This is a genomic window from Lysinibacillus capsici, assembly GCF_003367505.1.
Lineage (GTDB): Bacteria > Bacillota > Bacilli > Bacillales_A > Planococcaceae > Lysinibacillus > Lysinibacillus capsici.
Genome location: NZ_PXXX01000010.1, coordinates 288358 through 398158 on the forward strand (window position 1 = coordinate 288358; position 109801 = coordinate 398158).

At 37.9% G+C, this 109801-nt stretch carries 119 protein-coding genes and 3 riboswitches (1 of these 122 cut by a window edge); of the genes, 41 read left to right on the forward strand and 78 right to left on the reverse strand.

The window, feature by feature from the left end; genetic code table 11:
- Nucleotides 1-926: the 3' portion of a uracil-xanthine permease family protein gene (locus tag C7B89_RS08540; RefSeq protein WP_115673502.1), read on the forward strand. Its footprint begins 424 nt before the window's first position; the window shows 926 of its 1350 coding nt (coding positions 425-1350); its start codon lies beyond the left edge, outside the window; its stop codon occupies nt 924-926.
- 127 nt (nt 927-1053) lie between these two features.
- Nucleotides 1054-2169: an N-methyl-L-tryptophan oxidase gene (gene solA / locus C7B89_RS08545; RefSeq protein ID WP_115673503.1), complete on the forward strand. Its 1116-nt coding sequence runs from the start codon at nt 1054-1056 to the stop codon at nt 2167-2169.
- 42 nt (nt 2170-2211) lie between these two features.
- Here solA and C7B89_RS08550 read toward each other — a convergent pair whose 3' ends face one another.
- From C7B89_RS08550 to C7B89_RS08565, 4 genes are read right to left on the reverse strand one after another with little or no spacing between them, the layout of a single operon-like run.
- On the reverse strand, nt 2212-2775 hold the full coding sequence (locus C7B89_RS08550; RefSeq protein WP_115673504.1) for a 5' nucleotidase, NT5C type: 564 nt from the start codon (nt 2773-2775) through the stop codon (nt 2212-2214).
- Between the two features lie 16 nt (nt 2776-2791).
- Nucleotides 2792-3877, reverse strand: coding sequence for an FAD-dependent monooxygenase (locus C7B89_RS08555; protein WP_112117585.1), 1086 nt, complete (start codon nt 3875-3877; stop codon nt 2792-2794).
- Nucleotides 3874-4986, reverse strand: a complete 1113-nt coding sequence (gene ribD, locus C7B89_RS08560) for a bifunctional diaminohydroxyphosphoribosylaminopyrimidine deaminase/5-amino-6-(5-phosphoribosylamino)uracil reductase RibD (protein WP_081011052.1) — start codon at nt 4984-4986, stop codon at nt 3874-3876. Before ribD ends, C7B89_RS08555 begins: the two co-directional genes overlap by 4 nt.
- Before the next feature lie 15 nt (nt 4987-5001).
- Nucleotides 5002-5733 carry a GTP cyclohydrolase II gene (locus tag C7B89_RS08565; protein WP_048391249.1) on the reverse strand — a complete coding sequence of 244 codons (732 nt, stop codon included), beginning with the start codon at nt 5731-5733 and terminating at the stop codon, nt 5002-5004.
- Nucleotides 5734-6002: 269 nt separating this feature from the next.
- Here C7B89_RS08565 and C7B89_RS08570 point away from each other — a divergent pair, with 269 nt between their 5' ends.
- The 4 genes from C7B89_RS08570 (at nt 6003) to C7B89_RS08585 (ending at nt 9812) form a co-directional block, all read left to right on the forward strand.
- Nucleotides 6003-6638, forward strand: a complete 636-nt coding sequence (locus C7B89_RS08570; protein WP_048391250.1) for a GntR family transcriptional regulator — start codon at nt 6003-6005, stop codon at nt 6636-6638.
- Between the two features lie 158 nt (nt 6639-6796).
- Nucleotides 6797-7996, forward strand: a complete 1200-nt coding sequence (locus tag C7B89_RS08575) for a quaternary amine ABC transporter ATP-binding protein (protein WP_048391251.1) — start codon at nt 6797-6799, stop codon at nt 7994-7996.
- Nucleotides 7989-8843 (forward strand): ABC transporter permease, encoded by an 855-nt coding sequence (locus C7B89_RS08580; RefSeq protein WP_048391252.1) that lies wholly within the window; start codon nt 7989-7991, stop codon nt 8841-8843. Before C7B89_RS08575 ends, C7B89_RS08580 begins: the two co-directional genes overlap by 8 nt.
- Nucleotides 8844-8927: 84 nt before the next feature.
- The gene (locus C7B89_RS08585; protein WP_048391254.1) at nt 8928-9812 is read left to right on the forward strand and encodes a glycine betaine ABC transporter substrate-binding protein; all 885 of its coding nucleotides are present in this window, start codon (nt 8928-8930) and stop codon (nt 9810-9812) included.
- Nucleotides 9813-9854: 42 nt separating this feature from the next.
- Here C7B89_RS08585 and C7B89_RS08590 read toward each other — a convergent pair whose 3' ends face one another.
- The 3 genes from C7B89_RS08590 to C7B89_RS08600 all read right to left on the reverse strand — a co-directional run bounded on the left by C7B89_RS08590 (nt 9855) and on the right by C7B89_RS08600 (nt 11906).
- A complete protein-coding gene (locus tag C7B89_RS08590; protein ID WP_016991838.1) occupies nt 9855-10169 on the reverse strand; it encodes a DMT family transporter in 315 nt (104 codons plus the stop codon).
- A complete protein-coding gene (locus tag C7B89_RS08595) occupies nt 10169-10510 on the reverse strand; it encodes a DMT family transporter (RefSeq protein WP_004232293.1) in 342 nt (113 codons plus the stop codon). Before C7B89_RS08595 ends, C7B89_RS08590 begins: the two co-directional genes overlap by 1 nt.
- Nucleotides 10511-10636: 126 nt before the next feature.
- Nucleotides 10637-10733: riboswitch (guanidine-I (ykkC/yxkD leader) on the reverse strand.
- Nucleotides 10734-10763: 30 nt separating this feature from the next.
- Nucleotides 10764-11906 carry a PstS family phosphate ABC transporter substrate-binding protein gene (locus C7B89_RS08600; RefSeq protein ID WP_115673505.1) on the reverse strand — a complete coding sequence of 381 codons (1143 nt, stop codon included), beginning with the start codon at nt 11904-11906 and terminating at the stop codon, nt 10764-10766.
- Nucleotides 11907-12141: 235 nt separating this feature from the next.
- Here C7B89_RS08600 and C7B89_RS08605 point away from each other — a divergent pair, with 235 nt between their 5' ends.
- Nucleotides 12142-12615 (forward strand): YbaK/EbsC family protein, encoded by a 474-nt coding sequence (locus C7B89_RS08605; RefSeq protein ID WP_054550618.1) that lies wholly within the window; start codon nt 12142-12144, stop codon nt 12613-12615.
- A gap of 590 nt (nt 12616-13205) precedes the next feature.
- On the opposite strand, the gene C7B89_RS08615 is transcribed toward C7B89_RS08605, so the two are convergent.
- From C7B89_RS08615 to C7B89_RS08625, 3 genes are all read right to left on the reverse strand, one after another.
- On the reverse strand, nt 13206-14459 hold the full coding sequence (locus tag C7B89_RS08615; protein ID WP_115673507.1) for a glutathionylspermidine synthase family protein: 1254 nt from the start codon (nt 14457-14459) through the stop codon (nt 13206-13208).
- A gap of 23 nt (nt 14460-14482) precedes the next feature.
- Nucleotides 14483-15139, reverse strand: a complete 657-nt coding sequence (locus tag C7B89_RS08620) for a hypothetical protein (RefSeq protein WP_112117579.1) — start codon at nt 15137-15139, stop codon at nt 14483-14485.
- A 136-nt stretch (nt 15140-15275) separates the two neighbouring features.
- On the reverse strand, nt 15276-16325 hold the full coding sequence (locus C7B89_RS08625) for a DUF418 domain-containing protein (RefSeq protein WP_115673508.1): 1050 nt from the start codon (nt 16323-16325) through the stop codon (nt 15276-15278).
- Nucleotides 16326-16507: 182 nt separating this feature from the next.
- On the opposite strand from C7B89_RS08625, the gene C7B89_RS08630 reads away from it, so the two are divergent.
- Nucleotides 16508-16771 (forward strand): Parvovirus coat protein VP1-like protein, encoded by a 264-nt coding sequence (locus tag C7B89_RS08630; protein ID WP_115673509.1) that lies wholly within the window; start codon nt 16508-16510, stop codon nt 16769-16771.
- Nucleotides 16772-16795: 24 nt separating this feature from the next.
- Here C7B89_RS08630 and C7B89_RS08635 read toward each other — a convergent pair whose 3' ends face one another.
- Complete coding sequence (locus C7B89_RS08635) at nt 16796-17581, reverse strand: GNAT family N-acetyltransferase (RefSeq protein ID WP_115673510.1); 786 nt, start codon at nt 17579-17581, stop codon at nt 16796-16798.
- Between the two features lie 133 nt (nt 17582-17714).
- Between C7B89_RS08635 and C7B89_RS08640 the strand changes: the two genes are divergently transcribed.
- Entirely contained in the window at nt 17715-18221 is a 507-nt protein-coding gene (locus C7B89_RS08640) for a GNAT family N-acetyltransferase (RefSeq protein ID WP_115673511.1), read from the forward strand.
- A gap of 50 nt (nt 18222-18271) precedes the next feature.
- Here the strand turns inward: C7B89_RS08640 and C7B89_RS08645 are convergent, their stop codons facing one another.
- Both C7B89_RS08645 and C7B89_RS08650 read right to left on the reverse strand, forming a co-directional pair.
- A complete protein-coding gene (locus tag C7B89_RS08645) occupies nt 18272-18775 on the reverse strand; it encodes a pyridoxamine 5'-phosphate oxidase family protein (RefSeq protein ID WP_244205596.1) in 504 nt (167 codons plus the stop codon).
- A 168-nt stretch (nt 18776-18943) separates the two neighbouring features.
- Nucleotides 18944-19807, reverse strand: a complete 864-nt coding sequence (locus C7B89_RS08650) for an AraC family transcriptional regulator (RefSeq protein WP_048391271.1) — start codon at nt 19805-19807, stop codon at nt 18944-18946.
- Nucleotides 19808-20085: 278 nt separating this feature from the next.
- On the opposite strand from C7B89_RS08650, the gene C7B89_RS08655 reads away from it, so the two are divergent.
- Together C7B89_RS08655 and C7B89_RS08660 are read left to right on the forward strand one after the other, a co-directional pair.
- Complete coding sequence (locus tag C7B89_RS08655; protein ID WP_048391272.1) at nt 20086-21315, forward strand: MFS transporter; 1230 nt, start codon at nt 20086-20088, stop codon at nt 21313-21315.
- 24 nt (nt 21316-21339) lie between these two features.
- Entirely contained in the window at nt 21340-22746 is a 1407-nt protein-coding gene (locus C7B89_RS08660; RefSeq protein ID WP_115673512.1) for a M20 family metallopeptidase, read from the forward strand.
- Nucleotides 22747-22781: 35 nt separating this feature from the next.
- On the opposite strand, the gene C7B89_RS08665 is transcribed toward C7B89_RS08660, so the two are convergent.
- Nucleotides 22782-24077 (reverse strand): helix-turn-helix domain-containing protein, encoded by a 1296-nt coding sequence (locus tag C7B89_RS08665; protein WP_115673513.1) that lies wholly within the window; start codon nt 24075-24077, stop codon nt 22782-22784.
- Nucleotides 24078-24260: 183 nt separating this feature from the next.
- Here C7B89_RS08665 and C7B89_RS22900 point away from each other — a divergent pair, with 183 nt between their 5' ends.
- Nucleotides 24261-24398: a hypothetical protein gene (locus C7B89_RS22900; protein ID WP_158539186.1), complete on the forward strand. Its 138-nt coding sequence runs from the start codon at nt 24261-24263 to the stop codon at nt 24396-24398.
- 67 nt (nt 24399-24465) lie between these two features.
- Here C7B89_RS22900 and C7B89_RS08670 read toward each other — a convergent pair whose 3' ends face one another.
- Complete coding sequence (locus C7B89_RS08670; RefSeq protein WP_048391275.1) at nt 24466-24660, reverse strand: hypothetical protein; 195 nt, start codon at nt 24658-24660, stop codon at nt 24466-24468.
- Nucleotides 24661-24745: 85 nt separating this feature from the next.
- A complete protein-coding gene (glnA, locus tag C7B89_RS08675) occupies nt 24746-26080 on the reverse strand; it encodes a type I glutamate--ammonia ligase (RefSeq protein WP_048391277.1) in 1335 nt (444 codons plus the stop codon).
- Between the two features lie 585 nt (nt 26081-26665).
- On the opposite strand from glnA (C7B89_RS08675), the gene C7B89_RS08680 reads away from it, so the two are divergent.
- From C7B89_RS08680 to C7B89_RS08695, 4 genes are read left to right on the forward strand one after another with little or no spacing between them, the layout of a single operon-like run.
- Nucleotides 26666-27799 (forward strand): response regulator, encoded by a 1134-nt coding sequence (locus C7B89_RS08680; protein WP_048391278.1) that lies wholly within the window; start codon nt 26666-26668, stop codon nt 27797-27799.
- A 6-nt stretch (nt 27800-27805) separates the two neighbouring features.
- Nucleotides 27806-28225, forward strand: coding sequence for an ATP-binding protein (locus C7B89_RS08685; protein ID WP_054550610.1), 420 nt, complete (start codon nt 27806-27808; stop codon nt 28223-28225).
- A gap of 27 nt (nt 28226-28252) precedes the next feature.
- Nucleotides 28253-29950, forward strand: a complete 1698-nt coding sequence (locus C7B89_RS08690; RefSeq protein ID WP_048391281.1) for a methyl-accepting chemotaxis protein — start codon at nt 28253-28255, stop codon at nt 29948-29950.
- 38 nt (nt 29951-29988) lie between these two features.
- On the forward strand, nt 29989-30375 hold the full coding sequence (locus C7B89_RS08695) for an STAS domain-containing protein (protein ID WP_009370722.1): 387 nt from the start codon (nt 29989-29991) through the stop codon (nt 30373-30375).
- Nucleotides 30376-30947: 572 nt separating this feature from the next.
- On the opposite strand, the gene C7B89_RS08705 is transcribed toward C7B89_RS08695, so the two are convergent.
- From C7B89_RS08705 to C7B89_RS08770, 14 genes are all read right to left on the reverse strand, one after another.
- On the reverse strand, nt 30948-32294 hold the full coding sequence (locus tag C7B89_RS08705) for a sodium-dependent transporter (RefSeq protein ID WP_036080548.1): 1347 nt from the start codon (nt 32292-32294) through the stop codon (nt 30948-30950).
- Between the two features lie 219 nt (nt 32295-32513).
- Nucleotides 32514-33101 (reverse strand): ECF transporter S component, encoded by a 588-nt coding sequence (locus C7B89_RS08710; RefSeq protein WP_036080135.1) that lies wholly within the window; start codon nt 33099-33101, stop codon nt 32514-32516.
- A 216-nt stretch (nt 33102-33317) separates the two neighbouring features.
- Nucleotides 33318-33503: riboswitch (FMN riboswitch) on the reverse strand.
- 143 nt (nt 33504-33646) lie between these two features.
- Nucleotides 33647-34936 carry a hypothetical protein gene (locus tag C7B89_RS08715; protein ID WP_054550609.1) on the reverse strand — a complete coding sequence of 430 codons (1290 nt, stop codon included), beginning with the start codon at nt 34934-34936 and terminating at the stop codon, nt 33647-33649.
- Nucleotides 34933-35466: an RNA polymerase sigma factor SigX gene (sigX, locus tag C7B89_RS08720; RefSeq protein WP_009370717.1), complete on the reverse strand. Its 534-nt coding sequence runs from the start codon at nt 35464-35466 to the stop codon at nt 34933-34935. Before sigX ends, C7B89_RS08715 begins: the two co-directional genes overlap by 4 nt.
- Nucleotides 35467-35544: 78 nt before the next feature.
- Entirely contained in the window at nt 35545-37320 is a 1776-nt protein-coding gene (locus C7B89_RS08725; RefSeq protein ID WP_048391287.1) for an ATP-binding protein, read from the reverse strand.
- Nucleotides 37313-38029 carry a response regulator transcription factor gene (locus tag C7B89_RS08730; protein ID WP_004232215.1) on the reverse strand — a complete coding sequence of 239 codons (717 nt, stop codon included), beginning with the start codon at nt 38027-38029 and terminating at the stop codon, nt 37313-37315. Before C7B89_RS08730 ends, C7B89_RS08725 begins: the two co-directional genes overlap by 8 nt.
- 114 nt (nt 38030-38143) lie before the next feature.
- Complete coding sequence (gene ccsB / locus C7B89_RS08735) at nt 38144-39325, reverse strand: c-type cytochrome biogenesis protein CcsB (protein ID WP_048391290.1); 1182 nt, start codon at nt 39323-39325, stop codon at nt 38144-38146.
- Nucleotides 39322-40998: a cytochrome c biogenesis protein ResB gene (gene resB / locus C7B89_RS08740; protein ID WP_054550608.1), complete on the reverse strand. Its 1677-nt coding sequence runs from the start codon at nt 40996-40998 to the stop codon at nt 39322-39324. The genes ccsB and resB overlap by 4 nt, the downstream gene beginning before the upstream one ends.
- 5 nt (nt 40999-41003) lie before the next feature.
- Nucleotides 41004-41543: a thiol-disulfide oxidoreductase ResA gene (gene resA / locus C7B89_RS08745; RefSeq protein WP_004232210.1), complete on the reverse strand. Its 540-nt coding sequence runs from the start codon at nt 41541-41543 to the stop codon at nt 41004-41006.
- A gap of 317 nt (nt 41544-41860) precedes the next feature.
- Nucleotides 41861-42592: a pseudouridine synthase gene (locus C7B89_RS08750; RefSeq protein WP_004232209.1), complete on the reverse strand. Its 732-nt coding sequence runs from the start codon at nt 42590-42592 to the stop codon at nt 41861-41863.
- A 300-nt stretch (nt 42593-42892) separates the two neighbouring features.
- On the reverse strand, nt 42893-43480 hold the full coding sequence (locus C7B89_RS08755) for an alkaline shock response membrane anchor protein AmaP (RefSeq protein ID WP_244205598.1): 588 nt from the start codon (nt 43478-43480) through the stop codon (nt 42893-42895).
- A gap of 104 nt (nt 43481-43584) precedes the next feature.
- Nucleotides 43585-44655 carry a D-alanyl-D-alanine carboxypeptidase family protein gene (locus tag C7B89_RS08760; protein ID WP_115673515.1) on the reverse strand — a complete coding sequence of 357 codons (1071 nt, stop codon included), beginning with the start codon at nt 44653-44655 and terminating at the stop codon, nt 43585-43587.
- Nucleotides 44656-44732: 77 nt separating this feature from the next.
- The gene (gene scpB / locus C7B89_RS08765; protein WP_054550606.1) at nt 44733-45326 is read right to left on the reverse strand and encodes an SMC-Scp complex subunit ScpB; all 594 of its coding nucleotides are present in this window, start codon (nt 45324-45326) and stop codon (nt 44733-44735) included.
- A complete protein-coding gene (locus C7B89_RS08770) occupies nt 45298-46077 on the reverse strand; it encodes a segregation/condensation protein A (RefSeq protein ID WP_054550605.1) in 780 nt (259 codons plus the stop codon). Before C7B89_RS08770 ends, scpB begins: the two co-directional genes overlap by 29 nt.
- Nucleotides 46078-46132: 55 nt before the next feature.
- Between C7B89_RS08770 and C7B89_RS08775 the strand changes: the two genes are divergently transcribed.
- Nucleotides 46133-46639: a DUF309 domain-containing protein gene (locus tag C7B89_RS08775; protein ID WP_115673516.1), complete on the forward strand. Its 507-nt coding sequence runs from the start codon at nt 46133-46135 to the stop codon at nt 46637-46639.
- Here C7B89_RS08775 and C7B89_RS08780 read toward each other — a convergent pair.
- The 12 genes from C7B89_RS08780 to C7B89_RS08835 all read right to left on the reverse strand — a co-directional run bounded on the left by C7B89_RS08780 (nt 46636) and on the right by C7B89_RS08835 (nt 57376).
- Nucleotides 46636-47007, reverse strand: a complete 372-nt coding sequence (locus C7B89_RS08780; protein ID WP_004232192.1) for a GNAT family N-acetyltransferase — start codon at nt 47005-47007, stop codon at nt 46636-46638. The two genes, C7B89_RS08775 and C7B89_RS08780, sit on opposite strands and share 4 nt — an antisense overlap.
- A gap of 199 nt (nt 47008-47206) precedes the next feature.
- Nucleotides 47207-48526: a diaminopimelate decarboxylase gene (lysA, locus tag C7B89_RS08785; RefSeq protein ID WP_054550604.1), complete on the reverse strand. Its 1320-nt coding sequence runs from the start codon at nt 48524-48526 to the stop codon at nt 47207-47209.
- A 225-nt stretch (nt 48527-48751) separates the two neighbouring features.
- Entirely contained in the window at nt 48752-50200 is a 1449-nt protein-coding gene (locus tag C7B89_RS08790; protein WP_004232186.1) for a spore germination protein, read from the reverse strand.
- A gap of 15 nt (nt 50201-50215) precedes the next feature.
- The gene (gene sigF / locus C7B89_RS08795; protein ID WP_009370709.1) at nt 50216-51007 is read right to left on the reverse strand and encodes an RNA polymerase sporulation sigma factor SigF; all 792 of its coding nucleotides are present in this window, start codon (nt 51005-51007) and stop codon (nt 50216-50218) included.
- Between the two features lie 10 nt (nt 51008-51017).
- Complete coding sequence (gene spoIIAB, locus C7B89_RS08800) at nt 51018-51458, reverse strand: anti-sigma F factor (protein WP_048391296.1); 441 nt, start codon at nt 51456-51458, stop codon at nt 51018-51020.
- Nucleotides 51451-51804: an anti-sigma F factor antagonist gene (spoIIAA, locus tag C7B89_RS08805; RefSeq protein ID WP_004232181.1), complete on the reverse strand. Its 354-nt coding sequence runs from the start codon at nt 51802-51804 to the stop codon at nt 51451-51453. The genes spoIIAB and spoIIAA overlap by 8 nt, the downstream gene beginning before the upstream one ends.
- A 239-nt stretch (nt 51805-52043) precedes the next feature.
- Nucleotides 52044-53294 carry a thymidine phosphorylase gene (locus C7B89_RS08810; protein WP_048391297.1) on the reverse strand — a complete coding sequence of 417 codons (1251 nt, stop codon included), beginning with the start codon at nt 53292-53294 and terminating at the stop codon, nt 52044-52046.
- A gap of 13 nt (nt 53295-53307) precedes the next feature.
- Nucleotides 53308-54489, reverse strand: a complete 1182-nt coding sequence (deoB, locus tag C7B89_RS08815; protein ID WP_115673517.1) for a phosphopentomutase — start codon at nt 54487-54489, stop codon at nt 53308-53310.
- A gap of 98 nt (nt 54490-54587) precedes the next feature.
- Nucleotides 54588-55490 carry a site-specific tyrosine recombinase XerD gene (gene xerD / locus C7B89_RS08820; RefSeq protein ID WP_054550601.1) on the reverse strand — a complete coding sequence of 301 codons (903 nt, stop codon included), beginning with the start codon at nt 55488-55490 and terminating at the stop codon, nt 54588-54590.
- Between the two features lie 175 nt (nt 55491-55665).
- Entirely contained in the window at nt 55666-56130 is a 465-nt protein-coding gene (fur, locus tag C7B89_RS08825) for a ferric iron uptake transcriptional regulator (RefSeq protein ID WP_004232171.1), read from the reverse strand.
- Between the two features lie 122 nt (nt 56131-56252).
- Nucleotides 56253-56765, reverse strand: coding sequence for a hypothetical protein (locus C7B89_RS08830; protein ID WP_004232169.1), 513 nt, complete (start codon nt 56763-56765; stop codon nt 56253-56255).
- A gap of 53 nt (nt 56766-56818) precedes the next feature.
- Complete coding sequence (locus C7B89_RS08835; protein WP_048391304.1) at nt 56819-57376, reverse strand: NUDIX domain-containing protein; 558 nt, start codon at nt 57374-57376, stop codon at nt 56819-56821.
- A 76-nt stretch (nt 57377-57452) separates the two neighbouring features.
- Here C7B89_RS08835 and C7B89_RS08840 point away from each other — a divergent pair, with 76 nt between their 5' ends.
- The gene (locus C7B89_RS08840; RefSeq protein ID WP_115673518.1) at nt 57453-58352 is read left to right on the forward strand and encodes an aldo/keto reductase; all 900 of its coding nucleotides are present in this window, start codon (nt 57453-57455) and stop codon (nt 58350-58352) included.
- On the forward strand, nt 58349-58828 hold the full coding sequence (locus C7B89_RS08845) for a VanZ family protein (protein WP_066036598.1): 480 nt from the start codon (nt 58349-58351) through the stop codon (nt 58826-58828). The genes C7B89_RS08840 and C7B89_RS08845 overlap by 4 nt, the downstream gene beginning before the upstream one ends.
- Before the next feature lie 16 nt (nt 58829-58844).
- Here the strand turns inward: C7B89_RS08845 and C7B89_RS08850 are convergent, their stop codons facing one another.
- From C7B89_RS08850 to C7B89_RS08860, 3 genes are all read right to left on the reverse strand, one after another.
- Complete coding sequence (locus C7B89_RS08850; protein WP_048391312.1) at nt 58845-59351, reverse strand: GNAT family N-acetyltransferase; 507 nt, start codon at nt 59349-59351, stop codon at nt 58845-58847.
- Nucleotides 59352-59528: 177 nt separating this feature from the next.
- Nucleotides 59529-59795 carry a YqkE family protein gene (locus tag C7B89_RS08855; protein ID WP_036080173.1) on the reverse strand — a complete coding sequence of 89 codons (267 nt, stop codon included), beginning with the start codon at nt 59793-59795 and terminating at the stop codon, nt 59529-59531.
- Between the two features lie 23 nt (nt 59796-59818).
- A complete protein-coding gene (locus C7B89_RS08860) occupies nt 59819-61003 on the reverse strand; it encodes an acetyl-CoA C-acetyltransferase (protein WP_208644729.1) in 1185 nt (394 codons plus the stop codon).
- Nucleotides 61004-61210: 207 nt separating this feature from the next.
- Between C7B89_RS08860 and C7B89_RS08865 the strand changes: the two genes are divergently transcribed.
- Entirely contained in the window at nt 61211-62182 is a 972-nt protein-coding gene (locus C7B89_RS08865; protein ID WP_115673546.1) for an alpha/beta hydrolase, read from the forward strand.
- A gap of 48 nt (nt 62183-62230) precedes the next feature.
- Here C7B89_RS08865 and C7B89_RS08870 read toward each other — a convergent pair whose 3' ends face one another.
- The 3 genes from C7B89_RS08870 to sirA all read right to left on the reverse strand — a co-directional run bounded on the left by C7B89_RS08870 (nt 62231) and on the right by sirA (nt 63588).
- On the reverse strand, nt 62231-62734 hold the full coding sequence (locus C7B89_RS08870) for an S-ribosylhomocysteine lyase (RefSeq protein WP_048391314.1): 504 nt from the start codon (nt 62732-62734) through the stop codon (nt 62231-62233).
- A 110-nt stretch (nt 62735-62844) separates the two neighbouring features.
- Nucleotides 62845-63063, reverse strand: coding sequence for a YneF family protein (locus C7B89_RS08875; protein ID WP_004232154.1), 219 nt, complete (start codon nt 63061-63063; stop codon nt 62845-62847).
- Nucleotides 63064-63162: 99 nt separating this feature from the next.
- Nucleotides 63163-63588, reverse strand: a complete 426-nt coding sequence (gene sirA / locus C7B89_RS08880; RefSeq protein ID WP_004232148.1) for a sporulation inhibitor of replication protein SirA — start codon at nt 63586-63588, stop codon at nt 63163-63165.
- Between the two features lie 338 nt (nt 63589-63926).
- On the opposite strand from sirA, the gene C7B89_RS08885 reads away from it, so the two are divergent.
- From C7B89_RS08885 to C7B89_RS08905, 5 genes are all read left to right on the forward strand, one after another.
- The gene (locus tag C7B89_RS08885; protein WP_048391315.1) at nt 63927-64283 is read left to right on the forward strand and encodes a lmo0954 family membrane protein; all 357 of its coding nucleotides are present in this window, start codon (nt 63927-63929) and stop codon (nt 64281-64283) included.
- Nucleotides 64284-64298: 15 nt separating this feature from the next.
- Nucleotides 64299-64937, forward strand: a complete 639-nt coding sequence (locus tag C7B89_RS08890; protein WP_054550598.1) for a PspA/IM30 family protein — start codon at nt 64299-64301, stop codon at nt 64935-64937.
- A gap of 112 nt (nt 64938-65049) precedes the next feature.
- Nucleotides 65050-65733 (forward strand): cell wall-active antibiotics response protein LiaF, encoded by a 684-nt coding sequence (gene liaF, locus C7B89_RS08895; RefSeq protein ID WP_004232142.1) that lies wholly within the window; start codon nt 65050-65052, stop codon nt 65731-65733.
- A complete protein-coding gene (locus C7B89_RS08900; protein ID WP_016992954.1) occupies nt 65730-66770 on the forward strand; it encodes a sensor histidine kinase in 1041 nt (346 codons plus the stop codon). The genes liaF and C7B89_RS08900 overlap by 4 nt, the downstream gene beginning before the upstream one ends.
- A complete protein-coding gene (locus tag C7B89_RS08905; RefSeq protein ID WP_054550596.1) occupies nt 66745-67377 on the forward strand; it encodes a response regulator transcription factor in 633 nt (210 codons plus the stop codon). Before C7B89_RS08900 ends, C7B89_RS08905 begins: the two co-directional genes overlap by 26 nt.
- A gap of 45 nt (nt 67378-67422) precedes the next feature.
- Here the strand turns inward: C7B89_RS08905 and C7B89_RS08910 are convergent, their stop codons facing one another.
- From C7B89_RS08910 to C7B89_RS08920, 3 genes are all read right to left on the reverse strand, one after another.
- Nucleotides 67423-68070, reverse strand: a complete 648-nt coding sequence (locus C7B89_RS08910) for an HAD family hydrolase (protein WP_066036594.1) — start codon at nt 68068-68070, stop codon at nt 67423-67425.
- Nucleotides 68071-68179: 109 nt separating this feature from the next.
- Nucleotides 68180-70174, reverse strand: a complete 1995-nt coding sequence (gene tkt / locus C7B89_RS08915) for a transketolase (RefSeq protein ID WP_115673519.1) — start codon at nt 70172-70174, stop codon at nt 68180-68182.
- Between the two features lie 127 nt (nt 70175-70301).
- Nucleotides 70302-70535, reverse strand: coding sequence for a DUF896 domain-containing protein (locus tag C7B89_RS08920; protein WP_004232132.1), 234 nt, complete (start codon nt 70533-70535; stop codon nt 70302-70304).
- A 187-nt stretch (nt 70536-70722) separates the two neighbouring features.
- On the opposite strand from C7B89_RS08920, the gene C7B89_RS08925 reads away from it, so the two are divergent.
- The 4 genes from C7B89_RS08925 to def all read left to right on the forward strand — a co-directional run bounded on the left by C7B89_RS08925 (nt 70723) and on the right by def (nt 72861).
- On the forward strand, nt 70723-71256 hold the full coding sequence (locus C7B89_RS08925) for a GNAT family N-acetyltransferase (protein WP_103117633.1): 534 nt from the start codon (nt 70723-70725) through the stop codon (nt 71254-71256).
- 1 nt (nt 71257) lies between these two features.
- Nucleotides 71258-71791 (forward strand): DJ-1/PfpI family protein, encoded by a 534-nt coding sequence (locus tag C7B89_RS08930; protein ID WP_115673520.1) that lies wholly within the window; start codon nt 71258-71260, stop codon nt 71789-71791.
- Between the two features lie 310 nt (nt 71792-72101).
- Nucleotides 72102-72293 (forward strand): helix-turn-helix transcriptional regulator, encoded by a 192-nt coding sequence (locus C7B89_RS08935; protein WP_103117631.1) that lies wholly within the window; start codon nt 72102-72104, stop codon nt 72291-72293.
- Complete coding sequence (gene def / locus C7B89_RS08940; protein ID WP_054550954.1) at nt 72286-72861, forward strand: peptide deformylase; 576 nt, start codon at nt 72286-72288, stop codon at nt 72859-72861. Before C7B89_RS08935 ends, def begins: the two co-directional genes overlap by 8 nt.
- Before the next feature lie 29 nt (nt 72862-72890).
- Here def and C7B89_RS08945 read toward each other — a convergent pair whose 3' ends face one another.
- Nucleotides 72891-73556: a YneB family resolvase-like protein gene (locus C7B89_RS08945; protein ID WP_004232122.1), complete on the reverse strand. Its 666-nt coding sequence runs from the start codon at nt 73554-73556 to the stop codon at nt 72891-72893.
- Nucleotides 73553-73867 carry a cell division suppressor protein YneA gene (yneA, locus tag C7B89_RS08950; protein WP_048391327.1) on the reverse strand — a complete coding sequence of 105 codons (315 nt, stop codon included), beginning with the start codon at nt 73865-73867 and terminating at the stop codon, nt 73553-73555. The genes C7B89_RS08945 and yneA overlap by 4 nt, the downstream gene beginning before the upstream one ends.
- A gap of 166 nt (nt 73868-74033) precedes the next feature.
- Here yneA and lexA point away from each other — a divergent pair, with 166 nt between their 5' ends.
- On the forward strand, nt 74034-74651 hold the full coding sequence (lexA, locus tag C7B89_RS08955) for a transcriptional repressor LexA (RefSeq protein ID WP_004232118.1): 618 nt from the start codon (nt 74034-74036) through the stop codon (nt 74649-74651).
- A gap of 107 nt (nt 74652-74758) precedes the next feature.
- Here lexA and C7B89_RS08960 read toward each other — a convergent pair whose 3' ends face one another.
- The 11 genes from C7B89_RS08960 to C7B89_RS09010 form a co-directional block, all read right to left on the reverse strand.
- Nucleotides 74759-75481, reverse strand: coding sequence for a gamma-glutamyl-gamma-aminobutyrate hydrolase family protein (locus tag C7B89_RS08960; RefSeq protein ID WP_054550591.1), 723 nt, complete (start codon nt 75479-75481; stop codon nt 74759-74761).
- A gap of 33 nt (nt 75482-75514) precedes the next feature.
- A complete protein-coding gene (locus C7B89_RS08965; RefSeq protein WP_115673521.1) occupies nt 75515-76267 on the reverse strand; it encodes a prepilin peptidase in 753 nt (250 codons plus the stop codon).
- Nucleotides 76268-76331: 64 nt separating this feature from the next.
- Nucleotides 76332-77024, reverse strand: coding sequence for a hypothetical protein (locus C7B89_RS08970; protein ID WP_054550589.1), 693 nt, complete (start codon nt 77022-77024; stop codon nt 76332-76334).
- Nucleotides 77021-77614 (reverse strand): PilN domain-containing protein, encoded by a 594-nt coding sequence (locus C7B89_RS08975; protein ID WP_115673522.1) that lies wholly within the window; start codon nt 77612-77614, stop codon nt 77021-77023. Before C7B89_RS08975 ends, C7B89_RS08970 begins: the two co-directional genes overlap by 4 nt.
- Nucleotides 77614-78588, reverse strand: a complete 975-nt coding sequence (gene pilM, locus C7B89_RS08980) for a type IV pilus biogenesis protein PilM (RefSeq protein WP_054550587.1) — start codon at nt 78586-78588, stop codon at nt 77614-77616. The genes C7B89_RS08975 and pilM overlap by 1 nt, the downstream gene beginning before the upstream one ends.
- 115 nt (nt 78589-78703) lie before the next feature.
- Nucleotides 78704-79153, reverse strand: a complete 450-nt coding sequence (locus C7B89_RS08985; protein ID WP_115673523.1) for a prepilin-type N-terminal cleavage/methylation domain-containing protein — start codon at nt 79151-79153, stop codon at nt 78704-78706.
- 56 nt (nt 79154-79209) lie between these two features.
- On the reverse strand, nt 79210-79686 hold the full coding sequence (locus tag C7B89_RS08990) for a prepilin-type N-terminal cleavage/methylation domain-containing protein (RefSeq protein ID WP_048391344.1): 477 nt from the start codon (nt 79684-79686) through the stop codon (nt 79210-79212).
- A 125-nt stretch (nt 79687-79811) separates the two neighbouring features.
- Complete coding sequence (locus C7B89_RS08995) at nt 79812-81017, reverse strand: type II secretion system F family protein (protein WP_115673524.1); 1206 nt, start codon at nt 81015-81017, stop codon at nt 79812-79814.
- The gene (locus C7B89_RS09000) at nt 81014-82060 is read right to left on the reverse strand and encodes a type IV pilus twitching motility protein PilT (RefSeq protein ID WP_048391346.1); all 1047 of its coding nucleotides are present in this window, start codon (nt 82058-82060) and stop codon (nt 81014-81016) included. Before C7B89_RS09000 ends, C7B89_RS08995 begins: the two co-directional genes overlap by 4 nt.
- A gap of 11 nt (nt 82061-82071) precedes the next feature.
- The gene (locus C7B89_RS09005; protein ID WP_369823970.1) at nt 82072-83742 is read right to left on the reverse strand and encodes a GspE/PulE family protein; all 1671 of its coding nucleotides are present in this window, start codon (nt 83740-83742) and stop codon (nt 82072-82074) included.
- A gap of 17 nt (nt 83743-83759) precedes the next feature.
- A complete protein-coding gene (locus C7B89_RS09010; RefSeq protein ID WP_115673525.1) occupies nt 83760-85091 on the reverse strand; it encodes a G5 domain-containing protein in 1332 nt (443 codons plus the stop codon).
- A 581-nt stretch (nt 85092-85672) separates the two neighbouring features.
- Between C7B89_RS09010 and C7B89_RS09015 the strand changes: the two genes are divergently transcribed.
- From C7B89_RS09015 to C7B89_RS09025, 3 genes are read left to right on the forward strand one after another with little or no spacing between them, the layout of a single operon-like run.
- Nucleotides 85673-86137, forward strand: a complete 465-nt coding sequence (locus C7B89_RS09015) for a type IV pilus modification PilV family protein (RefSeq protein WP_103119053.1) — start codon at nt 85673-85675, stop codon at nt 86135-86137.
- Nucleotide 86138: 1 nt separating this feature from the next.
- Nucleotides 86139-86588, forward strand: a complete 450-nt coding sequence (locus C7B89_RS09020) for a PulJ/GspJ family protein (RefSeq protein ID WP_054550582.1) — start codon at nt 86139-86141, stop codon at nt 86586-86588.
- A complete protein-coding gene (locus tag C7B89_RS09025; protein ID WP_115673526.1) occupies nt 86588-88225 on the forward strand; it encodes a DUF7305 domain-containing protein in 1638 nt (545 codons plus the stop codon). Before C7B89_RS09020 ends, C7B89_RS09025 begins: the two co-directional genes overlap by 1 nt.
- A 213-nt stretch (nt 88226-88438) precedes the next feature.
- Here the strand turns inward: C7B89_RS09025 and C7B89_RS09030 are convergent, their stop codons facing one another.
- Together C7B89_RS09030 and C7B89_RS09035 are read right to left on the reverse strand one after the other, a co-directional pair.
- Complete coding sequence (locus C7B89_RS09030) at nt 88439-90526, reverse strand: DUF2339 domain-containing protein (RefSeq protein WP_048391355.1); 2088 nt, start codon at nt 90524-90526, stop codon at nt 88439-88441.
- 81 nt (nt 90527-90607) lie between these two features.
- Nucleotides 90608-90859, reverse strand: coding sequence for a phage holin (locus C7B89_RS09035; RefSeq protein ID WP_115673527.1), 252 nt, complete (start codon nt 90857-90859; stop codon nt 90608-90610).
- Between the two features lie 324 nt (nt 90860-91183).
- Here C7B89_RS09035 and C7B89_RS09040 point away from each other — a divergent pair, with 324 nt between their 5' ends.
- The 4 genes from C7B89_RS09040 to C7B89_RS09055 are packed head-to-tail and all read left to right on the forward strand — an operon-like array spanning nt 91184 to nt 93858.
- Entirely contained in the window at nt 91184-91546 is a 363-nt protein-coding gene (locus C7B89_RS09040) for a GntR family transcriptional regulator (protein WP_048391366.1), read from the forward strand.
- The gene (locus tag C7B89_RS09045; RefSeq protein WP_048391368.1) at nt 91547-92410 is read left to right on the forward strand and encodes an ABC transporter ATP-binding protein; all 864 of its coding nucleotides are present in this window, start codon (nt 91547-91549) and stop codon (nt 92408-92410) included. It abuts the gene before it with no gap.
- Complete coding sequence (locus tag C7B89_RS09050; protein ID WP_115673528.1) at nt 92407-93102, forward strand: hypothetical protein; 696 nt, start codon at nt 92407-92409, stop codon at nt 93100-93102. The genes C7B89_RS09045 and C7B89_RS09050 overlap by 4 nt, the downstream gene beginning before the upstream one ends.
- 24 nt (nt 93103-93126) lie before the next feature.
- The gene (locus C7B89_RS09055) at nt 93127-93858 is read left to right on the forward strand and encodes a CPBP family intramembrane glutamic endopeptidase (protein WP_112117548.1); all 732 of its coding nucleotides are present in this window, start codon (nt 93127-93129) and stop codon (nt 93856-93858) included.
- 15 nt (nt 93859-93873) lie between these two features.
- Here C7B89_RS09055 and C7B89_RS09060 read toward each other — a convergent pair whose 3' ends face one another.
- The 3 genes from C7B89_RS09060 to C7B89_RS09070 all read right to left on the reverse strand — a co-directional run bounded on the left by C7B89_RS09060 (nt 93874) and on the right by C7B89_RS09070 (nt 96873).
- On the reverse strand, nt 93874-95229 hold the full coding sequence (locus C7B89_RS09060; RefSeq protein WP_115673529.1) for a YjiH family protein: 1356 nt from the start codon (nt 95227-95229) through the stop codon (nt 93874-93876).
- A gap of 385 nt (nt 95230-95614) precedes the next feature.
- The gene (locus C7B89_RS09065) at nt 95615-95935 is read right to left on the reverse strand and encodes a monooxygenase (protein WP_054550573.1); all 321 of its coding nucleotides are present in this window, start codon (nt 95933-95935) and stop codon (nt 95615-95617) included.
- A gap of 14 nt (nt 95936-95949) precedes the next feature.
- On the reverse strand, nt 95950-96873 hold the full coding sequence (locus tag C7B89_RS09070; protein ID WP_115673530.1) for a DsbA family protein: 924 nt from the start codon (nt 96871-96873) through the stop codon (nt 95950-95952).
- 165 nt (nt 96874-97038) lie between these two features.
- Between C7B89_RS09070 and C7B89_RS09075 the strand changes: the two genes are divergently transcribed.
- Entirely contained in the window at nt 97039-97602 is a 564-nt protein-coding gene (locus tag C7B89_RS09075) for a TetR/AcrR family transcriptional regulator (RefSeq protein WP_115673531.1), read from the forward strand.
- A 73-nt stretch (nt 97603-97675) separates the two neighbouring features.
- Here C7B89_RS09075 and C7B89_RS09080 read toward each other — a convergent pair whose 3' ends face one another.
- The 5 genes from C7B89_RS09080 to C7B89_RS09100 form a co-directional block, all read right to left on the reverse strand.
- The gene (locus C7B89_RS09080) at nt 97676-98437 is read right to left on the reverse strand and encodes an IucA/IucC family C-terminal-domain containing protein (RefSeq protein WP_115673532.1); all 762 of its coding nucleotides are present in this window, start codon (nt 98435-98437) and stop codon (nt 97676-97678) included.
- Nucleotides 98434-99303 carry an ABC transporter ATP-binding protein gene (locus C7B89_RS09085; RefSeq protein ID WP_241490017.1) on the reverse strand — a complete coding sequence of 290 codons (870 nt, stop codon included), beginning with the start codon at nt 99301-99303 and terminating at the stop codon, nt 98434-98436. Before C7B89_RS09085 ends, C7B89_RS09080 begins: the two co-directional genes overlap by 4 nt.
- A gap of 6 nt (nt 99304-99309) precedes the next feature.
- Nucleotides 99310-100350 carry a FecCD family ABC transporter permease gene (locus tag C7B89_RS09090; protein ID WP_115673533.1) on the reverse strand — a complete coding sequence of 347 codons (1041 nt, stop codon included), beginning with the start codon at nt 100348-100350 and terminating at the stop codon, nt 99310-99312.
- Nucleotides 100343-101359, reverse strand: a complete 1017-nt coding sequence (locus C7B89_RS09095; RefSeq protein WP_115673534.1) for a FecCD family ABC transporter permease — start codon at nt 101357-101359, stop codon at nt 100343-100345. The genes C7B89_RS09090 and C7B89_RS09095 overlap by 8 nt, the downstream gene beginning before the upstream one ends.
- 123 nt (nt 101360-101482) lie before the next feature.
- Nucleotides 101483-102493 (reverse strand): ABC transporter substrate-binding protein, encoded by a 1011-nt coding sequence (locus C7B89_RS09100; protein WP_115673535.1) that lies wholly within the window; start codon nt 102491-102493, stop codon nt 101483-101485.
- A 558-nt stretch (nt 102494-103051) separates the two neighbouring features.
- On the opposite strand from C7B89_RS09100, the gene C7B89_RS09105 reads away from it, so the two are divergent.
- Nucleotides 103052-103357: a CotD family spore coat protein gene (locus C7B89_RS09105; protein WP_016991980.1), complete on the forward strand. Its 306-nt coding sequence runs from the start codon at nt 103052-103054 to the stop codon at nt 103355-103357.
- A gap of 98 nt (nt 103358-103455) precedes the next feature.
- Here the strand turns inward: C7B89_RS09105 and glnA (C7B89_RS09110) are convergent, their stop codons facing one another.
- From glnA (C7B89_RS09110) to C7B89_RS09120, 3 genes are all read right to left on the reverse strand, one after another.
- Nucleotides 103456-104790 (reverse strand): type I glutamate--ammonia ligase, encoded by a 1335-nt coding sequence (gene glnA, locus C7B89_RS09110; protein WP_004225810.1) that lies wholly within the window; start codon nt 104788-104790, stop codon nt 103456-103458.
- A gap of 55 nt (nt 104791-104845) precedes the next feature.
- Nucleotides 104846-105223, reverse strand: coding sequence for a MerR family transcriptional regulator (locus C7B89_RS09115; protein ID WP_004225812.1), 378 nt, complete (start codon nt 105221-105223; stop codon nt 104846-104848).
- A gap of 154 nt (nt 105224-105377) precedes the next feature.
- Complete coding sequence (locus tag C7B89_RS09120; protein ID WP_054550567.1) at nt 105378-106631, reverse strand: methionine gamma-lyase family protein; 1254 nt, start codon at nt 106629-106631, stop codon at nt 105378-105380.
- A 341-nt stretch (nt 106632-106972) separates the two neighbouring features.
- Here C7B89_RS09120 and C7B89_RS09125 point away from each other — a divergent pair, with 341 nt between their 5' ends.
- Nucleotides 106973-107578 (forward strand): trimeric intracellular cation channel family protein, encoded by a 606-nt coding sequence (locus C7B89_RS09125; protein WP_004225816.1) that lies wholly within the window; start codon nt 106973-106975, stop codon nt 107576-107578.
- A 51-nt stretch (nt 107579-107629) separates the two neighbouring features.
- On the opposite strand, the gene cobT is transcribed toward C7B89_RS09125, so the two are convergent.
- The gene (gene cobT, locus C7B89_RS09130; protein WP_115673536.1) at nt 107630-108685 is read right to left on the reverse strand and encodes a nicotinate-nucleotide--dimethylbenzimidazole phosphoribosyltransferase; all 1056 of its coding nucleotides are present in this window, start codon (nt 108683-108685) and stop codon (nt 107630-107632) included.
- 92 nt (nt 108686-108777) lie between these two features.
- Nucleotides 108778-108953: riboswitch (cobalamin riboswitch) on the reverse strand.
- 409 nt (nt 108954-109362) lie between these two features.
- Between cobT and C7B89_RS09135 the strand changes: the two genes are divergently transcribed.
- Nucleotides 109363-109758, forward strand: coding sequence for a hypothetical protein (locus C7B89_RS09135; protein WP_048391393.1), 396 nt, complete (start codon nt 109363-109365; stop codon nt 109756-109758).
- Nucleotides 109759-109801 lie beyond the last annotated feature (43 nt).

Here is a 109801-nt window from a genome sequence, read left to right on the forward strand (position 1 = left end):
AAACATTTATTCCACCAATTGTTGGTGGAACGATTATCTTTGTGGTTGGATTGTCCTTAATGCCTGTTGGTTTAAGTGATAATATTTTTAATGGTGCAGGCGCATCCATAAATCAAAACATTTATTTAGCACTTATCTCAGCATTCGTATTAATTATTTGTGTCATGTTAGGCACAGTCTTCCATCAAAAAGGACGTCTATTCCGAATTGCTTCTGTCATCATCGCCTTAATTGCTGGTAGTATTGCAGCAAATATCATGGGTGTTTTAGATTTATCTCCTGTATCGCAAGCCAAATGGTTTAGCATGCCACAAATTCCATTTGCAGATTTTAGTTTTAGCTTTAATTTTTCTGCTATTATCACAATGGTCATTATATATATTGTCTTAATGGCTGAAACAACAGGAACATGGTTTGCCATTAGCAATGTCATCGACCAACCTTTAACAAATAAACAAATTAACCGTGGTGTTATTGGTGAAGGAATTGGCTGCTTTATTGCTTCTTTACTTGGCTCCACTCCTGTGACAGGTTATTCAACAAATGCAGGTGTTATCTCTATTACTGGGATTGCGAGCCGTCGTGTCTTTATAGCAGCAGGTATTTGGTTTATCGTCTTCGGCTTCTCTGGTAAATTAGCAGCACTCATCTCAGCAATTCCTTCAGCTGTTATTGGTGGTGTATTTGTGATCGTCTGCGGCATAATAGCCATTAGTGGTTTACAGGTCATGAAAAATGAACATATTGGTGAAAAGGAAATGTATGTCATCGCGATTCCTGTTATTTTAACGTTAGCATTGACATTATTGCCTGATGATTTCCTGTATTCCTTACCTACAACCGTGCAGTATTTATTTGGTTCGCCTATTGCAACCGCTGCGCTCGTAGCGATTTTCCTTAATAAAATTTTACCAAGCTCAAAATAGTAGCTATCTACAACGCACAGCATCTCTAGTCCATTCGGATTGCAGGTGCTGTGTCTATTTATTTTCTAAAAATTCTGTTTCCTTCCCTATAAATCTGTTATACTAGAGTAAAAAAGTAGGGATTAAAATGGACTATGATGTCATAATAGTTGGTGCTGGCTCCATGGGGATGGCGGCTGGTTACTTTTTAGCAAAGGAAGGAAAAAATGTACTTATGCTAGATGCCTTTACTCCACCCCATGAAGTAGGTAGTCATCATGGGGATACAAGAATCATTCGCTTTGCCTATGGTGAAGGAGCTAGCTATGTACCTTTTGTAAAAAGAGCTGGCGAGCTTTGGCAAGAGCTAGAGTCTTTAGCAAATGAAAGCTTATTTTTACAAACTGGTGTAGTTAATATTGGAGAGCCAACATGTGCCTTCATTCAAAATGTGAAGGCTAGTGCTGCGCTCTATAATTTAGCGCTTGAACACTATTCACCTGCTGAAGCAATGAACAAATGGCCAGGGTTATTCTTGCCAAAAAATTTAGTTGCTTGCTTTGAACCTACAGCTGGTGTCCTTCGTGTCGAAGCATGTATTCAAGCCTATAAAAAATTAGCCTTGGAGGCGGGTGCAAGCCTTCGAACAAATGAAAAAGTATTGGCTATCCAAGCTGGTGATATTGTACAGGTACAAACAGTACATAATAGCTATAAAGCAAAGCAATTAATAGTAACGGCTGGTGCATGGGCAACAGAATTATTACAAACAGTAGACGTGAGCATACCCGTCACACCAACGCGGAAAACCTTTGCATGGTTTGAGGCAGATGAGCAGCTGTATCGTGATAAAGTTTTTCCAGCCTATTGCTTTGAATTTGCCGATTCAACCTACTACGGCTTTCCAAGTATTGATGGAGCGGGGTTAAAACTTGGACGACACGATGGTGGTGATGTGGTTAATCCAAACGACCCTCTACGTCCGTTTGATGCGTCTGATGCTGTTGACTTACAAAACTTCATTGATCAGTTTATGCCTCAGCATGGAACGCTTAAATACGGAAAAACATGTAAGTATTCGATGACACCAGATGAAGATTTCATCATCGACTTTTTACCTGAACATCAGAATATTGTGATTGCTGCAGGTTTTTCTGGTCATGGCTTTAAATTTAGTAGTGCCGTTGGGGAAGCTCTTGCAGATTTAATTATAGAAGGCAAAAGTAAACAAGATTTATCTACCTTTAAACTTAGTCGATTTTAGCAAAAAAGGATCGGTACAACGGTTAGTCGTTGCACCAATCCTTTATTTTGTTAACATCATTTGAAACTCTTGCCAATCATATAAACGTGGAAGATTTACATGCTGGTTATAAGATTGATTCTTTAAGATTACCTTAGTTGTCACATCATGAAGTGTCTCAAGTACTGCTGGTTTATCATCTACATAAATATCTAAAGCAAGCTCTTTTATAATGGCTACCTTTTCTGCATCTTGCATGCCACAAAAAAAATGACCGTCTGTTATTGGAAAGCCCTGTGCTTCCATCCAAGCTTTTGTTTGCGCACAATATTGCTTTGGACGAGATGTAATATAGTAAATGTCATGTCCCTGCTCTGCTAAAGCTTGGAGGGCTTTTAAAGCACCATCAAAAGATGGACAGTCCGTAAAATAGATCTCTTCCAATGCGCTATTCCACAAGGCAGTTCCTTCCTCATCTGTTAATCCAAATGGTTCATGAATTTCTACTCGTTGTATCGCTTGAAAGGTTTCAAAGGAAACCTTTTTGCCAAGCTTTTTATTATAAAGTGAAAAGGCATGTGCTCGTAAATCAATTAATGTGTCATCTATATCAAAGCCAAACTTCATCTAGTTGTTCGTCCTTTCACGAAGCCTTGTTTATAAAGTTAGAAGCAAATGTCTGTTCTTTTTCAATTTGTTTTGCTAATACTTCCTCAATGGCTTGCTTACGCATTTGTTGAAAATATTGTACGTTAAATTGTGCTAGTGTGTCTTTATTTAGCAATGATGCAAGACAATCTGCATCTTTTAGTGCACTATTCAGCCCAAAAGCGCCTGTTGGTGTCATTGTATGAACAGCGTCCCCTAGCAAGACAAGGCCCTTTGTCCCCCAACTATTACAATGGCTACTAAAGACATCAAGCAAAACAAAATCCTGCCAGGAAGTTATCTGTGCCTGCACTGTCTTCGTTAATTCTGGAAATGCCTCCACAAGCTGCTGGATAAAGGGTGTAAACGCTAGTTTTCGAAGCTGAGGGAAACTACCTTGCTCAATATTCCAGCCTATTTGAAGATAACCACCAACTTGTGTAAACAATGACAGCTGCTTATCATCGATGAGTGCCATTTTTATGGATGGTTCCCAATCAGCTGGCGCAGGAATTTTAGCCCACAGTAAATCAAAGCCATGCTTCTGTTTCTGAACATCAATATGTGCTTGCTTACGAATAGTAGAATAACGACCATCCGCACCGATAATTAACTGACTATCGATTTGTATAGGGTCCCCGTTTTTTATCGCCATAACGCCTCTATAATGACCAGTAGCATCCGCGATCAGCTTTGTTACCTTTGTATGTAGCAAGCATGTAAAGTTAGGGAACAGCTGTGCTTTTTGTAAAATTCCTTTTAATAAATTTGCCTGTGGTACATGAATGCCTAAATGTCCTATTGCTTCATCTGGAAGAATTGTTTTAAATGCTCTGCCACCAGCATAATACTCAAGTTTCTCCATTCGTAATATACCGAGTGCCTCGACTGCTTCGAAAAGATGGTGGCTTTTTAAAACAGCCTCCCCTTCCTCATTTAAATGCTCGCCACGAAATGCCTGACCAAGTGCTACATTTTGCTCTAATAAAATCACTGACAGCCCTTTTTTAGCAAGTAGGTAGGATAACAATGCACCAGCAGGACCTGCCCCTACTATACAGACATCTGCTTGATAGTTCACTTTTCTTCACCCTGCTTTGGATAGGCAATAATACGCAAATCCTCGCCTATTTTATCAAATGATGCAAACTCAACATTCCATGCCTCATGCATGAGAGAGGGATTATAGCCAGCAAACGGCGTTAACGATAGATTTCCACCCAAAACTTTAGGTGCTATATATACTACATATTTATCGATTGCACCTTGCTGTAAAAAGGAAGCATTCATTTTACTTCCACCTTCTAGCAAAATATCTGTTATGCCGTGTATATAAAGCTTTTCAAGCATCTCATCAATCTGTAATCCATATTCATTTTTTTGTACGGGTAAAACTGTAACACCTTTTTCTGTAAATAAATGAATTTTTTCTTGGCTTACGTCGTCACTACAAACAAGAATCGTTGGTGCATCCTCTGTATTCAAGACATTTGCATTGTCAGGTGTACGTAGAGAACTATCCATAATAATACGTGTTGGATTTTTTCCATATCCTTCTTTTAGTCTTGTTGTTAAAGAAGGATTATCAGCAATGACTGTACCCACGCCAACTAAAATTCCATCTACTTCATGACGAATATGGTGAACATCCTCACGTGCACCCTCTCCAGTTACCCATTTTGAATGTCCTGTATGCGTAGCAATTTTCCCATCTAGAGTCATAGCAAATTTTGAAATAACAAAAGGACGATGCGTAAGCATATTGTGAATAAAACGCTCATTTAAACGGCGCGCTTGTTGCTCTAAAACCCCCACTTCCACCATTATTCCAGCATCTTGTAGCAATTGGATGCCACGACCTGCTACTGCTGGATTTGGATCTTGCATAGCAATTACCACTCGACTGACACCAGATTCCTTCACTAAATTGGCACAAGGAGGTGTCTTACCATAATGTGAACAAGGCTCTAACGTTACATATAACGTAGCACCCAGTGCATGCTCTCCAGCCATTCGAAAAGCATGCACTTCAGCATGTGGTTCCCCTGCTTTTCTGTGTAAACCTGTACCTACAATCACACCGTTCTTCACGATTACAGCCCCAACAAGTGGATTAGGGTTCGTATTTCCTTTAGCACTAGCTGCTAAATCCAAAGCCAGTTGCATATACTTTTCATCTACATTCATCATCATCGCAACCTCCACCTATTGCTTTTCACGTATATGTCCAGATTTTTCAACTTTCGTTTCTAAATAAAAACGATTCGTCTCTGTCAAACCGCCCCATAAAGGAACATGCCCTTCCGCAGCCATGCCACGAGCCTGTAATGCAGCCAATTTCTTCGGATTATTTGTAATAAGTGTTACTGGTTTGGTACGCAGTGTAGCTAATACCGCAAGTGCTTCGTCATAAGAACGTGTATCATCTGGGAAGCCAAGTGCATGGTTTGCTTCAACTGTATCGAGCCCTTCCTCTTGCAATAAATAAGCAAGAGATTTAGAGAATAGTCCAATACCACGACCTTCATGATCAGCTAAATAAAATATAGCACCACAGCCATGCTCAACTATCATTTTCATAGACTCATGCAACTGGTATCCACAATCACAACGCTGGCTGCCAAATATGTCGCCTGTGTGACAAATACTATGCATTCGGATTAAAGCATCTTCTGAATGGGTAAAATCACCATATACAAGCACAGAGGATTGTTGTAAAAATGCTAAATTAGCAGCGGCTAATCCATCAATGATTTCTTCTTTAGTTAAATTCGCATCAATTTTAAGCCAGTTATACCATTGAAAAGTTGCAGAAAAATCGCCTTGTTTTACAGGTAATTTCACTGGTCCAACTAGGCAAATATTCTCTGTATTTGTATGCTTTACTAACGTCATTTTATCTTTTACTAAGTCCATCACTTTAGTTGTAATTGTCATATTAATCTCCAACCTTCTATAGAAACAGTTGGCTAAATTCACCAACTGAGCACATGTATTTTCACATCACTTACATAACGTAACTTAGTTTATAATAATAACTAAAAAGTGTCAATCGACAGCTATTACTCTTTAATTATAATTATTAGGGATGATAATTTTATTATTACTTTTTCATCATATACTACTAGCTTATGGAGATGCTATTTTTTCTGTGCAGGCTAGTCTATAATAAGCTGTGGTACTGTAATGACGAAAGGAAGTTTAACATGAACTTAGAAAAAAATGTTCAACTAAAGCAACCAAAATATCAACAAATAGCCATTGATCTCGCCTCCAAGATTGTTGAAAGAAAATACAGCATTGGCGATAAAATATATGCAAGATCCTCTCTTGCCAGTCAATATAATGTTTCTGCTGAGACGGCAAGAAGAGCTATTGCCGTTTTGCAAGACTTAGAAATTGTTGAAGCTTCAAAAGGTAGTGGCGTAATTATAAAATCGTATGAAAAAGCGGCTCAATTCGTCAGACAGTTTCATGATGTACAATCGATTCATGAAATACAAAATGAGCTTTTGACAAGTATTCAAAAGCAACATCATGAATTGATTAATTTACAAGACAAGGCAAAGCAACTAATTAGCCGCACAGAGCATTACCGGTCAGTCAATCCGTTCATCCCCTATCAATTAGAAATGACAGCTGATAGTCCATGCATTCATCAAACTGTACAAGCTTTAAATTTTTGGCAAAATACTTCTAGTACTATCGTTGGTATTCGACGTGGCAATGAATTATTACTATCCCCTGGTCCTTATGTCTCATTTGAAGAAGGGGACATTATTTATTTTGTTGGAAATGATGAAAGTTTCGCTAGAGTTCAAAGCTTTTTATACCCAAATTAAAATCCGTTTAAGCGCTGATATAACAGCGTTTAAGCGGGTTTTTTCTTATTTGTCGATTTGACAAAAGTAACAACCCTTTGCTACAGTAAGGTTGTTACTTGTTTATTTTTGGGTATCATTATCCTCACATAGTAATAATCTACGAAAGGAGTGCTTCTATGGAAAAAATTAAAATAGAACACGTATCGAAAGTGTTTGGCAAACATATTCCCCAAGCACTAGAACTCGTTAAGCAACAAAAAAGTAAGACTGATATCTTAAAAGAAACAGGTGCAACTGTTGGAGTATACGATGCAAGCTTTACTGTCAACGAAGGAGAAATCTTTGTTATTATGGGATTGTCAGGAAGTGGCAAATCCACGCTTATACGGCTTTTAAACCGCCTAATTGAACCAACGAGCGGAAATATATATATCGATGGAGAAAATATTTCTACCATGGGAAAAGAAAGTCTACGGTCTGTACGAAGAAACAAAATGAGCATGGTTTTCCAAAACTTCGGTTTATTCCCCCATCGTACATTACTTCAAAATACCGAATATGGCCTTGAAATTCGAGGTATTTCAAAAGAAGAACGGCAAGCAAAAGCTGAACAGGCTTTAGAAAATGCTGGATTACTCGCTTATAAAGACCAGTATCCAAATCAGTTATCAGGTGGTATGCAGCAGCGTGTTGGTTTAGCACGAGCCCTTGCTAATGATCCTGAAATATTACTAATGGATGAAGCATTTTCAGCACTTGATCCATTGATTCGCAAGGAAATGCAAGATGAGCTACTCGATCTACAACAAACATTGAAAAAAACAATTTTATTTATCACACATGATTTAAATGAAGCATTACGCATTGGGGATCGCATTGCCATTATGAAGGATGGCTCTATCATTCAGATTGGTACGGGTGAAGAAATATTAACCAACCCAGCAAATGATTATGTCAAAACATTCGTGGAAGATGTGGATCGATCTAAAGTATTGACAGCTGAAAATGTCATGGTACGACCAGTTTATGTCAATACAGACCTAGATGGCCCTAAAGTGGCACTAAAGCGTATGCGTCAAGAGGCTGTAAGTTTATTAATGGCTGTTGATAAAAATAGACATTTAAAAGGCTATATCACTGCAGACGATGCACTAGCTGCAGCGAAGAAACAAGAGCAAACCGTCCATTCTATTGTGCAATCAGAAGTATTAACTGTTCCACCAGATATGCTACTACAGGATATTTTAGGGATGATTTATAATTCTCCTACTCCTATTGCCGTTGTGAAAGATGGTCGCTTGCTTGGTGTACTAATTAGGGGCGTTGTCATCCAAGCACTGTCAACTAGCGATGAGGAGGCCGAATCACATGAATAACTTTTTAGATAATATTCCAACATTACCATTAGCTCCGTGGGTAGAATCAGCTATGGACTGGTTGACGAGTAATTTTTCAGCGTTCTTTAACTCTATTCAGCAATTCGGAAAACTACTCATGAATCAGGTCACTGATTTATTAATTAGTATCCCAGCCATTATTCTTATACTTCTTGTCGTGATATTTGCCTTCTTCGTTTCAGGCAAAAAGTTAGGGCTTGCTGCATTCTCATTAATTGGCTTGTTGTTTATCTATAACCAAGGATTATGGACTCATCTTATGGAAACAACCACGCTTGTGATCTTTTCCAGTATTATATCCATCATCATCGGTATTCCACTAGGTATCTTAATGTCAAAATCAACGGTAGCTGAAAACATTATTAAACCAATACTAGATTTCATGCAAACAATGCCTGGCTTTGTCTATTTAATTCCAGCCGTTGCCTTTTTTGGTATTGGTATTGTACCTGGTGTCTTTGCATCCGTTATCTTTGCTTTACCCCCAACTGTACGTATGACAAACCTCGGTATTCGTCAAGTACCAAAAGAATTAGTGGAAGCTGCAGACTCCTATGGTAGTACAGCTAGCCAAAAATTATTTAAAGTAGAAATCCCCCTTGCTAAATCAACCATTATGGCTGGGATTAACCAAACCGTTATGCTGTCACTTTCTATGGTAGTTATTGCCTCTATGATTGGGGCTCCTGGTCTAGGACGTGAAGTATTAACAGCCCTTCAACGTACTCAAGTTGGGAATGGCTTCGTTGCAGGATTAGGCTTAGTTATTTTCGCGATCATTATTGACCGTTTAACACAAAGCCTCAATAAAAAGAAAGCATTATAGAAATGTCATCTTTCTTGCTACCATCCATCCTCCGGTGGATGTCGGCAGTTTGGATACAAAATGATGAAGAGAAAGGGAGATTCGATGAAACTGAAAACACTATCAAAGTTAGGAATGGCTCTAGGTCTAGGCTTCATGCTTGCTGCATGTAGTGGAGGCGACTCAGGCTCAAGTTCTGGAAAAAACAGTGATTCTAAGGAGGTAAACCTAGCCTATGTTGAGTGGGATACAGAAATTGCCTCAACGAATGTTGTTGGGCAGGTACTCGAAGATTTAGGTTATGATGTAACATTAACTCCTTTGGATAATGCGATCATGTGGGAGGCTGTCTCGAAAGGAGAGGCTGATGGAATGGTTGCTGCTTGGCTACCACATACACATGCTTCACAATATGAAAAATATAAAGCTGATTTAGATGAGCTAGGTGAAAACCTTGCTGGTGCAAAAATCGGTTTAGTTGTACCAAGCTATATGGATGTCAATTCTATTGAAGATTTATCTAATGAAGCAGATCATACAATCACTGGTATTGAGCCAGGTGCGGGCATTACTGCTGCTACAGAAAAAGCATTAGAAGAATATGATAATTTAGCAGATTGGAACTTTATTACTTCTTCTTCTGGTGCGATGACAACTGCATTATCAAAAGCGCTGAAAGATAAGGAAGAGATTATTGTCACAGGCTGGTCACCACACTGGAAATTTGCGAAATATGATCTTAAATACTTAGAAGATCCAAAGGGTGTATATGGTGGAGAAGAAACGATTAATACATTCGTACGTAAAGGCTTAAAAGAAGATTTACCAGATGTATATTCAGTACTCGATAACTTCCACTGGACAGCAGAAGATTTAGAAAGTGTTATGTTAGAAGTAATGGATGGTAAAGATCCAAAAGACGCTGCGAAAGAATGGGTTGATGCTAATCCAGATAAAGTGGCTGAATGGACAAAAGACGTAAAAAAATAATATAAAAACAGGCACTCCTGCATAAGAGGAGTGCCTGTTTAATTATGATAGCAATTTCAACATGATTGCTGCTCCTAATACAAGGATAATACAAACGATGCGTCGCCAGTCCTTAGATTCATTAAAAAACAGCATACCTAGCAGTGCTCCCCCAGCTGCACCAATCCCTGTCCAGATCGCATAGGCAGTACCCATTGGTAATGTTTCCATCGCATAGGCAAGGCCTGCAAAACTTAAGGTGAATGCACCAATCAACAGTCCTAAATTTTTCATACTCTTCGTCTTATTATATTTACTAATCATATATACACCCATCATCTCACATAACCCTGCAACAACTAATGCCATCCATGCCATTATTCACTCACCTCTTGTTCCTTAGGCTCTCCTGTTACTAGCTTTAAGCCTACAACTCCTGCAAGTAACACAACAATACATATGATTTTTGCTAATTTCCACGGCTCTCCAAATAGCAAGCTATCCGCACATACAGTACCAGCTGTTCCTAATCCGACAAAGATTGCATAAACGGTCCCAACTGGTAGATGCTCACCTGCTTTAATGAGCAAATAAAAACTAATAAAAATGGCAATTGCTGTACCAATCCATTCTAGTACACTTGTTGCATGCTTTAACCCAATGACCCAGCCAACTTCAAAGCAAGCCGCTATAATGACGCTGATCCATTGTTTATTCATCATAAATCCCTCCATTTTATAAGACACGGCCGAATAATTGGATGATCCAACTACTTTTTCAGCATTCGCCAAATGACTTGATTTTAGCCAAACAAAAAAAGCCTGAAGAAACTGTCTTTAAACAGTATCTCCCAGGCTTTTATCCTTCCGTGTCACAAAATCAATTTGTGGTTTTCTCTCGGACCAGACTAGCAAGCGCTACGGAACCCTAGAAAACTTTTATTCGATTATTACTCTTAGTATAGCAAACTATTCAATGATTTTCCACTGGTACATAGCCAACCTTTTCTACCATTGCCTGCCCTTCCTCAGAAAGAATCCAATCAATCAGTTTCTGTACATTTTGATTTTCCGTTCCTGCTGTGATGGCATAAAATTCAGACACTAAAGGATATGTACCATTTTGAATATTTTCTTTTGTTGGTGCTACTCCGTCAATGGATAGTAATTTGATCTTTTTGTTACCAACCATCTCTGTAGAATAATATCTAAACGTAAAGCCCAAGGCATTTTTATAATTTCGATATTGCGACACTTCACGAATGATTCCACCCATTCCTGATGCAACATCTTCAGTGGGTGCCTCCATGATTGGCGTATTGCCCATCAGCTTTTCTAGTGTCGTTTGGCTTCCACTATCTGCTGGGCGTTGGAAAGCACGAATGGCCTCATCCTCCCCACCCACTTCACGCCAATTAGTTATTTCTCCAGCATATATTTTTTTGACCTGCTCAAGTGTTAAATTATCGATTTTATTTTTACGATGCACAAAAAAGACAAATGCCTCTCTACCAATTGGCGTCATATCAAATGTAAGTCCTTCCTTTTCTGCCTGCCATTCTTGTGAGGTGGACGGGGCTGCCACAAAGATCAAATCAACATCTCCAGCTATTAAATTTTGATAGGCCTCTGGTGTACGACTTACTTGAACTCTACTATTATATGGAGGATATTCCCCTTTGGGATAAGTTGCCTCCACAAAAGCCGCATATAAAGGGTACATGGCTGTTGCACCATCTAGTCGTGGTAATGACTCTGTCAATTGTAAGGAAGCTTTATTTTTCACTATTTCATTGCCAGGAACAAATGGCTGATAGACTGTTACATCAATTTCCGCATCAACAGTGGGAATACTCATTTTATAATAATGTTGAATCGGTTTAATGGCTGCAATCAACAGGGCGATTCCCATGACACCAAATAGCAAGCCCCTTCGTTTTTTTGTGTTGGTCCATTTAAACATACTACAAACAATCCAGACAAATAAACAAACGGGTATAGTAAAGACCAAATTAATTAAATGCAGCCCACCACTCAATGTGATCATGAATGCCACTATTAATGTCACAAAGGACAAACCAATTAATATAGATACTATTTGTAGTAATCTAAGCATACAAAGACCTCCCTAGTGTAATTTTACACTCCTTACACCAATGGTACCCGAAAGATAAAGCATTCACAACTATATATTCTGAAAATTATGGTAAAATTAATTTTGTCTGGATTTAATGAATGCTTTTTGTATGAAGGTGGTATATCAACTATAGAAAAGGGATCTTTTCGAAAATCTCAAAAAATCTCGACAACCTATGCTAGGGCATAATTGATACAAGTAGGAGGGTGTACATATGGCAATTGAAAAAGTACGTCGCCATTTAGCACAATGGCATGTAGAACACAAAATACAAGAATTAGAAGAAAGCTCCGCAACAGTTGAGTTAGCAGCACAGGCGCTTGGCTGTGAGCCAGAGCGCATAGCAAAATCTTTATCTTTTCTTGTAAATGATGGAGCGATCTTAATTGTGGCTGCTGGTGACGCAAAAATCGATAATGCAAAATATAAATCCGTATTTGGTACGAAGGCAAAGATGTTATCCAAAGATGATGTGGAGACGATGATCGGCCATGATGTCGGAGGTGTATGCCCTTTTGGTGTGAATGAGGGCGTAGCCATTTATTTAGATGAATCTTTAAAACGTTTTACTACAGTATTTCCAGCGTGTGGTAGTAGTAATTCAGCCATTGAGGTAACCATTTCAGAACTTGAAACATATGCTCCCTATAAAGAATGGATTGATGTCTGTAAAGGCTGGAATGAATAAGGACCAAACGATTGGCGATACTTTTAAAAGTCTCGCCAATTCATGTTGTTGAAAAAAGATAATATCGCTAGGAGAAATAATACCTTTTGGCAAGGTAAGGGTTGATTTCCGTTCCGCCAGCGTCCTTTCCAGGGGGCGTCCAATGAGCCGCTTCTCTCACTTACGTTCGCTCTAGGGTCTCATCAGTGACGCTAAATCCCCTAGGTGTGACGCTGGCTCCTCTCCAATCAACCATTCTGCAAAGTGTCTTTACTTTTTTAATAGTAGCATAGTAATAAAATCGCCCATTATCTGTATTCATAGAGGGGATAAGCTCTTATTTTCAATGTGGAGAAGTGATGAGTGACAAGAAGTGAACACCTTCACTTTATTTGAAAACCTTTGCTAAAAAGATAACACTTCTGTAGGTTGGAGTGGAAGGCTACTTGACTCCCGTGGGATAGCGAGTCAGGCAAAACGCTAAACGGAGCGGAGCGAAGGAAGCGGTTCGGCGCTCGCCCACAGGAAAGCAAGTAGCCTGCAACGGCAATCCATTTTCACCTTCTAAAAAAATTTTATGGGTGGTTTTGTTTTTCAGCACTATAGATTTGTTACTCCTTGTAACCAACGGCTAACCAATGTGAATCCCATTCTGTAATTTGATTGCCTACCCGACAGCTTAAACCACATGCACAATTATCAGCAACAAATGAGCCAATTAGCCACTTCTTAGCACGATATCCTTCTTTTAACTGCACTTTTCTGCTAGGCATCTCCACATACTGTTGGTAAATAAACAAATTATCATCATAGTGTTTGGATGTGGAAGCATTTACTCTCCGCCCACTTCCTGCGTAAATTTCTACTGTATTTCCCTCACGAGAATAAACAGGCTTCTTGACATAGGGTACATCATCGCGAATAAATGGTTCTGCTGTAAGGTATGTAGGAAGCATATATTGCAAAATAGCTGCTCGTTCCTCGGAAGTAAAGAGCAATGGATCATTTCTCCGCTCCCATATTAACCATAATAAGATTTTCGATTGTAATACATAGGCAGCAGGTGGATTAATAATTGCTAGCTGTCGTTTTTTGACAAGCTCTAAAAGATGCAAGCCAATGCGATCACCATCTGCTGCCACATCATCTATTAAAAACTCTACAGGGTGTGCGGGTCTAAATAAAATATCAATTTTCTCCATTGTAGGTGTATAAAGACCTTGTGCTACCTCAGACGTGTCATTAGAAAAGATAATAAGCTCTTGTATGGGCACATACTCAATGTCAAAAGGAATACAGGACTTGATAAACTGTACCTGGCAATACTCTTCGTAATCCTCTTCCGCTGTTTTTCCTGTGATGACAATCTTCGGCTTTTCGACATTATGTAAATATTGGATGGCAGCAAAAAGAGCGCCCGACAATGCTTTTTGTAAGGCTGTTACATCATTGGGATTTTTATAGCCAAAATGCTGACATAGTGCATCATTCAGCTTGAAGGTTTCTTGTACAAGAAAAGGGGTTTCTCCATTTAACTCTAAACATTTAATGTAGCCCTCCTCTGTACAAATAAAATCAAATCGTGCCAGAATTGATTGCTGCTGTAAATAATCTAATTGAATATATGGGATCATTTCCGGTCGAATACCTAAGGCTAAGAGCTGATCGACCGATAAATGTTTAAATTGTTTCCCGACTTTTAAAAAGATGCGCCAAAGCATTTGTGTTGCATAATGAAGTTGATCAATTTGTTGCTTTGGCAATTCTAAAACATCATATAATGCGTACTCTAAATCCTCAAAGTCAGGAAAGAAGTCAGGGAATTTTGAGTAAAATGCTTGTCGTTGCTGTGTGTGATTCATCATGTTCTTCACTCCCTATCCTAACCTTACGAGGAGGACGAGCCGCCACGAGATGCCCCACCAGAACCAAAGCCCGATTTTCCTGTGCTTGAGGAAGAGCTATTGGAGTAGGAATTGGAACTCTTAGATGAACTATCCGTCGAATAGGTGCGTTGTCCACTCGAATAAGAATTTGATCCACTTGAAGTTGAGCTACCTGAAGTTGAACTAGCCTTATTTTGCGTACTGTTTGTTATACCATTTGTATGTTTACTTTCATCCTTAGCGCTTGATGACGATCGTGGCACTGCTGAGCCGCCACCATTGCTTTGCTCATCTCGATCTGTACCATTTTTTAAATTGCGACTTTTATATATCGCACTTCCTATCATGGCTCCAGCCGTTGCATACATCAAACCATTAAAGAAATGCTGGGCATAGTAAGGTGAATTTTCATCGATACATTCAAAGGAACCATCATCACCTTCTTGCCATTCATCACAGGCATCAGCCATTTCACTATTGTAAACACTTTCTATTTCATCACTTGTATTTGCTTGATTTTGATCTTCAGTGATCTGATTAGAAGTAGTTAAAGGGTATTCTTCTGCTGTTTGAGTTTCACTATTTCCACATGCTGCAAGCTGTACAGCCATCAAAGATGCCGTTGTCACAGCCATATATTTTTTTATTTGCTTAGCCATATTATAAACGCTCCTTTATTTCTGGTACCTAGTTTACGATTATCTCCTATTTTAGGTTTCATTTTTTACAAAAACATACAATTTATTTTAGCAGAAAAAATCCCAAACAGTAGGATTGTTTGGGATTTACAGTATTTTATGATTGTTTGGACACGACTTTTTTTCCATAAGTCATATATCGCCATAATTTTTCAAATGGTCCTATTGTAAAGAACTTAAACCAAATCACGCTAAAAATTATTTGAATGATAAACGTAATACTAGCTATCACTACAATATCTGATGGTGAAACTACTTCTAGCCCCATTAATGAAATAATGGCTGTTCCAATAAAGCTTTGCGCTAAATAATTTGTAAAGGCCATTTGCCCCACACGTCCAATTGGCTGAAGTAGCTTCGCTATTGTTTTATGTTCTAATAGAATAAACAAACAACTTAGATAAAAATAGGTTGTTGGAACAACCCCTAAGCCAATGATAGATTGAAGCTGTTCGTCATCTGCTTGTGTGGCAAACCAAATCCATAATGAGCATCCAATAAAGAACGGGAAAGTACTATAAAGCAACCATTTTATTTTTTGACTATGCGCTCCAATGTGCCCAATCCAATCAGCTTTTGCTACTAAAAATCCACTTAAAAACATAATAAAGATGGCTACGGCATCATTGCCAAAAAAGCCAAATATAGCTGACGAAACTGCATTAGACGGCACATACATTTGTCCTAATAATGCCAGAATATGCAGTGTGATAATCGTAAACAACCATTTAGAAATGGTTGAAACCTTCGCAGAGTAAAATGGTAGCAATAAAAAACCAATCACTGCGTAAATGGCTAGGATAGAGCCCCAAAAAATAAAAATATGAATAATACCTATAACCAATAGAGCCAATAAGCGTCTTGCAAAGCGCATTCTCGGTCTATCTCCCCGCGCTTCTGCACGTGTAGCAAAAATATAAAAACCAACCCCAAATAGGAATGAAAAGATAGAGAAAAATTTCTTTTCTATAAAAATATTAATAAGTGAATCAATAACCCCATTGATTCCGCTCATATCAGGCATTGGTGCACCCTCCATCAAGAGCTGATAGGCACCTACATTAATAAATAAAATACCAAATAACGCTAATCCTCGAATAATATCTAAGGCAATGATTCGTTCTTTTTGTGTAACGGATGGATTCATGTTGAAAAACTCCTTATCTTTTATGCTATAGCTAGCATAACTCCCCATCCTTACAAGTAATTATTTTTAAGCTTACAGGAACCTTACAAATCAAAAAGAATAGTCTTATAGTTTTTTATCCTCTTCTACGATGAAATATTACATATTTTATAGTAAAAACATCGAAAAGAGAGGTTTAGGAGATGAATAGAAATCGCAAGCTCGGTTTTTGTTATCCCGGCTACCGATACTGTGGTCCTGGCTGCTCAGGACCAGCTACGCCTACAAATGCAGTGGATGCTTGCTGTAAACTGCATGATGAATGCTATGAACGCCACGGTAGCACAAAGTACTGTGATGAATTGTTTCAACAATGCCTCCGTCCACATATGAACGCTCCAAATAAAATGGCTAGAGACGCTAGACTATTCTATCGAGTTTTTGAATTACGCAATCGTTTCTTTTAAAAGCAGATAAAGCTCACGATGTTTTTAATAACCGCGTGGGCTACTTTTTGTATAGATAGCATATTTTTGTGGTGTCGTAAAACCAAGCTTTGTGCCTAGGTGAATGGATCCTGTATTCGAAATGTCACAATCCCAACAAGGCTTTAGCTGGTTGACAAGACAATGATCTATAAATGTTTCTGCAATGCTACTTGCTAATCCTTGTCCTCTAAAATTCGAATCTGTCATAATATCAATTTCTGCATACTCATTTGATTTAAATATAGAGACCGCTTCACTAATGATTTGTTCTTTATGTACGAAACAAAAGCCAAAGCCATTTTTGAGGAAATTAGAGATAGAATCCCAATATTCCTCATAATATGTCTGATCAAATTCCAGTGAATTTTTAATCAAGGGTTCAGTAATAAATTTGACTTCGTAATCACTTTCCCCATGCTTCTCTCTATGATTATAAATATTTTCATCAAATGTAAATGTATAGCGTTCTAGCTTTCTCAGTTGATTATTTAACAATTGTTCGATTTTAGTATTCCACTGTTCTGAATAAGAAAATAAGGTAAACCGTTTCTGTTGTTCTATAGCCTGTTGAAAACAATAGGCAAGATGATAATCAATCGAAGTCTTATTTTCATTGCCATATACATAGTATATCCCTGATTTCGTGTGAAATAATAATGTTTGAAAAGCAGCTGTATCAGAATAGACAGCTCCTTCTATCATTCGATCTAGTATACTATACACAAATGTCGGGGCTCTTGAAATAAATTGTTTAATGATAGGATATTGCTCTTCCGAGACTTTTATCATGCTATTTCCTCCAGTATTTTGCAGTATGTATCATTTCTATTATAATAAACTTATATCCATTTGAAGGGACTGAATTATGCGCAGATAGCAATATTTTTCATCCAACATCATCATAATTTTGGAGGTAAAAGTATTGATTGAAAATATCGACACGGAAAGATTGCGGTTACAAAAAATGGAGAAAGCTGATGCTAAAAGTTTATTAACCATTTGGTCTGATCCTGATGTAACCAAGTATATGAACATTACTCAGTTTACACAAGAAGAGCAAGCCTTGGAAATGGTTGAACTTCTAGAACAATTAGCTAAGCAACACAAGGCAATCCGCTTCTCTATTTTTGAAAAGGCATCCAATCATATCATTGGGTCATGTGGCTTTAATATGCTTGATTATGACAATGCTCTAACAGAGATTGGCTATGATTTGGGCAAGGAATATTGGGGAAAAGGCTATGCAACAGAAGCTATAACTGCTTTAATTGATTATGCCTTTAAGCACTTAAAAATGGAAACCATTGTGGCAGAAGTTGACGCTGCCAATATCAATTCAATCAAGGTTTTAAAAAAATTGAATTTCATTTACCAAGAGAAGCACAATACTGATGATACTCTACAACTTTACACTTTAACAAAATCGTAAGAAGAAAAGGCTAAGCATGGTAGAATTCAACCAATACTTAGCCTTTTTGATTAATGATACATTCCGTTATTAATTTTCCCTGTCAGCTTTTCTATTTTTACTTCAAATAGTTCAATTTTCGGCATAATCGGATAGCCTTCTCTTTCAAATGTCCATTCAGGATTGCCATACTTCTCCAGTAACGCATCAAAGAACCATTCTTTTTTCGTTTCCTCTTCAATTCTTTCGATATGTCCAAACAAAACAACACTTTGATAAACTAGTGCGGATTGACAGGCATATTTTTTGCCTGGATGTAAATCACCCATATCGCAAACTTCTATACAAATTTTAGGATTTTGTTTGATATTTGACCAAAAGTGACTTTCTCGAAGATTACCAATATGCAAGTATAGTTTGTCCTCCCCTTCATATACATAGACAAACGGAATAACATAAGGAAAACCTTCCTCATCAACTGTTGCAACATGCGCAACTTTTCCCAACTTTAAGTATTGCTGTGCATCCTCTTGTGAAATTTCAACACGTTTGTTTTGAATCGTACCTCTCATCATTTCTTAACCCCCTCATGAAATTATGTAACGATTAATAAACACCGCTAAACCGTTCATTTTAAACATATATATATTTTACATCTTTAATAAAACTAAAAAAAGGGTAAATTTTTTTAATAGAATAATAAAAGCCAAGGATGCACTAGTATAGCATCCTTGGCTTTTTTGTTATTTAATTGGAATCCAAATTTCTGAATACGCATCAGGGCTATAAGCATCCTCTTCAGGATAAACCTCCAACTCTGCTGTTCCTGCTGGTTCATATGGGTTGGATGGGAACCACTCTGAATAAATTTGTTTCCACGTATTTTGCATTGCATCAGGCATAGGTCCATGTACTTCAAAGATAACCCATTTGGATGCAGGTACTTCCATTGTTAAGAGATCTTCCCCTACTTCTCCTACATGATCAGTAGCAATCCAATAATCAATGAAGCCCTTTTGTCCCTGTTCAGTATTTGGTACACAAACACCTAATACACCATTGACCGTGCCATTATTTAATTGGTATAGCTGGTGATCAAAGCCACTTTGGTTTACCTCTTGCCAAAATAGAGGTATTTCCGTTGTATTCTCCCCATTTTGACAGTTGTATGTTCTTTTTACACCCACAATTTGAAACTTGTCTTTTTCAATAATTTTATATTTCATTGGTTCTGCTCCCTTCAAGCTTACCTGTATGACCAGGCGATTATATGATTGTAATGGTCCTTGCTTCTTTCTTGCTTCACTAGGCGTAACATGGTGCTGTTTTCGAAACGCTTTAGTAAAGGCTTCAGGAGTTTCATAGCCGTATTTGTAGGCGAGATCGATTATTTTTTGTTCAGTACCCAGCAATTCTTGTGCAGCTAATGTTAATCTTCTTCGCCGCAGATAATCTGCAATAGACATATCTGTCAAAATGGCAAATGTTCGCTGAAAGTGAAAGACAGAAGAATTAACCTCCTGCGCAATCTGTTCAATCGTAATATCCTCTAATAAATGCTCCTCCATATAATTAATGGCCTTTTGTATCGACTCAATCCAACTCATTGCTTTCACTCCTTGATTCCATCTTAAAATAGATACTGCTATATAACCTGTCTTTTTATGCTAACTTTGGACAGGTTTTAAGGGAAGTATTTTTTATGATCTACTCCCCTTGCTTAATTTCCTCCTTTATCTACACTTTTTTCTCTATCTCCTCAAAATTTCATTGTACTCGAAATCAAAATATATTGAAAAATAACAATAATGTATTTATAATAACGGACAAGACCTTTATTGTCCTTAAATAAAAATAAAGCGTCCTAAAAAGGAGGAAGAATTGAATGAGTGAGTTACATACGCAATTGAGTGTTGGCAAACGAAATTTTATCTTTTCATTATTATTTCTAGCATGGTTAGTCGATTCATTAACATTGTTCGGTATGAATGTGGCCATTATCCCCATTAGCAAAGAATTACATTTAACACAGACACAAAGCGGGTTGGTCATCAGTAGCTTTTGGCTAAGCAGTGCACTGATGACATTGCTAGCAGGATGGGCCTCTGATAAGTTTGGCTCACGGAAAATAATTGTTATTGCTGTTTTCATGATTTCCCTCTTCTCCCTACTGACTGGGATGATTGGCTCTTTTATGGCAATCTTAGCTATTCGTTTTATTCTTGGTCTTGGTGATGGTGGTTTACCGACAGGCAGTGGCGTTGCCATTACGGAGATTTTCAAAAAAGATGTTCGTGCACGGGCTAAATCGATGCTTCTAGCTGCTCAATTAATTGGTGGTGTTCTTGCTTTGTATTTGGCTGGTTTAATTGCTGATACTTGGGGCTGGCGCACAATGTTTTACATTATTGGTGGTGTTGGTCTAATTGTCACTCTTTTATTGTTTAAGTTTTACAATCCCCCAAAGCTTATTAAACAACAGGTGGCAGAAACTTCAAATGGTCGTCCAATGAAAGAACTCTATAAAAGTTCATTTTTATGGATGCTTGTCGTGATGTACTTTTGCTCAAGTACAGTCCATTGGGGTTTCTCGTCATGGCTTCCCTCCTATTTGGAACAAACGCGGAATTTAAATTTACGAGAAGTCGGATCACTTGCTATGATTCCACAGGCTTGTGGATTAATCGCAGCTATTATCACAGGATTTTTAATTGATAAAGGACTTGCTGGAAAAGAAAAAATAATTGTATTGATTGGTGCCATTGTTTCAGGCCTATGCCTTTATATGATGTTTAATGCATCGAGTATTCAGTTAGCGATTTCCTTTCAGAGTATCTTCTCTATAGGGGATTCAGCCATTTCAATGGCAATTTTGGCCATTCCACTTAAGTATGTTTCTCAAAAAATTATAGGCTCTTTTTTAGGCATGATGTATTTCGCTAGTGGTATGGCTGGCTTTATTGCCCCAACAGCTATGGGTGCTCTTATTGATGGTTTTGGAGGCTCATTCCAAGCAGCCTTCTTCTTCCTAATCGGTGCCTTAGTCATCGTGGTAATCTGTGCGGTATTCTATAGAATTCCATCAAAGAATAGTAGTTTAATTGATCATGCATAAAAAGAAAGGTAAGGGTGAGTTTATTTGACCAAACATAGTAGACTATCACAAATTATTGAAGAAAAACGAGAAAAATTAATTGAAGTGAGTAATCAAATCTGGCAATATGCTGAAACAGGATTTGAAGAATTTAAATCTGCTGAACTATTAAGCAAAGCACTAGAGGATGAAGGTTTTGAAGTGGAGAAAGGTGTTGCCCAAATTGAAACCGCCTTCATAGGAACGTCTGGTCATGGCAATCCTGTTATCGCATTTCTAGGAGAATTTGATGCGCTTACTGGTTTAAGTCAACATGGCGGTATAGCGCAGCCAAATCCACAAGAAGCAGGAGGTAACGGTCATGGGTGTGGACATAATTTATTAGGTACAGGTTCACTTGGTGCTGCTATTGCATTACGTGATTACATGCAAGAGAACAATATCGAAGGAACGGTCCGTTATTACGGTTGTCCTGGGGAAGAAATCGGTGGCGGTAAGACCTTTATGGCAAGAGAGGGTGTTTTTGATGATGTTGATATTGCTTTGACTTGGCATCCAGGAACAACGAATAATATTATGTCGGTTGCCACACTCGCTTGTTACGAAGTGTACTTTAAATTCAAAGGTAAAAGCGCCCATGCAGCTGCTAGCCCTCACTTAGGGAGAAGTGCTCTTGATGCTGTGGAGTTGATGAATATAGGAGTAAATTATTTACGAGAGCATATCATTCCTGAAGCAAGAGTCCATTATGCCATTACAAATACAGGTGGTTTTTCTCCAAATGTTGTACAAGCAGAGGCAGAAGTTTTGTATTTTGTAAGAGCTCCAAGAGTTTCTCAAACGGAGGATATCTACCAACGTATTTGTGAAATTGCAAGAGGTGCTGCTCTGATGACTGGTACTGAGGTAGAAATAGATCTAGCTTCAGCTCTTTCTAATGTGCTTCCAAATACAACATTAGAACAGGTTATGTATGAAAATTTCATTAAATTAGGTACACCTTCTTATTCAGATGAGGAAATACAATTTGCTAGTGCTATTCGTAAAACACTATCGGAAGAGGAAAAAAAGGCGGATGTGCAAAGAAATCGTCAATTAGCTGGAAAAGATATTGCGGATATTATTGATCCATTTAAGCCTGATGAATTTATGGCTGGATCTACTGATGTAGGTGATGTTAGCTGGCTTGTCCCAACTGCACAATGCATGACCGCATGTGAACCACTTGGAACCCCTCTTCATACATGGCAAATCGTAGCAACAGGGACAACTTCCTTAGCACATAAAGGCATGCTTCATGCAGGGAAAGTTATGGCTTCTACAGCACTGGATGTCCTTCTACAACCAGAATTAATTGAACAAGCGAAGGCAGAATTAATTGAACGTCGAGCTGGTGAGGTATACACTTCCCCTCTGCCATCAGATGTAAAGCACTACAAAATTCGCTCATAGCATAACAAGAGAGTCCATATATCTATGGACTCTCCTTAGAATGGAGAAATTTTATAAACCTTACGTGGACGTCCGCGTGTATGGGGTTTCTCCTCTGCAACGACTTCAGCAAATCCTTTTTCCTCAAGGGTTGTTAATATTCTGCGCGCACTTCGAGCTGGTATCTGCATATATTTTGCTAGCTCATTAGCATTCAGCTCATCACTTGCTAATTTTTTCAATGAGGACTTTAACTTATTTAATGTCATCACACTTAAGGTGGTTTTCTGACTTAAAGCCTCTAATTCTTCTGAGGTATAGGAGTATGTAAGTTGTTCAGGCTTTCCAAGCGGTCCTGCAATTTTTTTATCATCAAAACAAACCATCCATGAACCCTTATCGCATTCCTTTGCATGCAATAAGGCATTTCCAGCGTTTATTTCTGCGTCATATACCGTTTGACCAATCCCAATTCCACAAGTCATGGCCTCTTGATCTAGCGGTGTGAAATCTTCTATATCAGGCATTTGGTTAAAATTCTTCGTTATATCCTCCATTAAGCCTCTCGTAGTGAAAATCACATAACGCCCAAATCTTGTAGATTTAATGGAACCATGGATGCTTTTTGTGTACGTCAGCAAATGCTCCATTATCTTAAGTTCCATTCTAAACAGCTCATCTGTTGAGAAGTTATTTTTTGCGATTCCTAAAAATGGATCAATTTCGATTATTTGTACAGCAATTTGAGTCGCCTTATAGCGTAGCATTTCATATGTTCGTAGCATATTCGTAATAACAGCCTCTACAGCCATCGAGGATGGGAACAATCGATAGGTTGGAACACCTAGCAATTGTAGTTCATGATGAATAGGATGACCAGTAATTGCAGCCTTTGTTTGGCCACTTTCCCAAAGCTTAAAATGATAGTGCACAAGCTCTTTTAATGAAATTGTCTCCGATTCCACAAATTTAGGCTTTACTTCAATCCCTGCCTCCACCAAGGCCTGCTCCCATGCATCACTATTACCAGCATCGTAGCTAATTTCATTCACGTCGATTTTGTGTTCGTACAATACCTTTAACACGGTTTTATATAAGGATGATCCTTTATACACAACATAAAAAACTGGTGTCTTTAGTTGGTTCCAACTTTGCACAATATTATAGGTGATGGGCCCTGTACACAGCCACATATCCATTTCTTCCATCAATAAAGGTGTCACTTTTTCATCTAAATCCTCTTGTGCTAGACATTCTATCGAGGTAAATATAAACTCTGGCCAATTTTTCAAGACAGCTTCGACAAATTCAATCGAGTCTGAAGGGCCAAGAAGACCTAACCGTATTTTCAACCAAACCCCTCCTTTGTTCGATGAACATGATAATTTTATTATAGCAAAAGTATATAAAATACATATAAATTTCCGACAACTATCGATTTTCATTTACCCACTGTAAATATAAGAGAGGAGGTATTTTTTGTAAAATACCAAGGTGCTCCGGATAAAAAATAGGTCTTTCCATCAAGTGGTAAAATGGCAGTAGAAAACTTTGAGGCACTATGGATGTTCATTACTTTGAAACTGAACTGGTTAGGGAGAAAAATGATGATCCATGATCCAGATGAATTAATTTATGACAATCTAAGGAGGAAGAAACCCGATTACCATTAACCTTCCCCAACAATCGAGTTTATCTTTTATTAAAAAAAGTCACGTCTCATCGACATGACCCCTCTTGTTAAATAGTGTAATTGTTTTGCTGATAAATAATTAAAGCAGAATGGATGACCGTCTGCTCTCCAATAAAGAGCGTATTGTATTTGATATCAAGTATGAAAAAGCCTTTTAAATCTACTAAAGCACGGTTAATATCAAGTTCAAATTGCACAATATCATTGTTTTGAATTGTCACAACTTGAGTTATCTGTGTCATCGTTCACACTCCTTTAATCTTATGATAGAGCAAAAAGAAGTACATGTCACATAAAAAAGTTGGAGCTAAAAAAGCCCCAACACCTTTAGTACATCGTTAAATATTCCTCACGCTCCCAGTTATGGACACGTGTGCGATATTTATTCCATTCAATTTCTTTGGCAGCTGTAAATTTATCATAAATATGGTCACCCAATGCATCACGAACAATGGTATCCATCTCTAATTCAATTAGCGCAAATTCTAATGAGGATGGTAAACTATCAATCCCGTTCAACTCCCGATCTGCTGCTGTCATTTTATAAATATTACGGTCTACCGCGGCTGGTGGTGTTAAATCTTTTCGTATACCATCCAGCCCAGATGCTAGAATAACAGCCATTGCTAAATAAGGGTTTGCTGCTGGATCAACTGAGCGCAATTCAATTCGTGTAGATAAGCCACGTGCTGCTGGAATGCGAATTAATGGTGAGCGGTTTTGAGCAGACCACGCTACATAGCAAGGGGCTTCATAGCCAGGTACTAATCGTTTATAGGAATTGACAAGTGGATTCGTGATAGCTGTAAAACCATGCACATGCTTCATAATTCCTGCCATAAAGCTACGTGCGGTTGCGCTTAATTGCAAGTCTGCATGTTCATCATAGAAGGCATTTTTATCACCTTCAAATAAGGAGAGATTAAAATGCATTCCTGAGCCATTGACCCCAAATAGTGGCTTTGGCATAAATGTTGCGTGGAGACCATGCTGTGCAGCAATGGTTTTTACCACCAGTTTAAATGTTTGGATATTGTCACATGCCTCAATAGCACTCGCATACTTAAAGTCGATTTCATGCTGGCCTGGTGCTACTTCATGATGAGACGCTTCAATTTCAAAGCCCATCCCCTCTAGCTCTAAAACAATATCACGACGACAGTTCTCTCCCAAATCAGTTGGCGCTAAATCAAAATAGCCTCCACTATCATTTAATTCCAGTGTCGGATGCCCTTTTTCATCCAACTTGAATAGGAAAAATTCAGGCTCTGGCCCTAAATTAAACGACGTAAAGCCCAGCTCCTCCATTTCCTTCAATACTCGTTTTAAATTGGAGCGTGGATCTCCTTCAAACGGTGTACCATCTGGTCTTGCAATATCACATATAAAGCGAGCTACTTTCCCCTTTTCAGCAGTCCAAGGAAAAATCACAAAGGTATTGATATCTGGCTTTAAATACATATCTGATTCTTCAATACGCACAAAACCTTCGATTGAAGAGCCGTCAAACATAACTTTATTATCTAGCGCTTTTTCTAATTGACTGACAGGAACTTCCACATTTTTGATTGTCCCTAAGATATCTGTAAATTGTAGGCGAATAAATTTCACATTTTCTTCCTTCACTCGGCGTATAATATCTTCTTTGGTATAATGTTTCATTCTTCACCACTCCAATGTAATTTTAATTAACACGTTTTTTATAACTGCTCTAAAAATACATTAAATTTGAAGAATAAGCAATATGTATGTAAGGTTTTATGACATGCTTTTTATCGAATATATTAATCCTTATTTTAGATTAATTTTTCTTACCACATTTCCATCTCAAATAGCGATCTTTCATCTTTAAAAAAGGGCAAAATTACTACTTTCTACAAAAGGCCTTTAGTCTTACAAAAATTCTTCGTCACTCTAAAAATGAACAGTCTAGTATCATGACTAGAGACGAAGTATTCACTACTTCCCCATGCATTAATTGTAGATATATCAAGAACATCGTTAAAAAGATAACCCGTGAACCCTATCCAAGAACCAAGATGTCAAAAATCCTATTGATTAAGTTTTACTTTATATCACAAAAGCCTTGTATAATGCGATATTTATTGGTAAATTTATAGCAAATTAGAATTTTAATTTATTCATATTATCAGTAAATACGGAGTATATAATTATGGTTAGAAATCATTATGTTGGCTTCCAGGAAATATTTAGTTATAGATACATAAGGCGGTGAATTAAGTAGGCATGTCAGTATTAATTATTGGCAGCGTAAGTAATGATGTGCTACGTCTGCAAAAGTATTTTCATCGTATCAGCATCCCCAATATTTATTGCTTTTCAACAACGGAAGCAGCAATGAACTATTTAGTAGATTCAGCTTTGAAAGATGAGCTGGAATTAATCGTACTTGACACGAAAATGACACTCAGCAATTGCGAGGAAATTTGTCAGCACATTCATGTACTTAAAAATTGGATAGATGTCCCTATCCTTCTATCTACTACCTACGAAAAAAACATAACAATCGATAGGGTTTTTGAAGCAGGCATTTTCGACTTTATTTTAAAGCCGTTTGATTTTACTCATTTTAAGACTCGAATTCAAGTAGCCTTAAAATATCAGAGGGAAGCCAAGCTTCGAAAGCAGCAAGAAAGTATGATTCAAAAAGATTTATTTGTTGCAAAAAAATTCCAAAAGAACGCACTATCTCCTCCATTAAATCTTGAGCAAATACAGGTTGATGGTCTTTACGTAACATCCAATACACTAGGAGGTGACATGTACTGCTGGTTTAAGATTAATGACCATTTAACCGCCATTCTTCTGTACGATGCAATGGGGCATGGCATAGCTGCATCACTCGTTACTATGTCCATCAGATCATTATTAAAAGGAATGATTACTAAGTTAATTGATCCAGTAGCCGTAATCCAAGAACTTAACCGCCAAATTTACGAGCTATTTTCTGATGAGGATATGGACCGTTTTTTAATGACAGCAATCTACATACTTCTAGATACAAAAAACGGCACTTTGCACTATGTGAATGCGGCTCACCCTTCTGGTTTTTTATTTGGAAAATTTGGAGAAACAGTCTTCCTCCCAGCGAATACGCCTATCCTCGGACTATTCCCTACTATTCAAATAAATAAAAAAACAATACCTTTATCAGGCTGGCATCGTATTATTCTTTATACGGATGGATTATTAACATTGAACGAGCAAAACTCAATTGATATGGACTTTTTCTACGCCTATGCTTCACAGGATAACAGCTATGCACTACAAAAGTTTTCTCAAAAGTACAATTTATTTGATAATGATTACAGCGATGACATCACAGTCGTTTCAATAACAATTACATTAAAGGGTAGGTGATTGAAGATGGAATTCACACTCAATGTAAATCCTGATACACAAGCTATAGCCTTTATTGATCAAGTAATGGAGAATTATACAGAGATATATAATCTACCTTATAAACGAGAGTTAAGATTTGTTGTTCATGAACTAGTCATCAATGCCGTAGAGGCTATGGGAAAAATTAATACACCCGCTCAAAAGAAGATTCAAATACAAGTAACTCAATCAAACGAAGAGATAAAAATAACAGTCACTGACGAAGCAAAAGGCATTGACGAAAAGGACTGGGACAAAGTTCTTCAATTCGATTTAGACAAATTTGATTATGCTGATCGTGGACGCGGTTTATTTTTTGTCAAAAATATGGTCGACCATATTTGGTTCGAAAATATTTCTGAAACAAAATTTTTAGTTGGTATTTCCAAAAAGATTCATCTATAAAGTAAACGTAAAATTGGGGGCGTTTTAATGAAGTTATCTATACGAAAGAAAATGAATCTGCTTATATTTGGTTGTATTATTTTACTTACTTCCCTTTTAGCAGGAGTCAATTTTTTTGTTGCCAAGAACAATCTATTAGAAAGTGCTGATACAAAGCTTTTATCAGATATACAGTTGAGCTATGAATATTTAGACGCTAAATATCCTGGTGAATGGTCCATTAAAAACAACCAACTCTATAAGGGCGATATCAATATGGTAGAAAACTTTGAGGTAGCTGATAAAGTTGGAGAACTCACAAACGGGAATGCTGTATCCATCTTTCAAAACGATACGCGTATAAGTACCAATATAGTGGATAATGGTGAACGCGCTTTAAATACAAAGGTTTCTGACGAGGTTGCTACTGTTGTACTAGGAGAAAAAAAGCGCTTTATCGGTTCTGCCAATGTCTTAGGAAGTTTGCATCAAGCAGCCTATGATCCGATTGTAAATAGTCAAGGCGAGGTTATCGGTGTATGGGCAACCGCTGTCCCTACCGCTCCTTATATAAGCATTGCCACAAAATCAGCACTGGAGAATGTAGCGATTTCCTTAGTGATCGCCATTGTAATGATCGGAGGAATTAGTTGGTTCTTACAAAAGCAAATTGTTAATCCTATTAACATTCTAAGTACCAATGCCAAGGAACTAGCAGAACTAAATTTAAATGTTAAACTGTTAAACCCTAAAGGCAAAGATGAAATCGCTGAATTAGCACGCGCATTTAGTAGTATGAAAAATCATTTAACAGAGACGATAAAAATTGTGGCTGGTAGTGCACATCAAATTGCAAAGTCATCACACACTTTGGCAGAATCATCACATCAAACAAGTGAAGCATCTAATCAGATCGCACTAACAATGAATGAAATCGCCGTTGGTACTACCACTCAATCTGATCAGGCTGAACGAATAGTTTCAATGATGCAAAAAACGCTTGAGGAAGTATCAAAGAGCTTACAAAAGGCTGAAATCACTTTAAATAGCGCTATCGAATCCACTCATATCGCACGTAAAGGAGAAGAAGCCATCAATGAAGCGATTATGCATCTAAGTGATGTTACGAAAACAGTGTCTTATGCAACAGATTCTATCCAAAAATTAGGCAAGCGCTCTGAAGAAATTGGTGGTATTATTACCGTTATCACTGGCATCGCAGAACAAACGAATCTGTTAGCACTCAATGCGGCCATCGAGGCAGCACGAGCAGGTGATCAAGGGAAAGGTTTTGCTGTCGTTGCATCAGAGGTTCGTCAATTAGCTGAACAGTCAAGTTTAGCAGCTGGACAAATTACTAATCTTATTAATGATATCCAAGCGGAAACATCTGTGACCGTACGAACAATGGAAAGTAATTTACTAGCTGTCGAGGAGCAAGTAACGATCATCAATAAAGGCGGAAGTGCCTTAAAAGAAATCGTGGAGAAAGTTGTCGAAACTGAAGAAGGTGTCGAACAAATGAAAGTGGCATTTACACATGTTAACGACAACTCCCTAGATGTGCAACAAGCCATTCAAGATATTTCTCGCATCATCGAGGACGCTGCAGCAGCTACAGAAGAGATTGCCGCAACCTCAGAAGAGCAATATGCGACTGTTGCCGAAATTACACAAAGCTCAGATGAGTTATCATCAATTGCTGATAAATTACAAAATGAAGTGAATAAATTTAAGTTTGAATAAATCCCCAAACAAGAAAAGAAAAATGGAGGCGCTATAGGATGAATCAGAAGAAAATTGCAATGAATATTGACACAAAGGCTGATTATATTGTGATTGCGTTTACAGGCGATTTAGAATACGGGATGATTGAAGAAATAAAGTCAGAGCTGCAAACACTTAGCTTAGACACAAAACACGGATACATTATCGATATGCAAAGGGTAACAAATATTGATAGTACTGGATTCGGGATGATCGTTAATTTTGCTAAGAAGGTGTCTGTAAAAGATAAGAAAATCGCCATTATTGTCGTCGATGATTTCATTCGCAACTTATTCGCTATTTCACAGGTTGATAAAGTATTCCCTATTGCCGAAAGTGAAGAACAAGCAAGGAAGATTATTAAAGAAGATTGGCTAGGTGAGCTATCACTTAACGATTATTAATCTTTATAATTATAATGAAAAGGTGTATTCCTATTAGACGGAATACACCTTTTTATGTTGTTAAAAAAGAAGATGTTAACGGTAGAAATAGTAACTTTGCAAGGTGAGAGATTGATTTCCGTTCCGCCAGCGTCCTTTCCAGGGGGGGCGTCCGATGAGCCGCTAAATCCCATAGGAGTGACGCTATCAACCATTCTACAAAGTGTCTTTACCTCATAGTAGCATAGCGATCAAATCTACCCATTATTTGTATTCTTAGAGGGGATAGGCTCTTATTTTCAATGTGGAGAAGTGATGAGTGACAACACCTCTTCATAAAGGGTAATGAACTCCTTTACTTTATTTGAAAACCTTTGCTAAAAAGATTGAGATTTTTTGGGTTGGTGCGGAAGGCTTCTTGACTCCCGTGGATTAACGAGACAGGTGAGCCCCTACACGGAGGAAGCTGCTGGCACTCGCCCACAGGAAAGCAAGTAGCCTTGCAATAGAAATCCACTTCTACCTTTCTATTGACTGTTATGTTTTTAACACTAAGAGAAGGTATTTTTCCTATGGCGGAATATACCTTTTCTTTAATACTGCAGTAGCATATTAACAAACACAACTAGAATGATAATCGGTACAACAACTAGCATTAACATACGATATGTCGAATAATAGCCTTGTCCCATTTGACTACCCGTTAGCAATTCTCTCTTCACAAATTCTTTATCCACTACATAGGCAATAAAAATAGCAATGAATAAATTCCCTAGCGGAAGCATGATATTCGACACTAAAAAATCGGTTGCATCAAAGATACTTTTCTCAAAAATCATTATATCCGATAAAACACTCGAAGAAAGCGCTGCTGGAATAGCTGCAATAAATACGACTATACCAAGTAAAAGTGTCCACATTGGACGGGATTTCTGACTATGCTCCATAAATGCCGCGACGATAATCTCATATAAACTAAATGATGACGTTAATGTAGCAAATAAAAATAGCAATAAAAACATGGCTAAAAACACTTCACCAAATGGCATTTGACTAAATGCTGTTGGTAGCACCATAAATAGCAAACCTGGACCCGCTGCAGGCTCTAAATCAAAGGCGAACACAACAGGGAAAATCGCTAAACCTGCTAAAAATGAAACAAGCACGGTTAACAGCACTACAGAACCCGCTGAATTCGGAAGACTGACATCTTTTTTTAGATAAGAGCTATATGTAACTAGACAAGAAAAACCTACTGCTAACCCAAAGAATGATTGCCCTAAGGCTTCTAATAATGCCTTACCCGTAATATTCGAGAAATCAGGCCATAAGAAGAATTTTACCCCTTCCATTGCCCCATCTAATGTAACTGCACGCACAACAAGGACAATGAACATTATGAAAAGTAACGGCATCATCCATTTATTGGCCTTTTCAATCCCATTTTGTACACCTAATGAAATCACAAGTACGTTGGCTAATGTAAACAACACTAGACCAACTAGCGTAATCCAAGGCGTGCCTATAATTTTTCCAAATAATTCAGCTGGATCTACTGCTGGATCAATTACCGCGCCAGCTACACCTAGCCCGCTATAAATAAAGATCCAACCTCCAACAACGCTATAAAAAGTTAATAATAAAAAACAGCCTAGCACGCCCATTCGACCAATCCAGGCCCATCCTGGCTTAGTTGGAGCAATTTTTTTATACGCTGTTACAGCCTCGGATTGTGTACCACGTCCTAAAACATACTCGGACAATAACATCGGTAGTCCTATTAACAAGGTAAATAACACAAAGATAAGGAAAAATGCTCCTCCACCACTTTGTCCTGTTACATAGGGAAGTTTCCAAATTGCCCCTAGTCCGATCGCCGCACCAGCTGACGCTAAAATAAAACCTAATTTACTAGACCATTGTCCTTTTTTTCCACTCATCTCTTCAAACTCCTCAAACATTCTAAACTCTTCTCTATTTTACATGAAAATATAGCTTTCGACTAGATTATAATTATAAAGTACTAGTTAGCTATTTTACTCCATTACTTTTTTCTATATTTATCCGTTAGTTTTGCCTTTCTTTCCTTCACACCTTTCCCTATCCATCATTCCTTCCAACAAAAAACCTCAGGTATGTTCACCCGAGGTTAGTAAAAATTATTTTGTTATATAGATAGAACGCTGGCGGTCGATCCACTTGCGCATAGTTGTAAATAAAAATGCCATAATAGCCGTTAATAAAATACCTTTCACAATGTTAAATGGTAAAATCCCAGCGATAATCATTTTATAAAGTGAGTCACCTACAACAGGTTCCATTCCTAAGAAGTATGTGTACATCGGTAAAAATACTGCGTAGTTTAAAATACTCATCCCTACTGCCATTACGACTGTTCCTGTCGCCAAACCTCCAACAAGACCAGCAATTGTTTTAAAGCGATTAAAAATAAGGCTTACAGGCAAAATAAATAAAATACCTGTTGCAAAGTTGGCAATATGACCTACTGGCACGCCTGTTGGCGTTCCAGAGAAAATCCAATCCAATACATTTTTAAATAATTCTACTAAAATACCAGCTACAGGCCCCATTGTGATGGCTGCTATTAATGCAGGCATATCACTAAAGTCGACTTCCAAGAATGCTGGGAATGGTGGAATTGGGAAATTAAAAAGCATTAATAAAAACGAAATACTGCTCAGCATGCCAATCGTAATAAACGATTGAAGTTTAACATTTTTCTTCATAGAAAACTCTCTCCTCTTTGCTGATTCAATCTCGCAAGAAGAAAGGTGACGATCTTTCAATTGTTAGCACGAAAAAACCCTTATGCATAAAGAGCACAAGGGAGAAAGGCATGACGAATAAGCGTCAATTTAAACTATTTTTGAGCACTGTTTAAAAAGCCATACAAAAAAGCGCTCGGCCATAGTTTATTTCATAACAATGAATGACGATCGTACCTCCATCTTCTCCCATCCAGACTTTAACTGTCGGCCTCGGAATCACACCAAGTCAGCCATGCAAATAAATTTGCACAGGTCGCGGGCTGAAGAGCGAAGCATAAACCATTCGAGTTAATGGAAACATTAACGGTTCACCACTCTATTACCGCCGGTCGGGATTTTCACCCTGCCCCGAAGATGAATCATATTATTTTATACTACAACCTTACTATAATTAATTATTAAGAAAAAGTAAATAGTTCTGCTTAAAAAATTCCGATTAGATTTGTAAGTATTGTAAAAATGGAGCATTCCATGTTACAGGAATGCTCCATTTTTGATTTTGACTAAGGCATATATTGTTTATTTGGCCCCACAGGCTTGGGCAAATACGTTTTTAAATCGAATCCTTCCCAGCTTTCTTGGACCACATTATCCAAGCGTAATTGTTGGTCAAAGCTAGCAGCAGTTAACATCATAGCTTCAATCAATTGGGTAGCGCGAATTGGCTCCATCGATGCTAAATCTAAGGGAATATCGAATGTTACGACTACACCTTCTGCTTCCTCTTTCACGGTATATGTTACATTTTCAGGAACCACTGTTACATAAACATCATCATTTTTGTTTTTCATTAGTGTAAGTGCTTCTGTAACATTAGCAAATGTTTGACGGAAATCTGGTGACAGGTATTCTGCCCCACTACCATCTTGGTATAAATAATAATTAAAATGCTTGGCGTTTGTTAATGACATGGCTTGACTTGGCTCACCCTCCTGAGAAAACTCATAAGGTGTGCCATCTTCATTTTGAATCTCAACTTCCGTATATTCAGAATCCGAGAAGGTATCCTCTAAAGTCCCTTTGTACTCATTAACGGTAGCTGATGCAACATCATAGTCATTGTCCTTTGGTAATACGTGGACAAGCTTGTCTTCCTTCTCCTTCAGTTCACCTTTAAAAGGATGATAATCCGTAAACCCTTTGGCTTCTTCATCTATTTGAGGAGCATATTTTTCATACATCTGTAGGGTAGAAGGCTTTTCTGTTCCAAAATCAGTTGCTACACGCTCATTTGGTATCACATATGTCATTGGAACACTTTCTGCATCGCGTCCTGCCAAACCAATACGGAAAATGACAGCATCTTTCACATCTTCCTCATAGACAGACGACCGTAAAGATAACATACGCTCATGCTCCGATACAATACTGGATTGAAGTGCCTCATCCTGGGTAGCTGCCTCTTTAGCAGAACGATCTTCCTGTAACGTAGAGTAATTAGCCGTTTCTGGCGTACTAGCTAGATCTTTTTGGCTAGCGTCATTATTATTCATGAACATGAAGCCAACGAGTACCGTTATCGCGAAAACTGCTGCTACACTCGTAAAAATCGGCATTTTTCGGAACTTAAATCGTGATGGTCGTTCATCTTGTATTAAAGATTTACTTTCTTGTTGTGCTTCTTCATTCTCTATAGGTTGTTGTATCGCTTCTTGTAGGTGACTATTATCCTGCAAGCGAGCATCTGCCATTAACCGATTTAATATTTCTTCTTTTGAACGGCGGTCAGAAAGCTTAGGGGCATTGTTCAAGACATGTTCAAGCTGTTCATCATCAAATGGCTTATGCGTCATTGCCGTTTCGCCTCCTGTTCTCTAATCGGCTGTAGCTGTTGCCTTAAAAATTTAATGGCTCGATGCTGGGTCGTTTTTACCTTAGCTTCTGTCCAATCTAGTATTTGCGCTGTTTCTGCAATCGATAAATCTTGAAAATAGCGCATAATAATGACCATTTTTTGGTCGCCTGTACAGTTTTCAAGTGCTGATTCCACCTGCATAAATTCATCACTGGCCTGTAGCATATCTTCCGGTGATGGCGTGGTTGAATGGAGCTGTTCCGTTTCCCAGTCAAAGAAATCATGTGAATGCTTTTGACGTACAGCTTGCTTTCTAAAATGATCAATTGCTACATTTTTAGCAATAGCAAATAGCCAAGTTTTCTCACTACTATTGCCTGCAAATTGATCGTATGAGCGCAACACTCGTACATAAACTTCATGTGCTAAATCTTCGGCAAGTGTACGGTTTTTTACTAAATATATTAAAAACTGAAACACGTCTTGGTGATATGCATCGTATAGTCGATGGAACACGGAGTCATTCAAAGCACTCCACCCCCGTTCTATAATATTTGTCGTCTTACATTCATAGAAGTTACAGCCAATTAATAGCAATACTTGTTATTAATCGAACGGTAAATAAAACGTGAAGGTCGTACCCTCTTTCAACACACTGTCTACCATAATATTACCTGAGTGTGCCTTCACAATATTTCTAGCAATGGCTAAGCCGAGACCAGTTCCACCCTTGGAACGAGTACGTGCCTTATCTGCTTTATAAAAACGTTCAAAGACATAGGGTAAGTCCTCTTGAGGGATGCCATGTCCTGTATCTTGAACAGATATTTTAGCAAATGTCGGCTCCTGCTCTACTTTTACAGTCACAGACCCTTCATCTGTATGTCTCAGGGCATTGTCAACTAAATTTGTAAGCACTTGTTCAATGCGATCCTCATCTATATTAATCATGGCCTCGTCATTAAATTCACTCTCAAACAGCAGACGAACGTGCTTTTCTTTTGCTACCTGTGCAAATTTTTGTGTAATACGTTCAAAAGTAGAATTAATTGGTAATTCATCTTTATAAAGCGTCATATGCCCTGATTCCATACGTGCCAAATCTAATAAATCTGTCACAAGGCGACCCATTCGCTTCGATTCATCATAAATAATTTTGGTAATCTCATTTCGCTCTTCCTGATCCTGAATAAAATCGTCATCCATTAATGCTTCTGAGTAACCTTGAAGCATGGCAATCGGTGTCCGAAGCTCATGAGAGACATTCGCAATAAAATCCGATCTTAGTTTTTCTAAGCGATGCTGTTCAGTCATATCACGAATAACAGCGACAGCACCACGTATCATTTCCCCACTATAAAGAGGACTAATGGTAAATGTATAATAGCTGCCATCCATTTCAATTTCCTCTTCTAGTTTATCCTCAAACATCAGCACATGATCAAGCATATGATACAGCTCTGGCGGAATAGGTTTTGCACTTTGTGAGCCTTTGTTGACAAACCACTTTTGCATCAGACGTTCGGCTGGTGGATTACTTAATAATATTGTACGATCCCGATTAAACGTAATCACTGCATCTGTCATAGATGTCAAAATATTAGAAAGCTGTTCGTTTTCTTGATTGATAACCTCTAAATTATGCTTTAATTGACGGCCCATTTGGTTGAAGGCAACGGCAAGCTGACCAATTTCGTCATTTTGGGTAGTAGGCATTTTCGCTTCAAAATTCCCTTTTGCAATTTCAAAAGCTAATTCACGCATTTTTCTTAATGGCGAAGTTATACGTGAAGAAAGGAAGAATGCGAAGAATGTCGTCAACACAAATGCTATGAAGGCTGCTAAAAAGACAATTTTCGTAGTTTCCTTAGACGTTTTATGTAGCGCATCTGGGCTTTGGTAGATGAAGACAGCTCCATGTACTGCATTTTCAACATTTAGGGGAAAACCAAGTACGACATAAGATTCCATTTTTTCTTGATCAGTTGAAGAAGGCATCATCATTTCTTTAATAATCGGCTCATCTGATTGAAACACTTCATGAAAAGATTTATTGGCTAATATAGTATCTTGTATTTCTTTTTTGTTGACACCCTCTTGCATCGCAAAGGACACTTCAACATGACTGATAGCGATCAATGCATTGGTTCCTGTAGGTAAAATATCTTTTAATAATTCAGAGGTAGATTCGGCTGTTTCATTGTCATCTACTATACTTGCTACCGTTGCTGCTGTTTGTCGCAATGAAATTTCTGCTTGCTGCATATGGTAATTTTGAAGAAATTCAAGCATTAATACCGTGAAAACAAATAATACAAATGAAACGAGAAGCAATATGGTTACCCATAGCTTCCCGACAACACTATTCCATATTCTATTCATTGACAACCTCAAATTTGTATCCAACGCCCCAAACCGTCACAATCATTTTAGCAGCGTTTTCAGAAACTCGGTTGAGCTTTTCACGTAAACGTTTTACATGTGTGTCTACTGTGCGTAAATCACCAAAGAAGTCATAATGCCATACCTCTTTTAGTAGTTGTTCACGGTCAAATACTTTGTCTGGCGATTTCGCTAAAAAGTACAGCAATTCATACTCTTTCGGTGTTAAATTAACCTCAATGCCTTCTGCAGTCACACGATGTGCATCATGGTCAATCATTAAGTGTTGGAACACCACTAAATCTTTTGAAGAAGATGCATTAGTCGTTGGTGAGAAAGCCTGTGAACGACGTAAAATAGCCTTCACACGTAACACAACCTCACGAGGACTAAATGGTTTTACGATATAGTCATCTGCACCAAGCTCAAAGCCTTGTACACGGTTCGCTTCTTCGCCTTTGGCAGTTAATAAAATAATTGGTGTTGCTGCGCGCTCTCGAATTTCTGCACACACTTCTAGCCCATCTTTTTCAGGCATCATAATATCAAGTAAAATACAGTGATACTCTTTTTCTAAAGATTTCTCGATCGCTTGTTCTCCATTTTCGGCCTCGTCAACAAGGTATCCTTCTCGCTCAAGATACATTTTTAATAAGCGGCGAATACGATCCTCGTCATCTACTACTAATACTGAAATATTTTCTGACACTTTCACGATCCCTCTCTTCCATCTTTCTCTAACTTCTATTGTACATGGTGTGACACATATTGAAAAGAAAAGAAAGCCTCTTCGCTACAGCGAAAAGGCTTGTTGCTTCACAGGTTACGCGTAGGAGTGTAAACCTGCAAGAATTAAGTTAACAGCAATTAGGTTGAATAAAATAATCCCAAAACCAATTAGTGCTAACCAAGCAGATTTTCGACCTTCCCAGCCTTTTGATAGACGTAAATGCAGGAATGCTGCATAGAATAACCATGTAATAAGAGCCCATACTTCTTTTGGATCCCAACCCCAGAAACGACTCCAAGCAATTTGTGCCCAAATCATCGCAAAGATTAAAGCACCAAGGGAGAATACAGGGAAACCAATCAGCACTGAACGATAACCAATTTCATCAAGTAATTGTAAATTGACACGTTTAACAAGTGGTTGGAAAATGGCACTAATTCGACGGCGAGCAATTAAACGAATTAATAAATACAACACAGATCCTACCAATAATGACCAAACAACGGTTGTTAATTTTTTAGCATTAATTAACGCTGGCATTTCTACTAATGGCGACATGCCATGTTCTTCTATCACTTCATATTCATTCATACCGAATACTGGAGGTAAATTGTAAATAATTTTACGAGTAGTACCTTCTTTATCCACATAATTATAGCTAGACTCATAATCCATAGCACTAAATGTAGATGTTACCGCGACAAATCCAACAACTACTACAAGACAGTACATGACGGCTTCTAACCAAAAACGTTGTTTAGAGGGCTTCGTTAAATCTACTACTTTTAACAAGTAAATAAGTCCTGCCACAGCACTAATGGCTAAAATAGATTGCCCTAATGCTGCTGTAATAACGTGAATTGTTAACCAATGACTTTGTAATGAAGGCACTAATGGACTTACTTCTTTCGGGAACATTGCTGCATAAGCAATAATCAAAAGCGCAACAGGCAGTGCCACTAATCCAAGTGCAGTCAAACGATAAATAAAATAAATTAAGATAAACGCGCCGACAATGAACATACCAAAGGCAGTTGTAAATTCGAACATATTACTTACTGGCGCATGTCCTGTATAAATCCAACGCGTAATAAAATAGCCAAGCTGTGATAGGAAACCAATAATAGTAACCACAATGGCAAGCTTGCCCCATTTGCCAGTATTTTTACCAGTAGCATTACCTTGCTTAATTGAACCACCAAATAATAATGTCGCAACTAGATAAGCAATAAACGCAACAAATAGTAAGTTTCCACTTAAGTCAATCAAACTCATAAGGTGTTGTCACCTTCCTTTTCTTTAATGCCACCAGTAGTGGACTCTTCGCCAGCCTCATCTTTCTCTAACTGATCTTTATACGGAGGCAATGCAGCAAATGTTGTAACAGCATCTAAATCCTTTTTCATGCTGAACATATTTTTGTTGACATGGGCAGCCATTAACACACGGCCGTCTGGTTCCACTTGAAGCCATAAACGACGATGATTCCAGTAAGAGCCAATGGCAACACCGATCATAAAGATGACCCCACCAACAAACAGAATAGGGATGGTACTATCTTTTCGCACCGTAATACCTGACATATCACGCATCTCTGCACTAGCAAATTTCATTCTGTATTTATTTTCACCCAGTGGTTCTAAAGGAGGCTGCATAATTTCAACAAAGCTTACTTCTCCTTCAGGAGTTTCTGGTGTAGTCATTTTAAATAAAAATGCAGGATTATTTGGAATAGACGTTTTAGTCTGAGGTTCTCCATTTTCAAATCCATCAAAATCAGGTGTATAGACAAGAATTTGAACGGATGAACCATTCCCTAAATCATATTCTTTTTTAGGATTTGTTAAATCAATCTCTACCTTACCTAATGATTTCTCTGTCGTCTTATTAATTAATTCAAAGTTCATCTGTTTTAATTCATTTAGACGATAATCCATCTGGTAAAGAGCAAAGCCATCTTCTTTCAAAGGATGGTTTACACGAATAGAATAGTCTTTTACTTTTTCTAGATTTTCCGTATCCCCAGGTAATGCGTCTTCAGGTTGCTTGTAAAGTGTAATATCGGTCTGGAAGTTTTTAGCCACTACATTCACACCCTGTTTAACTTGCTCACCTTGAGGTGTATTATCATGTGTTTCTAAAATAAAGTCACGGTTTTCAATGAAATAGCCTTCCATTCCAGTGATAGCTCGTGTTTCACCTTCACGCACCCATATCGATTCATCAACATAGAAGCCTGGAACTAGACGTAGCATGACCCCACCTAAAAAAATGATGAGACCTACATGGTTTATGTACGGACCGTAACGAGAAAAGCGTCCTTTTTCAGCTAAGAGAGCGCTACCATCTCGACGAACAGAATACTTCATCTCAGTCATTTTTTGAGCCACTTTATCAAGCGTTTCCTCCGCACTCGCTGACACTTGTCCTTCTGCAACAATGCGCTGACGCTTCATAAAGCTTTCATGTCTTTTAACACGTTGATTCTTTAATGATTTATAAAGTGGAATGCCTCGGTCAAGACTTGCCACTATAATTGATACTGCTAGCATACCAACTAAAATCTGGAACCACCATGAGCTATATAAATCCGAAAGCCCCAACGTATAATAGATTTTACCGAATGTACCATATACGTCTGCGTAATAAGCCCCCTTCTCCATATCAGAAGCTTTTACGTAAAACTCTTGCGGTAGTAATGTTCCGACTGAAGCAGCAATTAATGTGATAATAATTAAGGATATACCAACTTTAACACTTGAGAAGAAATTCCATATTTTATCAACAAATGATTTGTTATATGTTTTGGAGCGAATGGCCATACCATCATAGCGCATATCAACAACTTTATTTTGTTTTTCTTCTTCGGTTAAAGGACGACCACATTTTTCACAAAGCTTCGTGCCGTATGGATTACTATGACCACAAGCACAAATGATTTTTTCCATCGTCATTACTCCTTATTTGGCTTCACTAATTCCATGTACGAAGCAATATCTTTCTCCGTCATTTCACCTGTAATAATTTTGGCCACTTTGCCTTCTGGATCAATTAACACTGTTGCAGGTAATTGTCCTACATTATAAGCAGTCATAACACTTTTTGTTTTGTCGATAACTACTGGAAATGACAACCCATATCGATCGACAAAATTCTGTACTTCAAAATCTGTTTGAGCAATATTGACAGCTAATGTTTGTACACCGTGATCTTTAAATTCTTGATACTGATTGTCCATTGCGGGCATTTCCTTCTCACAAGGCTTACACCAAGTTCCCCAGAAATTTAAAAATACCCCTTGCCCTTTATAATCCGACAATTTATGTTTTTCACCGTTTAAATCTACTAACGTGAAGTCAGGTGCCTCAGAGCCTACTGCTACTAACTCTACTTTTTCCTTTGTTGCTGTTCCATATACTGTGTACCCGATTGCCAACGCTAACACAGCTAAAATGACAGTTCGCAGTACAAGACGTTTTTTCTTTTTCTCCAAGTTAATAAACCCCCTATCAATTACGGCTTGCGTTGCTTTTACATATTGAAGAAACAAATAGAACTTTTTCACTCTCTATACGTCTATAAATATGTAAAAGCTTCTTTCACATTGACGTCAACAATACCGGATTAAATGTGTTACAGCATTTTTGAACAAACTGCTACTAGGTGTACTATTCTCACCTATTATAGCAAAATGATACAAAAACACTTAGCTATTAATTATGAATGATTTATGAACGATTTCACCACAAAGAAAGTGTAAACATCCAAATACCTCTATTGGTATCCACACTTTCTTCTGGCAAAATTGCATTAATCAAGCTTTCCTGTTTCTGCTAACACACGTAGTTGCTTTACTTCATGCTTTGATAATTCACGGTATTCTCCTGGAGCAAGACCAAATAAATCTAAAAAAGCAAAGCGTTCGCGTTTTAATTTAACAACAGGTGTTCCAATCGCTTCAAACATACGACGAACTTGGCGATTGCGCCCTTCATGAATCGTAATTTCACAAATAGCTTTGCCCGCTTTTTCATCGAAAGATGTCATACTTACCTTAGCAGGTGCTGTCTTTCCATCCTCTAATTTGATCCCTCGTTGAAGCTTTTTAAGCCCTTCAATTGTTGGCACTCCTTTGACACGAGCGATATATGTTTTGTCAATTTTAAATTTCGGATGTGTCAACATATAGGAAAATTCTCCATCATTTGTCAATAGCAATAATCCAGATGTATCATAATCAAGACGACCAACTGGGAAAATACGTTGCGGAATATGATGAAATAAATCTGTGACAGTTTTGCGTCCTTTATCATCTGTAACTGCAGAAATTGTTCCACGTGGTTTGTAAAGTAAGAAATATACCTTATCTTCTTTTTCTAGTTTTACACCTTCTACTTCAATTGTATCGGAATTAGATACCTTTGTTCCTAACTCACGAACCACTACACCATTTACTTTAACTTTACCTTCTAAAATCAATTGCTCTGCCTTGCGCCTTGACGCAACACCTGCATAGGCAATGACCTTTTGTAATCTTTCCATTTTTTCACCTCTAGTTTTCTTTCACATTGACACGTTCGTCATCATTCGATTTCGATCCAATGAATAGGGTTATTTTTCCCGCTAATCTGTGAAAATTATGTCATACTTTTAGACATTATTAAAGAAAAACAAATTTCACATTTTTTAATTGAGTATTCCGACTAATTTCTCGTTCGTTAATTTCTTAACATTTGAACCGAGATTTTGTTTTGTTTACTAGCAGTATACTCATTTGATAATCATGCGAATCGATTGTAAAATGTTTATTTTGACACAAAAAAAGCTACCATTCGGCAGCTTTTATCTGTATACATTTTCAATTGTTAGGCCACGTTGCTTTAACTCATTGGCTATATAGTTTTTAGCCAGTACCATGTTGCCTGCCAAAGGTTCCTCCATTGTGGAACCATCTTGAAATGTAAAAACCAGATGATCAGGCTTTGTCACACCACTTTTTTCTAGATTAACCTGCTCAACTTTCACTATTTCTTCCCACTCGACAAAATTTACTTTTAAACTAAAAAATGGATTCATATGAATACCTCTTGAATCTATCCATTTATAAGTATTAAAGCTTAATGCGATGAAACCTAAGGCAATTAATAAGGAAGTAGATACTAGACCACGTTTTATATTCTTTCTTTTTTTCGTTTTAGGTATGATCAAATAATTGATTAGTAGTACGAGGGCCATGACAAATAAAGAGACCATAAAGATAATATAAGCATTAAAATAAGGTGCAAAATAATAAAATTCATTAGGTCGATATAGTATCTCTTGAATTGGATATAGAAGAATGACAGGCACAATTAAACTTGATAAGAATAAGATAATGATTAGCCCAAATTGAATTTGCCTACCATTACTTTCCATTGAAGCTTCCCTCAATTTCCTCACCCCTTTTTTCGAAAATTAAGAATTTTAAATTCATTATCATTTTACCAAATTTAACATCAATTGATCAAATAATGTAAAAAATCAGCAAATCGTTTTTAACGATCCGCTGATTCAACTTTTACTGGCGTTGCATAAATCCGTTCTTCTCCTATAAAGATAGACAAGACTGCTTCTTGGCGTTTCCTTGAAACATGTAATACTTGCCTCACCTGTTCTTTTTCCTCTTTATTTAACTGTAGTCGAACGGGCTCTTGTAAACGAATAGCCAACTTTTTATTGACATTGTATTTACCCTTTTTCACTACTGTTTCAAGACTATAATCTTGCCATACTTTATTGGATAAACCTCGATGTACATTCCAATCATCTGATTCATTTAATGTGACGACAATGCAGATTTGTCCGTCCTTTTGAAAGGCCGTTGCAAGTGTTCGTCCAGCAACCTTAGTAAAGCCCGTTTTTCCAGCGAAAGCAGTACCAGTGGCTGACTTTAAGGAACTAACAGGCTGTTCTGTCTCATCATCTATATCTGCTGCCATTCCTGAACCTTCTCTTAATAGACGGTGTTTATTTTCCCATAACATTCCGTTTACTGTATTTGCCCGATAAAGTACAGTTGAAGCAATTTTCTCAAATGTTTTATTTTGCAACGCAAGTCTTAACATCTCAGCAGTATCTCTTGCAGACGATAAATGCTCATCATGATGAAGACCAGAAGGATTCATAAAGACGGTATTGGTAAGACCTGCAATAACAGCTCTTTCATTCATTAATTTGACAAAACCCTCTACAGACCCTCCTACATGTTCGGCTAAGGCTGTTGCAGCATCATTGCCGGAACGTAGCATTAAGCCATACAATAACGTTTCAACTGTCACCGTTTCACCAGCCTGTAGGTAAATAGAGCTCCCCTCAGCCATAGCAGCCTTAGGGGATATAACGACTTCATCCTGCAAGTCACTATTTTCAATTGCCACAAGTGCTGTCCAAATTTTTGTGAGGCTAGCAATAGGTAATCGTTCATCGCTATTGGATCCAATTAAAAGTCGACCTGTATCGCCATCCAAGACAGCATAGCCGCTTCCTCCTCTTGCAAAGCTAGTCTGAGGAAGCATTACCATTAACACAATGATCATAAACAGTGTTAAACGAAATAACCGAAGCAACGAGCCACTCCTTATTCAATGTGATAGGAAATTATAGATTTAAATTTATGTTGAAGGCTACGCATTATACCTAACCATTATTTTGCTCCGCTAAAAGTCTCTTGGAACTTCGTCATAAATAAATCTGTTTCTTGTTCTGTATCAGCAAGGTCCTCTTCAGGTAGAGGAGGCATTTCTTCTATACTATTTAAGCCAAAATAATGTAAAAATTCTTTTGTTGTTCCATATAAGATGGCACGTCCAGTCCCTTCTGACCGTCCTACCTCTTTAATTAATCCTCGTGAAACTAATGTTTGGATTGGTCGTTCACACTTCACACCGCGCAAATCTTCTATTGCTACACGTGTAATGGGCTGTTTGTATGCAACGATCGCTAACACTTCAAGGGAGGCTTGAGATAAGGATTGTGCGGTTGGATTTTCTACTAATCTTTGAATCGTATCGGCAAAATCAGATTTTGTAATGAGCTGATAAACGCCTGCAATTTCTTTCACCGTAATTCCTCTTGTTAAATCTTCTTCATAGGTTTCTCTCAATGTATTCATTGTTTGCAGAATCAGCTCTTCCTGCTCTCCTAAGAGTTGTGAAAGTTGTTTAATCGTTAAGCCATCATCTCCCACAACAAATAATAAGGCTTCAATTCTACTCTGTAACATCAATGTTTTCGTCATCTTCCCATTCCTCCTTCTGTAAGGTAACCGTTAATTCTTCAAAGTTACCATCTTGCTCTACGATGACGACCTGACGTTTCATCAGTTCAAGAAGAGATACAAACGTCAGAATAAGTGTTGGCTTATCTTCATAGGGAAAAAGCTCGAAAAATGATGCACGTCCACCTGTTAATCGTAAAGAATCCACAACAGAGCGCATTTGATCTTTTACTGATCGCTCCTGCCTTGCTACAGTAGTTTTTAATGGTTTTTTTAATTTTTTGCGACGCATTAATTTCTGAAATGCTCCAAGCATATCATAGATATTCACATTCAAATCAAATAAAGCCATCTGTTCTTCTGAGGCTAATCCTGTTAAATCAGCAGGTGGCCTCGTAAATACCTGTGCTCGGTCTGTTTCAAGCTCCTGCAAATTACTAGCTGCTTCCTTGTATTTTTTATATTCGATTAAGCGTTGCACGAGTTCTTCACGAGGGTCAGGGCCGTCCACTTCTAATTCTGCGTCCTCCATCTCTCCTTCGTGAATTGGCAATAACATGCGGCTTTTAATTGCCAGTAACGTTGCTGCCATTACTAAATATTCACTTGCTTCATTTAACTCTAGTACTTGCATTGCATGAATATGGTCGATATATTGTTGTGTGATTTCAGCCATTGGGATATCATAGATATCAATTTCCAATCTGTGAATTAAATGCAATAATAAATCAAGAGGCCCTGAAAAGGCTTCTAATTTTACTTCATAAGACATTATTTTACCACCCTGAGATTCTATGTTCTTTTAGTATAGTGGAAAGGAGTCCAAAATGCATCCACAGCATCATACTTTATTTATAGATTACTGTGCCTATTTTAATGGCAATCAAGATTTTTTTGAATGCCATGAAGTGCTAGAGGAATATTGGAAGGAAATTGCACCTGGTGATAAAATGCATCCGCTTGTCGGCTATGTGCAGCTGGCAACAGGTTTCTATCATTGGCGACGTGGTAATAATACTGGTGCTAAACGAATTTTAGAAAAAGCACTTCATAACTTTCAAGTAAATGAAGGGCATGTTTTTTTCCAAGAAATTGATTATCTTGAACTCCTAACACAAATAACAAAAGCTATCACTTCGATTGAAATGGGCAAGTCCTTTCAAACTTTCCAGCTTCCTCTCTCACCTCACTTGCTGGATTTAGCCCTAGCACGTATAAAGCTTTTGCCATCAGATAGCTCAAATTATCTTCTTCATAAACATATGCTTCGAGATCGCTCACATATTCTTGCAGAGCGACAAGAAAGCAAACAAAGAAAAAGCAGACGTTGTTAATCGTCTGCTTTTTCATCGATACAATGAATACATTTTTGAACAAAACTACGTGTTTCATCTGTAGCACGCACACTTTCATATTGGCCAAGTTCCGCCACTTCTTGAAGCATCTCCGTTGCTACTCCCTCTCCCCTATAGGAAGGGATCACCGACACGTGCTGGATTGTGGCTATATTATGCTCGTCAACAACAAGCCCTACAATGCCAACATATTCATCATTCTTTTTCCATAAGTATAAAACCCAATTATCGTCATTTTCATAGGAGTGGATGGTTTCTGTAAGCTTTTTTACGTCTTTTTCGTTAGGCATAAATGAAAGTAGCCCCATTGCTATTTTCTCTAAAGCTTTTTTATATCGAATTAACATATTTGTCTATTCCCTCTTTTTCTAGCTGTACATAATCTTTGACTATCCTACACGATTTGTACTTTTACCGCAAGCCAATTTCTGTCTTACGAACCAGGTCCGAGAATACCTTTCGACGCCAACACCCAATAGACTACGCCCCATAATAAAATAAATGTTGTAATGGACGCTAGTAATACCCACTTATTTTTCCTCAAATTTACTCACCCTTTTTTAAAGTTAGCGGGAGATCGTTTTGCACAATATCTTCATAACTTTCGCGGCGAATAGCTAGTTGATGCTGTCCATCCTCTACAAATACAACTGCAGGTCTTGGCACACGATTATAGTTACTAGCCATCGAATAACCATACGCACCTGTACAGAAGATGGCTAACACATCACCTGAAGCAGCATCTTGTAGTTTAGCATCAATAATTAATTTATCGCCGGATTCACATAATTTACCAGCAACTGTATAGAGCTCATCTTTCGGCTCGTTCGCCTTACTTGCGATGACTGCCTCATACTTAGCGTCGTATAATGCGGGACGGATATTATCGCTCATACCTCCATCGACAGCAATATATTTTCGCACATCTGGCACAGTTTTTTGTGAACCGATTGTATAAAGAGATGTTCCTGCATCACCTACAAGTGATCGACCTGGTTCAATCCAAATTTCCGGCATCTTCAGTCCAAGAACAGTTGCTTTATTTTTGACAACTGTAATCATATCCTCTACATATACTTGTGGTTCAAGCGGTGCATCTTCTTCAGTATAACGAATACCAAAGCCCCCACCTAAGTTTAACACAGTACATGTAAATCCGTGAGTCTTGTTCCAATCAGAAATTTTGTCAATCAATTTTTCTCCAGCCAATCCAAAACCGGCAGTGTCAAAAATTTGTGAGCCAATATGGCAATGTAAACCAAGTAGCTCTAGGAATTCATGGTTAAATGTTTGTTGGAATGCTTCATCCGCTTGACCATTGTTTAAGTCAAAGCCGAATTTTGAATCTGCTTGACCTGTCGTGATGAAATCATGCGTATGTGCTTCAACACCTGGTGTAACACGTAATAATATACGCATTTTTTGCTGACGGCGCTCCGAAATATCTTTTAAAAGCTGTATTTCATAGAAATTATCTACAACAATACATCCAATCTTGGAGTCAAAAGCTAGCTCTAATTCAGCAATGCTTTTATTGTTACCATGAAAATGAATGCGCTCTGCAGGGAAACCTGCCTTTAAGGCAGTAAATAATTCGCCACCAGATACAACATCCAATGATAAATTTTCTTCTGCTGCTAATTGATACACCGCTACACATGCAAATGCTTTTGAAGCATAAGCTACTTCTGCTTTTACGCCTAGTTTTTTAAACGTATCGATAAAGCTGCGCGCACGCTTACGAATAAGTGCAGTATCATACACGAAAAGTGGTGTACCATACTCTTTTGCTAGCTCTATTGTGTCTACCTGTCCAATTGTTAAATGACCATCTTCAGAAATCGCTTGTGTTCCATATAAATGCATGTGCATCTCTCCCTTTTCACATCGTTCCATCTTGTTATTTTTACGGTTTGAAAGTGGAAGGGTTCTTTACTATATTAGAACCATTCCATCAAAAAACTATTTCCTTCACATATAAAAAAACAAATGTATAGTACTTGCTTTTTCTTGAATGAAAATAATTTTTGCAAAAATCACAAAATACTATATGTGAACTTTATCACATGAAAAAAACGAGTGCAACGGCTCCTATGATCTTTTTCGCTGTTTGGAAGCGACTACATAAGGTCTGAGTGCATCTGCTGTCATTGGGAAGCGAATAATGACGCGAAGCATTGCTGTTGGAAAGAATGGAACAAGCGGCCATAAATAAGGTGCCTGCATTGGTCGCAATGAACATAAATACGTAAACAATAAAAATAAACCAATAAATAACCCATTGACACCCCAGAGACCCGTCATCAGAAGTAGCAGTAACCTAAAAATTTTAATGGAGATACTAAGCTCATAGGATGGAATAATGAAAATAAGAATGGCTGCCACCGCTGTATAGAGAACCACCTCTGAAGAGAATAATCCAACATCAATCGCAATTTGACCAATGATTACCCCCGCAACCAATCCCATCGCAGTGGACAATGGTGACGGAGTATGAATGGCGGCCATCCTCAAAAATTCTATTCCAATATCCGCAATCAAAATTTGTAGTAATAAAGGTACATGCGATTTCTCCTCCGTACCTAAAAAGGAGAGGGCATCTGGAAGTAGGGATTCATTCGTTGCAAATACATACCACAATGGCAATAAAAGTAAACCCATTACAGAGCCAAAATATCGCATAAAACGTACAAACGTCCCTACTGTGGGTGCCTGACGATATTCCTCTGCATGCTGCAATAAATGAAACACTGTAACAGGTACTAAAATAACGGATGGAGAAGTATCGACTAATATAGCTATATGCCCTTCAAGTAGATGAGCTGCAGCAATATCAGGTCTCTCCGTATAACGTACAAATGGAACTGGGTGGAACTTTTGTTTAAAGAGCCATTCTTCTAATGATTTATCGGCCATCGTCAAGCCATCATGATTTATTTGTCCAAGACGCTGTCGTAAACTTTCGAGCATATCTTCATTGGCAACATCCTTCATAAACGCGATCGCCACGTCGGTTTGACCGATTTTGGATATTTTATGTAGCTCGAAACGTAGATTACTATTACGAATTCGCCTACGTATTAAGGCTGTGTTTTGAGAAATCCCTTCTGTAAAGCCATCCCTTGATCCACGGATAACTTTTTCATTATCTGGCTCTTCTGGAGAGCGTCCTGGATAGTTTCTAAGCTCTGCAACATAGCAATAGCCACTTTTAGTAATAAAGGTGACTTGTCCACTTAAAATGGCTAGTAAATAGGCTTTACGCTCTGTTTCTTCTGAACGTCCATGGAAATTAAAGTAAGACTCAAAATATTCCTTCTCATCCTCTACATCAATTTCAATGTCCTCATCTGGAAGCATGCTAGACAGCAACTGTGTTAAAGCTTCTCCATCTACAAGCCCACTAATATATGCACAAAGGACCGGCAAATCTTTGACAAATAAGTGTTTAATACCAACGTCAAACGATTCGCCGTCACCAAATTGTTCTATAAGAAAATCTTCGGCTTCTTCTAAGCTGTTAAATAATTTATTTGTCATGCTGTCACCATTTTCTTAGATGTCTTTTTTTATTACTTCCTGCTCCACTGTTGCACTAGTTGCCATCCAACTTTTCAGCTGGGCAAGGATTTTTTTCTCTAATCGGGAAACCTGTACCTGCGATATACCTAATCTATTTGCAATTTCAGTTTGCGTGCAATCTGAAAAATAGCGAAGATATATGATAGACTGCTCTCTTGGCTCAAGTCTCGTTAGTACTTCTTTTAATGGGATGTAATCAAATGGTTGCTCCGATTTTTCATCCTTCATTTGATCCATTAGTGTAATGGAATCACCCTCACTCTCATACAATTGCTCATGAAGAGAGGCAGGGTCTCTCAATGCATCGGATGCTGTAACAATTTCCTCTGTTGTCACACCAAGCACCTGAGCAAGCTCTTGAATGGTTGGTGGATGTTCGTTCTTTTTAATAAATTCATCTGTAGCATGACGGATTTTAAAATTGAGCTCACGAATAGAGCGGCTCACCTTCACCATGCCATCATCCCTTAAAAAGCGCTGAATTTCTCCAATGATCATCGGTACTGCATAGGTTGAAAATTTCACATCATAGGTTAAATCAAATTTATCCACAGATTTCATGAGCCCTATGCAGCCAATCTGGAATAAATCCTCAAGCTCAACACCTCTCGTTGTAAAACGTTGAACAATGGACCACACAAGTCTCGTATTGCCTTCTACCATTCGTTTACGAGCCTCATGATCGCCCTGCTGTGCGCGTGCAATTAAATCACGCATTTCCTCCTGAGACAATAGCTTATCGGACGACTGTTCTAACGGCTTCACGGGTTTAACCTCACATTACCGCTGTGCGAACTGTGTAAAATTTCTTCGTGAATGTTACAGTTGTTCCTTCTTGCCATTTTGATATAACTGTTAGCTGATCTGAAAAGCTATCCATAATCGTGAAGCCCATACCCGAACGCTCCATCATACTTTTTGTTGTAAATAATGGCTCCATCGCTCGACTAACGTCTTCAATTCCTATCCCTTTATCCATGACAGATACTGTCACAATATCATCCTCACGTTTAGCATGAACTGTCACAACACCCTTACCATCTTCTTCATAGCCATGAATAATAGCATTGGAAACTGCTTCTGAGACAACTGTTTTAAATTCTGATAGCTCATCAATAGTTGGATCTAATTGAGCAATAAAGCCTGTAACAGCTACACGCGCTAAAGCTTCATTTTCACTAATTGCCAAAAAAGTTAATGTCATTTCGTTATCCATTTACAATCCCCCTTACGCGATCAATCGCTTGTTCCTCTGTTGCATCCATCATCCACGGTCCTAAACCTGAAAATTGAAATACTTTTCGCATTGTTGGCGATGGATTCAATAATATAGTTCGCCCAGCAACTGCCTCTAACTCACGCATACGACCAAGCACTAATCCAACTCCCGAACTATCCATGAAAGATAGTCCTTCCAAGTTCCAAATGATGGTCGTCACAGTGCCTTGAAAAATTGCTGCAGAAATTTTCGCTCGAATTTGTTCAACGGCATGATGATCGAGCTCCCCAAACAAACGTATAACGACTGTCTCTCTTGTGACCATTTCTAATTGATAATGCATGAACATCGCCTCCTCCTCGTGCAATTCCACATTCAATAGGTTGAATCCTTGTGGCTGACAGAACTAGTGCAAAGTCTTCCGAAATAGTGTCTAATCGACATACTTATAGCTTTTTAGGTTATGTGCAGTATGGGATAAATCTACAATTTCTAAACGCTATCGAGCTCTAAATTTTGGCGATTCATCGAACGCACAAAAAAGCGAGAACCCTCATAAGTGAGGGCTCTCGCTAATAATCTTTATGCAATTGTATAAGCTTGCTGAATTTTATTAATTGTCTCTTCGTCAATTGGCTGATTTGAATACAAATAAGCAATCGTATCACCATTATTAACATGATCACCTTTTTTGGCGATTAGCTGAATTCCTGCATCATAATCAAGCTTTGATTCCTTCGTTAAACGTCCAGCGCCTAGACTAACACTTGCTTCTCCAACTAATAAAGCATTAATCGTCTCCACTGTGCCCTCTGAAACCGCTGTCACTGCTACTTTATGAGCTGTGTCATTTTGAACAATATCAGAGACTACTCCTCCTTGCGCCACAATAAACTCCTCGAATTTTGCAGCTGCAGAGCCATCTGCTAGCACTCGCTTAACAGCAGCTGTCGCTTCCGCTTCATTCACACCTGCCGCAATTTGGTACATCAAGGAAGAGATGACAACACATTCATCAACCAAATCTTCATGCGTTTCTTCCATACGTCCACTTAATAGGGCATAAGCCTCCACTACCTCAAGCTTATTACCAATCATTTTCCCTAAAGGATTATCCATATCACTGATGTGTGCGATGACTTTACGGCCAAGTTTTTCTCCAATAGCCGTCATTGTATCTGCTAAACGCTGTGCTTCTTCCTGCGTCTTCATAAACGCACCTGAGCCACATTTTACATCGAGGACTATACCATCGGCACCACTTGCAATTTTTTTACTCATAATCGACGCTGCGATTAATGGAATAGAATCGACAGTACCTGTCACATCACGCAATGCATATAATTTTTTGTCGGCTGGTACTAGATTACCTGTTTGTCCAGCAACGGCAATTTTATGCTGATTGACATTATCAATGAACTCCTGTGATGAAAGCTCTGTTTTAAAGCCCTGAATGGATTCAAGTTTATCAATTGTCCCCCCAGTAATCCCTAAGCCTTTACCACTAAATTTCGCAACAGGAATTCCTAGAGCAGCAATAATTGGCGTAACCACAAGTGTAACCTTGTCACCAACCCCTCCAGTTGAGTGTTTATCAATTTTAAAGCCTTCAATAGATGTTAAATCAATGACATCGCCTGATTCGATCATTGCCTTTGTTAAATAAAATGTCTCATCATCAGACATGCCTAGTAAACGTATCGCCATTAATAAAGAACTTGCTTGATAATCTGGGATAGAGCCTGTCGTATAGCCTTCAACAAAATACTGAATTTCAGCTTGAGAAAGCTCTAATCCTTGTTTTTTCTTTTCAAACAATTGAACCATATTCATACAAAAAACCCCCTTATTTCAAATCATGTAAGAAACTTTTACCGAATGGCGGTGCTTCTACATGAAAGTTTTCTGCAACTGTTGCTGCAATATCTGCAAAGGTTTCACGAAGCGCAAGTTCCGCACCACCTTTAAAACGTGGTGAATAGACAATTAGTGGTACATATTCGCGTGTATGATCTGTCCCTGGGAAGGTTGGATCATTGCCGTGATCTGCTGTAATAATTAATAGATCGTCTTCTGACATTACCTCTAGAATTTCTGGTAGACGTGCATCAAATTCTTGTAATGCCTGTCCATAGCCTAGAGGATCACGTCGATGGCCGAAATTGGCATCAAAGTCGACTAAATTTAAGAAGCTTAGACCACGGAAGTCACGACGTACAACTTCTGCAAATTGATCCATACCATCCATATTATTTTTTGTACGTACAGCATCTGTCACACCTTCACCATTGAAAATATCTGAGATTTTTCCAATTGCAATCACATCTAATCCCGCGTCCTTCAAAACATTCATTGTTGTACGACCAAATGGCTTTAACGCATAATCATGACGATTGGATGTACGAGTAAAGTTTCCAGGCGTACCCACAAATGGTCGTGCGATGACGCGACCTACTAAATATTCAGGCTGTAATGTTAATTCACGAGCAATTTCGCAAATTTTATATAACTCTTCTAGTGGAATGATTTCTTCATGAGCAGCAATTTGTAAAACAGGATCGGCTGATGTATAGACAATAATCGCACCTGTTTCCATATGCTCCTTCCCAAAATCTTCAATTACTTGTGTACCACTTGCTGGCTGATTGCATAGCACTTTCCGACCTGTACGTTTCTCTAGCTCATCAATTAGCTCTGCTGGAAACCCATCTGGATACACTTTAAATGGTTTATCAATATTTAACCCCATGATTTCCCAATGGCCAGTCATCGTATCTTTACCAACTGATGCTTCTTGCATTTTACCGTAGTATGCTTTAGGGTCAGTAGTTGCATGCATTCCATGCAATGGTTCAATATTCGCTAAACCAAATGACTCCATTACTGGCATTGTAAGCCCATTCATTTTTTCAGCGATATGTCCTAGTGTATGTGCGCCAACATCCCCAAATTTAGCAGCGTCTGGCGCTTCACCAATACCTACGGAATCCATGACAACAACATGGATTTTGTTAAAAGGTTTATTCATAATGGTTGCCTCCTAATCTCATGACTCTATTTTACCAAAAAAATGCGAAAAATAAAGGTCAGACATCCGACTGAAACATAATTTTTTCCTATTATCTTTTAAGCACGTGGATGGAATTGCTTATAGACCTCAGATAATCTTGTTTTGCTAATATGTGTATAAATCTGGGTAGTAGAAATATCTGCATGACCAAGCATCTCCTGCACCGCTCGTAAATCGGCTCCATTTTCAACCAAATGAGTGGCAAAGGAATGACGCAATGTATGTGGTGTTAATTCATGTTGGATGCCTGCCTTTAACGCATGCTCCTTCATTAATTTCCAACAACCCTGCCTTGTTAAACGTTTCCCTCTTTGATTAATAAAAAACGCATCTGTTTTGGGGTACTTTCCCTGTAATTGACTACGAGCACCATTTAAATAGGCATTTATTGCCGAAAGTGCGCTTTTGCCGAGTGGAATGATTCGCTCCTTGCCACCCTTCCCAAATACACGTACAAAGCCCATGGTTAAATGAATATCAGCTAAATCCAGTGCAATAAGTTCACTGATGCGCATACCAGACCCATATAGTAACTCCAGCATGGCAAGATCACGTATACCTTGTGGCTTACTTTTATTTGGAGCTGTTAGTAAAGCTTCAATCTCTTGGATAGATAAAATATTAGGCAACTTTTGCTCAATTGTCGGCATCTCCAAATGGACTGTCGGATCAGTTTCTGCGCGCTTTTCTCGTAGTAAAAATTGGTGGAAACTTCGAATCGATGAAATATGACGGGCAATGGTACGACTTGTCTTTCCCTGTGCCCGCAATTGCTCTAAATGGCGTAATATAGTTGTCCGTTCTACCACACTAAAATCAGACATACCTTCTGCTTCCTTTAAAAAATGTACATAGCTTTCTAAATCTCGGCGATAGGATGCTAATGTATTAACAGATAACTGCCTTTCCACCTGAATAAAATGGATATAGTCCTCTACTGCATATTGAAATTCATTCATCACAACGCCCCCTCACTGTCAATTATTCTCTATTTTAGCATGGCCTTAAGAAATGTGCTAAAGGACCCTCCATTCGACATAAACCACCAACCCTAATGGTGTCTATACTTCAATAAAAAAAACAAAAAACTGCCCGATTCAATCTATACCAAAGATCAAAACAGACAGTTTTTCGTTATTTTTCTTCATTCGATTCGTCGTTTTTATCATGACAGCGCCAGCATATGCCGTGGAAAGTTAGTCGGTGATCTTTTATAATAAAGTTCCAACGTTTTTCAACAACGGCTTCCACATCTTCAAGTAAATCTTCTTGAATTTCATCAACAGCACCACATTCGATACAAACAAGATGATGGTGGAAATGGGCAGCTCCCTCTTGGCGTAAATCATAGCGCGATACGCCATCGCCAAAGTTGATTTTGTCGACAATTTTGAGCTCAGTTAATAATTCTAACGTTCTATAAACAGTAGCTAGACCAATCTCAGGTGCTTTTTCTTTTACTAAAAGATAAACATCTTCAGCACTTAGGTGGTCCTCTTCGTGCTCAAGCAAAACAGCAACTGTCGCTTCTCGCTGCGGCGTCAGCTTGTAACTAGCACTATGCAACTGTTTTTTTATACGATCAATTCGGCTCTCCATGTGACGCCCCCCTAAACTCTTTCCATTATACCAAAGGAGTAAATCCTATTACAAGATAGTGAATAGATTTCTAACATGCTTCTACTTTTTTATCTGATCACAATTTTGGTCTATTCAATCCATCATTTTAACACATAAGAAATAACAATAAACTCAGCAACTATTATGATGAAAAATGCGATAAAATTCAACAAAATTGTCCGACCAGATACTTGTTTCCCGATTTTTCGCTTTGACCAAGCGGGTACAAGTAAATTGCATAGGACTAGCAACAATATACAATAGATGAGCTGAAATGGAAACCACCAAATCGTATAAAGCCAAAAAGCTTCAAGTTTTTGTAATAAAAAAACCGAACTAAAGCCAAAAAAAGTGGCACGCATGGCTACAGTCACACGCACTAACACCTTTAAGACGCTATGTGTTGCTAGTAATAATATAAGACCTATGGAAATAGCAACAGGCAGTACTAAACGAAAAATGGATTGCCTGTCCCCATCTGCTAAACGAGGCTCTATAAATAATATAAAGGGTTCCGCTTTCGGTCCACCAATAATATGAAAGAAAATAACGCCACAAACAAAACTTACTGCAATGATGGAAGCGTGATAAAAAATAGACACCGTACGAGACATAAACATGCTCCTTTTCTATCAAGGTTTGTACAGCTTATGCTCGTCCGTCTCTATTATGCTAAAAGATTATTTTCTAAATTTGCAGCTAGCCATAGCACTGCGAATGCTGTTTTAGCATCATATATACGCTGGTCAGCCACCATTACTTGTGCTTCTTCCAACGAAACTTCTAATAGTTCGACAAATTCATCCTCATCTAAATCTGCTTTATTGTCTATTGTATATAATCCCCTCGCCACAAACAAATGAAGAACTTCATCCGCAAAGCCTGGTGATGTTGCAAATGTTTGTAAAAAAGTAAGTTGATGCGCGCCATAACCTGTTTCTTCCTCTAATTCTCGACGTGCTGTCATCACTGGCTCCTCACCTGGCTCTAGCTTTCCAGCTGGAATTTCAATAATAGAACGCTCCAGCGCTTTGCGGTATTGTTCTACTAACACTAGTTTACCCTCGTCCGTAACAGCAATCACCGCTACGGCACCTGGATGCTTAATGATTTCACGTTTTGCAACCTGTCCATTTGGTAAAGTGACATCATCAATTTGTAGTTTTATTATTCTACCGTCATAGATCGGTGTCGTTTTCGTTGTTTTTTCCTCAAACTTTTTCATTGACGATAACCTCGCTTGTTCTTCAGATATGTTCATTGTACCATTACAAGTAGAGAAATCGAAGGAGGTCATTCGTATGAAAAAAAGACAGCTTGGTACAAGTGAATTGTTTATTTCAGAGATTAGTTTAGGAGGCATGTCTCTTTCGACAGATAAAACACAAGCTGCTGCCATTGTCGATATGGCATTAGATGCTGGCATTAACTATATAGATACAGCTGATTTATATGATTATGGTGCAAATGAAGAGATTATTGGCGCAACGTTAGGTAAGCGTCGTCATGATGTCATCCTAGCAACAAAGGTAGGTAATCGGTGGGCAGAAGGGGTAGATGGCTGGCATTGGGATACATCACCATCCTATATAAAAGAAGCTGTCCATGCTAGCTTACGACGTTTAGGAACAGACTACATTGATGTATATCAATTACACGGTGGCACAATCGAAGATGATTGGGACGAGATAATTGACACATTTGAAGGACTGAAAAAAGAAGGGCTCATTCGTGAATATGGTATATCCTCCATTCGTCCTAATGTATTGCAGCGATTTTTACCTGCAAGCTCGGCTAGAAGCGTCATGATGCAATACAGTGCCCTCGATCGCCGCCCTGAAGAATGGTTTAACTTTATTGCGAAACAGGGTGCTTCTGTTGTAACACGTGGCACAGTGGCAAAGGGCTTATTAACAAATAGCTGGCAACAACGTCTACAACATGTTAATGGTTTTAACACCTATACTGCTGAGGAGTTAACAACAACGTTAACAGACTTAGCTTTACACTATAATAACTTGCATGCTTTGGCTATCGCTTTTAATCTAAAAGAGCCGACAATCGCTTCTACGGTCATTGGCGCAAGCTCTCAACAACAACTAGCACAAACGCTTGCTTCCTACGAGAAAATTAATTCAATAACAGATTTCAAGGTAGCTAATGAGCTAACAAAAAATGAGTACTATCAAGAACATCGATGAAAAAATGGCTAATTTTACTCATTTGTCTAGTTGTACTAGTAATCTCCTCTAGTATGACCTATGAGCAACAGAGTATACTACCAGAATTAGAAGATTTGCTCGCCAATAAACCTTTTGAAAAACAACTATCTATTTTAAAAATTCCCTATTGGGGAACCATCGTTTCAGTGGAAGAGCGAGGTTATTTTCCATTTGTAGAGTTTTTAATTCGTAAATTGACACACTTCATGGGATTTGGATGCATCGCACTTGGCCTTTACTTCGCCTGGGGAAAAAGACGTTTTGCAGCAAGTATTGCTATCGGTGGAACGGCTACAATCGCAGTGCTTGATGAGTTTCGTCAAAGCTTTACGCCAGGTCGTACAATGAGTGCTCAAGATGTGCTTGTCGATACAGCTGGAGCCATTGTTTTTGTTAGTCTCGTTGTTGCACTAAGAAAAATACTCAAAAATAAAAGACAAAAGGCTCAATTATAGCCTTTTGTCTTTTATTTTAAAGGTGGAACCGCCAAAAATAGAGGGACTTCGTTTCTTTAAACAAGACAGCCCCTGCTTTTTCCAAAACTCGATGGGAAGCCATATTTTCTTTTTCCGTGTCAGCGATAACGTATTTTGCATTTGGCTGATGGAGTAACCAGTCTTTAAGAGCTATGATTGATTCTGTCATATAGCCCTGCCCCATATAAGGAGGCAAAGTATAATACCCAATCACAACTTCCCCTTGCTCATTTGGCGTACCTTTTAGCATTATGCCACCAACAGCACAATTTTTTTCTTTTAATACAAGTAACCAATTCGTATGCCATAGATAATTTGGCTCATCTTCTAATACTTTGCAAAGTCTAAAATACAGCGCTTGTTTAAGCTCGCAATCTAAACTCCCTACACCTTTACTTAATGACAACTCCGCCGCCATTTGCTCCTCATGCTCTATTAGTAAATTAAGATACTTAGCGTTTAAAGGAATTAACCTTATTCTTTCTGTTTGTAATTCTACCATGTTGGTCTCCTAACATAATTTAATTGATACTAAACTACAATTAGGTATATGTTATTGGCAGCGTCTCCCGTTCGTTTAAATTCAAAGACCTCTCCCTCTATATCGACCACAGCCATATAAATGTTATGCTGTAAATATAAAACAGTGAACCCACCTATGTGAATTCACTGTTCTCTCTTAATATTTAGTACCTTTATCGCCGTATTCGTTTAAAAGTTCTTCAAACGATTTGTTTTTTTCTCGTTGTTTACGTTCAAAAGCTAATTTTGCCTGACGCTCTTCTTCTGCCGCCTGCTCTTTAGCAGTTAAATCTTGCTTCGCTGCTTTCAATTTTGCTAGCACATCGCCACCTAGCTGATCTGCTAATGTAACGGCCTCTTGCTTAGGTAGGCTAGCTGTTACGCTATTGTCAGTATGTTGTTGCTGTTTTCGTTTCTTTCCCATTTCTATTCACCTTCTTATTGACATCAAGGGCGCTTCACAACTGTTGCTACGCCTTGTCCACCACCGATACATAATGTGGCTAAGCCCGTTTTCACATCACGCTTTTCCATCTCATGTAATAGCGTTACCAAAATCCGAGCACCACTAGCACCGATTGGGTGACCAAGAGCAATGGCACCCCCGTTAACATTTAGTTTATCATGATTAAAGCTTAATTCACGATCTACAGCAATTGATTGTGCTGCAAATGCTTCATTTGCTTCAATTAAATCGATATCGTTTAAAGTAATCTTAGCCTTTGTCAGCGCTTTTTGTACTGCTTTTACAGGACCTGTACCCATAATTGCAGGATCTACACCAGCACTAGCATTCGCTGTAATGATCGCCATTGGTTGAATGCCTAGCTCTTGTGCTTTTTCCTTTGACATCACCACTACCGCTGCCGCACCATCATTAATACCAGACGCGTTCGCTGCTGTGACAGAGCCATCCTTTTTAAATGCTGGTCGTAGCTTACCTAATGATTCTGCTGTCACACCTGCTCGTGGAAATTCATCTTTATTGAAAAGCAGTGGCTCTCCCTTGCGCTGTGGAATCTCAACAGCAACGATTTCATTTTCAAACTTGCCCGCTGCAATTGCTTCCTCTGCACGTTGCTGAGAACGAGCTGCAAAAGCATCCTGCTCTTCTCGAGAGATTTGATACATATCACATAAATTTTCAGCTGTAATGCCCATATGATAATCGTTAAAAGCACACCATAGGCCATCTTGTATCATTGTATCTACTACCTTTTGGTCGCCCATTCGGAAGCCTTCTCGTGCATTTTTTAAGACGTATGGAGCCTGGCTCATATTTTCAAATCCACCTGCAACAACAATCTCTGCATCTCCCGCTATAATCGCCTGTGTTGCTAAATGAACAGCCTTTAAACCTGATCCACATACTTTATTAATTGTTAATGCTGATACCTCTTGAGGTAACCCCGCTTTAATTGCCGCTTGACGAGCTGGATTTTGTCCAAGTCCTGCCGATAAAACATTCCCCATAATAACCTCATCGACATGTTCACCTGCTACGCCAGCACGCACTAATGCCTCTTTAATGACAATGCTACCTAACGTTGTCGCTGGTACGTCTTTTAATGTCCCCTGAAATGAGCCAATTGCTGTACGCACCGCACTCACGATTACTACCTCGTTTGTCATAATCATTCTCCCCTTTTCCCCGTTCAAGAATCAACACTGCATGCATATGCTACTAGCAGATATGTATATTTTAACAAATATTTTGACGATTTTCGATAATAGAAATAATCGCAGTTTTGCCAAAGATATTGTAAAATGTTGACGTGTTTTAAACAATCTTAGTTGGGAACATTACAAATAAGAAACAGCATGTGGAGGTGTTTTATGATGAAAAAGAAGATGCTTTTATTCTCTGGTATTACAACAACGCTAGCCGCCGCTGCAACAGGTCTGTTCGGCTTCGCGCTTTCCAATAAATTAATGTATATCCAACAAAAAGACCCTGAATTTATACGGGAACGAGAAACGACCGCAAAGCGCTTTGATGAAGCTTGGTACAATAAAAACTTGAAATGTGAACTGAATATTGATTCTCCAAATGGCTATACAATTCGAGGCATTATGTTTCAGCCATTGCAAACAAATAACACGATCATCATTTGCCACGGTGTTACCGAAAATAAAATAAATTCCGTGAAATATGCTCGCCTTTTTGAAAGACTTGGCTATAATTCTGTTATATTTGACCACCGTCGCCATGGTGAATCTGGAGGCAAGACAACAAGCTATGGCTACTATGAGAAAAACGATCTTGATGCCGTGGTGAAAACAGTAAAAGCCATGATTGGAGAGGATGCTATACTTGGCATTCACGGTGAATCGATGGGTGCTGCAACCATGCTCCTCTATGCAGGAACAGTCGAGGATGGCGCTGATTTTTATATCTCAGATTGCGCGTTCTCGGACTTTTCTATGTTACTCAAACAAATTGCGAAAACTGAATTTAAATATGGCTCCATTATTCCTATTCGTTTTGCTGACTTTTTTGTTCGTCTTAGAGATGGTTACTCATTTAAAAGTGTAACACCTGCCGAAGCCGTCACACATATTGAAAAACCTGTGCTCTTTATCCATAGTATTCCCGATACATTTATTCCAGCTTCCATGTCACTCGATCTCTACAATAAAAAAACCGGTCCAAAAAAATTAAAACTTTTTGATACGGGGGCACATGCACAGTCCTTTAATGAAAATATGGATGAATATGAGGATTTAATTCATGATTTTTTAGACAATTTTATTTATCAAAAAATCAATCAGGATTCTTCTTCTTCCAATGTCATTCCATTCCATTTTTAGGGCAATGAAAAACCTTGCGTCATTTTACTCGCAAGGTTTTTATTTTATTTAATCTTCAAAAATAATATGCCATTCATCACGTTTCGCTAAAAACTCTTTTGCTAATGCTTGGGCCCCTTCTAAACTATGGCTAGCAGCCCAGCCACATTGCACTTCATTGCAGGCAGGCACTGCGGTTGCCTTTGTCACATCTGTAAATGTGTTCTCTAAAATAGCTAATAAATCCTCATAATCATTATGATTGATCAAGGACACATAGAAGCCTGTTTGACAACCCATTGGACTGAAATCAACAATATGATCTGAGTAATTACGGATAATGTCAGCAGATAAATGCTCTAAAGAATGTAATGCAGGCATTTCCATATGCTCCTTATTTGGCTGTTTAAAGCGAATATCGTATTTATATACTTCATCGCCATTTTTGCCAGTTTTCACACCTGCTAAACGAACATAAGGTGCCTTCACTTTTGTATGATCTAGATCAAAACTTTCTACATTTGTTTTTTCTTTTTGCAATATACACAACTCCCTTCCGTATAGTAACTCCATTATACATAGTTTCCCGATAGAGTTGTATGATTTTTAAGAATTATTTAAATACTATTAAAAATAAAAAAACAACTAGTTAAGCTTGAACTAGTTGCTCGGAACATTCCAAATTACTTCTGGAATTTATTCATTTGCGCCATCATTTGACGTACTTGCTTTTCAGACGGCGTACGACCCATTTGCGCCATCATCATACGAATCATTTGCTCATTAATAGGTGGGTTTTCTTTCAAATATTTCATCATAGCTTGACGAGCGAAATAGAAACCAAGTGCTGCGCCCGCTGCTAATGCGATAATTACGATAATAATCCAGCCCCATGTAGGCATACAACCAACCTCCTCCACTACAATATACCGAGAAAAAACTCTCCACGCTCCATTATACACCAAATAATAGCGTGTTACTATATATTGTAGTGAATTTTCCTAGTGCATTGTATACTTCATCGGCTTTAACCACCCACACTCATTATCCTGTTTATTAAAAGCAATAAAACGTTCACTCATTTTAGCAAGCATTTGAAATAAATCTAAATCTAGCATTCGCGAACCTTCACAGTAAACACAAATTTTACGATCTACTAAATAAATAGCCATTTTACCTTTGATTGGATGTTCTAAAAACAAAGCATTACGAGCTCTTTCTAGGTGTGCATATTTGGAATCAAGTTGATGCTCTAACATGGCTGCAATCTCCTCAAAACGAACGGATTCACATATATATGCAAGCTCTTTTAAGGATTTCTCATTGGCATCTTCACAACCTTGCATCATCTCTAATAACTTACGCTCTCTGCCAAAAATAAACGTTAAATGCTCTTCTTTTATCTTATATATAGAATAGGTTCTCACCAGAAATCCTCCTTCGCTCAGTTTCTTTTTCATAAGTATAGCTCATTCAATCTTGTTTATTTGTCAAACGAAGGAGGGATCTCTCTTCTATTTTTGTCGAAAAAATTCTAGTTTCGGGTCTATAAATGACTTTATGGCAAATGGTATTTTCAACCAAAAATAATTAATATTTTTCCAAAAACAAGAAAAAGTCTTATTAAACACAGATAAAAACCTTCTATTTTGGCTGCTTAGATGGATCTCAGCCTCAAGACCTAGTTCAAAATCAATTTCGAGTCCGTTTTAGACAATCTTGTAAATAGGTAACATAAAGGTACAAACGAAAGGAGCTAAAACAAATGAAAAAATTTCTTTTATTAACTGGAGGCGTCATTGCAGCATGTGTTGCACTAGCGTTAATTGGACCACTGGCGGGGTTATTATTCTCTGGATTATTTGTAGCACTGGGCATGCACTTCTACATTGCTAGTAAGTCATCTTTCGGTAAAATTTTCTGGTTTACAGTTGGTCTAATCGGTGTCCTATCAGCAGTGTCTAACATTCCAGCAATGGTAGGTCTTGCTGCAATCGCCATTATCTATGTTATCTATAAAAAATGGAATGGCGAAGATGTAAAAATCCCTACAATTGAAGGAAAAAAAGAAGAAGATCCGTTTACAAACTTTGAAAAAGAATGGTCAAATTTAACAAAATAAAAGGAGCGATTTTAAATGAACTTATTTCAACGTTTTAGATATACAGTAGAGGCAGACTTACACCAATTATTTGATAAGAAGGAACAAAAAAATCCGATTGCGATGTTAAATCAATACATTCGTGAAGCAGAAAAACAAACAGAACAAACAGGCAAATTATTAGAGCGACAAGGGCAATTAAAAGAAAAGCTAGAACAAGAATATAAAGAAAACGCTGATTTACTAGCGAAACGTGAATCTCAATTAGCATTAGCAAAATCTAGCGGAGAGCAAGACTTAATTGATTTCGCTACGGATGAAGTAACAGCTTATTCAGCTCGTAACCTTACATTACAAGCTAGCATTGAAGCAAGTACTCGTGAATACTTCGAGCTCGAGCGTAAATTTGAAACAATGAAGCATAAAATTAAAGATATGAAAGTGCGTCAATTACAGCTGATGGGGAAAGAAAATGTAACTCGTGCCCATCATCAAATGGATGGAATGATTGCCAAAAATAATAAAACAAACTTTGAAGATTTAGAAGCATATATCGATAAATTAGCTTATCAAATCGATAAAGACCATGAGCTTACAACTTTTGAGGCAAGACTGGCAGAATTAGAAAAAAAAGCAGTAGAAGAAAGCTCACCACTGCTAATTGAAAGTAAATAACATGGTATAATGAAAGCAATGCGCCAACATTAAAAGGCGCATTCTTTCACGTTTAAGAATAGAGGGTCCCATTCCCTCTCTTATACTATTAGTAGAAGGAAGGGTGACCCTCATGCAAAATTTCACAACAAATAAGCTCACATTTTGGGTTCTTTGCTTCTTTTTACTCGTCTTTGTGGAGCTAACTATATTTAATAATGGTGGTGCCTTCTGTTTATTGATTGGGGCTGTACTTCTTTATTTAAGTTTTTCCAAAAAAGTTCGATTTTTTAAATGGACAGGAATTTTCTTTATTGCTATTGCTTTGTTCACGATGTGGAGCTTACGTTTATTTATCGTCATCATGCTCTTATATATGCTCTATCAATACTTGCAAAGAGAAAACGAGCCAAAAGTAGTTGGTGCAGAGCTATTTGAAAAGCTTCCTGCAATTAAAAATGACCTAATTGGCACAATGCCAGCGCCTATAGAAGCTTATAAATGGCAAGATGTACAAATTCAGCGCCTTGCAGGAGATATTACCATTGATACAACGCAAACGATTTTACCAGCTGGCACTAGTCTTATTACAATTCGACAAGGTATCGGTAAAGTTCAAATCTATGTTCCTTATGAAATTCCATTCCGTTTACAGTATACGACGTTATTTGGTGAGCTCTCCTGCTTACACGTAGGGCCGCAACGTATAGTAAATGAAAGTATTACTTTCTCAGACGGCAACCCTGAGGATGCTAAACGTGTACTGATTATTCATGTCGCAACCTGGCTTGGAGATTTGGAGGTGCTACGAAAATGATAGCATTTATCTCAAGATTATTTACATTATTTTTTATTTTAATGAGTGCTGTTTTCGGTCTTCTTGTTGCACTATGGGGCAATCCTGATGAAAAAACATGGGAGCCCTTATGGCAGCAGAATTACGATAATATCCCTCTAGGTGGCATCATCATAGTTAGCCTGTTTATACTTAGCTTCCTGTTTGCTAGCTGGATCAGTATGACTGCAAGGGCACGAGAAGCGCAGGCAACACGAATAGTGAAACAACTGATCGAGCCTGATTTTGTTTTTCCTAAAAAACAAGCTCTTCCGAAATCGTTAAAAAAAGCACTTGTCCAAACGAGTGAATTAATTGATACGCAACGTAAAAGTTTACAGCGTTTGTCCAATGAACGGGCTGAGGCCAATGATAAAATTATTCAGGAGCGTATTATTGCTGAACGCCAACGACTAGCTAGAGAACTCCATGATTCTGTGTCACAACAACTATTTGCTGCCTCTATGTTACTATCTGCATTAACTGAAAATGACGAACATGCTACTAGCTTAAAACAGGTGGAGAAAATCGTTCAGCAGGCACAGCTAGAAATGCGTGCATTACTGCTACACTTACGGCCTGTTGCTTTACACAATAAAACATTGGCACAAGGCTTAGAGGAATTGATTATTGAACTTCAGCAAAAAGTTTATTTCCATATAGAATATGAATTAGAAGAAATGGCCTTAACTAAAGCAGAGGAAGATCATTTATTTCGTATTGCACAAGAGGCACTCTCCAATACGCTGCGTCATGCCAAAGCAAGTGAGGTGGAATTACTTCTTGTGGCACGAGACGACTTAGCTATTTTACGAATTCAAGATAATGGTTTAGGCTTTGATGTGGAGGAAGATAAATCCACATCATATGGTTTACAAAATATAGCTGAACGAGCAGTTGAAATTGGCTGCACCTATAAAATTGTATCAGTGCCTGGTGAAGGAACAATTGTAGAGGTTAAAATTCCTTTACAAAAAGAGGAGGTCAATGTCGATGATACAAGTGCTCATAGTGGATGATCATGAAATGGTACGGATTGGTGTGTCAGCCTACCTTTCAGCACAGCCGGATATTACGGTTGTAGGTGAGGCTGAGAACGGTAAAGAGGCTGTGGAACGTGCCCTATCGCTAAGGCCTGATATTATTTTAATGGATAATGTGATGCCTGTTATGACAGGAGCAGAGGCAACAGTGGAAATATTAGCAGCATGGCCTGAGGCCAAAATCATGATGGTGACTAGTTTTTTAGATGATGATAAAGTATATCCTGCCTTAGAGGCTGGCGCGGTAAGCTATATTTTAAAAACATCTAATGCCAAACAAATTGCAGATGCTATTCGAAAAACGATGGGTGGCGAAACGGTATTAGAGCCAGAGGTCACTTCCAAAATGATGCACCGCATGCGCCACGGCAATAGTACGCCACTATACGAACAATTGACTGAACGTGAAATGGAAGTATTATTGCTAATGGCCCAGGGTAAAGCCAATCAGGAAATCGCTGATGAGCTATATATTGCCTTGAAAACGGTAAAAACACATGTTAGTAATATTTTAGCAAAGCTAGAAGTTCAAGACCGTACTCAAGCCGTCGTCTACGCCTTCCAAAACGGACTTGCTAAATAATCCTACATAAAAAAACTGCATGCTGACATGCAGTTTTTCGTGTTTTTAGAGGTATTTTAGGAGATCATTTACATGGTCCGCAATATATGTAGGCTCTTCATTTTTTAATTCTTCTAGCGACCCAAAACCATATGTCACACCGATGGCATCGATTTGATTTTCACGAGCCCCTATCAAATCATATTTTCGATCCCCAATCATAATAAATTGCTCTTTTGGATAGGAATCAAGTTGTTGAAGTACCTCTGCAATAATCTCACCTTTGGCAGAACGTGAACCATCTAAGTGACTTCCTACGACAAGATCGAAATAGGACTCTAGCTGAAAATACTTTATGATTTGTTCCGCAAAGACAGTTGGTTTTGAGGTGGCAATAGTTAGTATATATCCTTGTTGCTTTAAATGAGCTAACAAAGCTGGAATATCTTCATATAGTTTATTTTCAAACATTCCCCTTTCCGTAAATCGTTCTCGGTAATCTCTAATTGCTTGCGTTATTTGTGTATCATTGAATCCATAGATTTCTTGAAAAGATACTTGTAATGGTGGTCCAATGAATGGTTCCAGTTCATCCAAATCATTCACCATGACGCCCGCCTTCTGTAAAGCATGTTGCACTGATTTAGTGATTCCTATTTTGGGATCAGATAATGTTCCATCTAGGTCAAATAACACAACTTTATAGTTCTTCATTCGCTCACCCTTTTTATGGAGTTTTCACATACTGTGTTTGCTGCTAAAAAAAGTACCACAACACTCAGTTGATGTTTAAATCGCTGAGTATTGTGGTATTTGTTGTAAATTATAGTGCTTTCACTTTTGCTACTACGTTTTCAACAGTGAAGCCGTATTTTTCCATTACTAATTCACCCGGAGCAGATGCACCGAACTTATCAATTGCTAGAACATCGCCTTCAAAGCCAGTATATTTATGCCAACCGAATGATGCCCCCATTTCAATTGCAAGACGTTTTGTAACAGCTTTTGGTAGAACAGATTCTTTGTAAGCTGCGTCTTGTTTTTCGAAGCGATCCATAGATGGCATAGAAACAACTGCTACATCTATACCGTCTGCTTTTAATGCTTTTTGTGCTTCGACAGCAAGCGAAACCTCAGAGCCTGTTGCAATTAAAATAGCATCTGCCACTTCTTTTGCAGCTGGAGACACTGTGTAAGCACCCTTTGCTACGCCCTCACGTACTGTTTCAATAGAAGCGTCAAGAACAGGTAAGTTTTGACGAGATAATACAAGAACAGTTGGTGTTTTTTCTGCTGCTACTGCAAGCTCCCACGCAACTGCTGATTCATTTGCATCCGCAGGGCGAATAACAGATAGGTTTGGCATTGCACGTAATGATGCAAGGTGTTCGATTGGTTCATGTGTTGGACCATCTTCCCCTACTGCAATCGAATCATGTGTGAATACATATGTTACAGGAAGACCCATTAATGCAGATAGACGAATTGCAGGACGAACGTAATCAGAGAATACGAAGAATGTACCACCGAATACATTTAAACCACCGTGAAGAGCCATTCCGTTCATAGCAGCACCCATTGCAAATTCACGAACACCGAACCAGATGTTACGTCCAGCATAGTCGTCTGCTGAGAAATCTCCTGTACCCTTCATCGTTGTTTTATTGGAGCCAGCAAGGTCAGCTGAACCACCAAAGAATGAAGGTGTTTTCTTCGCAATAGCATTAATTGCATCGCCTGAAGAAGAACGAGTTGCTACAGATTTACCAGCTTCATATACAGGTAACTCAGAAGCAAAGTCTTCTGGTAATTCACCATTCATCGCTTTCTCGAATTGAGCTGCTAACGCTGGGAATTCTTCTTTGTATGCAGCAAATTTTGCATTCCAAGCTTCCTCTGGTTGTGCGCCTTGTACTTCAGCAGCCGCATTAAATGTATCGTAAACTTCTGCAGGAATTTGGAATGGTTCATGTGCCCACTCATAGGCAGCTTTCGTTAAGACAACTTCATCTGTACCAAGTGGTGCACCGTGAGAATCTGCTTTACCAGATTTATTTGGAGAACCAAAACCAATCACTGTTTTCACTTCAATTAATGTTGGCTTGCCAGTAGATTTTTTGGCTTCTTCAATGGCTGCATTAATAGCATCTACATCTGTACCATCTGCCACTTTTAAATAATTCCAACCATAAGATTCAAAGCGTTTTTGAACGTTTTCTGAAAATGACTTTTCTAAGTCACCATCTAAAGAAATATCATTAGAATCGTAAAGCACGATTAATTTTTCAAGTTTTAAGTGACCAGCTAATGAAATCGCCTCTGCTGCTACGCCTTCCATTAAGTCACCATCGCCACATAACGCAAATGTGTAGTGGTCAACAATGTCATGACCTGGTTTATTGTAAGTAGCCGCTAAATGGCGCTCAGCCATTGCCATACCAACAGTCATAGCGATTCCTTGCCCAAGAGGACCAGTTGTTGCCTCTACCCCTACTGTATGACCATATTCAGGATGTCCTGGTGTTAATGAATCCCATTGGCGGAAGTTTTGAATTTCTTCCATTGGTAAACCATAGCCTCCAAGGTGAAGTAAGCTGTATAAAAGCATTGAGCCATGACCTGCTGATAGTACAAAACGATCACGGTTAAACCATTTTGGATTTGCTGGATTATGGCGTAATTGTTTTGTCCAAAGCGTATAAGCCATTGGCGCTGCTCCCATTGGTAAACCTGGGTGACCAGAATTTGCTTTTTCAATAGCATCGATTGACAAAGTTCGGATAGCATTAATTGCTAAAAGATCCGCGTGTTGAGTCATTATATTGTGACATCCTTTCTCGTCCTATATATTGTTCTTTTACAGTTTAGTCAACATTGCTTTAGAAAACAATGCTTTTTGTTATACTATTTGCGTTTTCATACATACTTTATTGAATTGTGTCACATTAATTTAGAAATTTATTTTTTTGTGCTTGTTTTACCTTCTCAGGAGTTACATCATTTCCTTCTGCATCGACCACTTTAACGTTTTCAATCGTATCTCGCATCGTTGCTCTAAACGTATCTAAATACTCCTTGCGAAGCGCTGTGCGCTCCTTTGCTTCTTCCTCTGTTAATTGTCCGCTTTTCGCTTTAGCAGATAATTCATTAATTCGGTTAATTTTTTCCTTTGATAACATGGTTACACACCTTTCAGTACCTAGCTTAATGACCTCAGTATGCAAAGTATAGCATGGTTTCCCTTAAAATGCAGTTATACCAACCCTTAAAAACACTTCTTAGCCATTATTTACATGACTTCCAGAAGTTAGAGGTGTATAACTAATAATAAAAGGAAAAATTTGATAGATAATAGGAGGAGCTATCATGAACATCACAACACCTAGACTACTTATTCGAACATTTGAAGCCCAAGATTGGCAGGCTGTTTATAGCTATATGTCCGACAAAACGGTCATGCACTATATGCCAGAGGGTGTGTTGAATGAAGATCAGGTTCAAAATTTCGTAACAGAGAATAGCAACGAGCAAGCAAAACATTTCGCCATTGTTTTACGTGAACAACAGCGAGTCATTGGTCATCTTGTTTTCCACAAATACTTTGGCGACCATACGTATGAAATTGGATGGGTTATGAATCCTGCCTATCATAATCATGGCTATGCTTCTGAAGCTGCTCAGGCCCTATTAGATCACGGCTTTAATAAAATGAAACTTCATCGAATTATTGCCACATGCCAGCCAGAAAATATCGCTTCTTACCGAGTAATGGAAAAAATAGGAATGCGCCAAGAAGGATTTTTCAAAAAATGCATTCCTCATGGAGAGACTTGGTGGGATGAATACTATTACGCTATTTTAGAGGAAGAATGGAACAATCTAAAGGTAAGAGGTGTATGAAATGAAGAAAACTGCGGTGTTATTATACCCACAATTTAGTGAATATGAATTGAGTGTTGCTTTGTCCATATTAATGCAAGGCGGTAAACCCATCATCACACTTGGATCGAATACCAAACCTATCAGAGGAGAATCTGGTTTAAATTGTATAGCTGATTTATCCGTGAATGAGGTAGAGCTTGACGATATTGATAGTCTACTATTACCAGGCTATATGGATATTTCTACATTACAACTTGAAGAGAGCTTACTAGACTTCATTCGTCTTCTATCTGCAAAAGGAGGAATAATTGCAAGTATTTCTAGCTCCCCTTACCTATTAGCAAAAGCAGGGGTCTTAAAGAACAAAAAATATACAGTAGGACTACCTTTAGATGGCATGGAGCAGTTAGGGTGCTTTGAACTTCATAACTATTCAGATGAACTAGTGGTACAAGATGGAAATATCATTACAGCAAGAGGAAGAGGTTTTATTCCTTTCGGTATTTGTTTCGGGCATGCGTTAAAGCTAAATTTTGATGAAAATTGGTATTAAGTGATGATTTAAAACCTAAATGTCCAATTAATCGGGCATTTCATGTTGTTGAAAAAAGATGATGTCATTAGTAGAATGAGAACTTTTAACAAGGCTGTGGGGTGATTTCCGTTCCGCCAGCGTCCTTTCTAGGGTCTCATCTGTGACGCTAAATCCCCTAGGAGTGACGCTGGCTCCACTCCAATCAATCCTTCTGCAAAAGTGTCTTTACTTTTTTCATACTAGCATAGGAATCAAATAGTCTAATATCTGTATTCTTAGGGGGATGGATATAAATGTCTAATACTTTGGACAAAATGGAGGGATAATTCTGAAGAACATCATCAAAATTTTAGGAAGAAAATTAGGCATAACACAAGCGTCACTTGCAAAAGAATGTGGAGTTGTGAGACAGACGATTAATAATATTGAAAATGATAAATATGATCCGACCCTTGAATTAGCTTTTAAGATTGCTAAGGTTCTTAATAGCCGTATTGATGAGGTGTTTATCTATGACTAAATTTCACCCAGATTATATGATTACAATGAAGGATTTTGTGAAAGAACACTCGGCAATTTTAAGAAAACAAACTCAAGAAGTGTCGATACCAGTGACAAATGAGGACCGAAATACCCTCCTAGCCATGCTGCAATATCTGAAAAATAGCCAAAATCAAACGCTAGCAAAAAAATATAAGCTTCGCCCTGGAAGTGGACTCTCTGCTAATCAAATTGGCGTAGATAAACGAATGTTTGCTGTACTCTTTGATGACCAAGAAATGATGCTGATTAACCCTAAAATAATGAGTCATTCCCTTAATATGATTTATCTACCGGAGGGAGAAGGCTGTCTATCTGTAAATCGACCTGTCCCTGGTTTTGTACCGAGATATGAGAGAATTAAAGTCAAAGCTTACGACATCGATGGACATGAAATCATTGTACAGTTACAGGGCTACGGGGCCATCGTTGTACAGCATGAAATCGATCATTTAAATGGCATCATGTTTTATGACCGAATAAATAAAGAGTACCCTTTCCAACTGCCAAATCATGTTATCATCGAAAGCTTTTCTTCCCTTCAGTAGTTTTTTACAAAAAAAAATTAGCAGGAATATTATTTTCCTGCTAATCTTTCTTGGTGCTCTTGGAAACGACGATGTACTGTCGCCTTACTTACCTCAAAGCCTAACCCTCTAAGCGTTATAGAAATTTCTTCAAAGGTAAATCCACGTTTGCGTAGCTTCACAATTTCCTCTACAGGTAGATCTTTTCGCTCCTGCCCCTGCGGATTACCTCGATTCGATAAATTATTTTCTGGACGATAACCGTTTTCTACAGCACGTCGCATACCTCGTCGAATTTTAGCATTATGGATTCTACGTTGATATTCCTCTACAATCGCTAAAATCTCAAGCAGCATCGTATCCATTTCATTTAATTGGACTGGGCCTGCATCACGCATAGAAAAAACATCAGTTGCTGACTTTTGTAATAAATGTAATACAGCCATCCTTGCATTGCCTCGTCCTAAACGAGTTTCATCTTGGACAAAAAGAGCATTAATGTTCTTATCTTTTATAAAATCAAGCATTTCTAGCAAGCCTTCACGTTCTACATCATAGCCACTATGTTGATCTTTAAACACGCCCTTCACCGCATAGCCTTGCTCTTTAGCATAGCGCAGCAACTCTTCCTGCTGGCGCTCTAATGAGGAGCTTTGTGTTTCTTTTTCAGTACTTACGCGACAATAGACAACAGCCGATAGTTGATTATTTATCATTGTTCATTTCTCGCAATTTCGATAGTATTGATGGGACTGGCTTGATCACTCACTACAGGAATAACTAGAGATTTTCCCGCTACAATTTTAATATCTGCTAGTTCATTTTCAGTTTTTACAAGCTTTATCCAATCATCAGTACTCATCTTACCACGATATTGCTCGGCTAACGACCACAAGCTATCCCCATGTTCGATTTGAATTTCTGCGTAACTAACTTTTCCTGGATCAGTAATGTAAAGGTATGCTGCAAATAATAAACAAGCTCCTATTAAGATTGAGATATGTGTGTTTTTCTTAAACCATGTCATAATCATTACCCCTTTTTAAGAATGTTTGTTCGGAATGTATGTTCCCATAATAAAGCGAACAAACGTTTTTGTCAAACACTTTTCGAACCTATGTTTGCATACATGTTCGCATTCTGTTATACTATCAAATAAGAAGAATGATTTTAGAAAAAAGAGGTGAGCACTCATGAAAAAAGTTTCGAAAAGACAAGAGGACATTTTAGCTTTCATTAAGGAAGAGGTACGAGCTAAAGGATATCCGCCATCAGTACGTGAAATTGGTGAAGCAGTTGGACTTGCTTCCAGTTCAACTGTTCATGGACATTTAGCTCGATTAGAACAAAAAGGCTTTATTCGTCGAGATCCAACAAAGCCACGTGCAATTGAAATTTTAGAGCCTGAAGAATCCATTCAAAAACAACAGGTGATCCATGTCCCACTTGTCGGGAAGGTTACAGCTGGTTCTCCAATTACAGCAATTGAAAATATTGAAGAATACTTCCCATTACCCGATACGTATGGCACAAGTGAAGATCAATTGTTCATGCTAGAAATCATGGGGGAATCAATGATTGAAGCTGGGATTTTAGATGGAGATTTAGTCATTGTAAAACAAAAGGCAACAGCTAATAATGGGGATATTGTTGTAGCTATGACAGCTGAGGATGAAGCAACTGTAAAACGTTTCTTTAAAGAGAAAAACCATTTCCGTTTACAGCCTGAAAATTCTTCTATGGAACCAATTATTGTCGATCAAGTTTCTATTTTAGGACAAGTTGTAGGTCTTTATAGACGTGTACATTAACGATTAAAGCAGATTTTGAGGATTATGTTCCTTCTAAGAGCATGTATCCTCTTTTTTACGCAAAAAAAGAATCCACATACGATTGGATTCTTTGTACAATGCCTCTTCTAAGCTTCCTTCTTAAATTTTATGCTCGCTTCAATAAAGGCTGAAAATAGCTTTTGAGCACTCTCATCTCCTGCTATGGCTAGTTCCTCAGGATGCCACTGAACAGCTAAGCAAAATGGCATCTCCTCATGAACTACCGCTTCGATAATACCGTCGTTAGATTTTGCCGCTACTTTTAATTTTTCTGCTAAAACATTCACCGCTTGATGATGAAATGAATTCACTGCTATTTTCTCTTGTTCAACGATAGTCGCTAATAGATTGTCAGCAATAACCTGTACAGTATGGGTAGCTACAGTTCGACCTGATTGCTGCATATGTTGGAGTAACTTGGTACTAAAGTGATCACTATCAATATCCTGATATAAGGTACCACCTAATGCAACATTTAGTATTTGAATTCCTCGACAGATCCCGAAAATAGGCATCTTACGTTGGAATGCGGCTTCAATCAATGCTAACTCAATCGTATCTCGCGCTGGATGAATTTTTCCAAGCTTTAATGAAGGCTCAGCCCCGAATAGAAATGGATGCACATCATGACCACCAGATAATAATAAACCGTCTGTAAGGGCTAAAATCTGGGCTGCCTCTTCTTCTACTCCAATTGGAATAATCAGTGGAATTCCACCTGCTTCAATGATACTTTTGCTGTAAGCAACATTTAATCGAGAGGATAAATCATCCTCTACAAAGGCTGTAATACCAATAATCGGTTTCACTTGCTTCCCTCCACATTCTTGAAAATTGCACAATTACCAAAAGCCTAGATACCAATGAATTAATACATCGCCATAGAAATAAACAATAACTGCGGCCAATGCAATAGATGGCCCAAACGGAATGGGTGTTTTTCTCCCCTGTTTGTTTTTCGATAACATGGTAATCCCGACAATCATACCAATAACTGCAGCTAAAAATAGCGTTAACAGTGTATCAATCGTACCCAGAACGAGACCAATTAAAAAGAATAATTTAATATCGCCTCCACCCATGCCACCGTTTGATAGCACAGCAATGATATATAATATGCCAAAACCAACCACAGCACCCACAAGAGAGTCCCACCACGGTGTTAATGGTGACAGCACTCGTCCAATAGCTAGCAAAGGTAAAAAGAATACTAACACCTTATCTGGAATTAGCATATAGGCTAAATCTGATACAACGATAATAATTAATAAAGAGATAAAAAAGAGTGCTACTATCAATTCTATGCCCCAGCCTAGCTGCCAATAAGCAAAGGCAAATAATACACCTGTCATTAATTCTATGACTGGGTAAACCCAAGAAATTTTATTGCCACAACCCCGACATTTTCCTCCTAACAATACATAAGACAAAACTGGTACTAAATCAAGCGCCGTCAGTCGTCTCTGACATTTTGGACAATGTGAAGGAGGATGTACAATCGACTCCTTCTGTGGTACACGTAAGCCAACTACATTATAAAAAGAGCCAAAGACAAGTCCAAATAAAAAAATAAAGATCGTATAAGCCATTTCCAATTTTATGTCCTCCTAAACCAATAGGCGCCCATACAAATGAAGTATGGTGCGCCTATCAATAAAGTTATTGTTGTTCTTCGTAATAGAACGTCGTCACTTGCACTGTTGCCTTTAACGTAAGATCTGCATCTTTCTCAAGCTGTGCCTGCTCTCCAGGCAATTTAAATTCAATCTTATCGGTTTTCATGATACGCTCTAATTGTTCAACCTCCTGTAAAAAGCTTTCAAGAGAATTAAAATCAAGCGCACCCACCTCTAATATAAAAGTAACAAGCTTTAAATTAGTTGGTAAAGAGTCCTTCGAAAGAGATGCAATCGGTGTAGTAGTCTCCTTGTTCTCCTGATCACCATTGACCTCTGCTTCAGCCTGCTCCAACATATTAAGATCATTCGATTCATCTGAAGGTGTCACAGTGCCGTCCTCACCTTGAACAGTTAAAGACAGTACACGAGTTCCTGTCACCTCTTCAATCTCAGCTAAATCAAGAATAATCTTTTCAACGGCTCTTGTTACAGGTAGCTTTTGTCTTAAGGCTAATATATTGATAGTAGGCTGTCCCTGCTCTTTGTCTAATTGTGCTAGTTGTTCTTTGACACTAGCTAATTCTTGCTGCACCTGCAATACATTACTCTCTTTTTCATTCACTTCATCCAATTTTGGTGAAAGCAAATAATAATACAGCGCAAATAAAATAGCAGCTATCAGCGCCAGTAACAAGATCATAGACGAATTTTTACTACTCGTTAATTTATTCATGAGCGTCGTCCTCCAGCTAAATACATAAAATCGATTGTCGCTGTAATGGACACTGAATATCGCGGTACTTCTTTAAATTTTTGTTGGGGTGTTAACACCCTTTGTTCACCTAGCTCTATTTCAAAGTTTGAGACAGTGTTAATTTGAGCATCTGTAAAATAGCTACTCATTAAAAGTCGCTCCACATATTTCGATATATCTGTCATCGTTTCAAAATCCACTTCAATATTCACCGAGTTCTCTCCGAAAACATAGCTACGTAAATAGGAATGAGTTGGTAATAAAGTTTTTGTTTCATCAATTAACGGTGTTACAGGATAAGAAACGCTTTGAATAAAAGTTACTGACTTTTCCAACGAACCCTGATCGACATTTTGTCGTGCGTCTAGCTCTTGCTGCAATTGATCAAGCTGTGTTGTTAATGCCTGTTCCTCTGCAGTCAATCGTGACAATTCACTATTGGATGTAAAAAATAAAAAAAGTAAATAAGCTACAATAAGTCCCACAATGACAATCACCAAGCTATAAAAAAGCTTGGGAGAGGTTGTTCTTTTTTCAAGTTGTGGTAAGAGGTTTATATCTGGAACCATTAACGAACCTCCTTCAAAGCTAAGCCAAGCAACGTTGAAAATTCTCGCTTAAAGCGCGGAAACGATTTCTCAATTTTTTTCCCATCGACAACCCTTAGTGGTGGTTCTAAATTAGAAGCGAGTAAGTTCCCAATTGATTTCAATAGTGGGTTATCGCCAAGCATGATAATTTCATCCACTGTTTTTTCACCTTTATGTAAAGAAAACTTAAAGAAATTCATCATCCGATCAATCTCCAAAACCTGATCCATTACGACCATTTGATAATTCTCTGATTCGCCATTATAGATAAATTGATAGCTAGACTCATTCTCTTTCTTCCCCTGCCATTGCGTCATATCTACTTCAATAGTTTGATAGCGCAAAAACTCCACTTGGCCATTGGAAAAAATACTGATGGAGAGTTCATTAATCGACCATTCTGCAATTAAATATGTTTTATTAGGCATTAATAAGGACATGTGCTCTAATAAACGTATATTACAAAGCGCACGAATATCGGCAGCTTCGGGTTCTAATGAAACATCTAACAGCATCCCAACCAGTTTCGTAATCTCTTCAGAAGGTGCAGCAAATAAGATAGCCTTGCCGTCCTCGGCATCTGCATCATACACATCAATTAAAGGGTCTTGAAATGGTAAATGAATAGAATGTCCCAATTCCATTTCAGCATATCCTCTTAATTCCTGAGGCTTTACATCTTTAGGGTGCTCAAAGTTTTTTAATAGAACCGTCGTATCAGGGACAAACATACGAACAGCCTGTTTTTTCCCTGTCCATTTCATTACTTGCTCTTTAATTACCTCAAAAAGAGCTACCTCATCGATAATAGTTCCATTTTCAACGATTCCAGCTGCTAAAGGGTATTCATAGCCCTGCCACTGATTAGGCTCTGGTCCTTTCGCCACAATCGCACGTAGCACATAATCCTTCAGTTCAATCGAAACATGCGACTTTCTTTTTCTCTTAAACATGTGAAAAGACCTCCTTATCCTACTCAGTATAAATGATTTTTTCAATTAGTCATCCATTTCCCAGCCAGAAACGCAAATTTTCTTGCGCTTCTGAGTGGGTTGGGAGGACTGATTATTACTCTTCAGGTTTATTTTCTTCTGTAGGCTTTACTTCAGCTTTTGTTAATAATTTATTTAGTTCTTTTTCCGTTATTTGTGTCCCCTTGATTTGGAACTCACTTGTTTTAAGTTCTCCGAATCTATCATAAGTTATTTTCCAATCCTTACCGTCATATTCAGCTGCTGAATCTTTCAAATCAATTCCGTCTACAAATGGTGCTAATGCTTTTGCATCACATTTACCATCTTTACAAGCCCCATCAATATAAGCAATCTTTGCTCCTGAAAGAATATTTGATGCTTCTGCTAAAATTGCACGGTCCTTCGACTTATTAATAATATTACCAATTGCAGGTACAGCGATTGCTGCAATAATTGCTAGAATAACAATTACAGCTAATAGTTCAACTAATGTTAAACCTTTCTCATTTTTCAATAGTTTTTTATTTTTCCACTTTTTTAACATTTTGAAATCCTCCTTAATAGTTTTATATGAAGTGTGTGTACACGCGCTTCTGAACATTATGGCGAAGCTGCACAATCTCGCCCAATACATTTGCCACCGGTTCCCTTGCTGCCTTTACGAATATCGTCTGCAATATGCTGTAAGGTGGCATTATCAAAATTTATATATTTTCCATTGCTGTAATAAATCGCATGCGCATTGAAGTAGTAGGTGCCCTCGATAAATTGGACATTGGCACTCTGACCTTCTTTATCTGCCTCTAATATTTTGCCAGCACTGTCTAAATAACCGCCAGATACTAATTTTTCCACTTCGACGATTTGCCATTGATCAGCGGTTGGATGCTCCATAAAATAAAACTGCGCGGCATGAATAACATTAATGGCATCTGCTTTTAATGCCTTATAACGTGAATTATCAATGACATTACTTATAGCTGGAATTGCAATGGCAGCAACGATAGCTAGAATAACAATGACTGCCAATAACTCGACTAATGTCAAGCCCTTTTCGTTCTTTACCCTAATTTCCATGTCCAGTCTCTCCTTTAATACTTAACCATGAAGATACCTACTTGCCGCTTCCTTTTGTTAGCAAATCTAAGTAGATATTTCCCATTAAGCGGAACAAAAGGGCATCCATATAAATATTGTAAACATTACATATTTTCATATAGTTGGAACATTGGTAAGAATATAGCCGCAACGATGACTCCTACAACTAGAGCCAGTACCACAATCATTAAAGGCTCAATGAGTGACTTCATGGTATCGACGGCACGGTTTACTTCCTCTTCATAAAAATCAGCGATCTTTTCGAGCATGTAATCCAAGGACCCTGTTTTCTCGCCAATTGATGTCATTTGTGTTACAAGCGGTGGAAATAGCCAGCTTTTTTCAAGTGGCTCTGATAATGTGCCACCCTTTTCTAAATTATCGCGCGCTTCCAGTACTACTTTCCCCATTACCGGATTACCACCAACCTTTTCGACAATTGTTAAGGCTTGTAAGATTGGTACGGAGCTGCTAAAGAGTGTTGACAAGGTTCTTGTCATTCTCGCGATAATATCCTTTTGCAAAAGCTGTCCAAAGATTGGCATACGCAGTAAAAATACATTGACGGCATAATGAAACTCTTTATTATTTTTATAGAAATAGTGAAGGCCCACTACTAATACCAATAGCCCTAAAATCACAAGGTACCAAAACTGAATGAGCCAATCACTAATACCCACTACAATGACCGTTATTAACGGCATTTCCAAATTCATTTCTTTAAATGCATCCATAAAGGTTGGCACAATAAACACCATTAAAAACATACCAACCACTAGTGTTAAAATCGATAAAATCGCTGGATAGGTCATGGCAGATTGAATTTTTTTCTTAATGTTGTATTGCTTCTCTAGTGTGCTTGCAAGACGATCTAATGTATCGTCGACGTTCCCTGTAGCCTCACCAGCACGCATCATATTGACAAATAGCAATGGGAACACTTTTGGGTGTTTGCCTGCTGCATCTGAAAATGCCATACCATTTCGAATATCCTCTTCAACCTGCATCAATGCTCGCTTTAGTGGTTTACTCCGTGTTTGCTCACCCAAAATATGGGTCGCTTCAACCACAGGAACGCCAGCACGAATTAATGTCGCATATTGTCGACAATAAATAACAAATTCCTGGTGCTTTACTTTTGTCCCAAAAGCAATATCTTTATGTAAAATGCTATTTGACTCCTGAAGTTCTCGTGCATTAATTCCTTGTGCTCGAAGCTTTTCCATGGCTACCTTTTTATTCGGTGCCTCGATAATGCCCTTTTTAGGTGCTCCTGTTTTGGTCCGACCACTATAACGAAATATCGTCAACTATAATCACCAGCGTTCATATATGGTCTTGCATCCTCTAGTGAAATCTTACCTGTGGTAATTAGGTGTTGCATGGAATATTCCAATGTGTGCATACCCAATGCTTTACTTGTCTGCATCACACTTGGAATTTGGTGAATTTTTTCGTTACGAATTAAATTTGAAATAGCAGGTGCCTGTACTAAAATTTCTGTCGCAGCAATACGCCCTTTTACATCCTTACGTACAAATAAACGCTGAGAAACAATACCTTGTAGTACATTCGCAAGCTGCACACGAATTTGACTCTGCTGATGTGGTGGAAATACATCGATAATACGGTCGATCGTCGTTGGTGCACTACTTGTATGCAGTGTAGCCATAACTAAATGCCCTGTTTCAGCAGCCGTAATAGCCGTTGAAATGGTTTCATAATCTCGCATCTCCCCAACTAAAATAATATCTGGGTCTTGACGTAATGATGCACGTAAACCATTGGCAAAGCTCATTGTATCGACACCAATCTCACGTTGATTGATGACAGACTTCTTATGTGTATGCAAATATTCAATTGGATCCTCTAACGTAATAATATGTTTAGATCTTGTTTCATTGATGTGATCTATCATTGCTGCCAAGGTAGTTGATTTCCCTGAGCCTGTTGGGCCAGTTACTAAAATTAAGCCTTGTGGTTTTTCCGCAAGCTTATATAACACCTGTGGCATATTGAGTGCTTCAATAGAAGGAATTTTAGCCTCAATTAAACGAGCTGCAATCGTCACTTCATTTCGCTGATGGTATGCATTGACACGGAATCGACATTTCCCAGGCAATGAAAAGTTAAAGTCCGTTTCTCCCTTATCCTCAAATTCCTGTTGTTTATGGACAGGAAGAATGACCTTTACCATTGCCTTCAAATCCTCTGTTTCAAGTGGGATTGTGCCATAATGCTCTAGTTGCCCATGGATACGATATACTGGTGGAATACCTTTTGTTAAATGAAGATCAGATGCTTTTTCTTCAAATGCACGTGTTAATAATTCAACGATTGAATATGCTGTCATTTTTTTCACCCCTAGTCTGCACTTGCAACACGTAATATTTCTGAAGTGGTTGTTTGGCCTGCTACAACCTTTTGTAATCCATCCACTAATAGGGTATGGTAGCCTTTTTCTTTCATATAATCGCGGAGGACGCGATCACCAACACGATTTAAAATCATATCCTTTATTTGGCGATCAACAGGGAGGATTTCATGAATCGCCATACGTCCTCTGTAGCCTGTTTGATTGCAGGCAGGACATCCACGCCCTTTTTTACCATGTGTTACACCTTCCACCCCATTCTCTTCAAGTATTTCTAGTTCACGAGAAGTGAATATATATGGTTCAGCACAATCACGACAAACTTTTCGTACAAGACGTTGCGCCATGATTCCTACAAGGGAAGAGGATAATAAAAATGGCTCGATCCCCATGTCATGGAGCCGTGAGATAGATTCGATGGCACTGTTAGTATGCAGTGTACTTAATACTAAATGGCCTGTTAGTGAAGCACGGATAGCAATTTGAGCTGTTTCAAGATCACGAATTTCCCCTACCATTACAATGTCGGGGTCCTGTCGTAAAATTGAGCGTAACCCTACCGCAAATGTTAAGCCGACTTCCTCTTTTACTTGAATCTGATTGATACCATCTAACTGATATTCCACTGGGTCCTCAACCGTAATTATGTTGACGCCTTCTTCATTTAAATGAGAAAGGGCCGCATATAACGTAGAGGACTTACCTGAGCCTGTTGGTCCAGTAATCAGCATCATACCGTTTGGATGGGCTATCATTTTCCTGAAAAGTGCTTCATTACTTGCACTAAAGCCTAATTTATCAATATCATTGGCTGAATTAGTTAAATCTAAAATACGCATAACTACCTTTTCACCATAAACTGTTGGTAGTGTAGCTAAACGGATATCGACAGGTCTAAAATTAACATTGGTTTTAATACGTCCATCCTGCGGAATACGATTTTCTGTAATATTTAAATTCCCCATAATTTTAATACGCGCCAATACGACGTTTTGCATGTGCTTTGGCAAGGATCGCTCAGTACGTAGCACACCATCTACCCGATAGCGGACACGAAGCTCTGTTTCTTGCGGATCAAAATGGATATCACTAGCGCGCTGTGCGACACCATTCGCAATAATTTGATTCACTAAACGAACAATAGGTGAATCCTCATTCTCTATTTCCTCTTGTGTTTCCGTACTTGTGGCAGCCAAATCCAACATTGCCGCATCCATTGATTCCTGTAAATCATAGTATTTTGTTATCGTCCGATATAAATCATCTTTTGCCGCAATACTTGTCTCGATTTGACAGCCTGTCGTCATACGAACTTCCTCAATGGCGAAATAATCCATTGGGTCTTCCATTGCAATAAACAATTTATTTTTTTCTTTGCGAATCGGCATAATATTTGTCCGCTTTGCCAGCTCCGCTGGAATTAGCTGTAATAATTCGGGACTAATTGAAAACTGATTCAGGCTGATATGAGGGATACCAAGCTGGAATTCTAAGACTTCAATAAGCTGCTGCTCTGTTAAGAAATTTTCTTTGATAAGGAAATCTCCAAGCTTCTCATTTTTCATCTTAGTAGTTAATGCGTACTCAAGCTGGTCAGCTGTGATAACACCTGATTCCACCAGTAAATCCCCTAAACGTTTACGCCCTGGCTTCATTGCCATAAACATACCTCCAATCGTTAAGGACTTGTTTGTACAAAATTACCACCCTTATCATAGTAGCCATAGACAATTTCTGGTCCATCTTCTTGCTTTGTTTCCTCTGATTTTGAAGGTTTCACATCAGGCAAACCATTACCATCTAAATCCACTTCTAAATCAGGATCTGTTGCACCCGCCCCTACGTTCTGAGTAGGCGTTGTGATAATAACAGGCTCCTGCGAAGAACGCATAACAATTCGATTTTGAGGTGCATAATAATCTCTACTAATGAATTGTTCTTCTGTTGCTCCATTCTCTACAATGGAACGATATACTTCCACTCTTGAACCCTCTTTACCCTCTTGCTCCACTCTTTCTTGTCCAGTCTTTAACTCCTTCGAATAGCGATAAATAATGCGTGGCTTTACAATTTTATCCTTACTAACACGTACTGTGATGTCCTTGTCTTTCGCGGCTGCAAAAACTTCTATCTTTAATTGATTACCCTCTATAGATGCTTTCAGTTTACCGAGCTGCTCAGACCGATTAATAAATTGTAAGTCTTTTGCTAATGCTGCATTGATATCTGCCTCAATTCCCTGTTGCAAATAGCTTGGATTTATTTCCTGAGAGTGTCTTTCTAAAATTTCGTAATCCGTTTGAAGAATTACACTATATAGCATTGATGCCACAAAATCTAAACCTGCATCATTGACAACCCCAGCCTGTTCACCTAAAAGTGTAAGCAACGAGATGGATTGATTTGGAACTAGATTTACATCATTTAATAACGGAATGATTTTTGCTACTCCTTGACTATTTGCTGGTAGCTCGGCAATCTGAAAGGCAATCCTTTCCCCGGTTTGCATGGAACCTTCATTGATAACGGCTTCGACCTTATGCTCCTTCAAATAGCTGGCTTGTAAGATTAGTTTCTGGAGTGTTTTATCTGTATCCCAAACACCTGCTTCATCTATTTGTTGCGTAATCGCTTCATTGACGGTAACAGGAATGGGAATATGAACTACTTTTTCTTTTTGCCAAAAAGCATACCAAGGCTTTTTTGTCAGTATTTCGTACTGAGCAATAGCTGCTGATGGATCAAAAACAAATTGTTTCGAGTCAATGGTTTTGGCTATACCATCACTAACAATTTTCATTTCGGCACCTTGCCATTCTGAAATTGCATTTTGTAGCGTAGTTGCTAAATCTACTGTTTTCACATCATGGATCTCAATACCCCCAATGGTTGAAGATTTAGGACCTTCTTTAGCAAAAACTGTGTCATTTAGCACAAATGATGGAACAAAAAATCCCACAACTAGAACAATTACCAAAAACAAGCTAATTATTTTTATGTATGTTTTCATCCACATCATCCTTTATTTAACTTAGTGGTTTTTCTATTTATATACAAATGATACTACAACTATGGTATTCTGGCACTACTAAAATGCAACTTTGTTCCGATTTTGACTAGATATTTCACATGAAAATTCAAAAATAATTCAACAATTAGCTATAAAGAACTATATATAACCTTAAATTTCTTTCGATACATATTTAGAATTTGTTATAATAGCCTTAATTAACTATTTTAATTCCTTATCTTTTTAAACTTACATACATATTAAGAAATTTTTATTTTATAATAAATTGAAGCTAACTATATCTTTAGCATTAAAAATAATTATGATATTTAGGAGGTTTTACACACTCTATATGAAATTTATGATTATGAACACCAAATGATGAAAGCTTTGTTAGTGGTCAATCTATTGATAAAGCGTTGCTCCGTGAGGTCCACATGATCATAGGAGTGGACAAAGACACTGTAAAATAAATCAATAAAACAAAATAGAGCTAAATATCGACATACAATATATTTTCGGTTACTCAACATAGACCAAACTATTGATAGATCAATAGTAATATAGGGAGGGAATTGATTTTGATAAAATATCTTAAAAATAATCAAGGCATGACTTTGATTGAAGTTGTTGCCGCCCTTTTAATAATAGGCATTGTGTTAATTTCATTTTTTGGCTTGCTCGTTCAATCAAATAAGACAACGCACAAGTCAAATGATATTATGGATGCTACTTATGCCGCTCAAGTAAAGATGGAGGAGATTTATAATGCATCTGGTGGAGCTGTTACTTATGAAGATTTAGCAGGTGGCTATGAATTAGATGAAGAGAATGCTAAAACGTCCTCATCTTCTCTACCCACTAACCAAGTGTATAAATATCTACCACACAAAGAAGATCGTTTTACCTACTATTTAATATTAGAAACATTTCCTGCAGATACCGCTTATAAAAATGCGGTTTATGTACATCTAGAAGTTATTGAAAATAGTACAAATAGTAAAGCTACAATGGAAAATGTGTATATACTCGGGGGGGCAAAATAAGATGAAATGGCTCTTAAATAGCAAAGGTCTTACATTATTTGAAGTGCTCACAGTGGTTGTTATTCTTGCCGTCGTATCCATGCTGAGTATTAGTATTGTAACATCTGCTACAAAGCAACAACTCGAGCAAAGTACACATAATCGTGAGATTAAGGATTTATCTTTTGCCTTAAAAGTAATTACGAAGGATTTTCGAAAAAGTGATAACCTTATAACAGAATCTGATGATACAACAGACCCTCCGAAAGAATTACACACATTATTGTTAGGTGAGGAAGTTGTATCAACTTATAGATTAGAAAATAATCAAATTATTCGAAATTCAAATGGCAAGGATGAAGTCATTGCATATAAAATATCATCATTTACGATCAGTGGAGGCGCTATTGAAATTATAAGTGAAGATGGTCAAACAGCAGCAACAGATATTACTCAAAGGAGAGGAAAATAATGAGTAAACAAATTAAAAATCAACGAGGTTCAGCACTTGCCCTTGCATTATTTTTAGTTGTGATTATTTCAATCCTTGGTATTTCTTTACTCAGTGTCTCTTCTAACAGTCTAAAACAAGTAGACTACGAGAGAAAAGATCAGGCTGTCTTTTATATTGCTGAGGCGGGGATGAGTTTAGCGAAATTAGAAGTAAAAAAAGAATTATCAGAAATTCAAAGTAGGTCCTATCAGCAAATTACGAAATGGATTGATAGTGAAAATACAAGAAGAAAAAGCACTCGACCTCAGCTTCCTCGTTTAAAAAAGGCGGAGGCGGAGGCGGAATACAGAAGAATTTTAAATAGTGAATTTAAAGCGTTTAAAAATGCCCCTTCTATACTAGAATCACATGCCATTTCGTCAGGAAAAGTGGCATCTATTACATTAGATACTGAATTACCAGCAGATGGGACGCCATTGCTTTATCGAATTAATATTGTATCAAAGGGCAGCATTGAAGGCTCCAAAGAACGAGAAGTAACGCAAGAAATCGAAATTGAACCTCGTCTTCCGTTTTCGGAGGGCGGTGATAGTGGTGATGGCACTGGTGAAAATAATAATGAACAACCACCTGGTAGCTTCCCTGATGGCTATGCTTCAATTGTTTCAGGAAATATCTCCATTACAGAGGGTGGTTCTGTTACAGGAAATGTAAGTTTGCAAAATGGGACTTTTACACTTAAAGGTGGAGCAAAAGTTAATGGAGATATAAGCTTAGAAAATCCAAATAATATAATTGCGGATCACTGGCTTTCGTATACTACCGTTCCGAAGTTGAATATCGATCCGAAAAGTTATCTACCCCCAACATTTTTTCCAGATGATAAGTTTTTAGCTGCAAACAATATATCTTATGCATCTAAACAAACAATAGGAGATCAATGGAACCCGTATGATGTTATTGACAATCAAGGAAACTATAACGCTCCCCATACATGGAGAGACCCAAAATATACGTTAAACCTTTCTACAGGATCTTCAAGTATTAAGTTTAGAAATTTCACTGTGGATACAGGTAATGATTTCACAATTGATGTAGGAGATAAAGAGATTGATATTTATATAGATAATTTAAATATTAAAAACGGGAAAATTTTTATTAAAGGGAACGGGAAGCTAAATATATATGCAAAAAATATAAGTAATTTCATTGGCCCCTTCAACCAAAATGGGAATCCATCTCAATTAAATATTTATCATCAAGGATCATCTACAATAAATCTTAATGCTAACTCAAAAATAGCTGGATCTATTATAAATAAAAGCTCAAACATGGTTTTAACATCAGGAGCAGCTATCTACGGAAATATTATTTCAGGAGGTAGAAGCATAGAAATTAGTGGAGGCATGCAAACTAATGGGCAATATATAATTGCACCGAATGCTACTATTAATTTAAGAGGAGGGGGAAATATTACAGGTATTGTAGTTGCAAATAATATATCCTCAAGCGGAGGTACTAGTATCACTTATGGAGGACCTGCTACCCCTCTACCTCCAGGTGTTGTACCTGAAACAGAAACATCAGATTACCCTACTCCAAATGTAAAAGATAATCTTTTCTGGACTGAGGAAACAAGTATGATTGAAAATTAATGCGACAAAACAGCCATGAGAATTTTCTTATATGGCTGTTTTTCGTCTTACTTAATTTCATAAGGGAAACTATTCTTTCATTAGTAATTGCTTGTACGATAATCATTAAGTGTCTTAGATAGGGAACTTATAGCAAAAAATGTCAAAGCGCTTTTTAAATAACGCTTTGACATTTTTAGTATTACTATTTACTAATATCTATACACACTAACTTCATTCATTTTTCCTCAACAACCTACCCGACAATAGCATTCCAATACCACCAATGGTAATAAATAGAACAGCTCTAATCAGTAAATCAAGGGCAGATAAGTCAAAGAAAATTAGCTTAATAAATGCGATAACTAAAATAATAAAGCCTGTTGTGCGCAATGTTTTTAAATGATGTGTGGAACTAATCCATAGTGATACACTAGCAGTTAAGAATAATGTAATAGTTGTAAGAGCGATACTTAGCTTCCAATCAAGTGCGTTGTTAAATGTAAACTGATGGATCAGTCCCCATATCGAAATCATCGTGAGCACAATCCCCGTACTTACAATGGCGTCCACATATTTCCCCAGACGGTCCTCGTACAATCGATAAATAATTCCTTTTACAAGCACATCAGCGACAATCGCTACAATCACTGCTAAATAAATTAATCTAGTGATAGTGTTTAAGCTTTCCAACATTGACACTCTAGTGCTGATCATCAAGGAGACTAGTAGGAAAAATGCACCAAGTACTGGCGTTAATGCACGTCCTTTGTAAGTTTCCTCTACAAATAAAGAACCAGTAAATAAGACAGCTAGTACGATACACACCATATATGGAATGCCATTTGCGGCTGTAAAGTATACGGCATCTAGCTTGCTAATATAGGCTAAGAAATAGCCAGCTGTGACCACTGCTAAAATATCGATTACATACAAATCCTTCATGACCTTTTCAAAAGGTGAGAGTGTCTCTTTTGGACGTCTTGCATATAAATAAATAATGATGAAATAGATGATTGGCATAAATAAGCTTAAATGATCGATGCTGAAAAATGGACTTGGTTCATGGAAAACAAAGTTTAGTGTAAATGTCATCACAAGGGAAAGTGAAGTAACGACCTTCATCATACTTGCACGTATTCGTAAGCTCATCATCACGCCTGCAAATGCAATCAAAGGATACAATAAATCATCCACTTTATTCGGAATATTCAATAGAAGTATCATATTACAGAAGGTGATAAACACAAGTGTCACAGCACTATCCAGTACCTCCTGCCATTTTTGACGATAGCTATAAAACGCTACAGCGCCAAATAAAGCCATAAAAATGAGGAGTAGCATTTCTCCATTTTCAAGAGAACGAATGATTAAATTCAGCAGTAATAAACTAAATGAGCCTAAAGAAAATTGGAGTCCAATGTGAAGTGGCTTCCATTTGGATTGTGCGTTATACAGTAAACACCATATTGCATAAAAGATTGCTAGAATTACAAGTAAGCCAAGTGCAAAAACTACTTGTTGATCACTATTCATAAATGCTACAACACTCACTGCTAGCACTGAAAAGAATGTGGCGATATAAAGGGCTAGTTTTTGCTTGTGCTGGTAAATAACTAATTGCAATGCAGCAAACAATACGACCACAAATAATAAAATAATGACAGCACTAAAATCCATATATTCTAGTAAGTAAGGTAGTAATAATGATGTAAAGGCAACAAAAACAGTTAGTGCTTCATTTTTCTTCAAATAGCTAATAGCAATACCATAGCCAATATAAAGCAGCGTAATGCCTAGTGCTGGAATAAGACCAATGATTTCATATAATATGGCACTTGCTGCGGTTGTTAAAATACCGACAATAAATGCCCCACCATATAAAGAAATCGTTATAGCCGATGAGCCTACTTTCCTACGCTCTAGTACATAGGCAATAACCGCCAATCCCAACGATAGTACATAGGCAAGGATGATTTTCACGCCATCCGATAAATAGCCATAGTCACTGACAAGTTTTAGACCCCAAAGTACGCCCATTACTAAAATAACCATGAATACTTTTGGAAGTGCCCACATAACACGTTCCTCCATCGATGGCTGTGGTTGCACTTCTTTTTCCGCTACTTTAGTCGGGATAGGCTTCGACTCCAGTACTGGTTTTGGTTTAATTGGTTCTGATTGCTTGATCATCGACTGTCTGGCATCAAGAGTATTATTTTTTTCAGTGCTTTGCGAACCTTTTAATATTGACAACTCCTGACGTAAATCTGCCATTTCCTCCTCGAGCTTCGCAATTCTGCGCTCCAATTCAAGGGACATTCAATCATCCTCCCCACTTTATCAATTTTCTAACATTATAACATATTTATCCTTATTGTAAAATTACACTTTTTGTTCATTTTATCTCGGTCTCCGATACATTAAGGCACGTTCACTATCACTAGTGCCACGTGTGGTTGGATCGACAATGACCCCCATTAACACAAAAATGGATAAGACTGTATTTAAAATAGATGATATTTGCTCACTCATCACACCTGTAAAATCATAGCCAAAAATTGCAGCCACTTGTTGTGCGAGTAAGAACAACAATGAAAATAGCCCTAGTAGAAATGGAATATGTTGAAGACGAACCTTCCAATTAATTCTCATAAAAGCTCACCTCCCCCCCTCTTGCCACAGTATATGCATAGTGGTTATGTGACACATATGCAAAAATGGAACTCTTGCCAAGTTACTAGGATTTTTTGATAATATTTTGTGATGCAATCTATTTTCAAATATAGAAAGTGAAGGAATTTTTTTCATGAATAACATGTTCATATATTTAGTTTACTTAGAGCCCTCTCAAGAATGAGAAGGTTTTTTTCATGTAAAAATTTTTGTACATTTTTTTACCAAATCATTGACAATGGATGCCATAAGTTATATGGTTAGTTACACAAGTAATTAACCAACTAACAAGTGAGGTGGATTGTGATTCATTCTTTAAATAACGAAAAGCCCATTTTCCAACAAATACGTGAAAGAATAGAAGATGCCATTCTAGATGGACAGCTACAGCCTGAAGATCGCATTCCATCTACAAATGAGTTTGCAAAAGAATACCAGATTAATCCTGCAACTGCTGGGAAAGGCGTGAATGAATTAGTGGATAAGGGCGTCATTTATAAAAAGAGAGGTGTCGGTATGTTTGTACATGCAGACGCCAAAAATATTTTAATTACTGAGCGTAAAGAAAGCTTTTTCCAGCAACATATTGAACCATTGAAAAAGGAAGCAAGACGTCTAGGCATTTCAGATGAAGAGTTACAAAAATTGATACTAGGGGGATCATGAATGAAAATTAATGTGAGCAATGTCACGAAATCCTATAAACATAAAGCAGCTTTGAAAAATATCTCTTTCACCATGGAGGGACCAAAGATTATTGGCCTTTTAGGTCACAATGGAGCTGGTAAAACAACTTTTTTAAATTTATTATCAGGCCTCATCTCTACAACAAGCGGAGAAATTTTAGTTAACGGAGAAAATGTCTTCAATGCCCCTTCCACATTACGTGATATTTGCTTTGTCGCTGAAAGTGGCAACTTTCAAGAAGAAATGACCATTGCCCAAACATTAAAGGCCAATCACTTCTTTTATCCAAAATGGGATGAAGAGCTAGCTCAAGAACTGCTACAAGTATTTGCCCTGAATCCAAAAGATAAAGTGCGTAATCTTTCAAAAGGGATGGTCTCTGCACTTGGAATTATTACAGGCTTTGCGAGTTGTACAGCTATAACTATATTTGATGAACCTTATATCGGTTTAGATGTAGCAGCGCGTAATATGTTTTATGATTTGTTAATTGAGCAGCAAACAGAAAATCCGCGATTATTTATTCTATCTACACATTTAATCGATGAGGCAAGCGAGCTATTTGAGGAAATTTTCATTCTACATGAGGGCGAACTTTTGCTCCAAAAGACCACTGATGAATGGCGAGAGCATATTGTGGCTGTAAAAGGCAATGCCTCAGATGTTGAGAGAGCAATTGGGGATTTACAAGTAATCTATCAACATACATTTATGCAAGAGATGACAGCTATTGTCTTCGCAAATGGTCAATCCATTGAAGATCAGAACATTACGCTTGAATCTGTCTCTCTTCAAGATATGCTCGTCTATTTAAGTAAACAGAAAGTGAGGCCGGGGCGATGAACACGATGAAAGGCAGTTTTTATATCTTATTTCAAAGCTATAAGAAGCAAAATATTATTTTTTGGAGCATTTTATTTTCTATCGTGCTTTTGTCATTTTTCTTAGATGCATTTTTCGGTCAATATGTATCATTTGCTATGACTATTTCAATTCCTGTTTATATTTTTTACAGTATGATGGCAACAAAACTTCTCAATAAAACCTTACCCTATTTTTTAAAGCTAGGATTAAGTCGTCAGCAATATATGTTGTATGTCGGGCTATTTTTTATCAGCTGGAGTCTGGTCGGTGCCTTGATTATTGCCTGTGCTCATCAAATCATTTCTTATGTTTCTACCCTATTCAAAATCAAAGATATTATTATCATCCACCCTATCTTATTTTTTGATATTACCCATTCATTTTTACAAACAGTAGTATTGGATACGGTCTTGCTTTTATTTTGTCTAAGTTCTGGCCTTCTCCTTAACGTTGTTTTTTATCGTTTAGGCATACTAGGAGGCTATAGCTTAATTGGTTTCCTTGCATTAATACCTATATTAATGGTGATCTTTGAATGGTATTCTCCGTTGTATAAACTATTAGCCAATTCATCTATATTAGCGATTTTAGGGAGCATGTTTGTTTTTAGTATTTTCCTCTATCTAGTTATTTCAGCGAGTATGCGAAAGGTTTCTGTAAATCCTGTATAAATAGAATAGGAGGAAGATAATAACATGAACCCAAAAATGTTGATAAAAATAATTGGTTTAGAGTCTCTACTCATATTTTTCTATGTTTTAAATGGTGCCTTTGTTTCTATCAAACAACCTTTAAGCCCTTTTCTACAGTTTGCGCTGTTAATCCCATTTGCATTAGGGCTCTTCATGTATATAGCGGCGAAAAAGAAATGGAGAGTATATTTCTTTTATCCTATTAAAAAGAATCATTTCTTCATCACCTTACCACTTCTTCTTATTTTAGGTATCATCTTAGTAAGCACAAAAGGATTGAATATGACATCTATTAGTGATTTAATTGTCATGTTTATCATGCAAATTTTCATAGTAGCGTTTATTGAGGAGTCTGTATTTAGAGGCATTATGCTACGCATGCTATTAGCAAAAGGGGCTTTTTCTGCTGTCTGGATTTCTAGTATATTGTTTGGCGTCACACATGCGTTACAATTACTAGGTGGCCAATCTGTAGAAGATACGATTCTTCAAATCATCTATGCTCTTTTAGTTGGCCTTGTTCTAGCTTTACTTGTATTGGAAGGTCAATCAATTATCGTAACAATTATTTTCCATGGACTGAATAATTTCTTCAACATTATGGGAAATACGGAAGGCTCCATGTTAAGTGCCTATCTTATCATTTTTGTACTCTTTATCTACATGCTTACGTTATGGAGACGTCTAAAGAAAATCGATCACAATCTGTTTATGAAAAATGCCAAGTCCATTTAAGACTTGGCATTTTAGTTAGAAGAGTAGATGACCAACCAATGCTGCAATTGGAAGAGAAATAAGCGTACGTAGTATAAATAAGACGACTAAATCCAAAAATTTCAATGGAATTTTTGTACCTAAAATAAGTCCACCTACCTCAGACATATAGATCAGCTGTGACACAGAAACAACAGCAATAACAAATCTAGTAACTTCCGATTCAATCCCTGCACCTAAAATAGAGGGTAGAAACATATCGGCAAAGCCTACGACCATTGTTTGCGCTGCTTCAGCCGCTTCAGGCAAGCCAAGGACGGTTAAAATTGGTTCAAACGGTTTTCCTAAAATCGCAAAAATACTTGTAAATTCAGCAAGCATTAAGGCAATTGTCCCAAAAGCCATAACGATAGGGGCCACACCTACCCATAAATCAATTACATTTCTAGAGCCATCTTTGAAAAATTGTCGAGGATCACGATTTGCATGTGCAACAGCAAGTGCATTTTCTAAACCATGTGAAACAGAATTATAGCCCTCTGGTAATTTCTCACGTGAATAATCCACTGGTGTCCCATCTATATATGTATCCTCCTTTTTCGCAAGTGGATAGATTCGAGGCATAATAATGGCTAATACAATTCCACAAAGTACTACTGTCAAATAATAAGGAATAAAATAGCGTGCCAAATGTACAGTATCCAATACAACGATACAGAATGTGATGGACACTACTGAGAAACTTGTGGCAATAATCGCAGCTTCTTTTTTTGTGTAGTTCCCCATCTCATATTGTTTACTGGTCATTAACACACCTATTGTGCCATCACCTACCCATGACGTAAGAGCATCGATTGAAGAACGCCCTGGACTTTTAAACAGTGGCCGCATAATTTTCACCATCATTGTCCCGAAAAATTCAAGTAAACCGAAGTTTGTTAAAAATGGTAAAAGGAAACCTGCAAACAAAAAAATGGTAAATAAAAACGTCACGAGTCCCTCATTTGGATCCATGAGGAGTCCACCCGTATTTTCATTATTGATGGCAGAAGGTCCAAAATTGAAGACCACCATTGAAGCAAAGGCTAAACCGATAATACGAGTAATTGTCCAAAACCAATTAACATAAAACAATGTATCCAACATACTAGGTTCTTTAGCATTTTTACGAGGGATAAATTTCGCTATCAGTGCACCAATTGCAGAGATGGCAAACATTCCAATTGTAAAATAGCTAATGATCGGGGCCACAATCCCCGCTAAAACATTGGCTAATATGGCAATGGGTACTTTCCAGCCCTCTTCCGTTAAAATGGGGGTCATAAATAGAAAGACACCAATTAAAGACGGAATAATGAAGTAAAAATATGTAGCAACAGAATACTTTTTCATTTTTTTATAAAACCTCATCTCTTTTAATCTCAATAATTTATGTATTTTGCATAACAACAATTAAAATAGTGTTTATAAGAAACATTTATTTATCAATTGTTGAACTACTATATAAGCAAAAATATGTTGTTTTCATTCAATATCTCATCCCTCCTTCTGCTATAGAACGATTTTAAAAGCTTTGAAGTATTAAGCATTAAACAGAAAAACACTCAAATTATTCATGTTTTTATAACATAAACGTGATATAAAACTATTGTAAACGCTACAACGCAATTGGTTCAACCTCACAATATTCAGAATATTTATACATTCATAAAATAAAAGCCTAACTTCTTAATTAGAAATTAGACTCCTTTGAATTAGCTAGTAATTCTATGATGCATCAGTGATTTTTTAATTGTTTTATTGGACCTTTCGTAACTTCAGTCAGTTTTGAATTGATAGCAAAGATTTTTGCGTTGATAGTAGTGATTCCAAATTCAGCTAGCCTTTTTGAATGCATTGCTATATATTGTTCAGCTGTGCGTTTCGATTCAAATAGATAGATGCCGCCCGCTTCGTTTGTTTCAGGGCTCTCTGTCCAAATTTTCCACAAAAGTCCTTCCTCTTCATAAATACTTTTTGCTAAGTCAGAAAACGCTTCTGCCATCACATCACCAAATGGTCCATCCAATTTAAAATCTACTTGTAATACGTATGTCATTGGCATTCTCCTCATTATTTAGTAGTAATATAACATTCACCAAGTATTTCCTTCATTTCATATTGATCTGATGAAAGCTCTTTTTTCACATAAGATATAACCTCTGACTTTTCCAAATCATACATGACTTCAATTTCTTTCGAAAATAGAAGCTTTTCTTTTTCAAGCAAGCTTAAAAGAGATGGCTGTTGTTTTGGTTGCAGCTCTTCAAAATTGAGAACCTGTTTTAGTCCTTCCACATAGTTTACAAATGGACGCCCACCAACAATTTTCAACCCTTTATTATCTTCATTCATCATAATAATAGTTGGAAATCCTCTTACGCCTAGATTTCTTGCAAGGTCAAAATCTTCATTTAATAACTGTTGCCCGCTTGTTTGTTCTGATTCGTTTACAATAGCCGCTCCATCAAGCCCCAGTCTATTTACAATGTCAATCATAACGGATGTATCTGCAATATTTTGATTAAATACGAATAGCGCTTCTCTTGCTCTGCGCAAATATTCAAATGCTATAGCATCATGCTGATTTTTTTGAATCACTTTAAAAACTCGAGATGGTGGATAGGATGATTGCACTGGATTGTTCATCATCACTGTTCCATCTATTGGCATGCGATAATATTCTCCAACTTCTCTCCAGTGTCCTACAACGTCGGCAGGTCCAGATATTCCATTAGCAGGGTCTACTGGACCATCACCCCATTTTTCTAGTAATCCTCCCATAATCGTATGAAAGTTAAAATAGTGTCCGTACTGCTCGATAAAACGTCGAAGAACGGGTTCAAGTGCCCAACAATGAGAACATATTGGATCAGTTACATAGTATACTTCAATGGATTTCTTTGGTTGATTAAAATCAATTATCCCCAATTCCTCCTCGCCAGCTACTCCACATACACCTGTCTCTAAATCACAAACCATTGGATGATTCTTCAATTGACTATCCCCTTTTCTTACTTTCATTAAATATAAATATATAACTCTCTTATTTGCCTTACAGTTGTATTTTATTCATAATAAAATCATCAATAAACCAATAATCTATTTGAATTGTTGTTTATACAACACTTTGAAGAATTTGTTTAAAAAGGAGTGTAAGTAATGACCTCATCTAAGACAGATCTTCGTGTTATACGGACTCGTAAATTAATCATGGATTCTTTCATTACACTTTCTAGTAAAAAAGAGTTCAAGGATATAACGGTTAAGGATATTACGACAGAGGCCATGATTAATCGTGCGACTTTTTATTATCACTTTGAAGATATATATGATCTGTTAGAGAAGGTCCTATCAGAAGTATTATTAATTAATTTGAATGATGACTTTCTACAGCATAACGAACTTAATGAAGGAGCTTTCATTATTCTCTTTAAAGCGATAACTAATTTTCAAAAGTCATTGTCTAATCGTTGTCATAGAGGCTATGAAGAGACAATTGCTCGCATTATTAGAGAGCAGCTTGAAATTATCTTTTACAAAATGTTATTGAAACAAAATGTAACGACAGAGAACGAAGCGCTAAAAATGACTGCTGTAATATTAAGCTGGGGAATCTATGGAGCTTCTATAGAATGGAGAACTAGCAATCAGGAGATACAGCCCGAAGAATTTATCAAACCTGCAATTCCTTATTTAATGGCAGGTATTGATGGTCAAAAATAAAAGTGAGTAAACACTTATGAAATGCTATAAGTGTTTACTCACTTTTGGTGGTTTAGAGATTTTGTTGTTATGATTATCTTTTTATTTTTGGACAGGAGATACAATAATCATTTGCTTCATCAGAGGTATGATAATAGAAACAACATGTTTTTCTCAAGCGTACAAGTTGCTCCGATTCCATAATTGTCACTTTAGGACCACAATAGTCCGTCAAAGGATTTTTTCTCTCTCCAAAAATGGAGCCTGGTGCTAGGTTTACAATATAGTGATAATCCTCTTGTATACGAGCCTTTTCTTGCTCACTGGCTCCTTCCCCTATTTTCGTTTCATAGAGCCAATTCACATAAATAGCTGTGTTTTCCCATAAGATTGTTTTTGGAATTTTACTTATTTTCGCTAATGACTGCCAAACCTTCGCTAAATTATTTGCAAAGATTTCTCTAAGAACCTCATCACGCCATTTTTCACGGTCTTCTGTAGGTATTGACACTGTGCGATCGATTAGCCGAATAGTAGGAAGCCAAGGTTTTGAAGATTCCGCTTCTACCCACATATTTTCAATTCTGCAATGTAGTCCTTTATCGTATCTGGACATAGCATAGAAGGCTGAAGCTATCGTTAAAACGCTATAGCGCTTCGCAAACAACGATGCCGTAACTAGGATAGAAGGCGATTGAAAGAAATGGGCAATTTTTTGTAAATAATCTAGAGCTTGTTCATTGTCCAATAAATTTTTGGCATATAAAGAGTATGTAGCATCTACTGCAGGCTCTATCGACAATCGATACTCTCTTAGTAACACGGATGTTTCTTCAGCTGACAGTGATAGGCTCAACAGATCCCTACCTCCTCTAATTCCACTGTTTGAACTGTTCGCCCCTTGCCATGTGGCACACATAAAGGTGTCCCAAAGAGCGGATCTTTAATAATGGTACAATCCATACGAAAAACAGCCTGGACCATCTCTGCTGTCACCACTTCCTCTGGCTTGCCTTGGGCATAAACCTGTTTATTACGTACCGCCACAATATGATGGGCATAGCGACAGGCTAAGTTTAAATCGTGTAATACCATAACGACGGTACGCCCTTCCTTGTCATTTAAATCAAATAGTAAATCTAAAATTTCTACTTGATGAGCCATATCTAAATAAGTTGTAGGTTCATCTAGTAAAATAAGATCTGTTTTTTGCGCTAATGTCATAGCAATCCATACACGTTGCCGCTGACCACCTGATAATGCATCTACTGGACGATCTGCAAATTCAGTCATCTGCGTTACTGCAAGCGCATTGTTTACAATTTTTTCATCCTCCGTAGACCATTGCTTTAACCAACTTTGGTGTGGATAACGACCTTGCTTAATCAATTGCTGAACAGTTAATCCTTCTGGTGCAACAGGGCCCTGCGGTAGAATAGCTAAACGTTTCGCTACCTCTTTCGTTGAAATGGCATCTAGTTTATTCTCATCTAAAAAAATTTCACCCGACTTCGCTTTTTGTAATCGTGCAAATGTCCGAAGTAGTGTAGATTTTCCACAACCATTGGCCCCAACTAGTACTGTAATTTTTCCTTTTGGTATTTGAAGATTCAAATCCTCTAAAATAAGATTTTCTCCATAGCTTACATGTAAATTTTGTGCTTCTAAGACATGTTTCAAATTCCTGTCACCTTCTTCTCCCGCTTTTAACTTTTTTATCATGAAGCTTTATTGATTGCGCGTTCTAAATAATAAATAAATAAAGAATGGTGCGCCAATTGCAGCAGTAAAGACTCCTGTAGGTAAGTCCTTTGGTAAAAAGGCTGTGCGTGCCACCATATCAGCCACAATGACAATGATTCCACCTATAATAGCTGTCACAGGAATTAATCCTGCAAAGGAACGCCCAACAAGCATTCTGCTCATATGAGGAGCCACTAATCCAACAAAGGCAATGCCACCAGCAAAAGCTACTGCAGAACCAGCTAGCATGACACTAATGAGTAGAAAAAGTAAACGATACACTTGTACTTTTACTCCCAGCCCTATCGCTATTTCATCGCCTAATTCCTTCACATTCACCGTTCTTGCTAAAATAAATGTTAGTGGCATTAAAATGACTAGCCACGGTAATAGCAAATAGACATCCTGCATATTGGCCCCATACAAACTACCTGTCAGCCATAAATAGGCTTTCGTTGTAGCGGCTACATTACTGATTACAAGCAGCATCGTCACAACCGCCTTTGCTAAAGCTGAGATACCAATTCCAATTAGTACCATTCGAATTGGTGTGACTCCTTTTCTCCATGATAGTAGGTAAATGATGAAGGAGACAATACCAGCACCTAATATAGCAGCTAACGGTAAAAATTGAATACTGACTGATCCCATAAAGTACACGATAAAAATAATTGCCCCCATCGATGCTCCGCTCGTTATACCAATAATATCAGGCGCAGCAAGAGGATTACGGATAATTCCTTGTAAAATTAAACCAGCAACTCCCAGCGCAGCACCAACTAATAAGGCCATCAACACACGCGGGAGCCTTAATGTATGTAAGACAAAATCGTAATCTCCATTGCCATAGCCTAATAATTCTTTCACCACTGTGACAGGATGGATAAACTCGCTCCCCGCAGATAAACCAAGAACCGTAATGAGGATTAATAATAAGCTTAAAAGTAGTAGAATCCAAGCCGTTCTTTTAGCAATTTGAAAAGATATACGATTAGTTTTCGTTCGAACCGACACATAATTAGGCATTTTTTGCCAACCCCTTTCGTGCAATATAAATGAAGAAAGGAGCTCCGATTAAGGCAGTCATGACACCAATCGGCATTTCCAATGGCATAATCACATATCTTGCCGCAATATCAGCCGACAGTAGCAATATTGCTCCCAATACGGCACTGTAGGGAATAATCCAGCGATAATCTGTGCCAACAAGTTGGATCGCCATATGAGGGACAATCAAGCCAATAAAGCCTATTGAACCTGCAACAGCTACTGAACTGCCTGCCAGTATGATAATAATTATGCCTAGTGTGATTTTCGTGAGCATTGTTCGTTGTCCTAATCCTTTGGCAATATCATCTCCTGATTGTAAAATATTGATTGAACGCCCCATAAATATTGCCACAACTGTCACTCCTAAAATAAACGGTAGGACAGGCACGAGCATTTCAATACTACGCCCCGACACAGAACCCGCTAACCAAAACAGGACACTTTGTAAACCTTGTTCATCGATGACTAAAAGCCCCTGCGTAAACGAGACAAAAAGAGCTGTAATCGCTGCACCAGCTAATACTATTTTTATCGGTGTTAACCCATCTCTTCCTAATGAGCCTAGGAAAAAAACCATCGCCCCCGCTGCACCTGCCCCTAAAAAGGCAATCCACATATAGCTCATTAAAGATTGAACGGAAAAAAGAGTAATAGCACTGACAATAAAAAATATGGCCCCTGCATTAATACCTAAAATATCAGGAGCTGCTAAAGGATTTCTTGTTAATGCTCGCATTAATGCGCCCGCAATGGCAAGGCTTGCGCCAACTACTGTAGCGATCACAGCTCTTGTAAATCTAGATGTTCGAATAATGACATGCTCCTTGTCAGCAGCATCAAAATGAAAAATAGCATCATAGATTGACGAAAAAGGTATGGATGTTTGACCAATAGCTATGCTGAATATAAATGCCAGCAAAAGAATCAAACAGCTGATGAATAAACCTATTTGTTTCATCGGTGTACTGGAAAGAATAATTCTCATGTTATGCCAACTTTCTTGATCCACGATTTAGCTTATGTAGGTTTCAATTATGCTCAAACACTACAATGAGAGGGCTGTTATTCAAGTATTCTCTAACACTTTTAACAGCCCATCCTTCATTCACTATTTTTCTAATTCAAACTTGTCATAAATATCATCTAGCATTAAATTAGCACTAGTAATACCACCTGCTAGATTCCAATTAATTTCATCTACCTGATAAACTTGATTCGCTTTCACTGCGTCAAGCTCTTTCCAAAGTGGATGGTTTGTCCAATCTTCATAAGTTTTTTTCACTGTCTCATCATTTTCCATAAACATATAAATAACATCAGCATTCATTTGTGTGATGCTTTCCTTGTCAGTTAGCTTCACAATTTCTAAAGAATCATCTGTTAAATTTTTAGGACCTTGGAATCCAAGCTCAGATAAAATAGAACCCGCATAACCTGTCACATAAATACGAGCATGGTCTGCTCTGAAGTTGACAACAGAGACATGGAATGGCCATTTATCGCCAAGCTTCTCTTTGATTTTTGCTTGGAAATCAGCTACTCGTGTATCCCAATCGCCAAGTAATTCATTCACCTTATCTTCTTGATTCATTGCTTGACCCATCATTTCAGCTGTTCCTTTGAAATCGAAAACCGTTTCATGAGCAACTGTTGGTGCAATCTGCGATAACTGATCATAAATTTCTTCATGACGTACTTTAGAAGCAATAATTAAATCTGGTTTAAGCTTTGCAATTTCTTCAAGGTTTGGTTGTGTTTCTTGTCCTACAATTGCAACGCCATCAAGCTCATTCTTCATATAATTATAAACAGGCGCTTCTGCCCAAGATTCTACTACCCCAACTGGTTTAATGCCCATAGCAACTGCAACATCTGTTGCGCCTTGATATAGTGTAACGATTTTTGTAGGTGTGCCTTCAATCGTTGTAGTACCCATTGCATGTGTAATCTCACGACTAGAAGATTCTGATTCAGTGTTGCTTTCTTCTGCTTTGTCGTTCTCTTGTGAACTACTGGAGTTCGATGTTTTCTCCCCACACCCAACTAATAATAACGCGAAGGTTAATAGTAGTGTGAAAAGTACAAAAAAGTTCTTTTTTTGCAGTGATAATTTTGGCATACATTTCCTCCTAAGAAATAATCGACAACGATAATCATTATCAATTAAAGAGTATACTGTACGATTGTTTTATTGACAATATCTATTTTTTCAAAAAACATACTTTTTTAATAAAAATTTATTTTACATTATGACGCTAGGAAGAACATTATTTGAAAAACCTATTCATCGTGTTGAAAACCAAGCATTTGGATGGTTGTTAGACTCATTATCTTCACTTTGAAAATATGTGCTATTTTGTTCACTACTGTTAGAAATGAAAGAAGTTTTGCAGCATGATCGAGGGGGAGGAACATCGCCCTTTGGAAAGGACGATGATGGAACGGAAAACGCCTCGCCCCGCGAAATTGCTTTTCCTGCCGTTGACATCATCATTTTCAACAATATGTCATGCTTTCATTTCACTCAAAGACGTAGGCAAATTGATTATAGATTTTCTACTATTTTAGTTACTTGTTAGATTTACCTATGCATTAATAGGCAAATAAATAGACCCTATCGACGTATATCTCATATCTTAATAATGAACTACAACTTATCAAAACAGGAGGTAATAACATGTTTCAACGAAGACGCCATCCGGCAAAAGGTCCACACTGCTGTCCGCCACAAATGATGCCCATGCAATATGATCCACCACAATTTTTACCACCAGAGCAATATGTACGCACAAATTATATCCATACAGTTGTTCCACACGTACAACCTGCACATGTTACAACAGTGAACAAACATATGATTGATCATCAGTATTATTTCCCATGCACAGAATCTGTCGTGAATGAATGCTGTGAAACACATACAATGTGCGGTATGCCACCTAACCCTTGCCATATGCCACACCATCATAAACATATGCGCTAATACTAAAATAACGATGGGGTTGTCATATGACCCCATCGTTCCTAATATGTTCAGAAAAAAACCGAGTACCCTTTATCAGGCACTCGGTATCTTTATGATTAATACATTTTTAAATATTGATCGCGTTCCCATTGATGAACAGTTGTACGGTACATATCGAACTCGATTTCTTTTGCTTCTTTAAAGTTTGCATAAATATGCTCACCTAATGCTTCCTGTGCTACTTGATCTTTAGCAAGTAATGTTAGTGCATCATCAAGTGCTGCAGGTAGGTTTTCAATACCATTTGCTTGACGCTCTTCTTCCGACATCACATAGATGTTGCGGTTAATAGCAGCAGGTGGTGTTAGGCTTTGACGAATACCTTCAAGACCTGCTTCTAAAATAACAGCCATCGCTAAATATGGGTTTGCAGAAGGGTCTACAGAGCGTACTTCAACACGAGTTGAAAGGCCACGTGCAGATGGAATACGAATTAATGGTGAACGGTTTTGTGCAGACCATGCTACATAACATGGTGCTTCATAACCTGGTACTAGACGTTTATAAGAGTTAACTGTTGGGTTTGTTACAGCTGTGAAACCTTGTACGTGTGCAAGAACACCCGCCATGAATTGCATAGCTGTTTCAGAAAGACCTAATTCTGTAGATTCATCATAGAACGCATTTTCTTTGCCTTTAAATAGTGACACGTTAAAGTGCATACCAGAGCCCGCTTCACCAAATAGTGGTTTTGGCATAAATGTAGCGTGTAAGCCATGTTTACGAGCGATTGTTTTAACCACTAATTTGAATGTTTGGATGTTATCACACGCAGTAACAGCATCCGCATATTTAAAGTCGATTTCGTGTTGTCCTGGAGCTACCTCATGGTGTGATGCTTCAATTTCAAAGCCCATTTCTTCTAGCTCTAACACGATATCACGACGGCAATTTTCACCAAGGTCTGTTGGCGCTAAATCGAAATAACCACCATGGTCATTTACTTCTAATGTTGGTTCGCCTTTTGCATCTAATTTGAATAAGAAGAATTCTGGCTCAGGCCCTAAATTGAAGCTTGAGAAGCCCATTTCTTCCATTTTTTTAAGAATTCGTTTTAGGTTGTTACGTGGGTCACCAGCAAACGGTTCGCCTTTCGCAGTGTATACATCACAGATAAAACGTGCTACTTTCCCTTTTTCAGAAGTCCAAGGGAATACTACGAAAGTATCAAGATCAGGATATAAATACATATCAGATTCTTCGATTCGAACGAAACCTTCAATAGATGAGCCATCAAACATCATTTTATTTTCCAGTGCTTTGTCTAATTGACTTACAGGAATCTCAACATTTTTGATAGTGCCAAGAATATCTGTAAATTGTAAACGAATAAAGCTTACGTTTTTTTCTTCGATGAGACGTTTAATGTCCTCTTTTGTGTATTTACCCACAGTTTTCCACACTCCTATAATTTGTCTAGCTTTTATGTTTACCCTACCCTATTTATTAATAGAATCGAGATAAATCCCCTCTTCGGATGGACGATTTTTGCATGCGCTGTGCTTGACGCATTTCTTCGCGCATAATTTGGCGTAATTCTGAATCACTTAAATCTTGCTCATCAGTTGTTGCAACAGGATTTTTCTTTTTAGCAAATATTTTTTTAATCTTCGCCATATTCATACCCTGTTCTAAGTAATCTTTAACCTCAAGCAATGTGTCGACGTCATTTAGTGAAAACATACGTCGATTGCCTTCTGTTCGGTGCGGCTCAATTAAATGGTGTTCTTCATAATAACGAATTTGTCTTGCCGAAAGCTCTGTTAATTGCATCACGATACTCATCGATAATAACGGCATAGTTCGTCTAATTTCACGACTCATTTAAGTCCTCCTCCAATACCCGCTTATCATATAACGAAATTTTTTTACTGTCAACCAACCATGTAAGGTTATCTAACATGGTTGGCACTATTTTTTTCAATTCGATTAAAAATTGTAAAAAACTATTCATATTTAGGCTTTATCTATTGTCTTGTTATGCTTTTTGAATGGCTTGAACCGCACTGCAAATAGCAAATTTAACGTGTTCATATGTTAGTCCCCCCTGGATAAATGCTGTATATGGAGGTCGTATTGGGCCATCCGCTGTTAGCTCAATGCTGGACCCCTGAATAAATGTTCCAGCTGCCATAATGACATCATCTTCATAGCCTGGCATATAGGCTGGTTCAGGAGCATAATGGGCATTTATCGGTGAGTTCGCTTGTATTTCACGACAAAAATCAATCATTTGCTGAGCCGTTTGGAACGATACTGATTGAATTAAATCTGTACGCTTCGCGTGATAGCTCGGAGAAGTGCTCATGCCGATTTCCTCAAGCATTGCAGCTGTAAATATCGCCCCTTTTAGTGCTTGCGATACAACATGTGGTGCTAGGAAAAACCCTTGATAAAAATCACCTAGTGTATTTAATGTGGCCCCCGCTTCTGCTCCAATACCTGGAGATGTCATACGATAGGCACATTTCTCCACTAAATCTGCGCGTCCAGCAATATAGCCACCAATTTTAGCCAAGCCTCCACCTGGATTTTTAATGAGCGATCCTGCCATTAAGTCAGCCCCGACCTCTGTAGGTTCCTGCGCCTCTACAAACTCGCCATAGCAGTTATCTACAAAAATAATAGCTTTCGGAGCTAATTTACGTACCTTTACACACATTTCTGCAATTTCTTCAATTGTAAAGGATGGACGTGTTGCGTAGCCTTTTGAACGCTGAATCGCAATCATTTTGGTTTGTGCTGTAATGGCCTCTTCAACACCTGCCCAATCAATGACCTGATTATCTAGTAAATCCACATGTCGATAACTGATTTTATAATCTTTCAGTGAACCTGTATCTTTATCACCACCATCGACAATGGATTGCAATGTATCATATGGCTGACCCGAAATATAAAGTAGCTCATCACCAGGACGCAAAACACCGAATAGACTAAGCGTGATTGCATGTGTGCCTGAAATAATTTGCGGTCGGACTATGGCTGCCTCTGCACCAAATACTTCCGCATAAACACGCTCTAGATTATCCCGCCCCTCATCATCATAGCCATAGCCGTTTGATGGGTGTAAATGATAATCACTTACTTGATGCTTTCTGAAAGCTGCTAGCACCTTCTGCTGATTGTAGAACGCCATTTCTTCTACCTTGGCATGATAAGGCCGAACTTGCTCCTCTACTTTTGCCGCTAACGATAGCGTTTCTGTTGATAAATTTGATGTAAACGTCATTCTTTCTTCTCCATTTCACAATGTCTCGCATTTCAATCAGTAAGATTTATTGACTATCTAAATTGACTTCAATCACTCTAGAATTCCCTAAACAACTACTGGTATATAAACGCTTTTGACGAATGTTTTTCTTTATTTTAATCACATTTTATCAATTTGTATGTGCACCTGTAAAACTTGCCTATTGTTTCTAAGAGGATTTTACGCTAAGCTAATGTGCGGACTCATTTCAAGATGCGTATTTAATGACCGATTTTGGCTATTAAATTCATAGATTCTGTTACGTAAAAAGTCTTTTAACTTTTAATAAAGTTTATTTATTGATAGAAGGGGTGAAAGGGATGGCTTGGGAGGTTTTTAGTATTATAGGAACAATTGCCTTTGCTATTTCTGGGGCAATTATTGCCATGGAAGAAGAATACGATTTATTCGGTGTATATATACTTGGTATTGTGACTGCTTTTGGTGGAGGAGCTATCCGAAATTTACTCATTGGACTACCTGTCACAACACTTTGGGGACAGGATATGATGTTTCAAATAGCGCTTGCTGCGATTACGATATTCTTTATTTTTCCGCATCATCTGATTCAACATTGGCATCGTTGGGGTAACTTCACAGATGCGATTGGCTTATCAGCATTCGCTATTCAAGGCGCACTCTATGCTGTTAAGCTTGATATGCCAGTAAGCGCAGTTATTGTAGCTGCTGTTTTGACAGGTTCAGGTGGGGGTATTGTACGAGATTTATTAGCTAGAAGAAAACCATTAGTTCTCCGTGATGAAGTTTATGGTGTTTGGGCAGCTCTTGCTGGACTGCTAATCGGATTCGAGGTTTTTACAGGGGACATTTTCCTTTATATTTTATTCGCAGTGATTACAGCTTTACGTATTCTTTCCTATATGATGAAGTGGCGCTTGCCATTACGAAAATTAAATCGTGCATAAATATCATTCAGCCAATGACCAAAAATTAAGTCATTGGCTGTTTTATTGTTTTTATCTTTTTAACAACTGCATTGATTCTTCTAAAGTCACCATGTTTTTCATCATCGAGCAAGCTGCATCTAAAATAGGAAAGGCTAAGGCTGCTCCAGAACCTTCGCCTAAACGCATATTCATGTGCAACATTGGTTCAATGCCTAGTAAGGCAGCGGCAATTTTTGCCCCTGGTTCCTCTGAAGCATGGGAAGGAATGATATAATCGATTACTTTTGGTTCGAGCTTATAAGCAATGAGGGAGGCTATAGTCGAAATAAATCCATCAATGACAACAGGTTTACGATGGGCAGCAGCGCCAAGAATAATACCTGTCATCGCCCCTATCTCTAACCCTCCAACCTTAGCCAGAACATCAATAACATCATTTGGATTAGGCTTATTTAAGGTAATTGCTTTTTCAATAACTGCCGCTTTATAGGCAATGCCTCCTTGGCCTACTCCTGCACCAAACCCCGTTACTTCGATAGGGTTGCATCCCGTCAAAACAGCTAATATCGCAGCACTTGGTGTTGTATTGCCGATGCCCATTTCTCCAGTCCCAAGTACATCAGCACCTTTTATGATTTCCTCAGTGGCCACACGGATTCCTACTTCTATCGATTGAATGGCTTCTTGTTTGGCCATAGCTGGACCTTGTGCCATGTTATCTGTACCATATTTAATTTTATGAATAATGACACCTGCATCAAGTGGAATATCTTCTTTTACACCCACATCTACTGTGACCACCTTTGCATTGGTAATCCCCGCAATCGCACAAACGCCTGTACCCCCCTTAGGAAAATTTAATGTTTGAAAGACCGTAACATCTTGTGGATTCGTGGTTACACCTTCCTCGCAAACACCATGATCTGCAGCACAGACAATCATCACTTTTTTGTCGACCATCGGATATAATTGTCCTGTTATACCAGAGAGCTGTACGGCAAGTGATTCTAGTTTACCCAAGCTACCTGGGGGCTTACAAAGCGCATCAATCCGCTTTCTAGCTTGCTCCATACTTTTCATATCAGCCCCCTGAATGTTTTGAATCGTGTCTTGTAATAATTGCATGATTATTTCTCCTCTCGTTCTCATTAAGACAAAATAAAAAGTCTGTAGTTTATTGTCATGACAAATAAACTACAGACTTTTCCATCATCTATATCTTCTAAAGCATGTAGGCAGGTCTCCTGGCTCAAGTTCAACACCTCATAGTACCTTCCCAGCAATTTGCTAGTGGCATACACTATGAAATTCCCTTATACAGTGGCGGGTCCGCTAAAGCTTTTCACTTTATTCCCTATTCTCCCTAATGGGCACCTATTGCTTTTATGTAATTATGTTAAATCTACTTTACAACTTTTTTAGTGTCAAGAGGAAAAAATTTTTTGAGTGTTAACTTAGTACATACTGCTATTCACAATAAAAGCTTATCAAGAGCTTGTCACAATAAATGAATCCTTCACTTGATTCCTAGTCTTCCATAATTAGTGCTTTTTAGAATTCTCTATGTCTAACACTCGGCTTGTACAAAAATCCATTACTGAATCAATTGCCATAACAAGTAAACTACAGACTTTTCAATCATCTCTACCTTCCATAGCATATGTTCTGCCAATTCACTGAGTAATGTTGAACATAAAAGTTGAAACCTTAATAATCTGTTCAATGTAAACATAAATTATTTCTATGATTAAAATTAGGGTAAGTATCAATAGTAAAACGATGAAAAGTTAGGAGTAGATACGATGAATGCAAAACAATTAAGAAACGCTATTGCTGAAACCTGTGAAACGCACGATAGCCTCTATGCCAAACTCGTAAAACCGATCAATCAGTTGTTAATCAATATCGACGCTTCGATCAGTGAAGAGACAGCAAATAAAATACTAGAAAATTTAAAGTTATTTCATAGTGGTGATAAATACATTACGGAGTGTCATTTCGAGGAGAGTCAAAATTTCTTGAAAGATGGCATTGAGCTTCTCCAAAAAGGGGATTTGGCGAATGGAGCACTACAAATTTATGGAGCTGGTCTAAACTTTGCTAGTTATGCTTCAAAAGTGCAGGGACAAAAAAATGTTAATATCTACAAAAACTTTGAAGAGAATTTTAATTTTATCATGGATGCCTTGAAAAAATAATCATGAAAAAAGAAAGAGTGTATACTCTTTCTTTTTTCATGAT

What these genes read in the sequence shown, in the direction of transcription:
- solA (WP_115673503.1), top strand. Translation starts at nt 1,054, where the DNA reads ATGGACTATGATGTCATAATAGTTGGTGCTGGCTCCATGGGGATGGCG.
- C7B89_RS08550 (WP_115673504.1), bottom strand. Translation starts at nt 2,775, where the DNA reads ATGAAGTTTGGCTTTGATATAGATGACACATTAATTGATTTACGAGCA.
- ribD (WP_081011052.1), bottom strand. Translation starts at nt 4,986, where the DNA reads ATGATGAATGTAGATGAAAAGTATATGCAACTGGCTTTGGATTTAGCA.
- C7B89_RS08565 (WP_048391249.1), bottom strand. Translation starts at nt 5,733, where the DNA reads ATGACAATTACAACTAAAGTGATGGACTTAGTAAAAGATAAAATGACG.
- C7B89_RS08570 (WP_048391250.1), top strand. Translation starts at nt 6,003, where the DNA reads ATGAACTTAGAAAAAAATGTTCAACTAAAGCAACCAAAATATCAACAA.
- C7B89_RS08575 (WP_048391251.1), top strand. Translation starts at nt 6,797, where the DNA reads ATGGAAAAAATTAAAATAGAACACGTATCGAAAGTGTTTGGCAAACAT.
- C7B89_RS08580 (WP_048391252.1), top strand. Translation starts at nt 7,989, where the DNA reads ATGAATAACTTTTTAGATAATATTCCAACATTACCATTAGCTCCGTGG.
- C7B89_RS08585 (WP_048391254.1), top strand. Translation starts at nt 8,928, where the DNA reads ATGAAACTGAAAACACTATCAAAGTTAGGAATGGCTCTAGGTCTAGGC.
- C7B89_RS08590 (WP_016991838.1), bottom strand. Translation starts at nt 10,169, where the DNA reads ATGGCATGGATGGCATTAGTTGTTGCAGGGTTATGTGAGATGATGGGT.
- C7B89_RS08595 (WP_004232293.1), bottom strand. Translation starts at nt 10,510, where the DNA reads ATGAATAAACAATGGATCAGCGTCATTATAGCGGCTTGCTTTGAAGTT.
- C7B89_RS08600 (WP_115673505.1), bottom strand. Translation starts at nt 11,906, where the DNA reads ATGCTTAGATTACTACAAATAGTATCTATATTAATTGGTTTGTCCTTT.
- C7B89_RS08605 (WP_054550618.1), top strand. Translation starts at nt 12,142, where the DNA reads ATGGCAATTGAAAAAGTACGTCGCCATTTAGCACAATGGCATGTAGAA.
- C7B89_RS08615 (WP_115673507.1), bottom strand. Translation starts at nt 14,459, where the DNA reads ATGATGAATCACACACAGCAACGACAAGCATTTTACTCAAAATTCCCT.
- C7B89_RS08620 (WP_112117579.1), bottom strand. Translation starts at nt 15,139, where the DNA reads ATGGCTAAGCAAATAAAAAAATATATGGCTGTGACAACGGCATCTTTG.
- C7B89_RS08625 (WP_115673508.1), bottom strand. Translation starts at nt 16,325, where the DNA reads ATGAATCCATCCGTTACACAAAAAGAACGAATCATTGCCTTAGATATT.
- C7B89_RS08630 (WP_115673509.1), top strand. Translation starts at nt 16,508, where the DNA reads ATGAATAGAAATCGCAAGCTCGGTTTTTGTTATCCCGGCTACCGATAC.
- C7B89_RS08635 (WP_115673510.1), bottom strand. Translation starts at nt 17,581, where the DNA reads ATGATAAAAGTCTCGGAAGAGCAATATCCTATCATTAAACAATTTATT.
- C7B89_RS08645 (WP_244205596.1), bottom strand. Translation starts at nt 18,775, where the DNA reads ATGATGAGAGGTACGATTCAAAACAAACGTGTTGAAATTTCACAAGAG.
- C7B89_RS08650 (WP_048391271.1), bottom strand. Translation starts at nt 19,807, where the DNA reads ATGAGTTGGATTGAGTCGATACAAAAGGCCATTAATTATATGGAGGAG.
- C7B89_RS08655 (WP_048391272.1), top strand. Translation starts at nt 20,086, where the DNA reads ATGAGTGAGTTACATACGCAATTGAGTGTTGGCAAACGAAATTTTATC.
- C7B89_RS22900 (WP_158539186.1), top strand. Translation starts at nt 24,261, where the DNA reads ATGGCAGTAGAAAACTTTGAGGCACTATGGATGTTCATTACTTTGAAA.
- C7B89_RS08670 (WP_048391275.1), bottom strand. Translation starts at nt 24,660, where the DNA reads ATGACACAGATAACTCAAGTTGTGACAATTCAAAACAATGATATTGTG.
- glnA (WP_048391277.1), bottom strand. Translation starts at nt 26,080, where the DNA reads ATGAAACATTATACCAAAGAAGATATTATACGCCGAGTGAAGGAAGAA.
- C7B89_RS08680 (WP_048391278.1), top strand. Translation starts at nt 26,666, where the DNA reads ATGTCAGTATTAATTATTGGCAGCGTAAGTAATGATGTGCTACGTCTG.
- C7B89_RS08685 (WP_054550610.1), top strand. Translation starts at nt 27,806, where the DNA reads ATGGAATTCACACTCAATGTAAATCCTGATACACAAGCTATAGCCTTT.
- C7B89_RS08690 (WP_048391281.1), top strand. Translation starts at nt 28,253, where the DNA reads ATGAAGTTATCTATACGAAAGAAAATGAATCTGCTTATATTTGGTTGT.
- C7B89_RS08695 (WP_009370722.1), top strand. Translation starts at nt 29,989, where the DNA reads ATGAATCAGAAGAAAATTGCAATGAATATTGACACAAAGGCTGATTAT.
- C7B89_RS08705 (WP_036080548.1), bottom strand. Translation starts at nt 32,294, where the DNA reads ATGAGTGGAAAAAAAGGACAATGGTCTAGTAAATTAGGTTTTATTTTA.
- C7B89_RS08710 (WP_036080135.1), bottom strand. Translation starts at nt 33,101, where the DNA reads ATGAAGAAAAATGTTAAACTTCAATCGTTTATTACGATTGGCATGCTG.
- C7B89_RS08715 (WP_054550609.1), bottom strand. Translation starts at nt 34,936, where the DNA reads ATGACGCATAAGCCATTTGATGATGAACAGCTTGAACATGTCTTGAAC.
- C7B89_RS08725 (WP_048391287.1), bottom strand. Translation starts at nt 37,320, where the DNA reads ATGAATAGAATATGGAATAGTGTTGTCGGGAAGCTATGGGTAACCATA.
- ccsB (WP_048391290.1), bottom strand. Translation starts at nt 39,325, where the DNA reads ATGAGTTTGATTGACTTAAGTGGAAACTTACTATTTGTTGCGTTTATT.
- resB (WP_054550608.1), bottom strand. Translation starts at nt 40,998, where the DNA reads ATGGAAAAAATCATTTGTGCTTGTGGTCATAGTAATCCATACGGCACG.
- C7B89_RS08750 (WP_004232209.1), bottom strand. Translation starts at nt 42,592, where the DNA reads ATGGAAAGATTACAAAAGGTCATTGCCTATGCAGGTGTTGCGTCAAGG.
- scpB (WP_054550606.1), bottom strand. Translation starts at nt 45,326, where the DNA reads ATGACGAAAACATTGATGTTACAGAGTAGAATTGAAGCCTTATTATTT.
- C7B89_RS08770 (WP_054550605.1), bottom strand. Translation starts at nt 46,077, where the DNA reads ATGTCTTATGAAGTAAAATTAGAAGCCTTTTCAGGGCCTCTTGATTTA.
- C7B89_RS08775 (WP_115673516.1), top strand. Translation starts at nt 46,133, where the DNA reads ATGCATCCACAGCATCATACTTTATTTATAGATTACTGTGCCTATTTT.
- C7B89_RS08780 (WP_004232192.1), bottom strand. Translation starts at nt 47,007, where the DNA reads ATGTTAATTCGATATAAAAAAGCTTTAGAGAAAATAGCAATGGGGCTA.
- lysA (WP_054550604.1), bottom strand. Translation starts at nt 48,526, where the DNA reads ATGCATTTATATGGAACACAAGCGATTTCTGAAGATGGTCATTTAACA.
- C7B89_RS08790 (WP_004232186.1), bottom strand. Translation starts at nt 50,200, where the DNA reads ATGACAAATAAATTATTTAACAGCTTAGAAGAAGCCGAAGATTTTCTT.
- spoIIAB (WP_048391296.1), bottom strand. Translation starts at nt 51,458, where the DNA reads ATGGATAACGAAATGACATTAACTTTTTTGGCAATTAGTGAAAATGAA.
- spoIIAA (WP_004232181.1), bottom strand. Translation starts at nt 51,804, where the DNA reads ATGCATTATCAATTAGAAATGGTCACAAGAGAGACAGTCGTTATACGT.
- C7B89_RS08810 (WP_048391297.1), bottom strand. Translation starts at nt 53,294, where the DNA reads ATGAATATGGTTCAATTGTTTGAAAAGAAAAAACAAGGATTAGAGCTT.
- deoB (WP_115673517.1), bottom strand. Translation starts at nt 54,489, where the DNA reads ATGAATAAACCTTTTAACAAAATCCATGTTGTTGTCATGGATTCCGTA.
- xerD (WP_054550601.1), bottom strand. Translation starts at nt 55,490, where the DNA reads ATGAATGAATTTCAATATGCAGTAGAGGACTATATCCATTTTATTCAG.
- fur (WP_004232171.1), bottom strand. Translation starts at nt 56,130, where the DNA reads ATGGAGAGCCGAATTGATCGTATAAAAAAACAGTTGCATAGTGCTAGT.
- C7B89_RS08830 (WP_004232169.1), bottom strand. Translation starts at nt 56,765, where the DNA reads ATGTCTCGTACGGTGTCTATTTTTTATCACGCTTCCATCATTGCAGTA.
- C7B89_RS08835 (WP_048391304.1), bottom strand. Translation starts at nt 57,376, where the DNA reads ATGAAAAAGTTTGAGGAAAAAACAACGAAAACGACACCGATCTATGAC.
- C7B89_RS08840 (WP_115673518.1), top strand. Translation starts at nt 57,453, where the DNA reads ATGAAAAAAAGACAGCTTGGTACAAGTGAATTGTTTATTTCAGAGATT.
- C7B89_RS08845 (WP_066036598.1), top strand. Translation starts at nt 58,349, where the DNA reads ATGAAAAAATGGCTAATTTTACTCATTTGTCTAGTTGTACTAGTAATC.
- C7B89_RS08850 (WP_048391312.1), bottom strand. Translation starts at nt 59,351, where the DNA reads ATGGTAGAATTACAAACAGAAAGAATAAGGTTAATTCCTTTAAACGCT.
- C7B89_RS08855 (WP_036080173.1), bottom strand. Translation starts at nt 59,795, where the DNA reads ATGGGAAAGAAACGAAAACAGCAACAACATACTGACAATAGCGTAACA.
- C7B89_RS08860 (WP_208644729.1), bottom strand. Translation starts at nt 61,003, where the DNA reads ATGACAAACGAGGTAGTAATCGTGAGTGCGGTGCGTACAGCAATTGGC.
- C7B89_RS08865 (WP_115673546.1), top strand. Translation starts at nt 61,211, where the DNA reads ATGAAAAAGAAGATGCTTTTATTCTCTGGTATTACAACAACGCTAGCC.
- C7B89_RS08870 (WP_048391314.1), bottom strand. Translation starts at nt 62,734, where the DNA reads ATGGAGTTACTATACGGAAGGGAGTTGTGTATATTGCAAAAAGAAAAA.
- C7B89_RS08875 (WP_004232154.1), bottom strand. Translation starts at nt 63,063, where the DNA reads ATGCCTACATGGGGCTGGATTATTATCGTAATTATCGCATTAGCAGCG.
- C7B89_RS08885 (WP_048391315.1), top strand. Translation starts at nt 63,927, where the DNA reads ATGAAAAAATTTCTTTTATTAACTGGAGGCGTCATTGCAGCATGTGTT.
- C7B89_RS08890 (WP_054550598.1), top strand. Translation starts at nt 64,299, where the DNA reads ATGAACTTATTTCAACGTTTTAGATATACAGTAGAGGCAGACTTACAC.
- liaF (WP_004232142.1), top strand. Translation starts at nt 65,050, where the DNA reads ATGCAAAATTTCACAACAAATAAGCTCACATTTTGGGTTCTTTGCTTC.
- C7B89_RS08900 (WP_016992954.1), top strand. Translation starts at nt 65,730, where the DNA reads ATGATAGCATTTATCTCAAGATTATTTACATTATTTTTTATTTTAATG.
- C7B89_RS08905 (WP_054550596.1), top strand. Translation starts at nt 66,745, where the DNA reads ATGATACAAGTGCTCATAGTGGATGATCATGAAATGGTACGGATTGGT.
- C7B89_RS08910 (WP_066036594.1), bottom strand. Translation starts at nt 68,070, where the DNA reads ATGAAGAACTATAAAGTTGTGTTATTTGACCTAGATGGAACATTATCT.
- tkt (WP_115673519.1), bottom strand. Translation starts at nt 70,174, where the DNA reads ATGACTCAACACGCGGATCTTTTAGCAATTAATGCTATCCGAACTTTG.
- C7B89_RS08920 (WP_004232132.1), bottom strand. Translation starts at nt 70,535, where the DNA reads ATGTTATCAAAGGAAAAAATTAACCGAATTAATGAATTATCTGCTAAA.
- C7B89_RS08925 (WP_103117633.1), top strand. Translation starts at nt 70,723, where the DNA reads ATGAACATCACAACACCTAGACTACTTATTCGAACATTTGAAGCCCAA.
- C7B89_RS08930 (WP_115673520.1), top strand. Translation starts at nt 71,258, where the DNA reads ATGAAGAAAACTGCGGTGTTATTATACCCACAATTTAGTGAATATGAA.
- def (WP_054550954.1), top strand. Translation starts at nt 72,286, where the DNA reads ATGACTAAATTTCACCCAGATTATATGATTACAATGAAGGATTTTGTG.
- C7B89_RS08945 (WP_004232122.1), bottom strand. Translation starts at nt 73,556, where the DNA reads ATGATAAATAATCAACTATCGGCTGTTGTCTATTGTCGCGTAAGTACT.
- yneA (WP_048391327.1), bottom strand. Translation starts at nt 73,867, where the DNA reads ATGACATGGTTTAAGAAAAACACACATATCTCAATCTTAATAGGAGCT.
- lexA (WP_004232118.1), top strand. Translation starts at nt 74,034, where the DNA reads ATGAAAAAAGTTTCGAAAAGACAAGAGGACATTTTAGCTTTCATTAAG.
- C7B89_RS08970 (WP_054550589.1), bottom strand. Translation starts at nt 77,024, where the DNA reads ATGAATAAATTAACGAGTAGTAAAAATTCGTCTATGATCTTGTTACTG.
- C7B89_RS08975 (WP_115673522.1), bottom strand. Translation starts at nt 77,614, where the DNA reads ATGGTTCCAGATATAAACCTCTTACCACAACTTGAAAAAAGAACAACC.
- pilM (WP_054550587.1), bottom strand. Translation starts at nt 78,588, where the DNA reads ATGTTTAAGAGAAAAAGAAAGTCGCATGTTTCGATTGAACTGAAGGAT.
- C7B89_RS08985 (WP_115673523.1), bottom strand. Translation starts at nt 79,153, where the DNA reads ATGTTAAAAAAGTGGAAAAATAAAAAACTATTGAAAAATGAGAAAGGT.
- C7B89_RS08990 (WP_048391344.1), bottom strand. Translation starts at nt 79,686, where the DNA reads ATGGAAATTAGGGTAAAGAACGAAAAGGGCTTGACATTAGTCGAGTTA.
- C7B89_RS09000 (WP_048391346.1), bottom strand. Translation starts at nt 82,060, where the DNA reads ATGACAGCATATTCAATCGTTGAATTATTAACACGTGCATTTGAAGAA.
- C7B89_RS09005 (WP_369823970.1), bottom strand. Translation starts at nt 83,742, where the DNA reads ATGGCAATGAAGCCAGGGCGTAAACGTTTAGGGGATTTACTGGTGGAA.
- C7B89_RS09010 (WP_115673525.1), bottom strand. Translation starts at nt 85,091, where the DNA reads ATGAAAACATACATAAAAATAATTAGCTTGTTTTTGGTAATTGTTCTA.
- C7B89_RS09020 (WP_054550582.1), top strand. Translation starts at nt 86,139, where the DNA reads ATGAAATGGCTCTTAAATAGCAAAGGTCTTACATTATTTGAAGTGCTC.
- C7B89_RS09025 (WP_115673526.1), top strand. Translation starts at nt 86,588, where the DNA reads ATGAGTAAACAAATTAAAAATCAACGAGGTTCAGCACTTGCCCTTGCA.
- C7B89_RS09030 (WP_048391355.1), bottom strand. Translation starts at nt 90,526, where the DNA reads ATGTCCCTTGAATTGGAGCGCAGAATTGCGAAGCTCGAGGAGGAAATG.
- C7B89_RS09035 (WP_115673527.1), bottom strand. Translation starts at nt 90,859, where the DNA reads ATGAGAATTAATTGGAAGGTTCGTCTTCAACATATTCCATTTCTACTA.
- C7B89_RS09045 (WP_048391368.1), top strand. Translation starts at nt 91,547, where the DNA reads ATGAAAATTAATGTGAGCAATGTCACGAAATCCTATAAACATAAAGCA.
- C7B89_RS09050 (WP_115673528.1), top strand. Translation starts at nt 92,407, where the DNA reads ATGAACACGATGAAAGGCAGTTTTTATATCTTATTTCAAAGCTATAAG.
- C7B89_RS09055 (WP_112117548.1), top strand. Translation starts at nt 93,127, where the DNA reads ATGAACCCAAAAATGTTGATAAAAATAATTGGTTTAGAGTCTCTACTC.
- C7B89_RS09060 (WP_115673529.1), bottom strand. Translation starts at nt 95,229, where the DNA reads ATGAAAAAGTATTCTGTTGCTACATATTTTTACTTCATTATTCCGTCT.
- C7B89_RS09065 (WP_054550573.1), bottom strand. Translation starts at nt 95,935, where the DNA reads ATGACATACGTATTACAAGTAGATTTTAAATTGGATGGACCATTTGGT.
- C7B89_RS09075 (WP_115673531.1), top strand. Translation starts at nt 97,039, where the DNA reads ATGACCTCATCTAAGACAGATCTTCGTGTTATACGGACTCGTAAATTA.
- C7B89_RS09085 (WP_241490017.1), bottom strand. Translation starts at nt 99,303, where the DNA reads ATGATAAAAAAGTTAAAAGCGGGAGAAGAAGGTGACAGGAATTTGAAA.
- C7B89_RS09090 (WP_115673533.1), bottom strand. Translation starts at nt 100,350, where the DNA reads ATGCCTAATTATGTGTCGGTTCGAACGAAAACTAATCGTATATCTTTT.
- C7B89_RS09095 (WP_115673534.1), bottom strand. Translation starts at nt 101,359, where the DNA reads ATGAGAATTATTCTTTCCAGTACACCGATGAAACAAATAGGTTTATTC.
- C7B89_RS09100 (WP_115673535.1), bottom strand. Translation starts at nt 102,493, where the DNA reads ATGCCAAAATTATCACTGCAAAAAAAGAACTTTTTTGTACTTTTCACA.
- C7B89_RS09105 (WP_016991980.1), top strand. Translation starts at nt 103,052, where the DNA reads ATGTTTCAACGAAGACGCCATCCGGCAAAAGGTCCACACTGCTGTCCG.
- C7B89_RS09115 (WP_004225812.1), bottom strand. Translation starts at nt 105,223, where the DNA reads ATGAGTCGTGAAATTAGACGAACTATGCCGTTATTATCGATGAGTATC.
- C7B89_RS09120 (WP_054550567.1), bottom strand. Translation starts at nt 106,631, where the DNA reads ATGACGTTTACATCAAATTTATCAACAGAAACGCTATCGTTAGCGGCA.
- C7B89_RS09125 (WP_004225816.1), top strand. Translation starts at nt 106,973, where the DNA reads ATGGCTTGGGAGGTTTTTAGTATTATAGGAACAATTGCCTTTGCTATT.
- cobT (WP_115673536.1), bottom strand. Translation starts at nt 108,685, where the DNA reads ATGCAATTATTACAAGACACGATTCAAAACATTCAGGGGGCTGATATG.
- C7B89_RS09135 (WP_048391393.1), top strand. Translation starts at nt 109,363, where the DNA reads ATGAATGCAAAACAATTAAGAAACGCTATTGCTGAAACCTGTGAAACG.